Annotated in this window: 104 protein-coding genes, 1 rRNA gene, 1 pseudogene and 1 riboswitch (1 of these 107 only partly in view); of the genes and pseudogenes, 35 read left to right on the top strand and 71 right to left on the bottom strand. The window is 73.5% G+C overall.

All coding sequences use genetic code 11. The features are described 5' to 3' along the window. The 12 genes from ACFYNO_RS16165 to ACFYNO_RS16110 all read right to left on the bottom strand — a co-directional run. A protein-coding gene (locus ACFYNO_RS16165; RefSeq protein WP_388011650.1) for a WxL protein peptidoglycan domain-containing protein crosses the window boundary here: on the bottom strand, positions 1–1,063 show its 5' portion. Its footprint begins 857 nt before the window's first position; 1,063 of the gene's 1,920 nt are visible here — the first part of the coding sequence; its start codon is at positions 1,061–1,063; the stop codon falls past the left edge of the window. 94 nt (positions 1,064–1,157) lie between these two features. After that, the gene (locus ACFYNO_RS16160; RefSeq protein WP_388011648.1) at positions 1,158–2,753 is read right to left on the bottom strand and encodes an Ig-like domain repeat protein; all 1,596 of its coding nucleotides are present in this window, start codon (positions 2,751–2,753) and stop codon (positions 1,158–1,160) included. Between the two features lie 65 nt (positions 2,754–2,818). Continuing rightward, on the bottom strand, positions 2,819–3,823 hold the full coding sequence (locus ACFYNO_RS16155) for a hypothetical protein (RefSeq protein WP_388011646.1): 1,005 nt from the start codon (positions 3,821–3,823) through the stop codon (positions 2,819–2,821). A 100-nt stretch (positions 3,824–3,923) separates the two neighbouring features. Continuing rightward, on the bottom strand, positions 3,924–6,578 hold the full coding sequence (locus ACFYNO_RS16150; protein ID WP_388011644.1) for a hypothetical protein: 2,655 nt from the start codon (positions 6,576–6,578) through the stop codon (positions 3,924–3,926). Beyond that, positions 6,575–9,715 (bottom strand): phosphate ABC transporter permease PstA, encoded by a 3,141-nt coding sequence (gene pstA / locus ACFYNO_RS16145; RefSeq protein ID WP_388011642.1) that lies wholly within the window; start codon positions 9,713–9,715, stop codon positions 6,575–6,577. Before pstA (ACFYNO_RS16145) ends, ACFYNO_RS16150 begins: the two co-directional genes overlap by 4 nt. Then, positions 9,712–10,776, bottom strand: coding sequence for a phosphate ABC transporter permease subunit PstC (gene pstC / locus ACFYNO_RS16140; RefSeq protein WP_388011640.1), 1,065 nt, complete (start codon positions 10,774–10,776; stop codon positions 9,712–9,714). Before pstC (ACFYNO_RS16140) ends, pstA (ACFYNO_RS16145) begins: the two co-directional genes overlap by 4 nt. Beyond that, on the bottom strand, positions 10,773–11,186 hold the full coding sequence (locus ACFYNO_RS16135; protein WP_388011638.1) for a hypothetical protein: 414 nt from the start codon (positions 11,184–11,186) through the stop codon (positions 10,773–10,775). The genes pstC (ACFYNO_RS16140) and ACFYNO_RS16135 overlap by 4 nt, the downstream gene beginning before the upstream one ends. A gap of 339 nt (positions 11,187–11,525) precedes the next feature. Continuing rightward, on the bottom strand, positions 11,526–12,914 hold the full coding sequence (locus ACFYNO_RS16130; protein ID WP_388011636.1) for an MFS transporter: 1,389 nt from the start codon (positions 12,912–12,914) through the stop codon (positions 11,526–11,528). Positions 12,915–12,968: 54 nt separating this feature from the next. After that, positions 12,969–13,403, bottom strand: a complete 435-nt coding sequence (locus tag ACFYNO_RS16125) for a MarR family winged helix-turn-helix transcriptional regulator (protein WP_388011634.1) — start codon at positions 13,401–13,403, stop codon at positions 12,969–12,971. Between the two features lie 114 nt (positions 13,404–13,517). After that, on the bottom strand, positions 13,518–14,429 hold the full coding sequence (locus ACFYNO_RS16120) for a DUF4231 domain-containing protein (protein ID WP_388011632.1): 912 nt from the start codon (positions 14,427–14,429) through the stop codon (positions 13,518–13,520). A gap of 88 nt (positions 14,430–14,517) precedes the next feature. Then, positions 14,518–14,748, bottom strand: a complete 231-nt coding sequence (locus tag ACFYNO_RS16115; protein ID WP_388011630.1) for a hypothetical protein — start codon at positions 14,746–14,748, stop codon at positions 14,518–14,520. A gap of 166 nt (positions 14,749–14,914) precedes the next feature. Further along, complete coding sequence (locus ACFYNO_RS16110; RefSeq protein WP_388011628.1) at positions 14,915–16,375, bottom strand: NCS2 family permease; 1,461 nt, start codon at positions 16,373–16,375, stop codon at positions 14,915–14,917. 118 nt (positions 16,376–16,493) lie between these two features. On the opposite strand from ACFYNO_RS16110, the gene ACFYNO_RS16105 reads away from it, so the two are divergent. Both ACFYNO_RS16105 and ACFYNO_RS16100 read left to right on the top strand, forming a co-directional pair. After that, complete coding sequence (locus ACFYNO_RS16105; RefSeq protein ID WP_388011626.1) at positions 16,494–16,751, top strand: DUF2530 domain-containing protein; 258 nt, start codon at positions 16,494–16,496, stop codon at positions 16,749–16,751. A gap of 122 nt (positions 16,752–16,873) precedes the next feature. Further along, complete coding sequence (locus ACFYNO_RS16100; RefSeq protein WP_388011624.1) at positions 16,874–19,324, top strand: HAD-IC family P-type ATPase; 2,451 nt, start codon at positions 16,874–16,876, stop codon at positions 19,322–19,324. Here the strand turns inward: ACFYNO_RS16100 and ACFYNO_RS16095 are convergent. The 3 genes from ACFYNO_RS16095 to ACFYNO_RS16085 all read right to left on the bottom strand — a co-directional run bounded on the left by ACFYNO_RS16095 (position 19,321) and on the right by ACFYNO_RS16085 (position 24,309). Further along, complete coding sequence (locus ACFYNO_RS16095) at positions 19,321–19,881, bottom strand: NAD(P)H-dependent oxidoreductase (RefSeq protein ID WP_388011622.1); 561 nt, start codon at positions 19,879–19,881, stop codon at positions 19,321–19,323. The two genes, ACFYNO_RS16100 and ACFYNO_RS16095, sit on opposite strands and share 4 nt — an antisense overlap. Before the next feature lie 74 nt (positions 19,882–19,955). After that, entirely contained in the window at positions 19,956–23,264 is a 3,309-nt protein-coding gene (locus ACFYNO_RS16090; RefSeq protein WP_388011620.1) for a sacsin N-terminal ATP-binding-like domain-containing protein, read from the bottom strand. A gap of 166 nt (positions 23,265–23,430) precedes the next feature. Next, the gene (locus ACFYNO_RS16085) at positions 23,431–24,309 is read right to left on the bottom strand and encodes a DUF3027 domain-containing protein (protein ID WP_388011618.1); all 879 of its coding nucleotides are present in this window, start codon (positions 24,307–24,309) and stop codon (positions 23,431–23,433) included. Between the two features lie 698 nt (positions 24,310–25,007). On the opposite strand from ACFYNO_RS16085, the gene ACFYNO_RS16080 reads away from it, so the two are divergent. The 4 genes from ACFYNO_RS16080 to ACFYNO_RS16065 are packed head-to-tail and all read left to right on the top strand — an operon-like array spanning position 25,008 to position 28,480. Continuing rightward, positions 25,008–26,351, top strand: a complete 1,344-nt coding sequence (locus ACFYNO_RS16080; protein WP_388011920.1) for an MFS transporter — start codon at positions 25,008–25,010, stop codon at positions 26,349–26,351. Between the two features lie 26 nt (positions 26,352–26,377). Then, on the top strand, positions 26,378–26,953 hold the full coding sequence (locus ACFYNO_RS16075) for a hypothetical protein (RefSeq protein ID WP_388011616.1): 576 nt from the start codon (positions 26,378–26,380) through the stop codon (positions 26,951–26,953). Next, positions 26,950–27,636: a futalosine hydrolase gene (locus ACFYNO_RS16070; protein WP_388011614.1), complete on the top strand. Its 687-nt coding sequence runs from the start codon at positions 26,950–26,952 to the stop codon at positions 27,634–27,636. The genes ACFYNO_RS16075 and ACFYNO_RS16070 overlap by 4 nt, the downstream gene beginning before the upstream one ends. Further along, a complete protein-coding gene (locus ACFYNO_RS16065) occupies positions 27,629–28,480 on the top strand; it encodes a 1,4-dihydroxy-6-naphthoate synthase (RefSeq protein WP_388011612.1) in 852 nt (283 codons plus the stop codon). The genes ACFYNO_RS16070 and ACFYNO_RS16065 overlap by 8 nt, the downstream gene beginning before the upstream one ends. A gap of 124 nt (positions 28,481–28,604) precedes the next feature. On the opposite strand, the gene ACFYNO_RS16060 is transcribed toward ACFYNO_RS16065, so the two are convergent. Next, on the bottom strand, positions 28,605–28,988 hold the full coding sequence (locus tag ACFYNO_RS16060) for a cold-shock protein (protein ID WP_388011610.1): 384 nt from the start codon (positions 28,986–28,988) through the stop codon (positions 28,605–28,607). Positions 28,989–29,533: 545 nt separating this feature from the next. Here ACFYNO_RS16060 and ACFYNO_RS16055 point away from each other — a divergent pair. Then, positions 29,534–29,782 carry a hypothetical protein gene (locus ACFYNO_RS16055; protein WP_388011608.1) on the top strand — a complete coding sequence of 83 codons (249 nt, stop codon included), beginning with the start codon at positions 29,534–29,536 and terminating at the stop codon, positions 29,780–29,782. A gap of 22 nt (positions 29,783–29,804) precedes the next feature. On the opposite strand, the gene ACFYNO_RS16050 is transcribed toward ACFYNO_RS16055, so the two are convergent. Further along, a complete protein-coding gene (locus ACFYNO_RS16050) occupies positions 29,805–30,434 on the bottom strand; it encodes an HAD family hydrolase (RefSeq protein ID WP_388011606.1) in 630 nt (209 codons plus the stop codon). A 122-nt stretch (positions 30,435–30,556) separates the two neighbouring features. On the opposite strand from ACFYNO_RS16050, the gene ACFYNO_RS16045 reads away from it, so the two are divergent. After that, a complete protein-coding gene (locus ACFYNO_RS16045) occupies positions 30,557–31,429 on the top strand; it encodes a class I SAM-dependent methyltransferase (RefSeq protein ID WP_388011604.1) in 873 nt (290 codons plus the stop codon). Here ACFYNO_RS16045 and ACFYNO_RS16040 read toward each other — a convergent pair whose 3' ends face one another. Further along, the gene (locus tag ACFYNO_RS16040) at positions 31,430–32,266 is read right to left on the bottom strand and encodes a hypothetical protein (RefSeq protein ID WP_388011602.1); all 837 of its coding nucleotides are present in this window, start codon (positions 32,264–32,266) and stop codon (positions 31,430–31,432) included. Positions 32,267–32,685: 419 nt separating this feature from the next. Here ACFYNO_RS16040 and ACFYNO_RS16035 point away from each other — a divergent pair, with 419 nt between their 5' ends. The 4 genes from ACFYNO_RS16035 (at position 32,686) to ACFYNO_RS16020 (ending at position 38,984) form a co-directional block, all read left to right on the top strand. Continuing rightward, positions 32,686–35,190, top strand: coding sequence for a helicase-associated domain-containing protein (locus tag ACFYNO_RS16035; protein WP_388011600.1), 2,505 nt, complete (start codon positions 32,686–32,688; stop codon positions 35,188–35,190). 17 nt (positions 35,191–35,207) lie between these two features. Then, complete coding sequence (gene pgeF, locus ACFYNO_RS16030) at positions 35,208–35,936, top strand: peptidoglycan editing factor PgeF (RefSeq protein WP_388011598.1); 729 nt, start codon at positions 35,208–35,210, stop codon at positions 35,934–35,936. Positions 35,937–36,241: 305 nt separating this feature from the next. Further along, on the top strand, positions 36,242–37,216 hold the full coding sequence (locus ACFYNO_RS16025; RefSeq protein ID WP_388011596.1) for a hypothetical protein: 975 nt from the start codon (positions 36,242–36,244) through the stop codon (positions 37,214–37,216). 139 nt (positions 37,217–37,355) lie between these two features. Beyond that, a complete protein-coding gene (locus ACFYNO_RS16020) occupies positions 37,356–38,984 on the top strand; it encodes a DNA repair helicase XPB (protein WP_388011594.1) in 1,629 nt (542 codons plus the stop codon). Positions 38,985–38,999: 15 nt separating this feature from the next. On the opposite strand, the gene ACFYNO_RS16015 is transcribed toward ACFYNO_RS16020, so the two are convergent. Continuing rightward, a complete protein-coding gene (locus tag ACFYNO_RS16015; RefSeq protein ID WP_388011592.1) occupies positions 39,000–39,218 on the bottom strand; it encodes a hypothetical protein in 219 nt (72 codons plus the stop codon). 299 nt (positions 39,219–39,517) lie between these two features. Here ACFYNO_RS16015 and ACFYNO_RS16010 point away from each other — a divergent pair, with 299 nt between their 5' ends. Then, the gene (locus tag ACFYNO_RS16010) at positions 39,518–41,587 is read left to right on the top strand and encodes a HelD family protein (RefSeq protein WP_388011590.1); all 2,070 of its coding nucleotides are present in this window, start codon (positions 39,518–39,520) and stop codon (positions 41,585–41,587) included. 41 nt (positions 41,588–41,628) lie between these two features. On the opposite strand, the gene ACFYNO_RS16005 is transcribed toward ACFYNO_RS16010, so the two are convergent. From ACFYNO_RS16005 to thrC, 6 genes are all read right to left on the bottom strand, one after another. Continuing rightward, positions 41,629–42,315 (bottom strand): copper homeostasis protein CutC, encoded by a 687-nt coding sequence (locus ACFYNO_RS16005; RefSeq protein ID WP_388011588.1) that lies wholly within the window; start codon positions 42,313–42,315, stop codon positions 41,629–41,631. A gap of 90 nt (positions 42,316–42,405) precedes the next feature. Next, a complete protein-coding gene (locus ACFYNO_RS16000) occupies positions 42,406–42,765 on the bottom strand; it encodes a hypothetical protein (protein WP_388011586.1) in 360 nt (119 codons plus the stop codon). 97 nt (positions 42,766–42,862) lie between these two features. Continuing rightward, positions 42,863–44,485: a chaperonin GroEL gene (groL, locus tag ACFYNO_RS15995; protein WP_388011584.1), complete on the bottom strand. Its 1,623-nt coding sequence runs from the start codon at positions 44,483–44,485 to the stop codon at positions 42,863–42,865. A gap of 330 nt (positions 44,486–44,815) precedes the next feature. Beyond that, the gene (locus tag ACFYNO_RS15990; protein ID WP_030289665.1) at positions 44,816–45,019 is read right to left on the bottom strand and encodes a cold-shock protein; all 204 of its coding nucleotides are present in this window, start codon (positions 45,017–45,019) and stop codon (positions 44,816–44,818) included. 536 nt (positions 45,020–45,555) lie between these two features. Beyond that, positions 45,556–45,834 (bottom strand): MoaD/ThiS family protein, encoded by a 279-nt coding sequence (locus ACFYNO_RS15985; RefSeq protein WP_388011582.1) that lies wholly within the window; start codon positions 45,832–45,834, stop codon positions 45,556–45,558. 50 nt (positions 45,835–45,884) lie between these two features. Further along, on the bottom strand, positions 45,885–47,177 hold the full coding sequence (thrC, locus tag ACFYNO_RS15980; protein WP_388011580.1) for a threonine synthase: 1,293 nt from the start codon (positions 47,175–47,177) through the stop codon (positions 45,885–45,887). Positions 47,178–47,194: 17 nt separating this feature from the next. Next, positions 47,195–47,326, bottom strand: a riboswitch (SAM riboswitch). Between the two features lie 196 nt (positions 47,327–47,522). Here thrC and ACFYNO_RS15975 point away from each other — a divergent pair. Together ACFYNO_RS15975 and ACFYNO_RS15970 are read left to right on the top strand one after the other, a co-directional pair. Further along, positions 47,523–48,509 (top strand): glucosyl-3-phosphoglycerate synthase, encoded by a 987-nt coding sequence (locus tag ACFYNO_RS15975; RefSeq protein ID WP_388011918.1) that lies wholly within the window; start codon positions 47,523–47,525, stop codon positions 48,507–48,509. A 70-nt stretch (positions 48,510–48,579) separates the two neighbouring features. Beyond that, positions 48,580–50,043 (top strand): trehalose-6-phosphate synthase, encoded by a 1,464-nt coding sequence (locus ACFYNO_RS15970; protein WP_388011578.1) that lies wholly within the window; start codon positions 48,580–48,582, stop codon positions 50,041–50,043. Here ACFYNO_RS15970 and otsB read toward each other — a convergent pair. The 4 genes from otsB to ACFYNO_RS15950 form a co-directional block, all read right to left on the bottom strand. Then, positions 50,019–50,873, bottom strand: coding sequence for a trehalose-phosphatase (otsB, locus tag ACFYNO_RS15965; RefSeq protein ID WP_388011576.1), 855 nt, complete (start codon positions 50,871–50,873; stop codon positions 50,019–50,021). The two genes, ACFYNO_RS15970 and otsB, sit on opposite strands and share 25 nt — an antisense overlap. Positions 50,874–50,903: 30 nt before the next feature. Further along, positions 50,904–51,131: a DUF3263 domain-containing protein gene (locus tag ACFYNO_RS15960; protein ID WP_388011574.1), complete on the bottom strand. Its 228-nt coding sequence runs from the start codon at positions 51,129–51,131 to the stop codon at positions 50,904–50,906. Between the two features lie 34 nt (positions 51,132–51,165). Beyond that, positions 51,166–52,404 (bottom strand): extracellular solute-binding protein, encoded by a 1,239-nt coding sequence (locus ACFYNO_RS15955; protein ID WP_388011572.1) that lies wholly within the window; start codon positions 52,402–52,404, stop codon positions 51,166–51,168. A gap of 165 nt (positions 52,405–52,569) precedes the next feature. Then, complete coding sequence (locus ACFYNO_RS15950) at positions 52,570–53,361, bottom strand: DeoR/GlpR family DNA-binding transcription regulator (RefSeq protein ID WP_388011570.1); 792 nt, start codon at positions 53,359–53,361, stop codon at positions 52,570–52,572. A gap of 156 nt (positions 53,362–53,517) precedes the next feature. Between ACFYNO_RS15950 and ACFYNO_RS15945 the strand changes: the two genes are divergently transcribed. The 3 genes from ACFYNO_RS15945 (at position 53,518) to nagA (ending at position 56,629) form a co-directional block, all read left to right on the top strand. Further along, entirely contained in the window at positions 53,518–54,435 is a 918-nt protein-coding gene (locus tag ACFYNO_RS15945; RefSeq protein ID WP_388011568.1) for an SIS domain-containing protein, read from the top strand. A 101-nt stretch (positions 54,436–54,536) separates the two neighbouring features. Then, positions 54,537–55,469, top strand: coding sequence for an ROK family protein (locus tag ACFYNO_RS15940; RefSeq protein WP_388011566.1), 933 nt, complete (start codon positions 54,537–54,539; stop codon positions 55,467–55,469). Beyond that, complete coding sequence (gene nagA / locus ACFYNO_RS15935) at positions 55,466–56,629, top strand: N-acetylglucosamine-6-phosphate deacetylase (protein ID WP_388011564.1); 1,164 nt, start codon at positions 55,466–55,468, stop codon at positions 56,627–56,629. Before ACFYNO_RS15940 ends, nagA begins: the two co-directional genes overlap by 4 nt. A gap of 46 nt (positions 56,630–56,675) precedes the next feature. Here the strand turns inward: nagA and ACFYNO_RS15930 are convergent, their stop codons facing one another. Together ACFYNO_RS15930 and ACFYNO_RS15925 are read right to left on the bottom strand one after the other, a co-directional pair. Continuing rightward, positions 56,676–57,698 (bottom strand): hypothetical protein, encoded by a 1,023-nt coding sequence (locus ACFYNO_RS15930; RefSeq protein WP_388011562.1) that lies wholly within the window; start codon positions 57,696–57,698, stop codon positions 56,676–56,678. 63 nt (positions 57,699–57,761) lie between these two features. Then, complete coding sequence (locus tag ACFYNO_RS15925) at positions 57,762–59,621, bottom strand: diguanylate cyclase domain-containing protein (RefSeq protein WP_388011560.1); 1,860 nt, start codon at positions 59,619–59,621, stop codon at positions 57,762–57,764. Between the two features lie 325 nt (positions 59,622–59,946). Between ACFYNO_RS15925 and ACFYNO_RS15920 the strand changes: the two genes are divergently transcribed. Next, the gene (locus ACFYNO_RS15920) at positions 59,947–60,468 is read left to right on the top strand and encodes a flavin reductase family protein (protein WP_388011558.1); all 522 of its coding nucleotides are present in this window, start codon (positions 59,947–59,949) and stop codon (positions 60,466–60,468) included. A gap of 7 nt (positions 60,469–60,475) precedes the next feature. Here ACFYNO_RS15920 and arfB read toward each other — a convergent pair whose 3' ends face one another. Then, positions 60,476–60,910: an alternative ribosome rescue aminoacyl-tRNA hydrolase ArfB gene (arfB, locus tag ACFYNO_RS15915; RefSeq protein WP_388011556.1), complete on the bottom strand. Its 435-nt coding sequence runs from the start codon at positions 60,908–60,910 to the stop codon at positions 60,476–60,478. Between the two features lie 52 nt (positions 60,911–60,962). On the opposite strand from arfB, the gene ACFYNO_RS15910 reads away from it, so the two are divergent. Next, the gene (locus ACFYNO_RS15910) at positions 60,963–61,451 is read left to right on the top strand and encodes a hypothetical protein (RefSeq protein WP_388011554.1); all 489 of its coding nucleotides are present in this window, start codon (positions 60,963–60,965) and stop codon (positions 61,449–61,451) included. Between the two features lie 12 nt (positions 61,452–61,463). Here ACFYNO_RS15910 and ACFYNO_RS15905 read toward each other — a convergent pair whose 3' ends face one another. The 7 genes from ACFYNO_RS15905 to ACFYNO_RS15875 form a co-directional block, all read right to left on the bottom strand. After that, on the bottom strand, positions 61,464–62,660 hold the full coding sequence (locus ACFYNO_RS15905; RefSeq protein ID WP_388011552.1) for a hypothetical protein: 1,197 nt from the start codon (positions 62,658–62,660) through the stop codon (positions 61,464–61,466). Between the two features lie 67 nt (positions 62,661–62,727). Then, positions 62,728–63,216, bottom strand: coding sequence for a DUF3180 domain-containing protein (locus ACFYNO_RS15900; protein ID WP_388011550.1), 489 nt, complete (start codon positions 63,214–63,216; stop codon positions 62,728–62,730). A 73-nt stretch (positions 63,217–63,289) separates the two neighbouring features. Further along, complete coding sequence (gene folK / locus ACFYNO_RS15895; protein WP_388011548.1) at positions 63,290–63,883, bottom strand: 2-amino-4-hydroxy-6-hydroxymethyldihydropteridine diphosphokinase; 594 nt, start codon at positions 63,881–63,883, stop codon at positions 63,290–63,292. Positions 63,884–63,935: 52 nt separating this feature from the next. Then, positions 63,936–64,295 carry a dihydroneopterin aldolase gene (gene folB, locus ACFYNO_RS15890; protein ID WP_388011916.1) on the bottom strand — a complete coding sequence of 120 codons (360 nt, stop codon included), beginning with the start codon at positions 64,293–64,295 and terminating at the stop codon, positions 63,936–63,938. A 135-nt stretch (positions 64,296–64,430) separates the two neighbouring features. Continuing rightward, entirely contained in the window at positions 64,431–64,943 is a 513-nt protein-coding gene (locus ACFYNO_RS15885; protein ID WP_388011546.1) for a nuclear transport factor 2 family protein, read from the bottom strand. Between the two features lie 46 nt (positions 64,944–64,989). Further along, a complete protein-coding gene (gene folP, locus ACFYNO_RS15880; RefSeq protein ID WP_388011544.1) occupies positions 64,990–65,844 on the bottom strand; it encodes a dihydropteroate synthase in 855 nt (284 codons plus the stop codon). 43 nt (positions 65,845–65,887) lie between these two features. Next, complete coding sequence (locus ACFYNO_RS15875; protein ID WP_388011542.1) at positions 65,888–67,735, bottom strand: phosphatidylglycerol lysyltransferase domain-containing protein; 1,848 nt, start codon at positions 67,733–67,735, stop codon at positions 65,888–65,890. Positions 67,736–68,103: 368 nt separating this feature from the next. Between ACFYNO_RS15875 and ACFYNO_RS15870 the strand changes: the two genes are divergently transcribed. After that, positions 68,104–69,285, top strand: a complete 1,182-nt coding sequence (locus tag ACFYNO_RS15870; RefSeq protein WP_388011540.1) for an alpha/beta hydrolase — start codon at positions 68,104–68,106, stop codon at positions 69,283–69,285. A gap of 66 nt (positions 69,286–69,351) precedes the next feature. Here ACFYNO_RS15870 and folE read toward each other — a convergent pair whose 3' ends face one another. From folE to dacB, 6 genes are all read right to left on the bottom strand, one after another. Continuing rightward, entirely contained in the window at positions 69,352–69,957 is a 606-nt protein-coding gene (gene folE / locus ACFYNO_RS15865) for a GTP cyclohydrolase I FolE (RefSeq protein WP_388011538.1), read from the bottom strand. Positions 69,958–70,078: 121 nt separating this feature from the next. After that, entirely contained in the window at positions 70,079–72,106 is a 2,028-nt protein-coding gene (gene ftsH, locus ACFYNO_RS15860; RefSeq protein WP_388011536.1) for an ATP-dependent zinc metalloprotease FtsH, read from the bottom strand. Between the two features lie 263 nt (positions 72,107–72,369). Beyond that, positions 72,370–72,924, bottom strand: coding sequence for a hypoxanthine phosphoribosyltransferase (gene hpt / locus ACFYNO_RS15855; protein ID WP_380404513.1), 555 nt, complete (start codon positions 72,922–72,924; stop codon positions 72,370–72,372). A gap of 42 nt (positions 72,925–72,966) precedes the next feature. Further along, entirely contained in the window at positions 72,967–74,106 is a 1,140-nt protein-coding gene (tilS, locus tag ACFYNO_RS15850; RefSeq protein WP_388011534.1) for a tRNA lysidine(34) synthetase TilS, read from the bottom strand. A 157-nt stretch (positions 74,107–74,263) separates the two neighbouring features. Beyond that, on the bottom strand, positions 74,264–75,442 hold the full coding sequence (locus tag ACFYNO_RS15845; RefSeq protein ID WP_388011532.1) for a zinc-dependent metalloprotease: 1,179 nt from the start codon (positions 75,440–75,442) through the stop codon (positions 74,264–74,266). A gap of 39 nt (positions 75,443–75,481) precedes the next feature. Continuing rightward, positions 75,482–76,876, bottom strand: a complete 1,395-nt coding sequence (gene dacB, locus ACFYNO_RS15840; RefSeq protein ID WP_388011530.1) for a D-alanyl-D-alanine carboxypeptidase/D-alanyl-D-alanine-endopeptidase — start codon at positions 76,874–76,876, stop codon at positions 75,482–75,484. A gap of 76 nt (positions 76,877–76,952) precedes the next feature. Here dacB and ACFYNO_RS15835 point away from each other — a divergent pair, with 76 nt between their 5' ends. Beyond that, entirely contained in the window at positions 76,953–77,444 is a 492-nt protein-coding gene (locus tag ACFYNO_RS15835; protein ID WP_388011528.1) for an inorganic diphosphatase, read from the top strand. A 72-nt stretch (positions 77,445–77,516) separates the two neighbouring features. Here ACFYNO_RS15835 and ACFYNO_RS15830 read toward each other — a convergent pair whose 3' ends face one another. Continuing rightward, positions 77,517–78,044 (bottom strand): ABC transporter substrate-binding protein, encoded by a 528-nt coding sequence (locus ACFYNO_RS15830; RefSeq protein ID WP_388011526.1) that lies wholly within the window; start codon positions 78,042–78,044, stop codon positions 77,517–77,519. A gap of 312 nt (positions 78,045–78,356) precedes the next feature. Between ACFYNO_RS15830 and dtd the strand changes: the two genes are divergently transcribed. Continuing rightward, positions 78,357–78,791 carry a D-aminoacyl-tRNA deacylase gene (dtd, locus tag ACFYNO_RS15825; RefSeq protein ID WP_388011524.1) on the top strand — a complete coding sequence of 145 codons (435 nt, stop codon included), beginning with the start codon at positions 78,357–78,359 and terminating at the stop codon, positions 78,789–78,791. 7 nt (positions 78,792–78,798) lie between these two features. On the opposite strand, the gene ACFYNO_RS15820 is transcribed toward dtd, so the two are convergent. From ACFYNO_RS15820 to ACFYNO_RS15810, 3 genes are read right to left on the bottom strand one after another with little or no spacing between them, the layout of a single operon-like run. After that, the gene (locus ACFYNO_RS15820) at positions 78,799–79,758 is read right to left on the bottom strand and encodes a YgfZ/GcvT domain-containing protein (RefSeq protein ID WP_388011522.1); all 960 of its coding nucleotides are present in this window, start codon (positions 79,756–79,758) and stop codon (positions 78,799–78,801) included. A gap of 9 nt (positions 79,759–79,767) precedes the next feature. Next, a complete protein-coding gene (locus ACFYNO_RS15815; protein ID WP_388011520.1) occupies positions 79,768–80,211 on the bottom strand; it encodes a Fur family transcriptional regulator in 444 nt (147 codons plus the stop codon). 39 nt (positions 80,212–80,250) lie between these two features. Then, positions 80,251–80,835, bottom strand: coding sequence for an FABP family protein (locus ACFYNO_RS15810; protein ID WP_388011518.1), 585 nt, complete (start codon positions 80,833–80,835; stop codon positions 80,251–80,253). Positions 80,836–81,110: 275 nt separating this feature from the next. On the opposite strand from ACFYNO_RS15810, the gene ACFYNO_RS15805 reads away from it, so the two are divergent. Continuing rightward, entirely contained in the window at positions 81,111–81,473 is a 363-nt protein-coding gene (locus ACFYNO_RS15805; protein ID WP_388011516.1) for a DsrE family protein, read from the top strand. Here the strand turns inward: ACFYNO_RS15805 and ACFYNO_RS15800 are convergent. The 6 genes from ACFYNO_RS15800 to ACFYNO_RS15775 form a co-directional block, all read right to left on the bottom strand. After that, entirely contained in the window at positions 81,467–81,760 is a 294-nt protein-coding gene (locus tag ACFYNO_RS15800; RefSeq protein WP_388011514.1) for a DUF3099 domain-containing protein, read from the bottom strand. The genes ACFYNO_RS15805 and ACFYNO_RS15800 overlap by 7 nt on opposite strands. 64 nt (positions 81,761–81,824) lie before the next feature. After that, positions 81,825–82,115 carry a DUF1416 domain-containing protein gene (locus ACFYNO_RS15795; RefSeq protein WP_101381718.1) on the bottom strand — a complete coding sequence of 97 codons (291 nt, stop codon included), beginning with the start codon at positions 82,113–82,115 and terminating at the stop codon, positions 81,825–81,827. A 38-nt stretch (positions 82,116–82,153) separates the two neighbouring features. Continuing rightward, positions 82,154–82,993, bottom strand: a complete 840-nt coding sequence (locus tag ACFYNO_RS15790; protein WP_388011511.1) for a sulfurtransferase — start codon at positions 82,991–82,993, stop codon at positions 82,154–82,156. Between the two features lie 245 nt (positions 82,994–83,238). Continuing rightward, the gene (locus ACFYNO_RS15785) at positions 83,239–83,319 is read right to left on the bottom strand and encodes an Ms5788A family Cys-rich leader peptide (protein ID WP_388011914.1); all 81 of its coding nucleotides are present in this window, start codon (positions 83,317–83,319) and stop codon (positions 83,239–83,241) included. A 124-nt stretch (positions 83,320–83,443) separates the two neighbouring features. Beyond that, positions 83,444–84,136, bottom strand: a complete 693-nt coding sequence (locus tag ACFYNO_RS15780) for a DUF2993 domain-containing protein (protein ID WP_388011509.1) — start codon at positions 84,134–84,136, stop codon at positions 83,444–83,446. A gap of 149 nt (positions 84,137–84,285) precedes the next feature. Then, positions 84,286–84,576: a MoaD/ThiS family protein gene (locus ACFYNO_RS15775; RefSeq protein WP_388011507.1), complete on the bottom strand. Its 291-nt coding sequence runs from the start codon at positions 84,574–84,576 to the stop codon at positions 84,286–84,288. 388 nt (positions 84,577–84,964) lie between these two features. On the opposite strand from ACFYNO_RS15775, the gene ACFYNO_RS15770 reads away from it, so the two are divergent. From ACFYNO_RS15770 to ACFYNO_RS15750, 5 genes are all read left to right on the top strand, one after another. After that, complete coding sequence (locus ACFYNO_RS15770; RefSeq protein ID WP_388011505.1) at positions 84,965–85,699, top strand: response regulator transcription factor; 735 nt, start codon at positions 84,965–84,967, stop codon at positions 85,697–85,699. 72 nt (positions 85,700–85,771) lie between these two features. Then, the gene (locus ACFYNO_RS15765) at positions 85,772–86,836 is read left to right on the top strand and encodes a LacI family DNA-binding transcriptional regulator (protein WP_388011503.1); all 1,065 of its coding nucleotides are present in this window, start codon (positions 85,772–85,774) and stop codon (positions 86,834–86,836) included. Between the two features lie 89 nt (positions 86,837–86,925). Continuing rightward, a complete protein-coding gene (locus ACFYNO_RS15760) occupies positions 86,926–88,029 on the top strand; it encodes a S1C family serine protease (RefSeq protein ID WP_388011501.1) in 1,104 nt (367 codons plus the stop codon). Positions 88,030–88,117: 88 nt separating this feature from the next. Continuing rightward, positions 88,118–88,891, top strand: a complete 774-nt coding sequence (locus ACFYNO_RS15755; RefSeq protein WP_388011499.1) for a response regulator transcription factor — start codon at positions 88,118–88,120, stop codon at positions 88,889–88,891. A gap of 74 nt (positions 88,892–88,965) precedes the next feature. Continuing rightward, positions 88,966–90,453, top strand: coding sequence for a sensor histidine kinase (locus tag ACFYNO_RS15750; protein ID WP_388011497.1), 1,488 nt, complete (start codon positions 88,966–88,968; stop codon positions 90,451–90,453). Here the strand turns inward: ACFYNO_RS15750 and ACFYNO_RS15745 are convergent. The 5 genes from ACFYNO_RS15745 to ACFYNO_RS15725 form a co-directional block, all read right to left on the bottom strand. After that, positions 90,426–91,775, bottom strand: a complete 1,350-nt coding sequence (locus tag ACFYNO_RS15745; protein WP_388011495.1) for an ATP-binding protein — start codon at positions 91,773–91,775, stop codon at positions 90,426–90,428. The genes ACFYNO_RS15750 and ACFYNO_RS15745 overlap by 28 nt on opposite strands. A 19-nt stretch (positions 91,776–91,794) precedes the next feature. Continuing rightward, on the bottom strand, positions 91,795–93,375 hold the full coding sequence (locus ACFYNO_RS15740) for an SCO6880 family protein (protein ID WP_388011493.1): 1,581 nt from the start codon (positions 93,373–93,375) through the stop codon (positions 91,795–91,797). Positions 93,376–93,381: 6 nt separating this feature from the next. Beyond that, positions 93,382–94,701 carry a hypothetical protein gene (locus ACFYNO_RS15735; protein WP_388011491.1) on the bottom strand — a complete coding sequence of 440 codons (1,320 nt, stop codon included), beginning with the start codon at positions 94,699–94,701 and terminating at the stop codon, positions 93,382–93,384. After that, entirely contained in the window at positions 94,691–95,530 is an 840-nt protein-coding gene (locus tag ACFYNO_RS15730; RefSeq protein WP_388011489.1) for a hypothetical protein, read from the bottom strand. Before ACFYNO_RS15730 ends, ACFYNO_RS15735 begins: the two co-directional genes overlap by 11 nt. Positions 95,531–95,690: 160 nt before the next feature. Continuing rightward, positions 95,691–96,014: a hypothetical protein gene (locus tag ACFYNO_RS15725; RefSeq protein ID WP_388011912.1), complete on the bottom strand. Its 324-nt coding sequence runs from the start codon at positions 96,012–96,014 to the stop codon at positions 95,691–95,693. Positions 96,015–96,440: 426 nt separating this feature from the next. Here ACFYNO_RS15725 and ACFYNO_RS15720 point away from each other — a divergent pair, with 426 nt between their 5' ends. Both ACFYNO_RS15720 and ACFYNO_RS15715 read left to right on the top strand, forming a co-directional pair. Then, positions 96,441–97,547 (top strand): NlpC/P60 family protein, encoded by a 1,107-nt coding sequence (locus ACFYNO_RS15720; protein WP_388011487.1) that lies wholly within the window; start codon positions 96,441–96,443, stop codon positions 97,545–97,547. A gap of 81 nt (positions 97,548–97,628) precedes the next feature. Next, complete coding sequence (locus ACFYNO_RS15715; protein WP_388011485.1) at positions 97,629–98,342, top strand: phosphatase PAP2 family protein; 714 nt, start codon at positions 97,629–97,631, stop codon at positions 98,340–98,342. A gap of 24 nt (positions 98,343–98,366) precedes the next feature. On the opposite strand, the gene ACFYNO_RS15710 is transcribed toward ACFYNO_RS15715, so the two are convergent. Further along, complete coding sequence (locus ACFYNO_RS15710) at positions 98,367–98,570, bottom strand: hypothetical protein (protein WP_388011483.1); 204 nt, start codon at positions 98,568–98,570, stop codon at positions 98,367–98,369. Positions 98,571–98,757: 187 nt separating this feature from the next. Here ACFYNO_RS15710 and ACFYNO_RS15705 point away from each other — a divergent pair, with 187 nt between their 5' ends. After that, entirely contained in the window at positions 98,758–99,636 is an 879-nt protein-coding gene (locus ACFYNO_RS15705; protein WP_388011481.1) for a hypothetical protein, read from the top strand. Between the two features lie 162 nt (positions 99,637–99,798). Then, positions 99,799–100,026, top strand: a complete 228-nt coding sequence (locus tag ACFYNO_RS15700) for a hypothetical protein (protein ID WP_388011479.1) — start codon at positions 99,799–99,801, stop codon at positions 100,024–100,026. Here ACFYNO_RS15700 and ACFYNO_RS15695 read toward each other — a convergent pair. Continuing rightward, positions 100,004–100,327: a metal-sensitive transcriptional regulator gene (locus ACFYNO_RS15695; RefSeq protein ID WP_388011477.1), complete on the bottom strand. Its 324-nt coding sequence runs from the start codon at positions 100,325–100,327 to the stop codon at positions 100,004–100,006. The genes ACFYNO_RS15700 and ACFYNO_RS15695 overlap by 23 nt on opposite strands. 282 nt (positions 100,328–100,609) lie before the next feature. Between ACFYNO_RS15695 and ACFYNO_RS15690 the strand changes: the two genes are divergently transcribed. Next, positions 100,610–101,230 (top strand): DUF47 domain-containing protein, encoded by a 621-nt coding sequence (locus tag ACFYNO_RS15690; RefSeq protein ID WP_388011475.1) that lies wholly within the window; start codon positions 100,610–100,612, stop codon positions 101,228–101,230. A 6-nt stretch (positions 101,231–101,236) separates the two neighbouring features. Continuing rightward, on the top strand, positions 101,237–102,232 hold the full coding sequence (locus ACFYNO_RS15685; protein WP_388011473.1) for an anion permease: 996 nt from the start codon (positions 101,237–101,239) through the stop codon (positions 102,230–102,232). 122 nt (positions 102,233–102,354) lie between these two features. Here ACFYNO_RS15685 and pstB read toward each other — a convergent pair whose 3' ends face one another. The 9 genes and pseudogenes from pstB to rrf all read right to left on the bottom strand — a co-directional run. Continuing rightward, positions 102,355–103,131, bottom strand: a complete 777-nt coding sequence (pstB, locus tag ACFYNO_RS15680) for a phosphate ABC transporter ATP-binding protein PstB (protein WP_388011471.1) — start codon at positions 103,129–103,131, stop codon at positions 102,355–102,357. Between the two features lie 43 nt (positions 103,132–103,174). Further along, positions 103,175–104,248, bottom strand: coding sequence for a phosphate ABC transporter permease PstA (pstA, locus tag ACFYNO_RS15675; protein ID WP_388011469.1), 1,074 nt, complete (start codon positions 104,246–104,248; stop codon positions 103,175–103,177). Next, entirely contained in the window at positions 104,245–105,261 is a 1,017-nt protein-coding gene (gene pstC, locus ACFYNO_RS15670) for a phosphate ABC transporter permease subunit PstC (protein WP_388011467.1), read from the bottom strand. Before pstC (ACFYNO_RS15670) ends, pstA (ACFYNO_RS15675) begins: the two co-directional genes overlap by 4 nt. A gap of 159 nt (positions 105,262–105,420) precedes the next feature. After that, positions 105,421–106,569, bottom strand: a complete 1,149-nt coding sequence (pstS, locus tag ACFYNO_RS15665) for a phosphate ABC transporter substrate-binding protein PstS (protein ID WP_388011465.1) — start codon at positions 106,567–106,569, stop codon at positions 105,421–105,423. A 331-nt stretch (positions 106,570–106,900) separates the two neighbouring features. Then, the gene (locus tag ACFYNO_RS15660; protein ID WP_388011910.1) at positions 106,901–107,308 is read right to left on the bottom strand and encodes an NUDIX hydrolase; all 408 of its coding nucleotides are present in this window, start codon (positions 107,306–107,308) and stop codon (positions 106,901–106,903) included. A gap of 204 nt (positions 107,309–107,512) precedes the next feature. Then, positions 107,513–108,616, bottom strand: a complete 1,104-nt coding sequence (locus tag ACFYNO_RS15655; protein WP_388011463.1) for a CHAD domain-containing protein — start codon at positions 108,614–108,616, stop codon at positions 107,513–107,515. Positions 108,617–108,677: 61 nt separating this feature from the next. Next, positions 108,678–110,756 (bottom strand): annotated as a pseudogene (locus tag ACFYNO_RS15650) (RNA degradosome polyphosphate kinase); the annotation flags it as partial. A 275-nt stretch (positions 110,757–111,031) separates the two neighbouring features. Further along, positions 111,032–111,955, bottom strand: a complete 924-nt coding sequence (mshD, locus tag ACFYNO_RS15645) for a mycothiol synthase (RefSeq protein WP_388011461.1) — start codon at positions 111,953–111,955, stop codon at positions 111,032–111,034. A gap of 88 nt (positions 111,956–112,043) precedes the next feature. Next, a 5S ribosomal RNA gene (gene rrf, locus ACFYNO_RS15640) occupies positions 112,044–112,128 on the bottom strand; the annotation flags it as partial.

Raw genomic sequence — 112,128 nt, 5'->3', positions numbered from 1 at the left:
GCCCGCCGCCCGTCTCCGGCCCGCCCGCCGCCGGCGGACCGGGCGGCGTCGCGGGCGGCGCCGGCCGCCGCCGGCGCCGTCGGACGAACTCCCCCAGCGCGCCCAGCACCACCAGCACGCCCAGCAGCGCCCACGGGATGCTGGCGAACCGGTGCTTGTCGGTGCTGCTGGAGAGCTTCGGGTCCTTGTCACCGGCCACCGCCAGCGGGTCCACGGTGATCCCGGCGGTCGACCAGAGCGTCGGGTAGGCACCCGAGACGTCCAGTTGGTAGCGGACGACGTTGCCGGGCAGCAGCTCCTTCAGGTCCGGGCTGCCGGGCGCGGTGGCGGGCATGCCGAACGCGTTGGTCACCCGGACCGCCTGCCTGCCGCCGAGCCGCACGTTCCCGGTGTTGGCGACGACGTAGCTGATCGTGGTGTGCCCGGAGTCCAGCGGGTCGGCGCTCGGGTGGTAGACCGTGCGCACGTCCTCCACCCGCAGCTCGGCCTTGAGGTCGCCGGCCACCCGGAGGTTGACCCGGGCGCCGACCCGCTGGTCAACCGTCACGGTGTTGCCCTTGGCGTCCTTGGTGTCCACCCGCAGCGCCACCACGATGCCGGCCGCGTGGTCGCCCGGCGAGGCGTCCGCGGGCACGGCCAGGGTGAACGGGACGACCTGCTGGGTGTGGCCGGGCAGGGTCAGGTGGTCGGTCCCGGTCTTCAGCCAACTGCCCGCCTGGGTCGACGGCTTGCCAGCGGCGAGCACGTCGTAGCCGCCGTTGTCGGTGTTGAAGGCGTCGGCCGCGTAGAGCTGCAGGGTGAGCGGCTGGTCGCTGTAGTTGCCGATCGCGACCTGGTCCTTGAGGATCGCGCCGGGCGTGGCGGAGTAGCTGAAGGCACCGCGGGTGTCCGGCTTGCCGTCGGTCGCGGGCTGGATGCCGAAGGTCTGCGCCTGCGCCGCACCGGGCTGCTGGGCGGGGGCGGGGTCGTCCGCACGGGCCGCGCCCGTGCCGGGGCCGAAGAGGAGCAGACCGGCCGTCAGGACCGGCAGCAGTCGGTGGGTCAGGGTACGGACTCGCGGCATCGCGGCACATCCTCGGACGGGCGTACGGGGTGAGGGCGTACGGAGGGGTGGCCCGACGGGGCGCCGGCCGGCGCCCCGTCGGGCCGGTGGGGCATCAGATCGCGGTCAGCGTCAGCACGCCCTGGTAGGTCCCGGCCAGCGTGGAGGTCGGGGCCAGCAGGGTGAGGTCGGCGCCGAGCTGCGCGGTGCCCAGGCCGGTCGCGGTGGCCAGGGTGCGCGAGGACTTCAGGCCCAGCGCGCCCGGGTCACCGGCGGCGACGGCGTTGGCCGGGGCGATCCGGCCACCGACGTTGACGGTCATGCCGTCGCCCTTGGAGACCAGGTTCGGGGCCCAGCCCAGGTTCTCGGCGTTGATCGCGTTGCCGTTGGAGGTGAACTGCGCGACCTGGCCGCTGCACGACCAGCCCGGCGCACCGGCGCGGGTGTCGGTGACGGTCACGGTCTGCAGCGCACCGGCGGTGGCGTAGTAGGTGCTCTTGCTGTTCAGGGTCAGCGGCGGCAGCGTCACGTTGCCGTCGGCGACGCTGATCACCAGGGCGCCGGGGGCGACGGTGGTGATCAGGTTCTCGCCCACCGGCGCCGGCGGGGTGGGCTGGCCCGGGTCCGGGGGGAGCACCACGGGGGTGATCGCCAGCGGCACCGTGGCGGAGACCGAGGCGGCGAAGGCGGTCGCGTCGGCCGGGGTGAAGGCGGCGGACAGCGAGTGGTCGCCCTCGGCCAGCGAGGTGGCGGAGTACAGCGCGGTACCGCCCGACACGGTGACCGGGGAGCCGAGCGCGGTGGTGCCGTCCATGAACTGCACGGTGCCCGCGGCGGCCGGGGAGACGGTCGCGGTCAGCTGGATGGCGGTGCCCTTGCTGGCCGAGCCCGACGGGGTGACGCCGAGCGCGGTGGTGGTCGGGGCGGCCGCCTTCGGGCTGACCGTGTAGGCGGAGGCCGCCGAGGTCGAGCCGAGGAAGTGGCTGTCCGTGGAGGTGAAGACGGCGGACAGGCTGTGCGCACCGAGCGCCAGCGCGGTGGTGCTCAGCGAGGCGGTGCCGCCCGCGACGGTCACCGGGGTGCCGAGCGCGGTGGTGCCGTCCATGAACTGCACGCTGCCCGCGGCCGCCGGGGTGACGGTGGCGGTCAGCGTGACGCTGCCGCCGACGGTGGCCGAGCCGCTCGGGGTGACGGCCAGCGCGGTGGCGGTCTGGCCCGGCGCCGGCGGGGTCACGGTGGTGGACACGTAGGCGGTGGGGCTGGTGAAGGTGATGCTGCCGACGAAGTCACCGTAGTAGGTGGCGCCGATCTTGGCCTGGCAGCGCAGGTGGAAGTCGTACTGGCCGCTCAGGGTGGTGAAGCCGTTCTTCTGCGCGAAGCTGGCCATGGTGTCGCTCAGCGGCACGTCGTAGCCACCGTTGGCGGTGGTCGTGATGCTCGACTGCGGGGTGTTCGGAGTGGCGCCGTAGCCGGCGGCCGGGAAACCCTGCCCGAAGACCAGCACCTGCAGGTTGGTGCCACCGGGGCAGGCCGCCGAGGAGACGACGTCGATCGCGGTGGTGTCCGCGCCGGAGGCCGGGTTGACGGTCAGGGTGCCGATGGTGGAGGTGTCGGCCTGCGCGGTGACCGCGGAGAGCAGGGTGACGCTGCCGGCCGCCAGCATGGTCGCCGCGCCGAGCGCGACGGTCCGCGAGATGCGGTTGAACTTCACGAGGGAGCTCGCCTTCGGGAGGTGGTTGGACTCAGCGAGGGAGGAGGGAGCGGTCCGGCGGGTCATCAGCCGGTGGTCTTCGAGGTGTCACCGCAGCTGGTGTGCACGCCGAAGCCGTACTGCTTGATGATCGCGGACTGCTGGCAGACCAGGGAGTTCGGGCCGACGAAGACGTCGCTCCACGGGCTGGTGGCGACCTTGGCGGTCGGGATCACGTTGTAGACGTCGCGGGTCGCGGCGGCACCGGGGTTCAGCAGCAGCGAGGGGACGCCGTTGATGTTGCCGAGCTGCGCGGTGCCGCGGATGTCGGCGAGCACGGTGGACTCCTGCGCGATGTACTGCGCGATGGAGAACGGCACCAGCGAGTTGGTGTCGAGGACGCGGCCGTCGTGCTCCTCGATCGGCTTGCCGCCCTTGGTGTCGCTGATGCAGGGGTAGTGGCCGGCCGCCACGTCGGCCTCGGTGATGCCGACCACGGACTCCCAGAACTTCCGGGTGCCGGAGCCGGCCTGCGGCAGCAGCGGGTGGTAGGTGTAGTTCGGGCCGGCGCCCATCAGGCCCGGGTCACAGGTGTAGATCAGGTGCAGGTCGGAGACCGCGAGGTCCATCGGCAGCGTGCTGCCGGCGGAGACCGCGTAGGTGACGCCGTCCACGGCGAACGGCACGTAGGTCAGGCTGGTCGACGCGGCGGACAGGTCCAGGCTGGAGGAGCGGGAGAAGTCCACGCAGTTGTAGGGCAGGCCCTGCTGGGCGAGCAGGGTGGTGCGGCCGGCGCCGGAGCCGTTCGGCCGGTTCAGGCCCTGGCAGTGGGTGTCGGCCTTGGTGTTGATGGTGGCCGAGCCGGTGGCGTCGTAGGAGCCGATCGCCTTCTGGCCGTTCAGCATGACCGCGTTGGAGATCGCGTTCATGACGCCCTGGGTGGTGTCCGAGCCGACACCGGCGAGCGCGCGGTAGGTCGGCTGGCCGGTCGGGTCGGCCTGGGCGGTGCCGCCACCGGCGGCGAGCAGGCCGAGGCCGGCGGCGACGGCGAGGCCCTTGGCGACGGAGTTCTTGGTCCGGTTCTTCTGCACGGGTTCTTCCTTCGAGCTGGGTCGAGGTGGTGCTGGATGAGCGGAGGGACGGGACGAACCGTGGTGCCGGCCGGGCCGCGGACCGGCTCCTGACTGGCCGTCAGGAGCGCCTGCCGCGGCTCAGCCGCGGGATCGCGAACCCCCCGGCCGCCGCGAACAGCCCGGCGACCAAGGCGCCGAGCAGGACGTAGCGGAGGCCGCCGACCGGGGTTCGCGCGGTACGGGCGGTCGACTGGGCCCGCACGATCGGGGAGAGGGTGACCACCGAATGGCTCGGGGTCGGGGAGGGGCCGGCCGGCGAGTCCGCCGCGCCGGCCGCGGGCGGGGTCGCACGGACCACCGGGGCCGCCCCCGCCGCCGGTGCGGCGGACGGCGCCGTCGCGCCGGCGGCGGTGCCGGCCAGGAAGGGCTGCGGCGGGGAGCCGCCGTCCGACGGCGCGGCACCGGCCCCGCCGGTCGCGGGCGGCGGTGGCGGCGAGCCGGATGCCGCCGGGGTGGGCGAGGCCGTGGCCGGTGCGGTGGCACCCGGGTCGGGCTTGCCCGCACCGTCCTGCACCGCCTGCGCCGCGCCGAGCAGGTGGTCGCGCATCACCTGCGGCAACGGCACGTAGCCAAAGGGCAGTTGACCGGCCGCCACACCCGGCTGCTGCCCGGCGCCGGCTGCGTAGCGCAGCAGGTCGGCGTAGGCGGCGCCGTCCTCCTGGGTGAGCGCCGAGGGCACGGTCGCGGCGTAGGTGATGAAGGTCAGCGGGTAGCCGCCGGGCACCTCGACCGCCGGGTCGATGGCCGGGCCCTGGGAGGCGGAGGCCTCGGTGAGCAGCGTCTGGTCGGTCGGCGCCTGGAACTCGCCGGCCGGGTTCTGCAGTCTGGCGGTGGTCAGCCCGAACCGGTCGGCCAGCGAGGTGGTGGTCAGGGCGATCACCCCGCGCAGGCCCTGGGCCTGCGGCGGCCCCTTCTTCAGCTGGCCGGGGATGGTGGTGGCGTCCCAGATGTTCTTGGACAGCGTGTCGCCGCGCGCGCAGGCCCGGGCGCCGTCCAGCATCGAGGCCGAGAACGGGTGCGAGTCGAAGGTGCACCACGGCGGCCGGTTGTTCGGGTCGTTCGGGAAGGCCTGGCAGTAGCCGTCCGCCTTCGGGTAGCTGTCCCGGTTGAAGTCGACCTTTCCGCCCGCGTAGTCGGGGTTGATGCTGTCGCCGTTGGGGGTCGGCGTGCCGTTCAGGTAGGCCCGCGCGTCCGGGTCGGCCAGCAGCCAGGCCCAGACCGCGGCCGTGGTGTCGGAGTCGGTCTGCGGCAGCAGCATGTCGGGGATCCCGGACGGGAAGTAGAGGCCCTGGAACTTCGGGTTGATCGCCAGGAACTCCGGGTCGGTGGTGAGGTCCCGCGGGTTCTTCGCCGGGATGCCGGGATCGCCGGGGCTGACCGCGTACTGGTAGCTCTGGGTGATCAGCTTGGCGACCAGTCGGGGCGTCAGGTTCATCTCCGGCATCCGCTGCCCGTCCAGGGCGCGCTTGTCGGCCGGGGTGAGCGAGGAGGACTGGCTCTCGACGTCGAAGGCGATGGTCAGGCCGGAGAGCGCCACCGGCGCGTAGACGGGCGTCCGTCCCGGGGTCTGCTCCGGCTGGGGCAGCGGGTAGGTCAGGTAGACCAGGCCCGGCGAGCCCGGGTCGGTCAGCTTCCGCCGGGCCTGCGTGTCGGAGAGCATCAGGTAGCTGAAGAGCTCGTTGGACTGCTGGCAGACCAGCGGCTGCCAGCGCACCATCGCCTCCGAGGCCAGCTCGGTGCCCAGGGTGGGCCGCTCCGAGCTGCCGAGCGGGCAGGAGCTGCCGACCGGTTCGAAGTGCAGCGGCACCACCAGGCGGTTCTTCCAGTTGCCGGTGGAGAGCGGCGAGGACTGCAGCATGCCGGAGTTGCCCACCGGCGGCTTGCCGTCCACCTCCAGCTCGCCGCGCGGCACGATCACCAGCCAGCACTTGCGGCCCTCGGTGAACGGTCCGGGCTGACCCGCCGGCGTCTGGCCGCAGCCCAGGCCGGGGGCCTCCTGGCCGGTCTGCATCTCGAAGAAGAGCTGGCCGGAGCCGTCGGCGTGGGTCGGCGCGTAGGGCACCTCGTTGGTGGCCTCGGCGTCGAAGTAGGAGCTGGCCGCGCCGGTCTCGGGCGGTGCGCCGCTGACCGGCGCGAACGGCACGTAGACGTTCTGGTTAGGGCTGGTCTGCTTCAGCGGCTCGGCCGGATCGACCAGTGTGCTGCCGTAGTTGAGCTGGCGGCTGGGCACGTAGCCGCCGCCCCGGGAGTCGCCCCGCAGGCCGCCGTACTGGCACTGGGTCCGGTCCGGTCCCGACGGGTCGTCACCCCAGCACTGCATGACCTCCAGGTAGTCCGTGCCGAAGGACATCGGGCTCGGCCTGGTCTGCTTGCCGCCCGTCCAGGAGACGCTGACCACCTGGTCCACCAGGTGGGTGGTCTGGGCGACCGTCACCGACAGGCCGGCGAAGTCGCCGGTGCCCTGGACGGTGACCGGCACCGGAGCGCTGCTGTCCGCCGGGGCGCTGCCGCCGATCGGCTGCGGACTGCTGGTGACGGGGTCCACCGGGATCGACGGCGAGGCCGAGTCGGTGGCCGCCACCTGCTGCGGCGGGCCGTCCGGCGCCGTGGAGAGCATCAGGCCGGCCAGCACCGCCAGCAGCGCGCCGAGCAGCGCGACGGTGCGCAGCGCCCGCCGGACGGGCGCGGCCGGGGCGGTGGCGCGCCGGGTCACCGCCGGTCCCCCCGTCCGGAGAACTTCCGGCCGAGCAGCGGCGGCAGCACGATCACCAGGCCCAGCAGCAGGGCCGAGACCGCCATCAGCGCGTGCTGGAGGCCGCTGCCGGAGGCGACGCCGATCGCCACCGGGTCGCCGGCCAGCTGGCTCTGGCCGCCGCCCGAGGAGCCGCCGCTGCCGCCGGAGCCGCCCGAGCCGCCCGAGCCGTCGCCGCCGGACCCGCCAGCCGCGGGGTCGGCCGGGTCGCCGCCCGCGCTGCCGCCGCCGGCGGCCGGGCCGCCGGCCGTACTACCGGTGCCGCCGGTGCCGCCTGACGTGCCGCCACCGGTACCGCCGGAACCGCCCGCGCCGCCCGCGCCGCCCGCGCCGCTGCCGGTCGAGCCGCCGGTACCGCCCGTGCCGCCGCTGGTACCACCGGTGCCACCGGTACCGCCCGCGCTGCCGTTCGCCTTCGTCCCGGTGCCGCCGGAGCCGGCGCCGGTGCCGCTGCCGCTGCCGCTGCCGCCGGCCGTTCCGCCTCCGCCGCCCGCCGTACCGCCCGTGCCACCGGTGCCGCCCGTCCCGCCGGTACCGCCGGTCGAGCCGCCGGTGCCCCCGCCGGGGACGGCCGCCACCGCCGTGTCGAACCGCGCCCCGCCGGTGCCGCCGGGGCACTGGCTCTGGCTGCCCTGCTTGTCGCAGGCCGGCGGCGGCGCGGCGCTGTCGGCGAACGGGTTGCTGCCGTTCGGGCCGAAGGTCGGGTTGCTGCACTGGCCCGGGTCGAACTGCCGGGCCTCGCTGCCGGGGATCTTGGCGAGCTGCTGGAACCCGGCCTGCACCAGGTTGGCGGTGAGCGGCGAGTAGCCCAGGCTGTCCGCCTGCTTCTGCCCCTCGCAGAGGAAGTAGTAGCCGAAGGCGGCCAGCGTGTGGCCCTTGTCCGCGGTGAAGGTGGTGCCGTCCGTGGAGGTGTGCACGAACATGTAGCTGTAGCTGGAGAGCGGGTAGGAGCGCGGGTCGGTGTTGTGGTAGACGCCGTCGAGCTTCTCGGTCAGGTCCGCCGCGATCTGCACCTTCTGCAGCGCCACCGAGACGCTGGGACCGGTCGGCTCCACGTAGTAGCCCGCGTCGTTGAGCACCTTGACCACCGGGAAGTTGTTGCCCCGGGCGTAGGAGTACTCGACGTAGGTGATGGTGCCGACGTTGGCGTCCTCCGCCACCGTCTTGGCCACCGCGATCGAGGTGCCGAGCGCGGGCCAGTTGCTGTCCGGCAGCAGCGGGTAGAAGGAGGTGAAGCCGCAGGGCGCGGCCCGGCCGGACCGCTTGCAGTAGTCGTTCCACAGGTCCGGCTGGGTGTTCGCCAGCCAGGCGGTGAACTGGGCCGTGGTACCGGAGCCGTCCGAACGGACCACCGGCCGCACCGGGATGGCGGGCAGCTTCAGGCCCGGGTTGTCGGCGGCCACCGCGGGGTCGTTCCAGGTGGTGACCTTGCCGGTGAAGATCTTGGCCAGGGTCGCGCTGGACAGCCGCAGGTTGGTGACCTGCTTGCCGCTGATCTTCAGGTTGTACATGAACGAGGTGCCGCCCGCGACGATCGGCAGGTAGGCCATCGGCCAGCTCGGCGCCGGGTCCACCTGGCCCTGGTCGGTCAGGCCGTAGGGGATCTCCGAGACGCCGAAGTCCACCGCGCCGGCCTTGAACTGGGCCCGGCCGTAGGAGGATCCCTGCTCGTCGTAGTAGACCGTCATGCCGTACTGCTTGACGTTGCTGGTCCAGGCGTCCAGCGCGTTGCCGCTCCAGGTGGAGCCGGCGCCGGTGATCCGGAAGTAGTTGTCGGCCATGGCCCGCGGGGTGCCGCCGAGCAGCAGGGTGGCGGCCAGGATGCCGAGGACGGTGAAGAACGCCAGGAGGCGGCGGCTGGACACCGGGGATTCCTTCCGTGCGGTTGCGGTCGGCGGCGCCACCGGGTCGGCGACCGGGTGGGCGGGGGCGGACTGGATGCGCGCCAGATCGGCGGCGGACTGCCTTGCCCGACGCGCGAGTTGACGGCCACTCAGATTCCCGGCGCCGCGTCCGCCGAGGGTCCGGGCGACCGCGAAGAGCAGCAGCACCAGGCCCAGCAGCAGTGCGGCCGCGCCGAACCCGCGGGCCACCTGGGCCGGTTCGGGGGACTTGACCAGGGTGAAGGCCATCAGCGGCAGCGAAGCCTGCGGGTCGTGGAACAGGTCGGAGTTGAGGCCCTTGTTGTAGCCGGAGCAGAGCAGCACCGGCGAGGTCTCCCCGATCCCGCGCGCCGCGGCGAGGATGATCGCGGTGGCCAGGCCGGAGCGGGAGCTGGGCAGGGTGACCGTCCAGACCGTGCGCCAGCGGCCCGCGCCCAGCGCGTAGGAGGCCTCCTTCAGCGAGGCCGGCACCAGGCGCAGCACCACGTCGGCGGCCCGGATCAGGATCGGCAGCATCATCACCGAGAGCGCGACGCCCGCCACGAAGCCGGAGCGCGGCTCCTTCAGCCCCAGCACCAGCACCGCGAAGACGAAGAGTCCGGCGAGCACCGAGGGCAGCGCCGTCATCGCCTCCACGACGGTGCGCACCAAGGCGGCGAACCGGCCCGGCACCTCGCTCAGGAAGATCGCGCAGAGCAGTCCGAGCGGGATGGTGATGGCCAGCGCCACGGTGATCTGGCTCAGCGTGCCGACCATCGCGTGCAGCGCGCCGCCCTTGGTCAGCGGGTCCAGCGGGCTGGTGACGGCCAGGTCCTGGCTGTAGAAGTTCAGGTTCCGCAGCGCCTTGAAACCCTGCGTGAAGATGTAGCCGACCATCCAGGCCAGCACCCCGAGCAGCAGTACCGCGATGGAGTGCACCACGGCGGCGGCCAGCCGGTCGCGCACCGCCGGGCCGCGCTCCTCCCGGGAGATCACCAGCGCGTACAGCGCCATGAAGGTGAGCCAGGCGCAGACCGCGAAGCCGATCGGTCCGTCGAACGGCGCGAAGCGCTGGAAGAGCAGGGCGGTGGCGGCCAGGGCGGCGGCCATCGAGCCCCAGAGCGCGTAACGGTCGCCGGGGCGCTGCCCGCCGGTGCGGCGGCGCGGCACGGCGTCGCCGCTGCCCGGCGCGGGGCGCGGCACCACGGTGGTCCGCGGCGGCTGGCTGGTGGTCACGAGGCGGCTCCGGAACGGCTGCGGGCGACCACCGCGGCGGCGGCGAAGTTCACCACGAGGGTCAGCAGGAAGAGGGCGAGCCCGGCCGCCATCAGGGCCGAGATCGCGAAGGGCGAGGAGTCCCCGTAGCGCAGCGCGATCAGCGGGGCGACCGCGCTGCCGCCGGTCTGCAGCACGTGCCAGCGGATCTCGAAGTGCATGGAGAGGATCAGGTAGACCGAGATGGTCTCGCCGAGCGCCCGGCCCAGGCCGAGCATGGTGCCGCCGATCACGCCGCCGCGGCCGAACGGCAGCACGACGGAGCGGATCATGCCCCAGCGGGTGGAGCCCAGCGCGTAGGCGCCCTCCCGCTCGCCGGCCGGGGCCTGGTCGAAGACCTCCCGCATGATCGAGCACATGATCGGCGTGATCATGAAGGCGACCACGGTGCCGGCCATCGCGCTGGAGGCCACGTAGACGGTGGGCGGGCTGAGCGGGTCGTCCGGGTCGGTGCCGGTCACCTTCAGCAGCGGGATCCAGCCGAGGTAGGTGGAGATCCACCGTGCCGTGCCGGCCAGTTGGTACTGCAGCAGGACGAAGCCCCACAGGCCGTAGACCACGCTGGGCACCGCGGCCATCAGGTCGACCAGGCCGATCAGGGTGCGCTTGAGCCGGCGCGGCGCGTACTCGCTGATGTAGAGCGCGCAGCCGAGCGCCAGCGGCAGGGCCAGCGAGACGGCGATCGCGCCGATCAGCACGGTGCCGGTCAGCACGGCGGCGATGCCGAAGTGGCCCCGGCCGGCATCCGGGTTCCACTCCTGGGTGGTGAGGAAGGAGAGGCCCGCGGTGCGCAGCGCGCCGCTCGCCCGCAGCGCCAGGTAGCCGCCGAGCGAGACCATCACGGCCAGCACCAGGGTGCCGCCGGCGCGGGCGACCAGCAGGAAGAGGCGGTCCACCAGGCTGCTCCGGGCCACCAGCGGGCGCGGGCGCTCGGCGGCCGCGGCGGCCGGGTCGCGCTGCGGGAGAGTGGTGGGGTGCGTGGTCGGGTGCGCGGTCGGGCCGGCGGTCGGATGCGTCGTCACAGGGAGCCCCGCCAGGGCCGGGGCTGCGGGCTGCCGGAGCGCTCACGGGCCGGCTCGCCGGTGTGCGCCGCGTTGAGGAAGCCCTCCAGGTTGTACTGGCACTCGCGCTGGCGGCGGTAGGAGCGGGCGGAGACGGCCAGCACCTGGTCGTCGAGTTCCAGCCGCCAGGTCCAGAGCCGGCCGTGCTCCACCAGTTGCAGCGAGGGCCGGCACTGCGGGAGCCCGCTCACCATCCGCCGGATCGCCGCCTGGCAGGACGGGACGTCGCCGAAGGATCCGTGGCTGCGGCCCAGGCTGCGGTTGTTGGCGCCGACCAGCTGCCAGACCGTCTCACTGCGGCGGATGTCGCCGAGCGCGGAGACGCTGCGGACCGCCGGTCTGCTGACGATCAGAAATCTCGGTTGCCCCATGTCGCAGTCCCGCCTCCCACGCCTGGAAAACGCCGCGCCGAGCGCATCGCGGCTGGTCGCGAGGGCGCTCGGCGATGCCGGAGCGGTGCGCTCCGTGGCCGAGAATGAACGGTCCTGGGCACGGGCGGATTCTCACACTCCGTTAAGCGAAGGCCGGACACCGTGACGATGAACGAATGGTGTCCCAGGTGGGCACGAGATGTGCACGAGGCGAAACCTTCTGACGACACGTCAGCTCCAGCAGGCGGCGGACCGGCCGCAACTGTCCAGCTGGGTACGGACGAAGGTCCGGGCACTTGGTGCCCGGACCTTCGTCACACTCTCTTGACCTTGCAACCGTCAGCAGGCGGTGGCCAGTTCCCGCTCGACACCCGTGGCGCGCGGCACGAAGGCCACCACCCGGCCGCCGTTGCCGCGGTGCAGGTCGACCTGCAGCCGCAGGTCGGCGCAGCGGGCCAGCACCAGGCCGACCGCCGCCGCGGCCAGCGCGGCGACCGCGCCGCAGGCCAGCAGGCCGATCCGCGGCCCGTAGGCGTCGGTCACCCAGCCCACCAGCGGCGCGCCGACCGGGGTGCCGCCGGTGAAGACCAGTACCAGCAGGCCCATCACCCGCCCGCGCATCTCCGGGTCGGTGGCCAGCTGCACGTAGGAGTTGACGGCGGTGTTGAAGGTCAGGCCGAAGATCCCGACCAGGGTCAGCAGCAGGGCGAAGCTCCAGTAGCCGGGTGCCACCGCCGCGACCACCTCCAGCAGGCCGAAGCCCAGCGCCGCACCGGTCAGCCAGCGCAGCCGCGGGGTGCCGCGGCGGGCCGCGAACAGCGCGCCGGCCAGCGAGCCCAACGCCATCGCGGTGTTCAGCAGGCCGTAGAGGCCGGGGCCGACGTGGAAGGTCCGGTAGGCGAAACCGGAGAGCAGGGTCGGGAAGTTGAAGCCGAAGGTCCCGATGAACCCGGCCAGCACCAGCGGCCACATCAGGTCCGGACGCTCCCTCACATACCGCAGTCCCTCGCGCAGTTGGCCCCGCTCGCGCGGAATCCGGTCCACCGGGCGCAGTTCGCCCGGCCGCATCGCCAGCAGGCCGCCGATCACGGCGGCGAAGGAGAGCGCGTTCAGCGCGAACGCCCAACCGCTGCCCACGGCGGCGATCAGCAGACCGGCCACCGCCGGGCCGACCAGCCGCGCGGTCTGGAAGTTGGCGGCGTTCAGGCTCACCGCGTTCGCCAGGTCCCGGGGACCGACCATCTCGGAGACGAAGGCCTGCCGGGTGGGCGTGTCCACCACGGTGACCAGGCCGAGCAGCAGCGCGAACAGGTAGACGTAGTACTCGGTCACCGTGCCGGTGACGGTGAGCACGGCCAGCGCGGCGGCCAGCAGGCCCATCGCGCCCTGGGTGGCGATCAGCAGGCGCCGCTTGGGCATCCGGTCGGCCAGCACCCCGCCGAAGAGGCCGAGGACGAGGGTGGGAAGGAACTGCATGGCGGTGGTGACGCCCACCGCGAACGGGCTGCCGGTCAGGCTCAGGACCAGCCAGTCCTGGGCGATCCGCTGCATCCAGCTGCCGGTGTTGCTGACGATCTGTCCGGCGAAGAAGTACCGGTAGTTGCGCACCCGCAGTGAGGAGAACATCCCTCCCGGGCGGGTGAAGCGTGCCCCTGTGGGGCCTGGCGCGGCGGTCTCGGCCGCCGCGGTGCGTTCGTCGGGGTCGCTGGTATGGCTTCCCTTGCTCATCTGGTGGGTCCTCTCGTTCGCGTCGCTCCGTGCCGATGTCCGAGCAGGGGGCCGCTAGAGGTGGGCGAGCTTGTACAGCGCGGGAGCCGCCTCCCGCACCGCCGCCCACTCCTCCTCGGTCAGCTGGGAGGCGAGCTCGGCCAGCCACGCGTTGCGCCGGCGCCGGCTCTCGTCCAGGATCTCGGCGGCCTGGTCGGTCATGCTGACCACCACCTGCCGCCGGTCCTGCGGGTGCGACTCTCGCCGCACCAGCCCCTTCTCCTCCAGCATCGCGATGATCCTGGTCATCGACGGCGGCTGCACGTGCTCCCGCCGCGCCAACTCCCCGGGAGTGGCACTCCCGCACCTGGCCAACGTGCCCAGCACCCCCATCTCGGTGGGGCTGAGCGAGTGCTCGACGTGCTGGTGGCGCAGCCGCCGGGCCAGGCGCATCACGGAGGACCGGAGCTGGCTCACGGCCGCCAGGTCCCCCTCGGACATCTCGGACATGATCCTTAGCCTACGTCATTACCCTCGCTAATTAAAAATCGTTTCACCCATGCGCCGGAGGCGCGGCCCGCAGGGGCCGCGCCTCTCCTCCTCCCGCCTCTCCCTCTCCTCCGCTCAGCGGGGGAAGGCCCGCCTGGACCGCCAGCTGGTGTGCTCCCGCGCCACCGCGTCCTCCACGTCGCCGGCCAGCTTGGTCCAGGCGGCCTCGGCGTCCGGGTCGGCCAGGTCCAGGGTGGTGATCTTCGCCCAGACCGCGTCCAGCTCCTTGGCGGCCAGCCGGTAGGCGGAGACCAGCGGGCGCAGCTGCTTCAGCTGGGTCCAGGCGATGATCGCGGCGGCGGCCGCCGCGAAGGCGCCGAACAGGCTGGTGTGGATCGCCCCGGCGGCCTGGGCCAGCGCCGCCGCCCCGCCGAGGATGATCAGCGCGGCGGTGCCCAGGTTCCAGCTGGCCGCCTGCGACTCGGCGGCGTTGGCCTTCGCCAGGTACCAGGTGCGCTGGCCCTCCACCCGCAGCCGCAGGTACATCATCCGGCGGGCCGTCAGATCAGCCGCCCGCAGCTCCCGCATCCCTTCGGTGATCTCCGGCGCGGAGCCGTCCGGCAGCACCCCGGACTCCTCGAAGGTGCGCAGCACCTCGGCCACCTGCTCGCGGTACTCCTCGTCCAGCTCGGCGGAGTCGGCCGGACCGCCGAACGGGCGGGCCCGCACGGTGTACTTCCAGGCCAGGGTCTTCAACGACTCGGCCGCCGCCCGCGCCTCGAACCAGCGGGCCTGCGGATTGGCGGCGCGCAGCCGGAACCAGAAGAAGCCGCCCAGCAGGAAGGCGGCCACCGAGACCAGCGGGGCGACCGTGGAGCGCCAGCCGGTGACGGCACCCACCGCGGCGGCGAAGACCAGCATCACGATCATGCCCCGGTACCACAGCAGGGTCTGCCGCTGCCCGTCCACCGAGATCCGGTCCGCCGTCTGGTACGGCTCGGGCAGGAAGTCCGCCTCATCGATCGCGGCCGGATCCCATCGCACCATCAGGCAGTGCCCCCTCACTCCGTCAGGGGGCAGTATGCCCATAGCCAACTGGGCTACACAGCGCGCTTTCCGGCCGTCCGACGCCCGGTCACCTGCGCCGTGCGGGCACCACCGCGGCCACCAGCGCCATCACCGCACCGAGCACCCCCAGCTCGGCCAGCAGCAACCAGCGCACCGGCACCACCGCGGCCACCCCGACCGGCGCGGCCGCCATGGCCAGCAGCCCGCTCAGCACGGCCAGCACCACTCCGACGGCCAGCACGGTCACCCCGCGCAGCCGCAGCACCCTCGCCCTGGTTCCCCGCAGCACGCTCAGCATGCTCCCAGGCTCCCAATCCCCCCGCCCCGCCGGTATCGGGGAGCGACCCCGAAATGCCCCTGAATCCCGCCTACCCCCCACGGACGACCCGCCCCCGCCGCCAGGAGGATGGCAGAACGGCCGCCCGGGAGGCCTGGTGCCTCCCGGACGGCCGCTCCCGCGGGTGCTACTGCCCGATCCCCAGCGCGGGCATCATGTAGTAGAAGGCGAACACCGCCGCCACCGCGTACAGCGCCACCGGCACGCTCTTCCACCGCCCCGTGGCGATCCGCAGGACGCAGAAGCTGATGAAGCCCATGCCGATGCCGTTGGTGATCGAGTACGTGAACGGCATCAGCACCATCGTCAGGAACGCCGGCACCGCGATCGTGTAGTCGGACCAGTCGATCTCGCGGATCGAGTTGGCCAGGATCAGGAAGCCGACCGTGACCAGGGCCGGGGTGGCCGCCTGCGCGGGCACCATGGTGGCCAGCGGGGTCAGGAACAGCGCGAGCAGGAAGAGCGCGCCGGTGACCAGGCTGGCGAAGCCGGTGCGGGCGCCCTCGCCGACGCCGGCGGTGGATTCGACGAAGCAGGTGTTGGCCGAGGCGGAGGTGGCGCCGCCGGCCGCGGTGGCGATGCCGTCGACCATCAGGACCCGGTTGATGCCGGGGAGGTCGCCGTTCCTGTCGAGCAGGTGGGCCTCGTCGGCGACGCCGAGGATGGTGCCCATCGCGTCGAAGAAGCAGCTCATCAGCACGGTGAAGACGAAGAGGATGCCGGTGAGCAGGCCGACGTGGTGGAAGCCGCCGAACAGGCTGGCCTTGCCGACCAGGCCGAAGTCGGGGGTGGCCACCGGGTTGCCGGGCCACTTGGGGACGGTCAGGCCCCAGGCGCCGGTGGGCAGGCCCGCCAGCTGCTGGATCACCAGGGCGGCGCCGGTCATCACGGCGATGGAGATCAGGATCGCGCCGGGGACCTTGCGGACCACCAGGGTCAGGGTGAGCAGCAGGCCGACCACGAAGACCAGCACCGGCCAGCCGTGCAGGTGGCCGCCGCTGCCCAGCTCCAGCGGGACGGTGGTGTGGGCGGCGTCCGGGATGCGGCTGACGAAGCCCGAGTCGACCAGGCCCACCAGGGTGATGAAGAGGCCGATGCCGATGGCGATCGCCTTGCGCAGCCCGAGCGGCACGGCGTTCATCACCCGCTCGCGCAGCCCGGTGGCGACCAGCAGCATGATGCAGAAGCCGGCCAGCACCACCATGCCCATGGCGTCCGGCCAGGTCATCTTGGGGGCCAGCTGGAGCGCCACGATGGTGTTGACGCCCAGGCCCGCCGCCAGGCCGATCGGCACGTTGCCGATCACGCCCATCAGCAGCGTGGTCAGACCGGCGGTCAGCGCGGTGGCGGTGACCAGCTGCGGGAAGCTCAGTGTGTGGTGGTTCACGTCCACCGCGTTGGACAGGATGATCGGGTTCAGCACCAGGATGTAGGCCATGGTGAAGAAGGTCGCGACGCCGCCTCGGACCTCGCGGGCCAGGCTGGAGCCGCGCGCGGAGATCTTGAAGTAGCGGTCGAGGGCGCCGGTGGGGGGAGTGGGCGCCTGGGGCTCGGGCGACTCCACGGTCGGCTGGGCCACGGAAGGCATGGAACATCCTCAGATGGGGGTGGAGGAACCCTCAGTATGTGTCGTTCCGTCGTGCACGCGCCATCTTCGCGCGTAGACCAACGCCATCCGGGTGGGCCGACCCCGTACGCTACGTGCCATGCCCAAGAGTCCGCTGCACCCCGCTCCGCCCCCGCTCGAGGCCGACGACGTGAAGATCGTCGGCGGCGGCACGGTGCTCTGGTTCCTCGGCTTCCTGGTGCTGCTGCCGTTCCACTCCGCGCTGAGCCGGCACGGGCACGGCAACTGGCCGTGGATCTGCCTGGCCGGCGGGCTGCTCGGGCTGATCGGGCTCTGGTACTGCCGGGCCCGGCGGGCCGCGATCCAGCGCGGCCGGCAGGCCGCCGAGCAGGCCTGACGGGCCGTCGGCGGCGCGCCGCACCCCCGCCGACCAGCTGACCCGGCATCAACCCAGCGGCCGACCCGCCTTCGGCTCAAAGGAGGACGCACCGGACATTTGCCGCCCGTAGAGTCGTTGCCATGACGCTCCCCTCGGACGGCACCGCGCCCGGTGCCCGCGCCCTCGGCCTGGCCCCCGCCCGCCCCGGCGGGCTGACCGGTGCCGAGGTCGCCGAGCGCGTGGCCCGCGGCCAGGTGAACGACGTGCCGGTGCGGTCCAGCCGCTCCGTGCGCGAGATCGTCCGGGCCAACGTCCTCACCCGGTTCAACGCGATCATCGGCACGCTCTTCGCCGTGATCCTGGTGGTCGGCCCGATCCAGGACGGGCTGTTCGGCCTGGTCATCGTCGCCAACACGGCGATCGGCATCATCCAGGAGGTCCGCGCCAAGCGCACCCTGGACAGCCTGGCGCTGATCGGCGAGGCCCGCCCCTCGGTCCGCCGGGACGGCCAGGCCACCCAGGTCGCCACCGCCGGGATCGTGCTCGGCGACACCGTGCTGCTCGGCATCGGCGACAAGGTGATCGTCGACGGCGAGGTCACCGAGGCCGAGGGCCTGGAGATCGACGAGTCGCTGCTCACCGGCGAGCCCGACCCGGTGCACAAGCACCCGGGCGACGAGGTGATGTCCGGCAGCTTCGTGGTCGCCGGCGCCGGCGCCTTCACCGCCACCAAGGTCGGCCGGGAGGCCTACGCGGCCCGGCTCGCCGAGGAGGCCAGCCGGTTCACCCTGGTCAAGTCCGAGCTGCGCACCGGCATCGACACCATCCTGCGGTACATCACCTACCTGCTGATCCCGACCGCGATCGGCCTGATCATCAGCCAGTGGACGGTGGAGCACAACGACTGGAGGGAGGCCGTGCGCCGCACCGTCGCCGGCATCGTGCCGATGGTGCCCGAGGGCCTGGTGCTGCTCACCTCGGTGGCCTTCGCGATCGGCGTGGTCCGGCTCGGCCGCAAGCAGTGCCTGGTCCAGGAGCTGCCCGCGATCGAGGGCCTGGCCCGGGTGGACACGGTCTGCCTGGACAAGACCGGCACCCTCACCGAGGGCGGGATGGACGTGCAGGAGCTGCGCCCGCTCGACCCCGACCGGGTCGGCCCCGAGGTGCTGGGCCAGGTGCTCGGCGTGCTCGCCTCGGCCGACGCCCGGCCCAACCCCAGCATGCGCGCGGTGATCGAGGCCTTCGGCGAGGGCGGGCCCGAGCGGGAGCAGTGGCGGGTGCTGGAGGCGGTGCCGTTCTCCTCCGCCCGCAAGTGGAGCGGCGGGCAGCTGCGGGAGCCGGGCGGCGGGGAGGCGAGCTGGCTGCTCGGCGCGCCCGACGTGCTGCTGCCCGCCGGCCACCCGGCGCTGGAGGCCGCCGACGAGTTGGGCTCCCAGGGCCTGCGGGTGCTGCTGCTCGGCCGCACCACGCTTCCGCTGGACGGGCCCGATCCGGCGAAGGAGCTGACCCCGCTCGGCCTGGTGGTGCTGCGCCAGCGCCTGCGGGCGGACGCGGCCGACACCCTGCGCTACTTCGAGGAGCAGCGGGTGCAGGCCAAGGTGATCTCCGGCGACAGCGCCGTCTCGGTCGGCGCGGTGGCGGCGAGCCTGGCGCTGCCCGGCGCCGAGCACCCGGTGGACGCCCGCACCCTGCCGGTCGGCGATCCGGCCGCGCTCGCCGACACCGCCGAGCGCGCCACGGTCTTCGGCCGGGTCACCCCGCAACAGAAGCGCGAGCTGGTCGGCGCCCTGCAGTCCCGCGGCCACACCGTGGCGATGACGGGCGACGGGGTCAATGACGTGCTGGCCCTCAAGGACGCCGACATCGGCGTGGCGATGGGCTCCGGCAGCGACGCCACCCGGGCCGTCGCGCAGATCGTGCTGCTGAACGACAGCTTCGCCACCCTGCCCTCGGTGGTCGCCGAGGGCCGCCGGGTGATCGGCAACATCGAGCGGGTCGCCAGCCTCTTCCTGGTGAAGACCGTCTACTCGGTCCTGCTGGCCCTGCTGGTGGTCTTCACCCAGGTGCCGTACCCGTTCCTGCCCCGGCACTCCACCGTGCTCAGCTCGCTGACCATCGGCATCCCGGCCTTCTTCCTCGCCCTGGCGCCGAACAGCGAGCGGGCCCGCACCGGCTTCGTCCAGCGGGTGCTGCGGCTGGCCGTGCCCGGCGGCCTGATCTGCGGGACGGCCACCTTCGTCTCCTACACCCTGGCCCGGGCCGACCACGCCACCGACTCCAAGGCCGACACCAGCGTCGCCACCCTGACGCTCTTCCTGGTGGCGATCTGGGTGCTGGCCATCATCGCCCGGCCCTACACCTGGTGGCGGCTGCTGCTGATCGGGGCGATGGGCGGGGCGTTCGCGGTGATCCTGCTGGTCCCCTGGCTCTCCGACTTCTTCCAGCTCAAGCTGGTCGGCTTCCGCGACCCCTGGACGGGGGTGCTCATCGCCGTGGCCGCCGGCCTGGTGCTGGAGGTGGTCTGGCACTTCGTCAGACGCAGCCTGGACCAGCAGGCCCGGCCGCCCCGGCCCGCCCGTCCCAGGGGCTAGCCGAAGAAGCGGTCGGCGGCCGCCAGCGCCCGCTCGTCCCCGGCCACCTGGCCCGGGCGGTTGGCCAGCCCGAGCAGGGCGCCGCCCCAGCGCATCCCCAGGTACTCGCCGCTCAGCCGGAGGGTGCCGACCAGCGGGTCGGCGACCTCGAACTCCTCGGTGGAGAGCGCGGTCACGCCCCAGAGCGTCTTGCCGGCCATCCGGGCCCGGAAGTCGTAGCCGGGCACCCGCATCCAGCCGGCCCAGTGGTCCAGGTAGGGCTTGGCGTCGGCGGAGACGCTGTACCAGTAGAGCGGGGAGGCGATCACCACGTCGGTGGCGGCCAGGGTGGCCTCCAGCAGCACCCGCTCGGCGCCCTCCGGCCGCGGGTACCCGCCGTCGCCCTCGTGCCGGCGGTCGGGGAACGGGGAGAGCCGGTGCTCGCTCAGCCGCAGCCAGCGCTGCCCGGTCCCGGCGGGCAGCGCGGCGGCGGCCCGACGGGCGAGCAGTTCGGTGTTGCCGTCGAGCCGGGCGCTCGCCAGCAGGAAGAGGAAGCTGCGCTCTGCTGTGTCGATCATGATCGCCACCCTAGACCGGTCCCCCGCGGTCCCGGCCGGGCGGGCCGTTCGCGCCCGCCCGGGCGAGCCCGTGCTCAGCCCTCGAAGTCCCGTGCCGCCGACAGCTCGTAGGCCCGGTCCGGCTCGGTGAGCGCGGCCAGCACCTCGAACCGGCGGTGCCACTGGCCCACCGACCAGGCCAGGCCCGCCGCCAGCCCCTCCGGGGTGGCCGCGTGCAGCAGCCCGCGGACCGGCTCCACCTCGAACTCGCCGTCCTCCGCGTCCTCCTCCGGGTCCTCCGGGTCGTAGGGCAGCTCGGGGCTCGGCGCCGCCGCGTCCCAGCGCCAGCCGACCGCCGCCTCCTCCCCGTCCGGGCCGACCACCAGCAGCTCCTCGTGCTCCTCGTAGGCCGCCGGGCAGCCGGGCAGCAGCTCCCGGACGAACGGCGAGACCCGGTGCAGGGTGCCCTCGGAGAGCACCCGCCCGCCGGCGATCTCACTGGCCAGCGAGACGTGCAGCCGCTCGGCCAGCGCCGCGGCCCGGCCCGGCGCCACCGGCACCAGCGGGTACGGGTGCAGCAGCTCCACCAGGTCGGGCGCGTCGGCCACCACCGCCTCGGTGGCGTCCACCACCACGGTGTGCGCGGGGCGCCGGCCGGTCTCCGGGTCCAGCGGCGGCAGCGCCCGGACCACGTCCAGGGGCTCCGCCTCGACGCCCGCCAGAGCGGTGTAGATGCCGTGCAGCTGGCGGTGCGTCACCTCGCTGTCCGGGTCGGTCAGCCGGTCCAGCAGCTCCTCCGAGCCGTGCGGCTCGGCCAGCAGCGCGGCCAGCGTGGTGCGCACCCCGAGGGCGTGCAGGAACTCCGGGTCCAGCGTGGTGCGGGCCTCGTCGTAGAGCCCGCGCAGCAGCCAGTCGGCGCCCGCCGCCCGCAGCCCGGCCGGCTCCCGCCCGTCCAGCACCGGGTGGTCGCGCAGCCACCAGGCGGTGTACGGCGGCAGGTCGGCGTACCGCCCGTCCGGCAGCAGCGCCCGCACCGGCGCCACCACCGCGTCCCGGTACGGCGGCCGGGCCAGCAGCGCCAGCGCCTCCGGCCAGGCCTGGTCGTCCACCAGGTCCAGGTCGCGCACCGCCAGCAGCTCCGCCGCCACCGGCGGCACGCCCAGCTCGGCCTGGTCGGCGTCCAGCGCCTCCAGCACCTCCTCGCACCAGTCGGCGAGCCCGTCCGGCGCCTCGTCCAGCAGCCCGGTCGGGGTGCCGCCGACCGCCCGGTCGGCGGGCGCGGTCGGGTCGAGTCGCTCCAGGTCGTCCGGATCCAGCACCGCGTCCTCGGCCCGGACCAGCACGAAGTCGCCCAGCACGCCGACCGCCGCCAGCGCCTCGCTCCCCCAGCGGTCCAGCAGCTCGTCATCCACGAACGGCGCGTCGTCCGGGCGCACCAGGTGGCCGAACGCACTGTCGGGCAGCACCAGTTCACCGGCCCGGGCGAGGTCGCCGCGATCGTCCGGGAGCGCCAGCCGGGCCAGCCACGGGTGGTCGCCCGGCTTCGCCTCGGCCGCCTTCACCAGGCCGAGCACCGCCTCCGCCAGGTCCACCGCGGCGTCGAAGTCCTCCTCGCCGAGGTCCAGCGAGCGGGCCACCGCGGCCCGCACCTCGGGCGTGCCCAGCACGCCCGCCGGGGTCGCCTGGGCGGCGCCCAGCTTGGCCAGCAGCGGGTGTGCGGCATCGGGGTGGGCCAGCCGCAGGTCGAGCAGGTCCAGCGCCTCGGCCAGCGCCTCCGGGTAGCCGGGGAAACCCGCCCAGTCCGCGTCCTCCGAGGGCAGCAGCACCCGGCGCGGCCCGGTCAGCATCCGGCCGGTGGCCAGCGGCACCGGCAGCGCGCCCAGCGCCTCCGGGTCCGCGGCGGCCAGCGCCCCGTAGAGGCTGCGCCACCAGGCCGGCTCCCGCTCCAGGCCGCCGAGCTGGTCCACCACCTCGGCCAGCGGCACCCGGCGCACCTGCAGCGCCCGCAGTTCGGCCCGCCGCTCCAGCCCGGCCGGCAGCAGCCCGGGGAAGATCGGCGCCAGCGCCTCGACCACCGAGGAGTCGGCCCCCTCCAGCAGCGTGGCGTCCTTGGGCCGGAGCGCCGGGGTGCCCTCCTCGACGGCGACCGGGTGCGGCAGGAACGGCGTCTCCGGCAGCCGGGCCAGGATGCCCGCCCGCAGCGCGTTGTCCAGCGCGCCCCGGCCCAGCGGGGCCGGCACCAGCGAGAGCGAGCCCAGGTCGGCGCCGCGGGACCGGAGCAGCGCGGCGTAGGCGTCGGCGGCCCGCTCGGTCAGGAAGTCGCTGAGCGGGCCGGGGGCGGTGTGCCGGCGGGTGGAGTCCAGCGGGTAGGAGGCGATCAGCAGCGCGGGCACGCCCAGCGGCTCCTCGCTCGGCGTCGGCGCGTGCAGCACCGGGGTGACCGGCACCGGCTCGGGGGTGCCGGCGGCCGAGACCGGCACGGCCCAGGTGATGGTCCAGAACGGGCGGGCCCGCTCCTCCACCGGACGGTCCGTGAGCAGCGCCGGGTCCAGCGCGCCGGTGGCGGTGACGGTCTGCCAGCGGGACTGCTCGGACCGGTCGCCCGACTGATCGGTGATCAGCACCTCGGCCAGGCCGTCGGGGTCGTACTCGGCGGCGGCCCGGGTCAGCGTGCGCACGGCACCGTCGGGGGTCTCCACCACCACCTCGCCCAGGCCGGGCAGGGTGAGCAGCAGGGCGTCGTCGATGCCGTCCAGCAGGGTGCGGGCCAGGTCCTCGGCGGCGCCGTCGCGCAGCGGCAGCAGCACCACGGTGTCATAGCCCTGCGGCGGCTCGCCGGCCGCCGGGAAGGGCAGCCGGAGCAGCGGCAGGTGGCCGTCGCGGCGGCGCAACTCCTCTTCCAGCTCCGGTCGTTCGGCCGCCTGGCGGGTGATCAGGTCACGCGCCTCGGCGAGCGACCAGCGGGCGCCGCCGGCCTGCCCGACGATGGCCGGCTCGTCGCTGACGGCGAGCACGGCGGCGAACCCGACGCCGAACCGGCCCACGGTCGGCGCGGCGTCGGCCCGCTTGGAGGAGGCCCGCAGGGTGGCCAGCGACTCCACGGCGGCCGCGTCCAGCGCCGCGCCGGTGTTGGCGGCGGCCAGCACGCCGTCCCGCAGGGTCAGCCGCAGCCGCCCGGGCCCGCGCCCCGCCCGCGCGGCGGCATCGGCGGCGTTCTGCGCCAGCTCGATGACCAGGCGGTCCCGGTAGCCGCCGAGCGCCAGCTCCTCCTCGGCGTTGGCGTCCTCCCGGAATCTGGCCGGGGAGGCCGTCCAGGCATCCAGCACCCGCCGCCGCAGCTCGGCCGTCCCGAACGGGTCCCCGATCTGCTCGTCACTGCTGGCACCGATGATGCGAGGCTCCACTGGACCGCCGCCTTCCCCGTCTGTCCCCGGACACTCCTACCGCTGGGCATTCTCTCGCGTTTCACCGACACCCTCCCCCGGGGCCCACGGGGCGGGCGGGCCGGGAGGGAAACGACGGAGCCGCCGGCCATTCGGCCGACGGCTCTCCGCCAGGTGCGGGTGAGGCCTAGGAGTGCCCCAGCTCCTCCGCCGGCGCGTCCGGCTCCACCGAGCCGGCCGTGCGGTCGGGGTGCAGGTGCAGCGGCTCGACCACCGTCTCGTCGAGGATCAGCTCGGCCGGGACCGGCGGGGCCGGGAGGACGGCGGCCTCGGAGTGGCCGCCGCAGCCGTAGGCGAGCGAGACGATCTGGCCGTCGGCCGGGCCGAACTCGTTGCCGCAGACACCGAAGGCCTGGCCCAGCGAGCCGCCGATCGGGATCAGGAAGCCGCAGGAGGTGCAGCTGGCCGGGGCGGACTGGGCCATCGGGGTCTGCGGGCCGTGCGCCTTCTCCCAGCGGTCGGCCGCCAGGTGCAGGCCGAGCCGGGAGAGCACCCGGGCCCGGTTCATGCCCAGCTCGTCCGCGAGCGCGCCGATCTCCGCGCGGGCCGGCGCGGGCTGCACGTGCGGGTCGGAGACCACCAGGTCCTCCTCGCCGTCGAAGACCGCCGAGTTGGGCGCGGGCTCGTCGTCGCCGGTCCAGCCCGGCTCGAGCCGCAGGTCGTCGGCGTCGGTCGGCAGCAGGTCGCCGGGGCCCAGGTCGCCCGGGCGCAGCCGCTCGCTCCACGGCACCCACTGCGGCGCCAGCACGGCGTCCGGGCCGGGCAGCAGCACCACCTCGTCCAGGGTGACCAGCTTGGCGCGCGGCGCTCTGGCCACGGTCACCGCCCAGCGCCAGCCGCGGTAGGCCGGGTCCAGGCACTCGAAGGTGTGGGTCACCACCCGCTCCGCCTCGGCCACGGCCGAGAGGTGCGCGCCGACCGACTCGGCGCCCACCGACTCCACTGCTGCCTGCCTGGCGATCTCGACGGCCTCGGCGCAGACCCGGTCGGGGATACGGCTTCGCATCGCAGCACTCACGGCGTCGGTTCTCTCCAGTCTTCTTGCCTGCAGCCTAGTCACCCGGTGGCTCGCCCGGGCCGTTCGGGACCTCCTGGCCGCCGGGGCGGCGCGGTGCGGGTCCTACCAGCTCAACGCCCCTATTCTGCGTGACCGGGCGTCCCGCGCGGACCGGCCGCGCCGCCGGTTGCGACGGCTGACCGCGGAGCCGCGCGTTCCGGCACAGCGGTACGCGGACAGCAGGCTACCCGTCGGGAAGGTCTCGGCGACAGCCCGGCGAGCTGGTATGGACAACCCCGGGGCCCGGTCAGCCGCGCCGAGTAGGTGCCAATCCCTCGTCCCCGCCCGGTTTGTCAGGCAGGATGGCCTGTGTGGCGGAAGAGAATCCGTCGCAGCGCGCCCTGCACTCCGCAGGCCCGGACGAGCCCGGTCCCGAGGGACCCCGTGCGGCCGAACCGGCGGCGTCGGAGGCGGGTGCCGTGCCGCGACAGCAGCTTCCGGTCCCCGCCGCGGAGGAGAACCCGCGGCCGGCGGACGGCACACCGCTGCCCGCGGACCTCACCGAGCCGGTGCCCGTGGATCTCACCGAGCCGGTGCCCGTGGACCTCGCCAAAAAGCCCGCGCCGCCCGGCGAGTCCCCGGAGAGCGCCCCGGTCGACACCGCCCCCCGCCGCTCCCTGCTGGTCCGCGGCGCCTCCGCCGCCGGCCTGGGCACCGGCCGGGTGGTGCACGGCACCGGCCGCCGGATCCGCAAGGCCACCTCGGCGGACGGCGCGGGCGAGTCCGGCCTGGCCAAGCTGATCGAGCTGCACGCGCTGAACTCCTTCGGCGACATGCTGATCACCGTCGCGCTGGCCTCCACCATCTTCTTCTCCGTCCCGACCAGCGAGGCCCGCGGCCGGGTGGCGCTCTACCTGCTGATCACCATGGCCCCGTTCGCCGTGCTGGCCCCGGTGATCGGCCCGCTGCTGGACCGCCTGCCGCACGGCCGCCGGGCCGCGATGGCGATGGCGATGCTGGTCCGGGCCTTCCTCGCCTGGACGATGGCGGGCTCGGTGGTGGGCGGCGGGCTGGCGCTCTACCCGGAGGCGCTGGGCTGCCTGGTCGCCTCCAAGGCCTACGGCGTGGTGCGCAGCGTGGTGGTCCCCCGGCTGAAACCGGCCCGGGTGACGCTGGTGAAGGCCAACTCGCGGGTGACCCTGGCCGGCCTGCTGGCCACCGGGGTGGCCGCCGCGGTGGGCGGCGGGCTGCACCTGATCGGGCCGGCCTGGCCGCTGCGCGGCGCCTTCCTGGTCTTCGTGATCGGCACCCTGATGGCTTTCCACCTGCCGCACAAGGTGGACTCGGCCAAGGGCGAGGAGCGTGCCGTGCTGCACGCCGAGCCGTTCGAGCCCGAGCAGGCCCGGGCCGCGGCGCAGCCCGGGACCGGGGGCCAGGCCCACCGTCCCACGGGCCGGCTGCGCACCGTCGGCCCGGCGGTGATCCTCGGCCTGCGCGCGGTGGCCGCCCTGCGCGGCCTGAACGGCTTCCTCACCCTCTTCCTGGCCTTCCTGCTGCGCGTCGACCCGGTCGGCGGCCTGGCACCGACGGCGGCGCTGGCGGTGCTCGCGGTGGCGGCGGGCGGCGGCAACGCGCTCGGCTCGGTGTTCGGCTCCTGGCTGCGCAGCCGCGGCTCGGAGGCGACCATCACCGCGATGCTGCTGGCCGCCACCGCCGCCTCGGTCGCGGCCGCGGTCTGGTACGGGCTGATCACCGTGGCCGTGGTGGCGGCGGTGGCCGGGATCGCCGCCTCGCTGGCCAAGCTGGCGCTGGACTCGCTGATCCAGCGCGACGTGCCGGAGGCGGTGCGCACCTCGACCTTCGCCCGTTCGGAGACCCTGATGCAGCTCGCCTGGGTGGCGGGCGGCACGGTCGGCATCCTGCTGCCGCTGAACGGCACGCTCGGCCTGTCGATCGCCGCCGGGGTGCTCGGCGTGGCGCTGCTGTGGACGGTGCTGAGCCTGGTCCGACTGGGCGTTCGCGGTGGCGCACCGCACCCCCGCGTAGCGTGAGCGCCGGAGTTGGATAGCCTTCGTCCATGAGCCTCAGCACCCGTGTCATCGCCGCCCTCGGCGCCGTGGTCGTGATCGGCGCCGGCACGCTCGGCGGGTCCATCGCCTACGCCACCGGGCAGAAGGCGCCGACCACCACCAAGGTGACCGTCACCGTCGGCCGCGACTCGCACGCCTTCACGCCGTCCTGCTACAACGACGGCAAGCCGCTGGACGACGCGGCGAACAAGAACTGCAGCGTGATCGCGAACGACCCGACCAAGTTCCCGTCGGTGGCCGTCAAGACCTCCGACCGGATCGGCGTCGGCATCGACCCGGACAGCGCGAACAACGGCTGGCGGGCCTACACCAACGGCGGCGGCGGCCAGGGCAGTGCTCAGATCCAGGCCTACCAGAAGGGCAGCACCTTCTCCGGCCTGACCCCCGCGGTGAGCGTGCTCACCCAGGTCCGCGACACCCAGCTGACCGTCATCGAGTTCGACCCGAAGACGGCGGACCAGCAGAAGCCGGGCATCCTCGCCGTCTGGTTCATCAACCTGAAGAACAACGCGGCGCCGGTCGGTGCCGCCGACGCCTCCGGCGACTCCTCGCAGGGCCAGTGACCCTGCCGCATTCCCCCGACGAGCAGTCGGCCCGCCCGGGCCGGCTGCTCGTCGTCGTCGCGGTGGCCGCCGAGGCCGAGGCGGTGCTGGCCGCCGCGCCCGCCGGCCGGCTGGCCGTGGTGACGGCCGGGGTCGGCCCGGCCGCCGCGGCCGCCGCCACCGCCTTCGCGCTGGCCGCCGAGCCGCACCCGCTGGTGATCTCGGCCGGGATCGCCGGCGGCTTCGCCCCGCTGGCGCCGGTCGGCGCCACCGTGGTGGCCGACCGGATGGTCGCCGCCGACCTGGGCGCGCAGACCCCCGAAGGCTTCCTGGACGTTGCCGAGCTGGGCTTCGGCACCGTCGTGCACACCCCGCCCGCCGCCACCGCCGCCCTGCTGGCCCGGGCCACCGGGGCGGTGCTGGGCCCGGTGCTGACCGTCTCCACCGTCACCGGCAGCGCCGAGCGGGCCGCCGAGCTGACCCGGCGCCATCCGGGCGCGGTGGCCGAGGCGATGGAGGGCTTCGGGGTGGCGGAGGCCGCCGCCCGGCACGGGGTGCCGGTGCTGGAGCTGCGCACCGTCTCCAACCCGGTGGGCCCGCGCGACCGCGCGGCCTGGCGGATCGGCGAGGCGCTGGCCGCGCTCGGCCGGGCCTTCGCCGCCCTCCCGTACGACACCCTGGCCGAGGAGGCCCGACATGGCTGAGCCGCTGCGGATCGCGTACTCGCCCTGCCCCAACGACACCTTCGTCTTCCACGCCTGGGCGCACGGGCGGGTGCCGGGTGCCGAGGCGCCCGAGGTGCTCTTCGCCGACATCGACGTGACCAACGGCCTGGCCGAGCGCGGCGAGCTGGAGCTGCTGAAGGTCAGTTACGGGGCGCTGCCCTGGCTGCTGGACGAGTACGCGCTGCTGCCCTGCGGCGGGGCGCTCGGGCGCGGCTGCGGTCCGCTGGTGCTGACCAGGCCGGAGGACGCGGCCGGCGACCTGACCGGCAAGGTGGTCGCGGTGCCGAGCGAGCGGTCCACCGCCTACCTGCTCTTCCGGCTCTGGGCCGCGAAGGCCGTGCCGGGCGGGCTGGGCCGGATCGTGGTGCTGCCGTTCCACGAGATCATGCCGGCGGTGCGGGACGGCCGGGTGGACGCCGGGCTGGTGATCCACGAGGCGCGGTTCACCTACCAGCAGTACGGGCTGGTCAAGCTCGCCGACATGGGCGAGGCCTGGGAGGCGGAGACCGGCCTGCCGATCCCGCTCGGCGCGATCATCGCCAAGCGCTCGCTGGGCGCGGCCCGGCTGCGCGAACTGGCCGCGGCGATCCGCGCCTCGGTGACGGCGGCCTGGGCCGACCCGGACGCCTCCCGGGAGTACGTGCTGGCGCACGCCCAGGAGATGGACCCGGCGGTGGCGGACCAGCACATCGCGCTCTACGTCAACGAGTTCTCGGCGGAGCTGGGCGAGGAGGGCTACGCGGCGGTGCGCGGGCTGCTGGAACGGGCCGCGGCCGAGGGTCTGGTGCCGGCGGTGGCGCCGGAGGCGCTGGCCTTCCCGTAGTGGTCGGGGCGTGAACGCGGCTGCGCCGGTCCCCCGACAGGGACCGGCGCAGCGGTGCGTCGAGCGGGCGTCAGGCGTCCCAGGCGCATCAGGCGTCTCAGACGCCTCAGACGCCTCAGACGCCTCAGACGTCGAACTGGTCGGCCACCGCGCGCAGCGCCTGGGCCAGCTTCTGCCCGGTCGGCTTGGCCGGGTAGCGGCCGTGCTGCAGCCCGGGCAGCACCGCGTCCAGCATGGTGATCAGGTCCTGCACGATCGGCGCCATGTCATCGGCGCTGCGGCGCTGGGCCGCGGCCACCGACGGGAGCGCATCGAGCAGGGTGACCCCCATCGCCTGCTCGCCGCGGTGCCCCGCGACCACGCCGAACTCGACCCGCTGCCCCGGCTTCAGGGTGCTCACCCCGGCGGGCAGCGCCTTGCTGTGGACGAAGACGTCCTCGCCGTCGTCCCGCGACAGGAAGCCGAAACCCTTCGTCTCGTTGAACCATTTGACCTGGCCGGTGGGCATCTCGAATGTCCTCGGTGTGGTGGGGAGGCATCCCGGCGTCGTCGTCGGGTGCCTGGGGGAAAGGGTTGGACGGGCGGACCGGTCGACCGCCGTGTGCGTGGGCGGGCCCGGTGCGCGGCGGCCGTCAGCGACGGGGCCGACGGACGCTCGGGGGATTCACTCGCACCCGACCCGGGGTTTCCGCTCGGCTCTGGCGCGGCGGGGCGGCCAGGGCACGGCGCGGACCGGCGACGGCCTGCTGGCAGTCGTCATGGCACACCCCCTGGCTGGAAGACGGGATCGGGCGACCCCGTGCGAGACCTGCATACCCTCGTCACAGGGAGTTCGAAACTCCCTGTCCCCGGCGAACCGCACGCAGTGACGGGGCGGGCATACGCGCAGGTGATGGGGGGTCAGTTTAGTCGTTCGGCCCGCCGGAGGCAGGTGAGTTCTTTTCCTTCGCCGACGGGGACGGCGCCGGGGAGCTCCGGGCGGTCGGGTGCCGTCGCGTGCCAGACTGGGGGCTGCGGCCGCCCCGGCCGCAGCCCCCAGCGGAGGAGTCAGCGGTGCAGGAGTCCGGCGAGCGCCTGGTGCGGGTCGGTGGCGTGGTCTTCGTGCTCGGCGCACTGGTCACCATCGCCACCTTCGTGCCGCTCTTCTTCCATCTGACCCCGCTGCCGACCGCGGCCTACTGGGCCTGCATGGCGATGCCGCTCGGCTTCCTGCTGGCGCTGGCCGGGCTGTTCCGCTCGGCCCGCGCGCAGCGCCGCCGGGCCGACGCGGCGGCCCGGGCGGCCGAGGCCGCGACCGGCTGACGCCCTGGGGCCCCGGGGGGGCTCAGGCGGCCGTGGCCGCCAGGTGGCCGTCCAGCCAGGCCGGGAAGCCGGTGAGGTCGGCCAGCACCACGTCCGCCCCCGCCTCGGCCAGCTCCGCCGTGCCGTACGGACCGGTCGCCACGCCCACCGCGAGCGCGCCGGCCGCCCGGGCGCCGCGGATGTCGCCGAGGTGGTCGCCGACGTAGACGCCCGCGCCCAGCTCGCGCAGCGCGGCGCCCTTGGTCTCCGCCCAGAGGTCGCCGACCAGGGCGTCGTAGGCGATCCCGGCGTGCTCCAGGTGCAGCCGGGCGTTCGGCTCGTACTTGCCGGTGATCACCGCCACCCGTCCGCCGGCCCGGCGCACCGCCTCGACCGCCTCCAGCGCACCGGGCAGCAGCAGGGCCGGGGCGACGGCGTGCTCCGGGTAGAGCGCGCGGTAGCGGTCGGCGACGGCGGCGACCTCGTCGGCCGGGAACCAGTTGGCCAGTTCCACCTCCAGCGGCGGACCGAGCCGGGAGACCGCCAGCTCGGCGTCGATGAAGGTGCCGGTCTCGGCGGAGAGCATCCGGTGGGTCGCCAGGATCCCGGGGCGGGTGTCCAGCAGGGTCATGTCGAGGTCGAAGCCGACGGTGAGCGCAGACGAAGCAGACATGGCGCCCAGCCTAGGCGCTCCGCCACGGCGCACCCCCGGGCCCCGGAACGCCCCCGCCGCACCACCCGTGCGCCCGTCGGGCGACCCTTGTGACGGGCGACACACCGGACCACGATGACGCCATGACGAACGCTCAGCTCAGCGGTGAGTCACCCGCCGGCCCGTCGGCCGGGCCCGGACGGCCCCAGTGGACCACCGTGCACGTCTTACCGTCCGCCGCCGAGGAGGCCGGCGCCTCGGCCAACCCGGTCGGCGCCCGGCTCGCCGGACTGGCCGGGCTGCGGCCCGGCGACCGGGTGCTGGACGTGGGGTGCGGCCGGGGTGCCGTGCTCTTCGCCGCGCTCGCCGAGGTCGGGCCGCGCGGCGCGGTGACGGGGGTGGACCCGGTCCCCGGGACGGTCCGGGCCACCGGCGCGACGGCCGCCGGGCGGGGGCTGCGCAACGTCCGGGTCGAGCTGGGCGACGTGCGGGCGCTGGACTTCCCGGACGCCTCCTTCGACGTGGCGCTCTCCTCCGCCGCGCTGGTCGCCACCCCCGACCCGGCGGCCGCACTGGCCTCGCTGCACCGGGTGCTGGCGCCCGGCGGGCGGCTCGGCTTCACCGCCTTCGGCGCCGATTCCCCCGGCTGGGACCGGCCCGGCGCGGCCCTCGGCGCCTTCCTCCCGCCGTGGGCGGCCGGACTGCGACCAGGCGGCGCGGCCCGGCGCAACGCGCTCGGCGGCTCGCCCGAGGAGGCGGCCGAACTGCTGCTGCGGTGCGGCTTCGGCGAGGTGCGCAGCGAGCAGCACGACGCGGTCAGCCACTACCCCGACGCCCACAGCTGGTGGCGCGAGCAGCGCACCGGCGACTGGCGGGCCGCCCTGGAGGCCGTCCCGGCCGAACAGCTGGACCGCGCCCGGACCGCCGCACTCGCCGAACTGGCCCGGCTGGCCGGACCCGACGGCGGCCTCACCAAGCGCACCGCGGTCCGCTACACCACCGCACTGCGCCGCTGATCACTCGACCGGTTGCCTGCGGCGCCGCATCGCCACCACCGTGATGAAGAGCGCCGTGAGCGCCCCCGCGATCCGCAGCACGCCAGGGGCGGCGATCAGCAGCGCGTGGCCGGCCGTGCCGCCCTTGGCCAGCGGGGTGCCCCAGCGGTCCTGGGCCCGGCCCCAGACCCAGAGGCTGGACAGCGTCATGGTGACCAGCGGGATGCCGAAGACGGCGAACTTCTTGGTGAGGTCGCTCAGCGCCTTGGAGAGGTAGGCCAGCGCCCAGCCGATCAACAGCACCAGGACCAGCCCGCTGATCGCACCGCCGACCAGCACCGCCGCGGCGAGCAGCAGCAGCGGCGAGGGCCGACGGCCGGTCAGGAAACCGGGGCGCTCGACGGCCTCCTCGGCCGGGACCTCCTCCTCGTCCGCCTCCGCCTCGGCGGCCCGCTGCTCCGGCAGCGCCCTCGGCCTCCGCTTGACCAGCGGATCGCCGACCTCCTCGGAGTCGTCCTCCGGGTCGAAGTCGATCACCACCGAGTCCCAGCCGGGGAAGGCGGCGGCCGCGGGCGAGCGCCCCGCCGACCAGTCGACCGCGGGCGCCGGCGGCTGGGCCGGGCGGTCCGGGGGGTGCCGCGGCTTCGGGGGCACGGCCGGGACCTGTGGCACGGGTGTCGGGTGTGCTTCGGGCGCGGGGGTGTACACGCTCCCGTCGAAGGGCTCCGCCGGCTCCTCCTGCCAGGGCCCGTCGGTGCGCCACCACTCGGCGCCCGAGAGCCCCCCGGTCAGCGCCGGCCCCTCGCCGCCCGCCGACCCACCGTCCGCGGGCCGTCCGCCCGACTGCTCTCCCGCCATCGCCGCCACCCTGTTCCGCGCTCCAGGCCCCGCCGTCCGCTGACGCTACCGATTGGCGGGCACCCGTGCGAGCCCCGCCAGGGGGCTGCCCGGCGATTCCCGCTGGATCGGAGGGCCTCACGGCCTCACCCCTGCTGAAGGCCCGGGGTGAGGCCGTGAGGCCGTGAGGCCGAGAGCCCGAGAGCCCGAGCAGCCGGAGTGCGCCTCAGCAACGCCGAGGCTCGCCCCCTCCCGGCACCCGCACGCGGCCGAAAGCGCGGGCCTGCCCACCCGCCCGCCAGCCGCCATCGCCTGCGCCGGCCCCTCCCCCGCCGTCCCGCCCCGCCGGGCAGCGACCCCGCCCCCTGATCCCGCGTCACCCGCAGACCGGCCGCGCACGGGCGTCCCACTCGCCGGATCCGACGACTACTCTGGATCGGATGACCACCGAGCCGAACGGACACCACGGCCGGGCCAGGGCCCGCACCCTCGCCGACGAGCTGCGCGCGAGCGGTGACGACCAGCTCGCCACGCTGCTGCGGCTGCGCCCCGATCTGCTCAACCCGGTGCCGACCGACCTGACCCAGCTGTCCGCCCGGCTCTCCGGCCGGGCCTCCGCGCTGCGCGCGCTCGAGCGGCTGGACACCTTCACGCTGCAGGTCGCCGAGGCGCTGGCGGCCGCGCCGGGCGACTCCACCGGCGGCACCCCGGACACGGTGGTCCGCGACCTGCTGGCCGGCCCCGCGCGCGGGGCCAAGCCGCACCCCGACGCCGAGCCCGTGGACCGTGCCGCCGTGCTCGCCGCGCTGCCCGGTGCGCTGGCCGCGCTGCGGGAGCGGGCGCTGCTCTGGGGGCCGGACAGCGGCCTGCACCTGGTGATCGCGGTGCGCGAGGCGCTGGCCCCGACGGCGACCGCGCCGGGCGGCACCGGGCTCGGCCCGACCCTGGCCGAGGCCACCCTGGGCATGTCCCCGGCCCGGTTGCAGCAGCTGCTGCAGGGCGCCGGGCTGCCCGGCACCCCCGACCCGGTGACCGCCGTCGCCGCACTGACCGCCCTGCTGGGCGACCGCAAGCGGTGCGCCGCGCTGCTCGCCGAGGCGCCGCCGGCCGCGCTCGGGGTGCTGGAGAAGCTGGTCTGGGGCCCGCCCACCGGCACCGTGCCGGACGCGGCCCGCCCGGTCACCGCCGAGCAGGCCCGCAGCCCGATCGAGTGGCTGCTGGCCCGCGGCCTGCTGCTGCCCTCCGGCCCCGGCACCGTGGTGCTCCCCCGCGAGCTGGCGCTACACCTGCGCGGCGGCCGCAGCCACAAGGCGGTGCACCCGGGCCCGCCGCCGCTGGTGCCCGCGGCCGAGCGCGATCCACAGGCTGTGGACAACGCGGCGGCCGGCCAGGCGCACACCGCCGTGCGCACCGTCGAGGAGCTGCTCGACCTCTGGGGCCTGCAGCCGCCGCCCGCGCTGCGGGCCGGCGGGCTGGGCGTGCGCGACCTCAAGCGCACCGCGGCCGCTGTGGACTGCCCCGAGCAGCACACCGCCTTCTGGCTGGAACTCGCCTACGGCGCCGGGCTGATCGCCCCGGACGGCGGCGACGCGGGCGAGCTCTGGGCGCCCACCCCGGCCTACGACCTGTGGCTGCAGCAGCCCACCGCCGACCGCTGGACGGTGCTGGCGCGCGCCTGGCTGGCCGCCACCCGGGTGGCCGGGCTGGTCGGCACGCCGGACGGCAAGGGCAAGGCCCGCGCCCCGCTCGGCCCCGAGCTGGACCGGGTGCTCGCCCCCGCCACCCGCCGGGCCGTGCTCAGCCTGCTCGCCGACCTGCCGCCGGGCGCGGTGGCCGGCGCCGAGGGCCTGCTGCCGGTGCAGCGCTGGTACCGCCCGCTGCGCGGCGGCGCGGTCGGCCCGGACGGGCGCGACCTGCGCAGCCAGCTCACCGGCTTCACCCTGGCCGAGGCCGAGCTGCTCGGCGTCACCGGGCGCGGCGCGCTCGGCGCGGCCGGCCGGGCGCTGCTGGCCGGCCAGGACCCGGCGCCGGTGCTCGCGCCGCTGCTGCCCGAGCCGCTGGACCACGTGATCCTGCAGCCCGACCTGACCGCGATCGCACCCGGGCCGCTGCTCACCCCGCTGGCCCAGGCGCTGGCGCTCTGCGCCGAGATCGAGTCCAAGGGCGGCGCGACCGTCTACCGGTTCACCGGCGAATCGATCCGCCGGGCGCTGGACGCCGGCCGCACCGCCGCCGACCTGCACGCCTTCCTGGAGCGGCACTCCCGCACCGGCGTCCCGCAGCCGCTGGCCTACCTGGTGGACGACGTGGCCCGGCGGCACGGCGTGCTGCGGGTCGGCGCCGCCTCCGCCTACCTGCGCTGCGACGACCCGGCGCTGCTCGCCGAGGTGCAGGCCGACCGGCGGGCCGCCGAGCTGCGGCTGCGGATGCTCGCGCCGACCGTGCTGGCCGCCCAGTCGGCCCCGGACACCGTGCTCGCGGTGCTGCGCTCGATGGGCTACGCGCCGGCCGCCGAGTCCGCCGACGGCGATCTGGTGATCACCCGCCCGGACAGCCACCGCACCCCGCCGCGCACCGCGCCCGCCCCGGTCGCCGACGGCCCGGCCGCGCCGGACGAGGTGCTGCTGGCCGCCGCGGTGAAGGCGATCCGGGCCGGCGACCGCGCGGCCACCGCGCAGCGCCGGGAGACCGTGACCGGCCCGGCCGCCGCCCCGCTGCCGCGCACCGCCGCCGCGGACACCCTGGCCGCGCTGCAGACGGCGGTGCTGCTCGGCGAGCGGATGTGGATCGGCTACATCAACGCCGAGGGGCTGGCCACCCAGCGGGTGATCGACCCGGTCAAGGTGGAGGGCGGCTTCGTCACCGCCTTCGACCACCACGCGGAGAAGGTGGCCCGGTTCGCCCTGCACCGGATCACCGGCGTGGCCGAACTCGCGGAGGATTAGGGCCTACTCTCGGTCCCATGGACCCTCAGCTCCTCGCCCCCGGCATCCGCTTCGCCGTCACCGACCGCACCGGCGGGGTCAGCCCGGAGCCGTTCGACAGCCGCAACCTGGGCGGGGCGACCGCGGACGACTACGCCAACGTGCTGCGCAACCGCGAGCTGACGGCCGATCAGCTGGGCCTGGCGGCGGACCGGGTGGTCTGGATGCGCCAGGTGCACAGCGCCGAGGTGCGCCGGGTGGACCGGCCCTGGGGCGCCGACGCCCCGCCGCTGGACGGCGTCTGGACCACCGAGCCCGGGCTGGCGCTGGCCTCGCTCGGCGCGGACTGCGCGGCGGTGCTGCTGGCCGACCCGGTGGCCCGGGTGGTCGGCGCCGCGCACTCGGGGCGGGCCGGGACCACGGCCGGGATCGCCGCGGCACTGGTGGCGGCGATGGCGGCCGGGGCGGGTGCCGAGCCGGGCCGGATGACCGCGCTGATCGGCCCGGCCGCCTGCGGGCGCTGCTACGAGGTGCCCGACGCGATGCGCGCGGAGGTCGCCGCGGAGCTGCCCGAGGCCTGGTCCACCACCTCCTGGGGCACCCCCGCGCTGGACCTGCCGGCCGCGATCGCCGCGCAGCTGACCCGGGCCGGAGTGGCCGAAATTCGACAGGACGGCCGGTGCACGATCGAGAGCCCGGAGCTGTTCTCGCACCGCCGCAGCGATCCGAGCGGGCGGTTCGCGTCGTATGTCTGGCTGGCGGACTGACTCACCGGTAGCTCGAGGCGAACTCGAGGACCCGTGTAACTGACATACTCTCAGGGCACGTTGTGTCAGGTGAACCCTCGTTCGCCGAGCGGCGTCCAGCGCGCCCAGATTGACCGGATCGTCAGGGCGGATTTAAGGCCCCCAAGGGTCGAGATCAAGACATACCCCAACCATTCGAACTTGACCCGCTTTTGACCGTCACGGAACGCTGAGCCGCTTGACCCACGGTCGCCTCCCTCGGCCGTCGGGGTCTCGCTCCCAGTACTCCCGGCCGCTGGGCCGACGCGACGAAGTGTGGTCTCCCGATGCGCATAACCCGCCCTGCCAGAGTCGCCCTGCTGTCCGTCGGCGCGGTCGGCCTCGTCTCCGGTGTCATCACCGCCATCCCGGCCCAGGCCGCGTCCGGCAGCACCTACTCGCCGCCGTTCCACCAGGCCTCGGACCTGCCGATCACGGCGAAGGGCGGCGGCGGGGACTGCCCGGGCATCCCGTCGAGCCAGGACGGCTGGAACTTCGTGCTGCCGGGCAGCTCGACCGACTTCGTCTCGCTGACCGTCACCTTCCAGCCCGGCGGCACCAGGACCATCACCTCGTTCGGCCCGCCGGACGACAAGCACGCCAACGTCGGCTCGGCCCCGGGTGCCCAGCTGACCGGGGCGACCGCCGTGGTCACCGGCGGCTCGGTGAAGTTCTTCAACCTGTCGCACATGTGCCCGGCCACGAGCACGCCGACCCCCACCCCGTCGGCGCCCACCCCGACGCCGACCAAGCCGTCGCCCACCCCGACCACCCCGAAGCCGACGACGCCCGCACCCACCACCCCGGCGCCCACGACTCCGGCTCCGACCACCCCGGCGCCGACCAGCCCCGCGCCGACGACCCCGGCCCCCACCACCCCGGCGCCGACGACCCCGGCTCCGACCACCTCCGCCCCGGAGAGCCCGAAGCCCAGCACCCCGGCGCCCAGCAGCTCCGCGCCGACCACCCCGGCCGCTGAGACCAGTAAGCCCGCGCAGCACACCAGCGCCCCGGCCAGCAGCCCGGCCGCCGTCCAGAGCGTCGCCTCCGCCTCCGCGTCCGCCAGCACGGCCCCGGCCGTCCTCGCCGCCGACAGCGGCTCGGCCACGCCGAGCGCCGCCCCGGTCGCGGGCGCCCCGGCCACCTCGCTCGCCTTCACCGGCACCAACGTGGGCGGCATCGTGCTCGCCGGCCTCTCGGCCCTGCTGATCGGCGGCACCCTGCTGGTCGGCAACCGCAAGCGCGCCCCGCGCCACAGCTGATCCCGCTTGACCCGGTAGTGCGGGGGACGGTCCTCAGGGACCGTCCCCCGCCTGCTTTTCCGGCCGCCGACCGGCACCCGGCTCCGTTCGCCCCCGCGATGGGCGACCATGGAGGGCGGTCCCCACCACGGAGGTATGCGTGTCCTGCTTGATCGTCCAGAGCGACAAGACCCTGCTGCTTGAGATCGACCACCCCCAGGCCGCCGACTGCCGCCGGGTCATCGCGCCGTTCGCCGAGCTGGAGCGCGCGCCCGAGCACGTGCACACCTACCGGATCACCCCGCTCGGCCTGTGGAACGCCCGCGCGGCCGGCCACGACGCCGAGCAGGTGGTGGACGCGCTGGTCACCTACTCGCGCTACCCCGTGCCGCACGCCCTGCTCGTGGACATCGCCGACACCATGGCGCGCTACGGCCGGCTGCAGCTGCTCAAGCACCCGGTGCACGGGCTGGTGCTGACCACCACCGACCGGCCGGTGCTGGAGGAGGTGCTGAAGTCCAAGAAGATCGCCCCGCTGGTCGGCGCCCGGGTCGAGCCGGACACCGTGGTGGTGCACCCCTCGGAGCGCGGCCAGATCAAGCAGATGCTGCTGAAGCTGGGCTGGCCCGCCGAGGACCACGCCGGCTACGTGGACGGCGAGGCGCACCCGATCGAGCTGCGGGAGGACGGCTGGCGGCTGCGCCCGTACCAGCAGCAGGCGGTGGAGGGCTTCTGGCACGGCGGCAGCGGCGTGGTGGTGCTGCCCTGCGGTGCCGGCAAGACGCTGGTCGGCGCGGCCGCGATGGCCGAGGCCAAGTCGACCACGCTGATCCTGGTCACCAACACCGTCTCGGCCCGGCAGTGGAAGCACGAGCTGGTCAAGCGCACCTCGCTGACCGAGGACGAGATCGGCGAGTACAGCGGGACGAAGAAGGAGATCCGCCCGGTCACCATCGCCACCTACCAGGTGATGACCACCAAGCGGAAGGGCAGCTACGCCCACCTGGAGTTGTTCGACGCCCGCAACTGGGGCCTGGTGGTCTACGACGAGGTGCACCTGCTGCCCGCGCCGGTCTTCAAGTTCACCGCCGACCTGCAGGCCCGCCGCCGCCTCGGCCTGACCGCCACCCTGGTCCGCGAGGACGGCCGGGAAGGCGACGTGTTCAGCCTGATCGGTCCCAAGCGGTTCGACGCGCCGTGGAAGGAGATCGAGGCGCAGGGCTACATCGCGCCCGCCGACTGCTGCGAGGTCCGGGTCACCCTGACCGACTCGGAGCGGCTGGCCTACGCCACCGCCGAGCCGGAGGAGCGCTACCGCTACTGCTCCACCACCGCCACCAAGCAGCGGGTGGTGGAGGCCCTGGTCCGCAAGCACGAGGGCGACCAGACGCTGATCATCGGCCAGTACATCGACCAGCTGGACGAGCTCGGCGAGGCGCTGGACGCCCCGGTGATCAAGGGCGAGACCAGCAACGCCCAGCGCGAGAAGCTCTTCGAGGCCTTCCGCAGCAAGGAGATCAGCGTGCTGGTGGTCTCCAAGGTGGCGAACTTCTCGATCGACCTGCCGGAGGCCACGGTGGCGATCCAGGTCTCCGGGACCTTCGGCTCCCGCCAGGAGGAGGCCCAGCGGCTCGGCCGGGTGCTGCGCCCGAAGGCGGACGGGCACTCGGCGCACTTCTACTCGGTGGTCGCCCGCGACACGGTGGACCAGGACTTCGCGGCGCACCGCCAGCGGTTCCTGGCGGAGCAGGGGTACGCCTATCGGATCATCGACGCGGACGACATCTAGCCAGGGCGTGCCGTCCTAGTACTTGTCGACACCGTCGCGGCCCAGGAAGACCACGCGCGCGGCGGTGCCGAGCAGGATTCCGGTGTTGCGCACCGCCGTGCTCAGCGGGCGGCGCTTGCGGGGCCGGTCGGCCATGGTGGCGCCGGCCGGCTCGGTGGTCGGGTTCTCGGTGCTGGTGCGCGCCCGGGGGGTCTTGGCCGCTGCCGGGGGCGCCGTCAGGTGAACGGTGCTCATGGGATCCACGGTAGGTTTCCGGCCGCCCGGGCACATCACCCCAAAGACCGCACCTTTCGGGACCGAAGTAATCCCCCCGGCTGACGCGACCCTCATACCGGGGCAGGGGTCTCCCCCTAGGCGGCGGCGCCGCGTAATCGGTTGGCCCGCGCACCGTGAGCGGGTCTAAGCTGTCCGGTCTGCCCCCTCGGACCCGTGCTGTCGCGAGGTCCTGGCCGCTCGGCAACCGGCCAGGTCGTCCACCACCGTGAGCTCCACGAGACCGCCGTGCCCGGACGGCACGGCCGGGAAGGTTCGCCGTGCAATCCGCCGCCCCCACCACCACCGACCCCGCCGCCGACCCGCTGCAGCGCGAGCGGGACCACCTGGCCGACTCCCGCGCGGCCCTGCGCGCGATGCGCGAGGACGCCGAGCAGCTGGACATCTCCGACGTGGCCGGCACCTGGGTCACCCAGCAGGTGCTGCACGACCAGATCCAGCGCCGGATCGCCGCCCTGGCCGACCTGCTGCACACCCCGCTCTTCTTCGGCCGGCTGGACTTCCTGCACACGATCGGCGAGGACGTCTCCGAGGGCGCCGGCGGGGACCGGGTCTACATCGGCCGCCGGCACGTGCACGACGCGGGCGGCGACCCGATGGTGATCGACTGGCGGGCCCCGGTCTCCCAGACCTTCTACCAGGCCAGCCGCAAGGAGCCGATGGACATCGCCAAGCGGCGGCGGTTCGGCTACACCGGCGGCGAACTGACCGCCTACGAGGACGAGAACCTCAGCGACCCGGCCGAGCAGGCCACCTCCTCCGCCCTGCTGGCGGCCGAGATCGAGAAGCCCCGTGTCGGCCCGATGCGCGACATCGTCGCCACCATCCAGCCCGAGCAGGACGAGATCGTCCGCGCCGACCTGGGCGGCACGGTCTGCGTGCAGGGCGCCCCGGGCACCGGGAAGACCGCGGTCGGCCTGCACCGGGTCGCCTACCTGCTCTACGCGCACCGGGAGCGGCTGGCCAAGGCCGGCACCCTGGTGATCGGCCCCAACAGCTCCTTCCTCTCCTACATCGAGCAGGTGCTGCCCGCCCTGGGCGAGCTGGAGGTGGCCCAGTCCACCGTGCAGGAGCTGGTCGCGCACGTCGAGGTGCGGGCCGCCGACAGCGCCGAGGCCGCCCGGATCAAGGGCGACGCCCGGCTGGCCGAGGTGCTGCGCCGGGCCGTGCGGGACGGCATCACGCTGCCCACCGAGCCCTGCGTGGTGGTCCGCGGCTCGCGCCGCTGGCGGGTGCCGGCCCACGAGCTGGTGGAGATCATCGAGGAGCTGCGCGGCCGCGACATCCGCTACGGCGCCGCGATGGCCGCGCTGCCGCAGCGGATCGCGCACACCGTGCTGCTGAAGATGGAGCAGGGCGGCGAGGCCCCGGACGACCGGGTGCAGGACGCGGTGGCCCGTTCCCGCGAGGTGAAGGCCGTGGTGAAGGCCTGCTGGCCGGCCGTGGACCCGGCCAAGCTGGTGTTCCGGCTGCTCGGCGACCCGGAGTTCCTGGCCCGCTGCGCGGAGGGCGTGCTGACCCCCGAGGAGCAGGCCGCGATCGCCTGGCCCAAGCCCGGACGCTCCGTCAGGACGGCGCCCTGGACGGCCGCCGACGCGGTGCTGGTGGACGAGGCGGCCGACCTGGTGGAGCGCACCCACTCGCTCGGCCACGTGGTGCTGGACGAGGCCCAGGACCTCTCCCCGATGCAGTACCGCGCGGTCGGGCGGCGCTGCACCACCGGCTCGGCGACGGTGCTCGGCGACCTGGCCCAGGGCACCACCCCGTGGGCCACCGCGAGCTGGCCGGAGGCGCTGCGCCACCTGGGCAAGGACGGCGCCCACGTGGAGGAGCTGACCACCGGCTTCCGGGTGCCCGAGCAGGTGATCTCCTACGCCTCCCGGCTGCTGCCGGCGATCGCCCCCGGGCTGGCCCCGGCCACCTCGATCCGCACCGGGCAGGACGCCCTGACGATCCGTCGGGCCGAGCCCGGCGAGCTGACCGAGGGGGTGCTGCTGGCCTGCCGGGAGGCGCTGGAGCGGGAGGGCTCGACCGGCCTGATCGCGGCCGACGCCCGGCTGCCGGAGCTGGCGGCGGCGCTGGACCGGGCCGGGCTGGCCTATCTCACCCCCGGCACCGAGACCACCGCCGAGGCCCGGCTGACCCTGGTGCCGGCCTCGCTGGCCAAGGGCCTGGAGTACGACTACGTGGTGCTGGACGAGCCGGCCGCCGTGGTGGCTGGCGAGCCGGACCGGCGCACCGGGCTGCGCCGGCTGTACGTGGCGCTGACCCGTGCGGTCTCCGGCCTGACCGTGCTGCACGCCGAGCCGCTGCCGGCCGAGCTGGACTGACCGCGCCGTCCCCGGGACTCCCGGTGGGAGCTCCCGGGGCGTCAGCCGTCGATCAGGGACCGCCAGCGGGCCACCTTGGCCGGGTCCACCGGGGTGCTCCAGCCGTCCTCGCGGACCGCCCCGCCGACGTGGAAGGCGTCGAAGCCCTCGGCCCGCAGCCCGGGCAGGTGCTCCTCGCGCAGGCCGCCGCCGATCAGGATGCGCTGCCGGTAGCCCGGCTCGCCGGCCTTGGCGAGCTCGCCGGCCAGCACCTCGCGCCCGGCGTCCACCCCGGCGGCCGCGCCGGAGGTGAGGAAGGTGTCCAGGCCGGGCAGCTCGGCCACGGCGGCGCGCACGGCGGACCGGTCGGCGCTGTGGTCGATCGCCCGGTGGAAGGTCCAGCGGCAGCCCTCGACGGCCTCGGCGACCGCCCGCACGGCCGGCAGGTCCACCTCGCCCGCGGCGGTGAGGAAGCCGAGGACGAACTCCTCGGCGCCCTCGGCCCGCAGCGCGGCGGCCCGCCGCCGCAGCTCGTCCAGATCGCCCGGGGCGAAGCCGTCCCGGATCCGCAGCATCACCCGCAGCGGCAGGTCGACGGCGGCCCGGATCGCGGCGAAGTCGGCCGCCGAGGGGGTCAGTCCGTCGGCGGCCATGTCGGTGACCAGTTCGAGGCGGTCGGCACCGCCGGACTGCGCGGCCTGGGCATCCTGCGCGGTCAGCGCGATGACTTCGAAAATTGGTCTAGACATATCAGCTACCCTGCCACAACCCGGGTCCCCCCCGCGAGCCCCTGGCACACAAACACCCCCGAACGGCGGCCCGGGGGGAAGACCCTCCCCCTAGACCGGGCCCAGCTCCCCCACCGGCGCCACCACCGCCGCCGTCCGCCCGCAGACCCACTGCGGATCGGGCCCCAACTCCGGCTCCACCGACAGCGCGTGCAGCTCCTCCCCCGCCCGCTCGCAGTCCCCGCAGATCGGCCAGCGCCCGTACTGCTCCAGCAGCCCGTCCTGCACGTCCTGCGCCACCAGCCCGACCACGAACCCCACCCCGCCCGGCCACTGCTCCACCCACCACCGCCGGTGCACCACCGCCTCCTCCACCAGCGAGACCACGGCGGGATCCGTCACCCCCCGCGCGGTCAGATCGGCCAGGATCGCGGCGCGGGCGGTGTGCAGGGCGGTTTCCAGCTCGGTCATCAGGGGTCCTCCAGGAGACGGAACGCCGCGAGGGCGGCCTCCCCTTGGGGAGGCCGCCCTCGCGGACTGCGGAACGGCCGATCCTTCCGACGAAGGATCAGAAGTCCATGTCACCGCCCGGCATGCCGCCGCCGGCGGCCGCGGCGGCCTTCTCCGGCTTGTCGGCGATGACGGCCTCGGTGGTGAGGAAGAGCGCCGCGATGGAGGCGGCGTTCTGCAGCGCGGAGCGGGTGACCTTGGCCGGGTCGATGATGCCCTCGGCGACCAGGTCCACGTACTCGTTGGTCGCGGCGTTCAGGCCGTGGCCGGCGGGCAGGTTGCGGACCTTCTCCACCACGACGCCGCCCTCGAGGCCGGCGTTGGTGGCGATCTGCTTGATCGGGGCCTCGAGCGCGACCTTGACGATGTTGGCGCCGGTGGCCTCGTCGCCCTCGAGCTCCAGCTTGTCGAACGCGACACCGGCCTGCAGCAGGGCCACGCCGCCGCCGGCGACGATGCCCTCCTCGACGGCCGCCTTGGCGTTGCGCACGGCGTCCTCGATGCGGTGCTTGCGCTCCTTGAGCTCGACCTCGGTGGCCGCGCCGGCCTTGATGACGGCCACGCCGCCGGCCAGCTTGGCGAGGCGCTCCTGGAGCTTCTCGCGGTCGTAGTCCGAGTCGCTGTTCTCGATCTCGGCGCGGATCTGGTTGACCCGGCCCGCGACCTGGTCGCTGTCGCCGCCACCGTCGACGATGGTGGTCTCGTCCTTGGTGATGACCACCTTGCGGGCGGTGCCCAGCAGGTCCAGGCCCGCGTTCTCGAGCTTGAGGCCGACCTCCTCGGAGATCACGGTGCCGCCGGTCAGGATGGCGATGTCGCCCAGCATGGCCTTGCGGCGGTCGCCGAAGCCCGGGGCCTTGACGGCGACGGACTTGAAGGTGCCGCGGATCTTGTTGACCACCAGGGTCGACAGGGCCTCGCCCTCGACGTCCTCGGCGATGATCAGCAGCGGCTTGCCGGACTGCATGACCTTCTCCAGCAGCGGGAGCAGGTCCTTGACCGAGCCGATCTTGGAGTTGGCGATCAGGATGTACGGGTCGTCGAACGACGCCTCCATCCGCTCCAGGTCGGTGGCGAAGTAGGCCGAGATGTAGCCCTTGTCGAAGCGCATGCCCTCGGTGAGCTCGAGCTCCAGACCGAAGGTGTTGCTCTCCTCGACGGTGATGACGCCTTCCTTGCCGACCTTGTCCATCGCCTCGGCGATCAGCTCGCCGATCTGGGTGTCGGCGGCGGAGATCGACGCGGTGGCCGCGATCTGCTCCTTGGTCTCGACGTTGCGGGCCTGGGCCAGCAGCTGGTCGGAGACGGCGGAGACGGCCTTCTCGATGCCGCGCTTGAGGGCCATCGGGTTGGCGCCGGCGGCGACGTTGCGCAGACCCTCGCGAACCAGGGCCTGGGCGAGCACGGTGGCGGTGGTGGTGCCGTCACCCGCGACGTCGTCGGTCTTCTTGGCGACCTCCTTGACGAGCTCGGCACCGATCTTCTCGTACGGGTCCTCGAGCTCGATCTCCTTGGCGATCGAGACACCGTCGTTGGTGATCGTGGGGGCGCCCCACTTCTTCTCAAGGACGACGTTGCGGCCCTTGGGGCCCAGCGTCACCTTGACTGCGTCGGCAAGCTGGTTCATGCCGCGCTCAAGGCCGCGGCGAGCTTCCTCGTCAAACGCGATGATCTTGGCCATCGGAAGTGGTCCTCCAGGACACGGTCGACTGCTCGGACCGGGGGCGCCCGCGACGGACGGTCCTGGAGCGCGGGGGTCCTTTCCCCTGCCGCGTCCCGGGACCTCACCGACCCGTTCCGTTTGTCACTCTCAAGCTGTGAGTGCTAACGCCAATGATTAGCACTCCGGTGTGGCGAGTGCAAGCTCCCCGGTCCAACGCGCGCCCGCCGGGGGACCGGGACGGGAAAGCGGCCGAGCCCGCACCCGGCCCCTGACGGGGCGTCGGTGCGGGCTCGGCCGCTTTTGGTCCACCAGCTCGGTGAGAGCCGATAACTCCGAGGGTCGGAAAGGTCAGACCGCCGCGCGGACCATGTCCGCCTGCGGGCCCTTCTGCCCCTGGGAGATCTCGAACTCGACCCGCTGGCCCTCCTCGAGGGTGCGGTAGCCGTCCATCTGGATCGCGCTGTAGTGGACGAACACGTCCGCACCACCGTCGACCGCGATGAAGCCGTAGCCCTTCTCCGCGTTGAACCACTTGACGGTGCCCTGAGCCATTCCGAACTCCCCTAGTGCTGTGCTGGCCCTTCACGCGCCCGCTGGTCGCGGGCCCGGGTCTGGCGGACCATGCCGAAGGTGTCCCCCCGGGGCACGGCCCTGCATACCGCAGCAGCCCGCTCCCAGTTGCCAGTTGGCGTCCCGAGTGCGGACGGATGCGTCGACCGCGGCTGAATGTATCCGGATCGGAGCCCTGAGCAACAGGGCCACTCAGCGCCAAATCAAGCGCCGGGTCAACGGACAGGAAGGGAGGAATACGACAGAGTTCGGCAATTCGCCTCGGACATAGCGGACGAATACCGCGAATTGTCCAAATAATTCTGACGCGTCGCGGACATGGTTCCGCCGCTCACCGGGCAACCATGTCTCAGCGGGCGGGATGTCCGGGCAACCGACAGCCTATGCCCTGCCGCGGTGCGCCATGGACCCGCCCAGGGCGCGACCGGGACACGACCCGGACACGACCTGGAAACGGCGGCGGGGCGCCGCCCGGCCCGATCGGCCGGAAGACGCCCCGCGCAGGCCCTGAGGGGCCGTCAGCAGCCGCCCGCCACGGCGGGGATGATGGAGATGGTCGCGCCGTCCTTCACCTCGGTGGCGAGGCCGGCGTCGAACCGCACGTCGTCGTCGTTGACGTAGACGTTGACGAACCGGCGCAGCGCACCCGTGTCGTCCAGCACCCGGGCGCCGATGCCGGCGTGGTTGCGGTCCAGGTCGGCGATCACCTCGGCCAGGGTGGCGCCCTCCGCGGGCACCTCGGACCGGCCGTCGGTGTAGGGGCGCAGGATGGTGGGGATGCGGACGGTGGCGCTCATCGGTGGCTCTCCTGGTGGTTCGGGGTGATCGGGGGGTGGGGGTGGCGGGCTCAGCCGAGGCCGGCGGCCCGGAAGGAGTCCAGGGTCGGCCGGATGGTCGCGGTCAGGCCGGTGCCGGCCACCGCGTCCAGGGTCTTCAGGCCGTCGCCGGTGTTGATCGCCACGGTCTCCTTCGAGGGGTCCAGCTGCCCGCTCTCGACCAACTTCCTGAGCACGCCGATGGTCACGCCGCCCGCCGTCTCGGCGAACACGCCCTCGGTCCGGGCCAGCAGCTTGATCGCCTCGACCACCTCGGCGTCGGTGACGTCCTCCACCGCACCGCCGGTGCGCCGGGCGATGTCCAGCACGTACGGGCCGTCGGCCGGGTTGCCGATCGCCAGCGACTTGGCGATGGTGTCCGGCTTGACCGGGCGGATCACGTCCCGGCCGTCCTTGAAGGCGGTGGCGACCGGCGAGCAGCCGGTGGCCTGGGCGCCGAAGACCTTGTACGGCCGGTCCTCGACCAGGCCGAGCTTGATCAGCTCCTGCAGGCCCTTGTCGATCTTGGTGAGCTGGGAGCCGGAGGCGATCGGGATGACGATCTGCTCGGGCAGCCGCCAGCCCAGCTGCTCGCAGATCTCGAAGGCCAGGGTCTTGGAGCCCTCGCCGTAGTACGGCCGCAGGTTGACGTTGACGAAGCCCCAGCCCTCGCCGGCCGGATCGCCGATCAGCTCGGAGCAGAACCGGTTCACGTCGTCGTAGTTGCCCTCGATGCCGACCAGGTCACCGCCGTAGACCCCGGCCATGACGATCTTGGGCTGCTCCAGGTCGTGCGGGATGAAGACGCAGGACTTGAAGCCGGCCCGGGCGGCCGCGGCGCCCACCGCGCCGGCCAGGTTGCCGGTGGAGGAGCAGGAGAGGGTGGTGAACTCGAAGGCGCGGGCGGCCTCGATCGCGCAGGCCACCACCCGGTCCTTGAAGGAGTGGGTGGGGTTGCCCGAGTCGTCCTTGATGTGCAGTTGGCCGGTGAAGCCGAGCTCGGCGCCGAGCCGGTCGGCCTTGATCAGCGGGGTCCAGCCCGGGTTCAGGTTCGGCTTGCCCGCGACGTCCGCCGGGACGGGCAGCAGCGGGGCGTAGCGCCAGATCGAGGCCGGCCCGGCCTCGATCCGCTTGCGCAGCTCGGCCGCGTCGTAGCCGCTGTAGTCGTAGGCGATCTCCAGCGGGCCGAAGCACTCCAGACAGGCGAAGCTGGGGCCGAGCGGGAACCTCGTGCCGCACTCGCGACAGGACAGCGCTGCGGCGGGGCCGAGGTCGACGGAGACGGTGTCGTTCGAGGACGCTGCGGCAGGGGTAGCGGTAGCCATGATGGCGGAGGCCTCTCTCCTCATCTTCCCCGTGGCGCGGGCGCGCCACAGGACGGAATTGGCACCTGTCCCGCCGGGGCCCGCGAAGGCCGGTCGAGAAGGTTGCCGGGACGTCAACGGGCCGTTCCCTCAGTCCCTCTGGATGAGCTCTGTGAAGTTGTCGTACGGCTGCGAAGCCGGTGTTCTCCGGCGGTCCACCCCGGTGTGCGAAGGTCTGACCGCAGTACGAAGACTGTAACCGAAGGGGCCGTACCGACCGCCACCCGTCCGCCACCCGAGACGGGACCGACCGCTCAGTGAGCCCAGGACGAGGAGCCAGATTTGCCAGCCGAGCAGAGCCCGGAGCTGCTTCCGGAGGCCGCCAGCTGGTTGCGCCGCAGGTCATGGACCGCGGCCGACCGGCCGCTCGCGGAGGTACTGGCCGCCAAGCGGGCCGCCGGCGCGGCCGGCACGGTGAGCGTGGTACTGCCCGCCCTGGACGAGGAGTCCACGGTCGGCGGGATCGTCGAGGTGATCCACCGGGAGCTGGTCGAGCGGGTGCCGCTGGTGGACGAGCTGGTGGTGGTGGACTCCGGCTCGGCCGACCGGACCGCCGAGGTGGCCGCGGCCGCCGGCGCCCGGGTGGTGCACCGGGACGCCATACTGCCCCGGCTGCCCGCGGTGCCGGGCAAGGGCGAGGTGCTCTGGCGCTCGCTGCTGGCGACCACCGGCGCGATCGTCTGCTTCATCGACGCCGACCTGCGCGAGTTCGACCCGGCCTTCGTCTCCGGGATCGTCGGCCCGCTGCTCACCGACCCCGGGATCGAGCTGGTCAAGGCGATGTACGACCGCCCGCTGGAGGCCGAGGGCGCCGTGGTGCCGGCCGGCGGCGGCCGGGTCACCGAGCTGGTCGCCCGCCCGCTGCTCAACCTGCACTGGCCGCAGCTGGCCGGATTCGTGCAGCCGCTCGGCGGGGAGTACGCCGCCCGCCGCTCGCTGCTGGAGCGGCTGCCGTTCCCGACCGGCTACGGGGTGGAGCTGGGCCTGCTGGTGGACGCGCTGGACCTGGTCGGTCTGGACGCGCTGGCCCAGGTCGACGTCGGGGTCCGGCACCACCGGCACCAGGACAGCCAGGCACTGGGCCGGATGGCCGCCACGATCTACCGCACCGCGCTGGAGCGGCTGGACCGCACCCACCGGCTGAAGGCCGCCGAGGACCTGGCCCGCCCGGTCCTCACCCAGTTCTCCCGCGACCCCCGGACCAGGGAGTTCACCGCCCACGGCCACCCGGTGACGGCCCTGGAGCGCCCTCCGGTGATCGAGCTGCCGGAGTACCGGGAGCACCGTTCCTGACCTCGGACGCCCGGCCGGGTGTGACCAATGTCCGGGTTTGCCGTGCGGTGTACCCGGCAAGGTTGGTCATATGGCCGATCAAACGACCGCACGCATCCTGGTGGCCTCGAACCGGGGCCCGGTCTCCTTCTCCACCGCGGCGGACGGCAGTCTGACGCTGCGGCGCGGGGGCGGCGGACTGGTCTCCGGCCTGTCCGCGATCGACGATCCGAACGCGGTCTGGGTCTGCGCCGCGCTCGGCGACGCCGACCGGGCGGCCGCCCGCAGCGCACCGGACGGGCGCCTGGACCTGGCCGGCTTCGACGTCGGCGGGCAGGCCGTACGGATGCTGGACATCGACCCCGAGGTGTTCGACCAGGCCTACAACGGCGTGGCCAACTCGACCCTCTGGTTCATCCACCACATGCTCTACGACACCCCGACCGCCCCCGCCTTCGACCAGGAGTCGGCCGACCGGTGGGCCGGCTTCCGGGCCTACAACGCGGCCTTCGCCGAGGCGCTGGCCGCCGAGGCCGCGCCGGGCGCGGCGGTGCTGGTGCAGGACTACCACCTCAGCCTGGTGCCCGAGCTGCTCCGGGAGCTCCGCCCCGACCTGCGGATCGGCTACTTCCTGCACATCCCGTGGGCGCCGGCCGACTACTTCCGGCTGCTGCCGGACGAGTGGGCGGTGGCCGTGCTCACCGGCGTGCTGGGCGCCGACCGGGCCGGCTTCCACAGCCGGCGCTGGGCCGAGGCCTTCGCCGACTGCTGCGAGCGGGTGCTGGACGCCACCGTCGACCGGGCCGCGCTCACCGTCGGCTACCGCGGCCGGACCACCCGGCTGGGCGTGCACGCGCTGGGTGCCGACGCCGAGTTCCTGCGCGAGCGGGCACACCGGCCGGACGTCGAGGAGCGGCTGGCCGGGCTGCGCGAGGCCGTCGGCCAAGGGGACTCCGGGCCGCGGAGGACCGTCGTCCGGGTGGACCGCACCGAGCTGAGCAAGAACATCGTCCGCGGCCTGCAGGCCTACCGGCACCTGCTGCGCACCCGCCCCGAATGGCACGACCGGGTGGTGCACATCGCCTTCGCCTACCCCTCCCGGCAGGACCTGGCCGAGTACCGCGAGTACACCGCGGCGGTGCGCCGGCTCAGCGAGGAGATCAACGCCGAGTTCGGCACCGAGCGCTGGCAGCCGCTGATACTCCAGGTCGAGGACGACTTCGCCCGCTCGCTGGCCGCCTACCGGCTGGCCGACGTGGCGCTGGTCAACCCGATCCGGGACGGCATGAACCTGGTCGCCAAGGAGGTCCCGGTGGTCTCCGACGCCGGCTGCGCGCTGGTGCTCTCCCGGGAGGCCGGCGCCTGGGCCGAGCTGGCCGAGGACGCGATCGGGGTCAACCCCTACGACGTGCTGGGCACCGCCGAGGCGCTGCACCGCGCGCTGACCCTGCCGGCCGCCGAGCGCACCGAGCGCACCAAGCGGCTGGCCGCGGCGGCCACCGCACTGCCGCCGCAGCAGTGGTTCCTCGATCAGCTGGCGGCGCTGAGCTCCTGAGCCAGCCGCTCCAGCAGCCCGACCACCCCGGCCGGGCCGGCCACCACCAGGTCGGCCCGGTCGGCCACCTCCCGCACCGGCGCCTCGCCGGTGACCGGCCCGCTGGCCACCAGCAGGCCCGGCAGGCCGTCGGCCCGCAGCCGCTCGACGGCCGCGAAGGCGGCCAGGTCGCCCAGGTCGTCCCCGGCGTAGAGCACGGCCCCGGCCGACCGCTCGGCGATCAGCCCGGTGAGCGCGGCGCCCTTGTCCACGCCCGGCGGGCGCAGCTCGACCACCATCCGGCCGGGCTCCACCGCCAGCCCGTGCGCGGCGGCCAGCCCGGCCAGCGGGCCGCGCAGCAGCTCCAGCGCCGCGTCCGGGTCGGCGGTGCGCCGGGTGTGCACGGCGAGGGAGCGCTCCTTGTCCTCCACCGCGGTGCCCTCGGGCGCGCCGAGCGCGGCGAGCAGCCCGGGCAGCTCGGCGCGGACGGCGGCCACCCCGGGGTGGACGGCGGGCGCGGTCAGCTCGCCGGTGGCGCCGTCCCAGCGCTCGGCGCCGTAGTGGCCGAGCACCACCAGACGGTCCAGCCCGGTCATGGCGGCGAAGCCGCCGAGCCGGACGGCGGCGGCCGCCGGGCGCCCGGTGACCACGGCGAGGGTGCCGATCCGGGGCGCCAGCGCGGCCAGCGCGCCGGCCGCGCCGGGGTGGGCGGCGGCCCGCTCGGGGTCGGCGACGATCGGCGCCAGCGTGCCGTCGAAGTCGAAGGCGAGCAGCGCGCGCCCGGGGTCGGCCAGCAGTGCGGCCAGGCCCGCCCGGCCGGCGGGGGTGGTCGGTTCCAGCACAGTGTCCATGCCGGCCAACCTACCCAGGGCCACCGGACGCTAACGCTCGGCGCGGCGGGCCTCCCGGACCCGGCGCAGCCGGTTCACCAGCACCGGGTCCTGGCGCAGCGCCTCCTCCCGGTCCAGCAGTCCGTTCAGCAGCTGGTAGTACCGGGTGGCGGAGATGCCCAGCTCCTCGCGGACCGCCTGCTCCTTGGCACCCTGGGTGCGCCAGCCGCGGGCCTCCAGGGCCAGCACGGCCCGCTCGCGCTCGGTCAGCTCGCTCATCGGGCCATTGTCACCCGGCGGCGGGCCGGACCGGCTACTGGCCGCGGGCCTTCTTAGAGGCCTCCTCGGCGAACTGCTGCAGCTCGCTCAGCACCGGGGCCGGGTCGCCGGTGGCGGCCTTGCCGACGTCGGTCTTGATCCTGCTGCTGACGGTGTCCCAGGCCGGGTCGCCCAGCGGGTAGAAGCTGGCGGCCGGCAGCGCGTTCAGGAACGGCTCCAGGTCGGTGTGCTTGCCGCTGTGGGTCATGTCGTCCAGGGTGTCCTGGGTGACCGGGAGCAGGTTGTACTGCTCGTCGAAGGCGAGCGTGTTCTCCTTGGTGTAGGCGAAGTTGAGGAAGTCCCGGATCTGCTGGCGGTGGCCGTTGGCGCTGTAGGCCATCATCCAGTCGGCCACGCCGAGGGTGCGGGGCTTGGCCGCCGGGTCCTTGCGGGGGATCGCCGAGGTGCCGTAGTCGATCTTCGCCTGGGTGGCCATCTGGACCAGCGACGGGTGGCCGTTGAGCATCGCCACCTTGCCGGCCACGAAGTCGTTGAAGGCGGTCTTGCGGTCCACCGCGCCGGGGTCCGGGTAGGTGAGGCGGGGGTCCACCAGGTTCTGCTTGAGCCAGCTGAAGGTGTCCTTGTTCTGCTGGCTGTCCAGGATGTAGACGCCGGCGTCGTCGGTCAGCCCGCCGCCGCCGCTCATGGTCCAGATCATCGACTCGCCCTGGGCCTCCTCCGGCCCGAGCGGCAGCCCGTACGGGATGACCCCGGGCACCTTGGCCTTGATCAGCGCGGCGTCCGCCTTGAGGTCGGCCCAGCTGGCCGGCGGCTGGCTGATCCCGGCCTTGGCGAAGATCGCCTTGTTGTAGAAGAAGGTCCGCGAGGAGGAGACGAACGGGATGCCGTACTGGGTGCCCAGCACCTCGCCGGCCCGGTTGAAGACGTCCAGGAAGTTCGCCTCGGTGTCCATCGAGAGCACGTCTCGGGCCGGGTAGAGCTGGTTGGCCGCGACCTTGTCGGCGAAGCCGCCGGTCTGCACGATGTCCGGCGAGTGGCCGGCCTTGACCATGGCGGCGACCTTGCCGTCGATGTCGGTCCAGCTGATCACCTGGACGTCGACCTTGACCTTGGGGTTGGCGGCCTCGAACCGCCGTGCCAGGTCGTCCCAGTAGTGCTGGGTGCTGTTGGCGGGGGTGTCCCCGTAGTCGGCGGCGACCAGCTTCAGGGTGACGGTGCCGCTGCCGCCGATGCCTAGCGTCCCGCAGCCGGAGAGCAGGAGGGTACTGGTCACGAGCGCAGCACTGAGCCGGGACTTCAACGGGGACCGCCTTCGGGCCTACTGGTCTTGGGGGTGGCGAAAGGTTGCCATCCAGTGGTCTGAACCAGAAACCGGAAGTGGCGGAACGTTACCGAAGTGGTCGCGATCGTTGCAGGGGATGCAACGGATCGTCAGCTGTCAGACCGTCAGCACCCGGATGCCCGCCTCGGCGAAGCCCGCCGCCAGCTCCTCGTCCGCCTCCGCGTCGGTGACCAGGGTGTCGATCGACTCCAGCCCGCAGATCCGGGCGAAGGCCCGGTGCCCGAGCTTGGAGGAGTCGGCGGCCACCACCACCCGGCGGGCCCGCTCGGCCAGCAGCCGGTTGACGCTGGCCTCGCCCTCGTGGTGCGCGGTGGCGCCGGCTTCGGCGTCCAGCGCGTCCACGCCCAGCACCGTGACGTCCAGGGTGAGTTCGCCGAGCACGGTGGCGGCCAGCGGACCGATCAGCTCGTAGGACTGCGGGCGGGCCACCCCGCCGGTGACCACGATCTTCACGGCCGGACGGACCGTCAGCTCGTTGGCGATGTTCAGCGCGTTGGTCACCACGGTCAGCGCCTGCCCGCCGGTCTCGGGGCGCTCGGCCAGCTCGGGGCGGACGGCCAGCGCCCGGGCCACCTCGGTGGTGGTGGTGCCGCCGTTCAGGCCGACCACCTCGCCGGGGGCGATCAGCGCGGCCACCGCCTGGCCGATCCGCTGCTTGGCGTCGGCGTGCCGGGCGGTCTTGTAGCGCAGCGGCAGGTCGTAGGAGACGTTGTGGGCGACCGCGCCGCCGCGGGTCCGGGTGACCATCTGCTGGCGGGCCAGCTGGTCCAGGTCACGGCGGATCGTGGCGGCCGACACGCCGAGTGCGGCCGCCGCCTCCTCGACCTCCAACCTGCCCTGCTCGGCGAGGAGTTCGAGAAGACCGTTCCACCGCTCGTACCTGGACACGCCGTGCCATCCCTTGCTCTCGCCCACACGCTGTGCGAACAGCCTGGCACACCAGCGGCGGGCCGGTCCGGGCCCGCGCAACCCTTGTGCATTTCTGATCGCAACGGCTATAAATCAATCAGCTTCACGCATACACACGAGACGAGGGGGAACGGCATGAGCGCACTCACCGCCGAGGAGCTTGCCACCCAGCCGGCCTGCTGGCGCCGGGCCGCCGCACTGGCCGGATCGGCGGCCGCCGACCTCCCGGCGCCCGGCGAGCGGGTGGCGGTGGTCGGCTGCGGCACCTCCTGGTTCATGGCGCAGGCCTACGCGACGCTCCGCGAGGCGGCCGGGCAGGGCGAGACCGACGCCTACGCCGCCTCCGAGTTCCGCTACGCCCGCCCGTACGACCGGGTACTGGCGATCACCCGGTCCGGCACCACCACCGAGGTGCTGGCGCTGCTGGAGCGGCTGGCCGGCCGCATCCCCACCACGGCGCTGACCGCCGACCCCGCCACCCCGGTCAAGCAGGCCGCCGACCGGCTGGTGGTGCTGGACTTCGCCGACGAGCGCTCCGTGGTGCAGACCCGGTTCGCCACCAGCGCGCTGGCCCTGCTCCGGGCCCAGCTGGAGCTGGCCGGCGCGCTGCCGCCCGGGGTGCGCACGGTGGAGCGGGCCGCCGCGGACGCCGAGCGGGCGCTGGCCGGGCCGCTGCCGGAGGGCCTGCTGGCCGTGGAGCAGATCACCTTCCTCGGCGCCGGCTGGACCAACGGGCTGGCCCAGGAGGCCGGGCTCAAGCTGCGCGAGGCGGCCGGCTTCTGGACCGAGGCCTACCCGGCGATGGAGTACCGGCACGGACCGGTGGCGATCACCGCGCCGGGCCGGGCCGCCTGGATGTTCGGCACCCTGCCGGAGGGCCTGGCCGGGCAGATCGGCGCGACCGGCGGCCTGCTGGTCGCCGACTCGGCGGCCGGCGGCCTGGATCCGATGGCCGACCTGGTCCGGGTGCACCGGCTGGCGGTCGGGCTGGCCACCGCCCGCGGACTCGACCCGGACCGCCCCCGGGCGCTGACCCGATCGGTGCAGCTCTGACCCGCCGCGCGCCGCGCGCGACCAAGCTCACCCCAGTTGGGCCAGACCAATCCGACCACTGGACTAGACCTCTCCTCCTCGGTCAAGGGAAACTGTCCCCCGTGAAGCACGTCATCGCACTCGATGTAGGCGGCACCGGCATGAAGGCCGCGCTGCTCGCCCAGGACGGCTCCGTGCTGTTCGAAGCACGCCGACCGACCGGGCGGGAGCACGGCACCGATGCCGTCGTCGCCACCATCCTCGACTTCGCCGCCGACCTCGCCGAGGAGGGCCGCAGCCGCTTCGGCCAGGGGCCGGCCGCGGCCGGCGTCGCCGTCCCGGGGACCATCGACGAGAAGAACGGGATCGCGGTCTTCTCCGCCAACCTCGGCTGGCGGGACCTGCCGATGCGCAAGCTGCTCGGCGAGCGCCTCGGCGGCCTGCCGGTCGCCCTCGGCCACGACGTCCGCACCGGCGGGCTGGCCGAGGGGCGGATCGGCGCCGGACGCGGCGTCGGGCGGTTCCTCTTCATCGCGCTCGGCACCGGGATCGCCGGCGCGATCGGCATCGAGGGCCGGATCGAGGCGGGCGCGCACGGCTACGGCGGCGAGATCGGCCACGTGGTGGTCCGCCCCGGCGGGCCGCAGTGCGGCTGCGGCGCCAAGGGCTGCCTGGAGACGCTGGCCTCCGCCTCCGCCGTCTCCCGGGCCTGGGCCGCCGCCAGCGGCGACCCGGCCGCCGACGCCGCCGCCTGCGCGGCGGCGGTGCAGGCCGGCGACCCGGCCGCGCTGGCGGTCTGGCACCAGGCGGTGGACGCCCTGGCGGACGGCATCGTGCTGGCCCAGAGCCTGCTCGACCCCTCCACGGTGATCGTCGGCGGCGGACTCGCCGAGGCCGGTGACACGCTCTTCACTCCCTTGCGCGCGGCGGTGGCCGAGCGGTTGACCTTCCAGATGCCCCCGAAGGTCGTACCGGCCATGCTCAAAGACACCGCCGCATCCCTGGGCGCCGGCCTGCTCGCCTGGGATCTGCTCTCCATGGAGGTGACCGCGTGACCGCGGACGTCGTTACGGCCCTGGCCGGGGCCCGCCTGGTACTGCCCACCGGGGTTGTCGAGAACGGCCGGCTGGCCTTCTCGGGCAGCACCATCGCCTCGATCGGCGGCGACCGCGCGCCCGGCGACCTGGACCTGGCGGGCTACACCGTGGTCCCCGGCTTCGTGGACCTGCACGTGCACGGCGGCGGCGGCGCCTCCTACGCGTCCGGGCTGGCCGAGGAGGCGCTGACCGCCGCCCGCACCCACCTGGAACACGGCACCACCACCACGATGGCCTCCACCGTCACCGGCGAGATCGACGAGGTCTGCCGCCAGGCGGCGGTCCTCTCCGAGCTGGTCGAGGACGGCGTGCTGGCCGGCGTGCACTTCGAGGGCCCGTTCATCTCCCCCGGCCGCTGCGGCGCACACCGCCCCGACCTGCTGCGCGACCCGGACCCGGCGCTGGTCCGCAAGCTGGTGGACGCGGCCCGCGGCACCGCGAAGATGGTCACCCTGGCGCCCGAGCTGCCCGGCGGCCTGGAGTCGGTCCGGCTGCTGGCCGACCTCGGGGTGATCGCGGCGGTCGGCCACACCGACTCCGACTACGCCATGACCCTGGAGGCGATCGAGGCCGGCGCCACCGTCGCCACCCACCTGTTCAACGCGATGCCGGGCATCCAGCACCGCGCCCCCGGCCCGATCGTCGCCCTGCTGGAGGACGAGCGGGTCACCGTCGAGCTGATCAACGACGGCACCCACCTGCACCCCTCGGTGCTCGACCTGGCCTACGGCACGGCCGGCGCCGAGCGGGTCGCGCTGATCACCGACGCGATGGGCGCGGCCGGCATGGGCGACGGGCTCTACCCGCTGGGCCCGCTGCAGGTCCGGGTGGAGAACGGCGTCGCCCGGCTGGTGGAGGGCGGCTCGATCGCCGGCTCCACGCTCACCCTGGACGTCGCCTTCCAGCGCTCGGTGCTGATCAACAAGCTCAGCCTGGAGCAGACCGTGCGCTCCATCTCCACCCACCCGGCCGCACTGCTCGGCCTCGCCGACACCCTCGGCTCGCTGGAGGTCGGCAAGAACGCCGACCTGGCGGTGCTCGACTCGGAGAGCTACGAGCTGGTCGCCGTGGTCCGCCGCGGCGAGTGGATCACCGGCGCGGAGCGCTTCACCGCGTAGCGCCGGGCCGCTCCGGGCCGGTCACCCGGCCCGGGGCGCCGCGCGGTCAGCTGCTGGCGGGTGCGGGCGCGGCACCGGCCGCGCCCGGGCTCGGGTAGGAGCCGTTCACGTCCAGCCCGGTCACGGCCAGCTGGTCCACCAGCACCGGACCGCCGGCCGGGGTCACCACCACCGTGTTGGTGCCGGCCTGCAGCTGCGGGCTGATCCAGGTGTAGGACCAGGCCTGGGCCGGGTCGCCGCCGCTGTTCCAGCTCTTGAAGGTGGTCCCGCCGGGGTGGTCCTGGCCGTTCACGGTGACCGCGGTCTTCACCGGGCTGCCGCTGGAGTTGCCGTAGTGGAACCAGATCTTCCAGACGCCGGCGGTCGGCACCGTCACGCTGAAGCTCGCCGAGGAGCCCTGCTGCAGCGTCAGGTAGCTGCCGTCGGCGGAGATCGCGCCCTTCACCCCGCTGCCCAGCGCCGCGCCGCCGCCCGCCTGCGCCTTGGCGGCGTCCACGAAGCCGCCCCCGGCCGCCGAGCTGTCGGAGGGCGAGGCCGAGGGCGCGGCGGAGGAGGCCGCCGGGCTGCTCGGCGGGGCGCTGCCGCCCGCGCTGGAGTGGCCGGCGCTGCCGGCCGGGGTCGGGCCCGCGGTGTTCTTGGTCTTGCCGCCGTCGTTTCCGGTCAGGGCGATGCCGGCGCCGATCGCGATCGCGGCGACCACCGCGACCACGCCGATCACCGGGCCCTTGCCGCGCCCGCGCGGCACGTCCTCGCCGGGCTGCGGGCGGGACCGCTCGGCGTACCGGGACTGCTGGGGCAGCCGGGTGGTCTGCTCGCCGCCGTAGCCCGGCTGCTGCGGCGGATAGCCGGGCCGGCCCTCCGGGCCGGGCGGGAACGGCTGCTGACGGGGCGGCGGGGCGCCGTACTGGGCCCGGCCGACCTCCATCGGGCGGTAGGCGGTCCGGGGGGCCTGCGGCGCCTGCTCGGCCCCCTCCGCGCCCGCGGCGGGCCGGTAGAGGTAGGCGAACGGATCGTCCTCGGCGGGGGCGCCGCCCGCGCTCTCCTCGGGCCCCTGGCTGTCGGCCGTCATCGCGCTGATCAACTCCCCTGTACTACGCGGTGCGCTCTGGTACTCCCGGCACCTTACAGGGGATCACACCGCACGCCGGTGCGACCGCTCCCCCCTGGCGCCGCGCAGCGCGCCGCCGCGGGCCCGCTTCTCGTCGTACATCCGCTTGTCGGCCGCGTGCAGCACCTCCTCGATGCTCATCCCGCAGCCCGCCCAGCCGATCCCCAGGCTGACGCCGACCCGCATCACCCGGCCGGCTATCCGCATCGGCGGCATCACCGCGTTGCGCAGCCGGACCGCCAGGTCGGCCGCCTCCTCGCTGGCGATCGAGTCGGCCAGCACCACGAACTCGTCGCCGCCCAGCCGGGCCACCGTGTCGCCCTCGCGGACCGCGCCCTGCAGCCGGCGGGCCACCTCGACCAGCACCGCGTCGCCCGCGCTGTGCCCGAACCGGTCGTTGACCGACTTGAAGCCGTCCAGGTCGCAGAAGAGCACCGCCAGGCCCTTCTGCGGGCCGGGGCCGCCGCCGCGCGGGCCGTGCCAGGGCTCCGGGGCGTTGTCCGGGTCGCTGGGCACCACCGCGTGCACGTGGTCCGGCGGCGGGGAGTCGGAGCCCTCGTGGCAGGACGGCTCGACGGCCGGGCGCTCGGCGTAGCCGTGCACCACCGAGCCGCGCGGGGCGACCAGGTCGGCGTGCTCGCCGGGGCCGCCGCCCATCGGGGCGGGCACCGCGGCACCCGTCCGCGGCCCGTGCGGACCCGGCAGCGCCCCCGGACCGGCGTGCCCGGCGGCGGCCGCCTCCAGGGCGCAGGGGCCCGCTCCGGCGGCACCGTGGGCGGCCGCGCCGCCGGGGCCCTGCGGCGCGGCGCAGAGCCGGCGGCCCAGCCGGGCGCGCAGCTCGGCGCCGTTCGGCAGGCCGGTGAGCGCGTCGTGGCTGGCCCGGTGGCGGAGCTGGAACTCGTGCCGCTTGCGGTCCTCGATGTCCTCGACGTGGGTGAGCAGGAAGCTGGGGCCCTCGGCGGCGTCCGCGACGATCGAGTTGCGCAGGCAGACCCACTGGTAGCTGCCGTCCCTGCGGCAGAGCCGCAGCTCGGCCCGGCCGCTCTCGGCGCTGGTGCGCTCCAGCAGCGCCCGGTCGTCCGGGTGCACCAGGTCCAGGAAGCTCTGCTGGCGCAGCGAGGAGCGGGAGCGGCCGAGCAGCCGGCAGAGCGCGTCGTTGACCCGGGTCAGCTGGCCCCGGACCGGCCCGTGCAGCTCGGTGATCGCCATCCCGCTGGGGGCGTACTCGAAGGCCTGCCGAAAGCTCTCCTCGCTGGCCCGCAGCGCCTGCTGGTCCTTCTCCATCCGGGCCAGCGCGCGCTGCATCTCCGCCCGCAGCCGGGCGTTGCCGATCGCGATCGAGGCCTGCAGCGAGAACATCTCCAGCGCCTCGCGGGTCCAGGCGCCGGGGCGCTTTCCGCTGCGCGGGCGGTCCACGCTGAGCACCCCGAGCAGGTCGCCGCCGGCGCTGTACATCGGGGCCAGCAGGCCGTCCTCGGGGTGCCAGTCGTTGGCGTAGACCGGCAGCGGGCCGTCGCCGGTCCAGCGCGGGATGTCGGTGCCGACCGCCCAGCCGCGGTCGTGCGGCAGGAAGCGCAGGGTGCCCCAGTGGTCGGCGGCGGCGAGCAGCCGGTCCCAGGAGGACCGCCCGCCGACCTGGCCGAGCAGCACCGAGGGCCCGCCGAAGTCCCGCACCTCGTACTCCCAGACGGCGGCCACCACCAGGTCGCCGTCCGGCCGCACCAGGCTGACCGCCGCCGCGTCGAAGCCCAGGCCGTGCACGGCCCCCTCCACCACGGCCTGCAGGGTGCCTGCCAGGCTGCGGGCAGCATTGAGGTCCGCCACGACCCGGTGCAAGGTGCGAAGGGTCGCGAGGCGGACGTAGGGCTCCGACTCGGCTTCCATGCGGGGGCTCCCCGGCTTCTTCGGATAGGTCTTGATGGTTATCGTCCGATTGCCAGAAGAACTGAATCACAGCGAGCACAGCGATCGGCACGCTCGGTCAGCAATAGGTCGGCACTTGTGACCCAAATCACAGAACGCATAGAGAGGCAAACCCGGTTCATCTCGGTCATGCCCGGACACGATTCGGCGATGGCCACCTTCCTGGTCGGTCGTGCACGGCCGCAGCCGAAGCCCCCGACCCGCCTACGGGTGACCGGCCACCGCCATAGGGCCTAGGACCACCGCCGGATGCCGCCGGGCCCGCCGTGGAGCTACCGTGCGGTACGTGTCCATCTCACCGCAGTCCAGCACTGCCAACCTCGCCACGCCGGACGAGTTCCGGGCCGCCCTGGGCCAGCTCGCGGCCGGAGTCGCGCTGGTCACCGCCTGCGACGCGGGCGAGGACGCCGGGATGACGGCCACCTCGTTCCTCTCCGTCTCGCTCGAGCCGCCGCTGGTGCTGGTCTCGGTGCGCGAGGACTCCCGGATGGACGAGGTGCTGGACCGGGCGGACACCTGGGCGGTCTCGCTGCTCGGCGAGCAGCACCGGGCGATCGCCTCCCGGTTCGCCATGAAGGGCCGGCTCAGCGACCGGCTGCTCTTCGCCGACACCCCGCACCAGCGCTCCGAGCTGACCGGCTCGCCGCTGGTCGACGGGGCGCTGGCCACCGTGGAGTGCCGCACCGAGCAGCGGATAGCCGCCGGCGACCACACCCTGGTCCTCGGCCGGGTGCTCCGGGCCCGGGTGCCGAGCCCGGACGGGCGCCCGCTGCTCTACTTCCGCGGCGCCTACCGGCAGCTGGGCTGACCGGCCGTCACTCGCCGGAGCGCGGCGCCGAGCGCCCGCGCTTCAGCTCGGCCCGGTGCTTCTTGTTGCGCAGCCGCGCCTCGACCATGCCCTTGCTGGGCTTGGTGGCCCGGCGCGCCTTGGGCGGCGGGGCGGTCGCCTCGCCGAGCAGCGAGGCCAGCCGGGCGGCGGCCATCTCGCGGTTGCGCCACTGCGAGCGGTGCTCGCTGGCCCGCACCACCAGCACCCGGCCGTCGACCAGGCGGCCGGCCAGCCGCTCCAGCGCGCGCTGCTTCCAGACCTCGGGCAGCGCCGTCGAGGCGGCCAGGTCGTAGCGCAGCTCGACCTGGGTGTCGGAGGTGTTCACATGCTGGCCGCCGGGGCCGCTGGAACGGGAGAAGCGCCAGACGAGCTCGGCCTCCGGCACCACCACCGAGCCCCGGACGCGCACTGGCTCGGGCATACCGCCATCATCCCGGGCCGGAGCGGTCCGCGTCACGCGGTTAAATGTCCGGATGATCGAGCTCGGCTACTCCCTCTCGCTGCGGATCCCCGACCCGCCGCAGACCGACTACCGCACCGCCTCCGTGCAGGCGCTGCGGCACGACCTGTTCTGCGGGGACGTGTACATCGCGGAGGACGAGCTGGAGCTGTCCACCGCCTGGGGCTGGGTCCCGGTGCTGGACTTCGCCTGGGCGCTCTGCGACATCGCCGAGCGGCTGGACGAGGACCCGCGCGGCAGCCGGGCCGCCGCGCTGCGCACCGCCGACCTGGACTTCACCCAGAACACCGAACTGCTGCGGTTCGCCCGCCGGTTCGGCCACGTGGAGATCACCGCGACCTGGCTGGACGAGGAGCCGCCGCTGGTGGTCCGCCACCAGGAGCTGCGCCGGGAGGTCCGGGACTTCCTGCAGGACGTGCTGGCCGACCTCACCGACCTGCACCCGGAGCTGGCCGACAACCCGAACATCTGGGTGCTGGCCGGCCGCTACCCGCGGATCTGAGCCGGGCTCGGATCAGCCGCGCTCGGCGCGCAGCTCGCCGAGGTCGAGCAGCTCGGTCTCGTCCTCCGGCGTCAGGTCCACCACCTCGGCGGGGACCTCGCCGCCGACCTCCTCGCCCAGCACGTCGGCCAGGTCCGGCTCGGTCGGCTCGATCTGACGCCCCGCGACCTGAGTGGTACTCAGCTCCGGCTCGGCATTCTCCTGACGCTGCGCCAGTTCGCTGACCGAGCCCACCGAGGGCGCCGGGGCCGCGGCCCGCAGCGCGGCGCCGCGGTCGAAGAAGCTGAAGCCCGCGCCGCGGACCCCGGGCGCCTGCGGACGGGGCCGCTGGCGCTGCCGCTCGGCCGGCAGCATCGCGGCGGCGGCCTGCTCGCCCGGCGCGGCCAGCATCGGGCGGACCGGCGAGGGCGCCACGGCGGCGCGCTCGGCGGTGGCGGCAGCGGACTTGGGCGCCACCGGCTGCGGGGCGGCGGGCTGCGGGGCGACCGGCTTGGGGGCCACCGGCTGCGGGGCGGCGGGCCTGGCCGCCTCCACGGCGGCCGGCCGCGGCGCCGGCACGTGCTTCTCGCGCATCTCGGGCAGCACGGCGGCCTCGACCGGCCTGGCCGGCGGCAGCGCGGCGGCGGCCTTGCGGGCCTGCCGGCGGGCCAGGTGCTCGGCCTGCACCTCGGCCAGCTCCGCGCGGCGCTCCAGCGCCCGCAGGGCGTTCGAGGCGCGCAGGTAGGCCACCGGCGTCACCGGGTGCTTCGGACGGGCCGCCTCGGCCGCCTTGCGGGCCGCCTCGGCCTCCTTGAGCGCCTGCTCGGCGGCCAGCACGGCGCGCTCCTTGAGCAGCCGGGCGATCTCGGTCTCCGCCTTCGCCAGCCGGGACTTCTCCGCGGTCAGCCGGCGGCCGGTGCGGGCGGCCCGCTCCTCGGCCACCTCGGCCGCGTACTCGGCCTCGGCCAGCTGCTCCTCGAACCGCTCCTCCTCGCGGATCCGGCGCGCGGCCGTGGCCTCCGCGGCGGCCCGGGCGGCCCGGTCCCGCTGGCGCAGCACCAGCGCCAGGCCGAGCACGGCGAGCACCGCCGCCGCGCCGACCGAGCGGACCACGATCCGGTCCGCGCTGAGCAGCAGCGCTGCCAGCGCCGCCACCGTGAGGACCAGCGCGGCGGCAGGGCCGAGCGCGCGGCTGATGAGCGAGGAGTGACGGTGGCGTCCGCGAGACATGGTCAAGAAACTAGCGTGCGAATACCGGACTGTCAGCTCGAGGGTCCCCCCTGCGCCTGACGCGGGGTCAGCGCGGGGACGGCATGGTGCCCTTGCCGCCCTCGCCGTCCTCCGGCAGCTTGCAGATGTGCTGCAGCCAGAGCGCCGCCGCGACCACCCCCGCACCGGCCAGCACCGCGAACCCGGCGGTGATCGCCGGACCGTGGTGGGCGTCCAGGTCGGGCAGGGTGAGCAGCTCGATGCCGAAGCCCGCGTAGATCCCGCTGACCACGGCGGAGACCAGCGCACTGGCCTGGCCGAGCACCAGCGCCCGGGCGGCCAGCAGCGGGTCCACGCCCTTCGCCCCCGGCGCCCGGTCCCGGACCGCCTTGAGCCGGCCGCGCAGCGAGATCGCCACCGCGAGCAGCACCACGGCCACCGCCGCGAGCACCACCGGCGCGGCGGCCGGGGTGCCGGGCAGGGTGTCCAGCGAGTTCCAGAGCTTCGCCCCGGCCCAGGCGAGGGCCGTGACGACCACGAAGATGCCCAGCAGGAGTCGCAGGCGCAGCGGCTTCACGGAACCGGAGTCCCTTCTTTACGGTCGATCGGCGGTCTCCCCGACCTTAGACCCTCCGGCATTCGGGGGGTCTTCACTCCGGCAGCCGCAGCTCCAGATCGGCCCGCCGCCGCACGCCCTGGGCGTCGCCGATCTTGCCGAGCAGATCGGCCACCGGGCCGTGGCCGGGCAGCTCGGCGGCCGGGTCGGCGTCCAGCCAGGGGGCGAGCACGAAGGCCCGCTCGTGGGCGCGCGGGTGCGGCAGCAGCAGCACCGGGTCCTCGCTCAGCGCGTTCTGGTAGCTGATGATGTCCACGTCCAGGGTGCGGGCGCCCCAGCGCACGGTGCGCTCCCGGCCGAAGGCGTCCTCGACCGCGTTGGCCCGCTCCAGCAGCGAGTGCGGCGGCAGCGTGGTGCGCAGCACCACCACCGCGTTGTAGTAGGCGGGCTGCTCGTCGGGACCGCCCAGCGGGTCGGTCTCGAAGACGCCGGAGACCGCGGTGATCTTCAGGCCCGGGGTGTCCGCCAGCGCGTCCACCGCGCCCTGCAGGGTCTCCATCCGGTTGCCGAGGTTGCTGCCCAGTGCGATCACCGCGGTGCGCGGGCTGGACAGGGTGGAGTCGACGCTGTCCACCCGGTGCTGCAGGTCGAAAGTGGTCGGCGAGGCGGTCGGGTCGCTGGTGCTCATCGGTAGTCGTCCTCTGCTGCGGTTCGGCCGGGCGCGGGCGGGAGCGGCTCCGTCATCCGCGGCCCCGGTGGATGGTGACGGTCACGTCGTCGAACGGCACGGTGATCGGCGCGTCCGGCTTGTGCACCGTGACCTCGACCTCCTGGACCGCCTCGTGCGTCAGGCACTGGTCGGCGATCCGCTGGGCCAGGGTCTCGATCAGGTCGACCGGCTCGCCCGCGATGATCGCGGTGACCTGCTCGGCCACCACGCCGTAGTGGGCCGTGCGGCTCAGGTCGTCGCCGGAGGCCGCCGGGCGGGTGTCCAGGTGGAGCACGAGGTCGACCACGAAGGTCTGCCCCTCGATCCGCTCGCGCTCGAAGACACCGTGGTGACCGCGGGCCCGCAGGCCTCGCAGGGTGACGCGGTCCAGCACCTGGCTCACTGCTCCTATCCTGGCTGCCCCTGATCGGGCTGCGGCGGGCTCCGTCGCCCGCCGCCCTCGAATCTACCCGCGCCGGCCGACGCCCCCGACCCCGGTCCCGAGGCCCGCCCGCCCCCGCGCGTGCTACTCCGGCCGGTCCTCGTCCTCTTCGTCGTCCCCGCTGGTGAGCACCGGGGAGCCGTGGTGGGACCAGAGCCGCCAGCCCGCGGCGGTGCGGCGGAACAGGTTGCTGGCGACCACCTTGCCGCCGACCAGCGGGCCGAGTTCGCCCTCCTCCTCGGCCTCGCCGCCGGAGAGGATGTTCTCGGTGCAGGTGACCAGCGCCACGTCCCCCTGCACCTCGACCTCGACGTCGGTCAGGAAGAACTGGATGTACTCGGTGTTCATCATGATCAGCAGGTAGGAGCGGGTCACCTGGGCCCGCCCGCGGAGCACCGGCCAGCCCGGGTGGACGCAGGTGACCCCGGTCTTGTCGTCCGCGTCCGCGGCCGACAGCCAGACCTCCTCCAGCGCCTCCAGGTCGCCGTTCTCCAGCGACTCGTAGAGCCGCAGGTTCGCCGCCAGGACCGCCTCGCGGTCGGCCGCCAGCGCGGCCGCCCGCCCGTTGCCGCCGTTGCCCTTGGGGTCACCGGTCACGCCACCACCCAGCCTTCCGTCCAGCACCGCTCGTCTCCCGCTCGAATCAGCTCGGGCCGGCCGCCCGCCAGGCGGCCACCACCCGCACGGCGTCGGCGGTGCCGGCCACGTCGTGCACCCGGACCGCCCAGGCCCCCGCCCTGGCCGACAACGCGGAGACCGCCGCGGTCGCGTCGTCACGCCGCCGGGCCGGCCGCAGCTCGCCCGTTTGCGGGTCGGCCAGCAGCGTACCCAGGAAGCGCTTGCGGGATGCGGCCACCAGGACGGGACGGCCCAAGGCGGTCAACGCGTCCAAACCTCCGAGCAGGGCCCAGTTGTGGGCACTGGTCTTGGCGAATCCGAGGCCCGGATCGAGGATCAGCTGCTCCTCCTTGACCCCCGCCGCGAGCAGCGCCCCGACCCGCTCGGAGAGCTCGCCGACCACCTCGGCGACCACGTCCCCGTAGACCGCCAGCGCGTCCATGTCGGCGGACTGGCCGCGCCAGTGCATCACCACGAAGGGGGCCCCGCGGTCGGCCACCACCCGGGCCATGTCCGGGTCGGCCAGGCCGCCGGAGACGTCGTTCACCAGCACCGCGCCGGCCGCCAGCGCCCGCTCGGCCACGCCGGCCCGCATGGTGTCCACCGAGACCACCACGCCGGCCTCGGCCAGGCCGCGGACCACCGGGAGCACCCGGCGCAGCTCCTCCTCCTCGGTGACCCGCCGGGAGCCGGGGCGGGTCGACTCACCGCCCACGTCCACCAGGTCCGCCCCGCGCGCCACCAGGTCCAGGCCGTGCCGCACCGCCGCCCGCGGATCCAGCCACTGGCCGCCGTCCGAGAACGAGTCGGGCGTGACGTTGACGACGCCCATCACGGCGCAGCGGTCGAGGGCGGGCAGGCCGGGCAGCGGGTTGTTCATGAGCCCATTATCGGCCCGACCCGCCCCCGGCCCACCGGACGGTCTAGGCCGCCGGAGCGACCGTGCCCTGGCCTTCCGCCGAGGCCGGCATCAGGCCCTCGCGCTGCTTCTTGCGGCCGAACCGCGGCATGCCGAGGGTGATGAACGCCTCCGCCTGCATCGCGGCGAAGCCGATCCGGGGCAGGTCCCGGGTGTTCTTGTAGACCAGGAACCGCGGCTCCCACTCCGGCTGGAACTTGGCGTTGAACTTGTACAGCGACTCGATCTGGAACCACCGGGAGAGGAAGACCAGCAGCCCCCGCCAGGCCCGCAGCACCGGGCCCGCGCCGATCCGCTCGCCGCGGGCCAGCGCCGAGCGGAACATCGCGAAGTTCAGCGAGACCCGCCGCACCCCCAGCTCCGGCACGGCCTGCAGGGCGGCCACGATCAGCAGCTCGTTCAGCCCGGGGTCGGCCGCCCGGTCGCGGCGCATCAGCTCCAGCGAGATACCGTCCTCGCCCCAGGGGACGAAGTGCAGCACCGCCTTCAGGTCGTCCGCCTCCGGCTCCTCGCCCTCCAGCGGCGCCTTGTGCGCGGTGACCACCACGCAGTCGTCGTCGCCCGGGTCGCCGAACCGGCCGAGCGCCATGGAGAAGCCGCGCTCGGTGTCGGTGCCGCGCCAGCGGGCGGCCGCGTCGGCGATCCGCCGCTTCTCCGCCAGGTCCAGGTCGCCGACCCGGCGGACCTTGCAGGAGTAGCCGTTGCGCTCGATCCGCTTGACCATCTGGCGGACGTTGCGCATCGCCCGGCCGGAGAGCGAGAAGGTGGCGGTGTCCACGATCGCCTCGTCGCCCAGCTCCAGCGCGTCCAGGTGCGCCTCACGGGTCCAGACCTCGCCGCCGACCTCGCTGCAGCCCATCACGGCCGGCACCCAGGCGTGCTCGCGGGCCTGCGTCATGAACTCCTTGATCGCGCCGGGCCAGGCCTCCACGTCGCCGACCGGGTCGCCGGAGGCGAGCATCACCCCGGAGACCACCCGGTAGGAGATCGCCGCCTTGCCGCTGGGCGAGAAGAGCACGCTCTTGTCCCGGCGCAGCGCGAAGTAGCCCAGCGAGTCGCGCCTGCCGTGCCGGTCGAGCAGGGCCCGCACCCGGGACTCGTCCTCGGCGGTCAGCTCCGGCTCCGGCTTGCCGGGGCGCAGCAGCAGGTAGGCGGTGGAGACCGCGGTCAGCAGGCCGAGCCCGGCCAGCGAGTAGCCGACCACGTCGCCGACCCGGTCCGGGTGGTAGGTGATCGGGCCGTCCAGCCCGAAGAGCCCCCAGACCGTCTCGCGCACCTTCGCCATCAGGCTCGGGTGACCCATCTCACGGGCCGGGTGCGAGCTCACGATCAGGAAGCCGAGGCCCAGGCTGATCGCGCCCATCACCACCAGGTTGAGCAGTGCCCGCCAGCGGGTGCGCGGGTCGGCCTTGGCGTAGAACTCGCGGCGGTGCAGCAGCATCACCACCAGCAGCACCAGCGAGACCACGGCCGGGCCGACCTGGTGCCAGCGCAGCACGTGCAGCGCGGCACTGACCGGCAGCAGCACACAGACCAGCCGCCAGGCCCGGCGCTTGCGGCGGCGCAGCGCGTGCGCCAGCAGCACCAGCAGGATGCCGATCAGCAGGGTGCCGGCGGTGGCGATGGTGGTGGTGGCGCCCGGCAGCTGCCCGGCCCACAGGTGCATCCGGCTCCGGCGCAGCCGCGGGAAGACCCCGGCCGCGATGTCCATCAGACCGATCAGCAGGGCCGCGTAGCCGACCGCACCGGGCAGCCAGGCCCGGGGCACGGCCGCGGCCTGGTGGCGCAGCGTCTGGAGGCCCCGCTTGCGGGGCTGCTCCGGGGACGACTCAGCGGACACGGGAGCGCTCATGGAAGCTCAGCGTAATTGCTTCCCGGAGGTGGCCGGTCACCCTGGGGAGTGAGCCGTGAGGGACCTTCATCCTGTGCTTCCTTCGGCAGACCAAGAAACCGTCAAGAACGAGTAATGGGTGCCCACCAGCACCGCAGCCCCCGATCGCCGGTGCTGCCGGCCCCCGTCTGGGTGGCGACGCCGAAGTCTAGAGCTTTGGTTCCTGTGGGTGAAGCCGGGCGGCCGCCCGCGCGCCGCCCGTGCCGCCCGCCGCCCGCCCGCCGTTGCCCCAGTGGCGCGGGTGGCTCGAGTGGCCGCCCGTGCGGCGGTCTCCGATGATGAGTCAGCGGTGCCCGCCGCAGAGCTGACGGACCGCCAGGGAGTCTGGAATGGAGCTGACCAGCACCGCGCTGCTGGGTATCGCGGCCGCGGCCGCGGTGCTGGCGAGCGCCGCGGCGCTCTGGCTCTGGCCGCGGCTGGCCCGCAACCGGCCCTGGCAAGTGCTCGGCCGGCTCGGTCTGCTGATCACCACTCAGCTGGCGGTACTCGCGGTCGCCGGGTTGACGCTGAACGGGGCCTTCGGCTTCTACACCTCCTGGGACGACCTGTTGCAGCAGGACACCCGGCAGTTGGCGCTGGCGCCCACCGGCGCCGCGCGGGGCGGGCCGCCGGCCGGGGACACCCTGGTCCGCCCGGGTGAGGACGGCGGGCTCTCCGGCGTCAACGACCTGCCGCAGGGGAAGCCGGAGGAGGTCGGCCGGGTGGACTCCATCCGGGTGAGCGGCAAGGAGAGCGGCCTCAGCGACCAGATGTTCATCTACCTGCCACCCGAGTACTTCAATCCGAAGTACGCCCGGGAGCGGTTCCCGGTGCTGCTCACCCTCGCGGGCTACCCCGGCACCCCGCTGCACCTGCTCTCCGAGCTGCACACCCCGCAGCAGGTGTGGGACCTGCAGCGGACCGGCCGGATGGCGCCGACCGTGGTGGTGATGGCCCGCCCGACGGTGGCCGCGCCGCGCAACACCGAGTGCGTGGACGTGCCCGGCGGGCCGGCCACCGAGACCTGGTTCGCCAAGGACCTGCCGGCCGCGCTGCGCTCCGCCTACCGGGTCAGCCGCTCGGCGCAGTCCTGGGCGGTGCTCGGCTACTCCACCGGCGGCAGCTGCGCGCTGCGGCTGGCGCTGCGCGACCCCGGCTCCTACGGCAGCGCGGCGGCGCTGCACGCCGAGTACCAGGTGGGCGCGGACTGGAGCACCGGCGGCGACCTGTTCGCCGGCAACCAGCAGCTGGCCCAGGGCTACGATCTGGCCTGGCGGCTGCGCAGCCTGCCGGCGCCGCGGACCTCGCTGCTGATCGTCTCCACCCGGACCGAGGACGACTACCCGGCCACCCAGCAGTTCCTGGCCGCGGCCGCCCCGGTCAGCCAGGCGCACCCCGGCTTCACCGTGGACTCGCTCTTCCTCCCCGACGGCGGCCACAGCTTCGACACCTGGCGGCGCGAGCTGCCCGCCTCGCTGGAGTGGATCGGCGACCACCTCGAGCCCGCCCCGGACCGCGAGCCGCGCAGCTGACGCCAAAGGCCCGCCGAGCGGGTGCTCGGCGGGCCTCCGGCAGCCTCCCCGCGGCTCCTCAGGCGGTCAGCGGCTCATGATGAGGCTCATCGCCTCGGCCCGGGTGGCGGGGTCGCGCAGCTGCCCGCGCACGGCCGAGGTGATGGTCTTGGCGCCGGCCTTGCGGATGCCGCGCATCGACATGCACATGTGCTCGCACTCGATCACCACGATCGCGCCGCGCGGCTCCAGGATCCGCATCAGCGAGTCGGCGACCTGGCTGGTCAGGCGCTCCTGCACCTGGGGGCGGCGGGCGAAGACGTCGACCAGCCGGGCCAGCTTGGACAGGCCGGTGATCTTGCCGCTGGCGGCCGGGATGTAGCCGACGTGGGCGACCCCCCGGAACGGCACCAGGTGGTGCTCGCAGGTGGAGAACACCTCGATGTCCTTGACCAGCACCATCTCGTCGTGGCCGAGGTCGAAGGTGGTGGTCAGCACGTCCTCGGGCTGCTGGTAGAGGCCGGCGAATATCTCCTGGTAGGCGCGCGCCACCCGGGCGGGGGTTTCCAGCAGGCCCTCGCGGTCCGGGTCCTCGCCCACCGCGATCAGCAGCTCGCGGACCGCGTTCTCGGCCCTCTTCTGATCGAAGGTGCCGATGGCGGACGGACCGTCAAGCGTGACCGGGTCGATCATGCGAGCCTCGCAGAAGTAGCAGGGGTGAAGGGGCTGAACAGCACGGATGCCGCGCCTCCAGGGTACAAACCCGGGTGGCGCGGCATCCATTCCGTTCAACTGGTGCCCCGGAGGGCACCGGTCAGCCCTCGGTGGCCTCGCCGGTGACCGGCGGGAGCTTCACGATGTCCACCGGGGAGGTGGCGGCGCCGTTGGACAGCGCCAGCTCCTTCGGGGACTGCACCGGCGGCCGGGTGGACGGGGTGCGGCGGGCCGACCCGGTCCAGGCCGGACGGGCCGGGCGCTTGACGATCGTCGAGAAGATCTCGGCGATCTGCTCCTTGTTCAGGGTCTCCTTCTCGAGGAGCTCCAGGACCAGGTTGTCGAGCACGTCCCGGTTCTCGACCAGGATCTCCCAGGCCTCGTTGTGGGCGTTCTCGATCAGCTTCTTGACCTCTTCGTCCACCAGCCCGGCGACCTCTTCCGAGTAGTCGCGCTGGTGGCCCATCTCACGGCCGAGGAACGGCTCGGAGTTGTCGCTGCCGAACTTGATCGCGCCCAGCCGCTCGGTCATGCCGTACTGGGTGACCATCGCGCGGGCCGTGGCGGTGGCCTTCTCGATGTCGTTCGCGGCGCCGGTGGTCGGGTCGTGGAAGACCAGCTCCTCGGCCGCCCGGCCGCCCAGCATGTAGGCGAGCTGGTCCAGCATCTCGTTGCGGGTCTGGGAGTACTTGTCCTCCTCCGGCAGCACCATGGTGTAGCCCAGGGCGCGGCCGCGGGACAGGATGGTGATCTTGTGCACCGGGTCGGAGTTCGGCGAGGCCGCCGCGACCAGGGCGTGGCCGCCCTCGTGGTACGCGGTGATCTTCTTCTCCTTGTCCGACATGATCCGGGTGCGCTTCTGCGGACCCGCCACCACGCGGTCGATCGCCTCGTCGAGGAGACCGTTGTCGATCAGCTTCTTGTCCGAACGGGCGGTCAGCAGGGCCGCCTCGTTCAGCACGTTGGACAGATCGGCACCGGTGAAGCCCGGGGTCCGCTTGGCGACGGCCGACAGGTCGACGTCCGGCGCGATCGGCTTGCCCTTCTGGTGCACCTTGAGGATGTCCAGCCGGCCCTGCAGGTCGGGGCGCTCGACCGCGATCTGCCGGTCGAAGCGGCCCGGGCGCAGCAGCGCCGGGTCCAGGATGTCGGGGCGGTTGGTGGCGGCGATCAGGATCACGCCGCCCTTCACGTCGAAGCCGTCCATCTCGACCAGCAGCTGGTTGAGGGTCTGCTCGCGCTCGTCGTGGCCGCCGCCGAGGCCGGCCCCGCGGTGCCGGCCGACCGCGTCGATCTCGTCGACGAAGATGATCGCCGGGGCGTTGGCCTTGGCCTGCTCGAACAGGTCGCGGACCCGGGAGGCGCCGACGCCGACGAACATCTCGACGAAGTCGGAACCGGAGATCGAGTAGAACGGCACGCCCGCCTCGCCCGCGACGGCGCGCGCGAGCAGGGTCTTGCCGGTGCCGGGCGGGCCGTAGAGCAGCACGCCCTTGGGGATCTTCGCGCCGACCGCCTGGAACTTCGACGGCTCCTGCAGGAACTCCTTGATCTCGTGGAGCTCCTCCACCGCCTCGTCCGCGCCGGCCACGTCCGAGAAGGTGGTCTTCGGGGTGTCCTTGGTGAGCAGCTTGGCCTTGGACTTGCCGAACTGCATGACCCGGGAGCCGCCGCCCTGCATCTGGTTCATCAGGAAGAGGAAGACCAGGACGATGACCACGATCGGCAGCATCGACAGCAGCAGGCTGACGATGGTCGACTGCTTCTCGTTGTTGATGGTGTAACCCTGCGGGGGCATCAGCGAGGCGTTGCTCGACATCTTCTCGGCCAGGTCCTTGCCCTGGTCGCCGATGTACGTCGCCTGGAACTTGGTGCCCGAGGGGACCTTGCCGTTGCTGCCCACGGGCAGCGCGGTGCCCTCCTTCAGCTCGACCTTGACGGTCTGCGAGTCACCGGTGGTGATCTGAGCCTGCTTGACGTTGCCCGCGTCGATCGCCGCGACCACCTGGCCGGTGTCTACCGTCTTGTAGCCGTTCGAGTCCGAAACGACGTTCATCAGCACAATGACGGCGACGACTGCCAGGAGGATCCATGCGATCGGCGCGCGGAAGTATCGCTTGACGTCCATCCATGCGGGGCGTTGCCGCCCCGTCCCTCCTGCCACTCAAACGGCACCTGGCGGCCTTCTGCCGTCGGCGCTTCCGATGGTGTGCGTGCGCACCCCGCTCGACCCTCCTGCAAAAAAGGCCAGTACGAAGAGCGGGTAATTTGACCGTACAGCAGTGATGCCCCGCTCTGTGGAAGCGCGGCGGTACGGCCCTATGCAGTTGTCCGTTCGCCGACTCCAACGGGCGAGACCGGTGGGGTGTTCCCCCGCGTGCCGATCGGCGCTCAGCCGCCGTACACGTGTGGAGCGAGCGTACCGATGAACGGGAGGTTGCGGAGCTTCTCCGCGTAGTCCAATCCGTAGCCGACCACGAACTCGTTGGGGATGTCGAACCCGACGTACTTGACGTCGATCTCCACCTTGGCCGCGTCCGGCTTGCGGAGCAGGGTGCAGACCTCCAGCGAGGCCGGGCCGCGCGAACCCAGGTTGCCGAGCAGCCAGGACAGGGTCAGGCCGGAGTCGATGATGTCCTCGACGATCAGCACGTCGCGGCCGGCGATGTCGGTGTCCAGGTCCTTGAGGATCCGCACCACGCCGGAGGACTTGGTGCCCATGCCGTAGGAGGAGACCGCCATCCAGTCCATGGTCACCTGCGAGTGCAGGGCCCGGGCCAGGTCGGCCATCACCATCACCGCGCCCTTGAGGACGCCGACGATCAGCAGGTCCTTCCCGGCGTAGTCCCGGTCGATCCGCTCCGCCAGCTCCGCCAGCTTCGCGTCGATCTCGTCCTTGCTGATGAGCACCTTCGCCAGGTCGGCGCCCATGTCCTTGTCGTCCACCGGGTCTACGTCCTCAAGAGTTCGTGGTTCCTGTGCCGGCGATCAGTCGTTCCGCCGCCGAAACACCAGGTTGCCACACCTGCGGGTGACCTCGACCCCCCCGGGTAGCTGCAGCGGTCCCTGACCGCGCCAGCCGGTCACCAGCTGGTCCACCGATTCCAGGTGGCGGGCGAACAGGTCGCCGGCCGGGCAGCCGGTGCGCAGCGCGATCCGGCGCAGCACCCGGCGGCGCACCGCCGCGGGCAGCGGGGTCAGCCCGGCCACCGGCAGCTCGCCCCGGCCGTCGTGCGGGTCGCGCCGGTAGAGCTCCTGCTCGGCGCGCTCGGCCCACTGGTCCAGCGCGTCCGCGTCGTCCCGGAAGAGCCGGGCGGTGCGGGCCAGCGCCTCCACCACGCCGCCGCCCAGGTGCTTCTCCAGCACCGGCAGCACCTCGTGCCGGACCCGGGCGCGGGTGTAGGCGGGGTCCAGGTTGTGCGGGTCGTCCCAGACCGGGATGGACTGCGCGGCGCAGGCCTGCCGGGTGGCGGCCCGGTCCACGTCCAGCAGCGGGCGGCGGTAGCGGCCCTTGCGGCCCGGCATGCCGGCCAGCGAGCGGGCGCCGGAGCCGCGGGCCAGGCCCAGCAGCACCGTCTCGGCCTGGTCGTCCCTGGTGTGGCCGAGGAAGACGGCCAGCGCCCGGTGCCGCTCGGCGGCCTCGTCCAGCGCGGCGTACCGGGCCTCGCGGGCGGCGGCCTCGGGGCCGCCCTGCCGGCCGACCCGGACGGCGACCGCCTCGACCGGGTCCAGGCCGAAGGCGCGCAGCCGGTCGGCCACCTGGCGGGCGCGGTCGGCGCTGCCCTCCTGGAGGCCGTGGTCCACGGTGACGGCGCCGACCCGCAGGCCGAGCTTGGGGGCCTCGAAGGCGGTGGCGCTGGCCAGGGCCATCGAGTCGGCGCCGCCGCTGACCGCGACCAGCACCAGCGGGGCGTCGGGGGCGGCGGGGGTGCGGGGCAGGCCGGAGGGGTGGCGGCGGGCGTTGCCGATCAGCACGGTGGCGGGGCCGGCCGGGGCGGGCACGGCGGGCATCCGGTTGGCGGCCGGGACGGGGACGGGGGCGCCGGACTGGACGGCCTCCGCCGCCAGGTCCGCGAGGGCGCGGCGGACGGCCAGGCGTATCGCCGCGACCGCGGGGTGTGGGGCCATGGGAAGCAGCTCCTCGGACGGAAGGATCCGGCCATCGGGTGACCGGGTGCTCACAGATCGTCGCAGAACGGGGGGCAGGCCCGAGCCCCCCGCGCCACCAGTACGACCACGGTCCCACGGACGGGTGAATGCAGAAACGTATCGCCGCTCCGCGCCCTCACTCGTCCGGGGGCTTCGGTTGGGACTGGCGTCCGACCCGGGCCACCCAGGCGGCCGGGTCGTGGATCTCGTCCTTGGTCGGCAGCGTGTTCGGGGAGGTCCAGACCCGGTTGAAGCCGTCCATCCCGATCCGGTCCAGCACGGCCCGGACGAAGACCGCGCCGTCCTGGTACTGGCGCAGCTTGGCGTCCATCCCGAGCAGCCGGCGCAGCATCAGGTCCAGCCGGCCCGCGCCCCGGTCCCGGCGGCGCTGGAACTTCTCCCGGATCTCCGCCACGCTCGGCACCACGGCCGGCCCGACGCCGTCCATCACCACGTCGGCGTGGCCCTCCAGCAGCGACATCACCGCGGTCAGCCGGGCCAGCACCTCCCGCTGACGGGGCGTCTGGACCACCTCCAGCAGCCCGCCGGCCGGCCGCTCCCCCGGTGCCAGCGCCTCGCGCAGCCGCTCCAGCAGCGCCACCGGCTCCACGTCGGTCTCGGCCAGGAAGGACTGCACCTCGGACTGCACGTGGTCGCGGAGCCAGGGCACGGCGGTGAACTGGGTGCGGTGGGTCTCCTCGTGCAGGCAGACCCAGAGCCGGAAGTCGTGCGGGTCGACGTCCAGCTCCCGCTCCACCTGCACGATGTTGGGCGCCACCAGCAGCAGCCGGCCGGGGGCCGCGGTGACCGGGCGGGTGCCGCCGCCGTCCGGCAGGGCGGTCCGCGGGCGGTCGAAGAGGCCCGCGGGGCTGTCCGGCGCGATCGGCTCCGGCTCGGCGGCGAAGGTCTCGTACTGGCCCAGCACCTTGCCGGAGAGCAGCGCCAGCACCGCGCCGAGCTCCAGGCCGGTGACCTTGCCGCCGACCGCGCCCAGCACCGAGCCGCCCGGGGTCTGCTCCCGGCGGGCCGCCAGCTTGCCGGTGAGCGGGGCGATCACGGCGCGGAAGCCCGCCACGTTGGCCCGCACCCAGCCGGGCCGGTCCACCACCAGCACCCGGGAGCCCGCCGAGCGGGCCGTCATCCGGGTGTACTCGCGGACCGCGCCCTCGGCCGCCACGGCGTGCTCCCGCAGCTCGGCGACGACCGCCGCCGCCTCGGCCCGGCTGACCACCGGGCCCGGCCGGGCCAGCCTGGTCGCGGTCGCGACCGCGAGATTCCAGTCGACCATGTCCGCACCGCCGCTCGCGCTCGTCATGGCTTCACCGTACGTGCTCGGCGGCGCCTGCGGCAGCGTTCAGCGGCAGCCGCAGGAGGCGAGCCGGGTGACGATCCGGTCCATCGCGTACCGGGCGGCGTTGGGGTCCACCGCGCCCTTGGTCATCAGCGCGAAGACCAGCACCCGGCCGTCGGCGTCCACCACGCTGCCGGCCAGGGTGTTCACCCCGGTCAGCGAGCCGGTCTTGGCCCGGACGATGCCGGCCCCGTCGGCCGAGCCCTGGGCGGCCTGGTAGCGCAGCCGCAGGGTGCCGGTGAAGCCGCCGATCGGCAGGCCCGTGAGCACCGGGCGCAGCTGCGGGTGGTCCGGCGCCGCGGCCATCGCCAGCAGGTCGGTCAGCAGCACCGGCGGGATGGTGTTGTGGGTGTTCAGCCCGCTGCTGTCGTTCAGCTGCACGCCCTGCATCGGCAGGCCGAGCCTGGCCAGCTCGGCGGTGACCGCGGCGGCCGCCCCCTCGTAGCTGACCGGCTGCTTGCCGGCCACCGCGACCTGACGGCCGATCGCCTCGGCCAGCGTGTTGTCCGAGTTGGTCAGCGCCCGCTCGACCAGCCGGCCGATGATCGGCGACTCCACCTCGCCCAGCCGCGCGGCGCCGGCCGGGGCGGCGGCCTCCTTGGGTTTGTCGGCCACCTTGACGCCCTGGGCGGCGAGCAGGTCGCCGAACTTGGCCGCGGCCTGGCCCGCCGGGTCGGGCACCCGGACCGGGGCCTCCACGTCGTCGGTGGCGGTCACCCGGCCCTCGTCGATCATCAGCGCGGACATCGGGCCGATGTCGGTGCCGTCGTTGAACGGGTGGAAGGCCGGGCCGGTGTAGAGCGAGGTGTCGTAGTCCAGGTGGACCGTGGTCAGGTTGGCCGCCTTCAGCGCCGCCGCGGTCTGCCGGGCCAGGTCGGGCAGCGAGGCCGGGGCCGAGTCGCCGTCCACCGGGGCGAGGCCGATCCTTATCTGATCCGGGTTCAGCCCGCTGAGCGTCGGGTCGCCGCCGCCCACCAGCACGATCTCGTCCGGCCCGGCGCCCTTGACCACCTTGGTGGCCAGCCGGGTCTGCGGCGGCAGCAGGCTGAGCGCGGCGACCGAGGTGGCCAGCTTGGTGGTGGAGGCCGGGGTGGCCGGGCTGCTCTCGCCGGAGCCCAGCAGCAGCTTGCCGGTGGTGCCGTCGGCGATCGCGAAGGTCAGCGTGCCCAACGCCTTGTCACCGGTCAGCGCGCCCAGCGCGGCCTGCACCCCCGCGGTGCTCGGCACCCCGTCCGGGGTGCTCACGGCGGGCTCCAGCACCGGCCGGGCGGCGGCGGCCGAGGGTGCGGCGCCGGCGCCGGGCGCCAGCGGATGCGCGGGGGTGCCGCCCGCCAGAAGAGCGATTCCGGTCGCCGCCGCCACTCCCGCGCCGACCAGGCCCCGCCGAGTCCCTGCCACTGCCCAACCCCTTTCCCGATCACTCTCCGCCGTAGGAGACACTTGGATTCTGTCAGTCCCTACCTTGGAGGCACCGTTGGAGTTCGACGTCACCATCGAGATCCCGAAGGGCTCCCGCAACAAGTACGAGGTCGACCATGAGTCCGGTCGCCTCCGCCTGGACCGGATGCTCTTCACCTCGACCCGCTACCCGGCCGACTACGGCTTCGTCGAGGGCACTCTCGGCGAGGACGGCGACCCGCTGGACGCGCTGGTCATCCTGGACGAGCCGACCTTCCCCGGCTGCCTGATCAAGTGCCGGGCGATCGGCATGTTCAAGATGACCGACGAGGCGGGCGGCGACGACAAGCTGCTCTGCGTCCCGGCCACCGACCCGCGCTGGGAGCACCTGCGGGACATCCACCACGTGTCGGAGTTCGACCGCCTGGAGATCCAGCACTTCTTCGAGGTCTACAAGGACCTGGAGCCGGGCAAGTCGGTCGAGGGTGCCGAGTGGGTCGGCCGGGCCGAGGCCGAGACCGAGATCACCGCGTCGATCAAGCGGCTGGCGGACCAGGGCGGGCACTGAGCCGGTCGGCGGGGCCGTCAGGAGGCGCGCGAGCGCGCTCCCGACGGCCCCGCTGCCGTTTCCGGGAGCTGCCTACTCGGCGGCCGGCCGGTCCATCAGCAGGTCCTCCACCCGGGCCTCGCCCTCCCGGTAGCGGCGGGTGATCTCGGCGCTGCACCAGTCGGCGGTGCGCTGCAGCGCGGAGCGCCGGCCGGACACCTCCCGCTCGTGCTCGGTCAGCCGGTCCAGCGCGGCCAGCAGCTCGGCGGAGGCGTGCGCGGCCAGGTCGGCCAGCTGCACGTCGCCCATCAGCGCGTCCGCCTGCTCCTGGTACTGCTCGCCGCGCGGGGTGCCCAGGGTGACGTGCCGGGCCGACTGGCGCACGTGCGAGGGGCTGTCGGCGAGGATCTGCGGCAGCCGGTGCAGCAGCGTCTCGGCCGTCGGCGGCACCGGGCGCAGCTCCAGCGTCCGCCGGTCCAGCTCGGCCCGCAGGATGTCCACCCGGCCCTGCAACAGCCGGCGCAGGTAGGAGAGATCGGCCTCCTGCTCCAGCGCGTCCCTGCGCACCGTGCGCAGTTCGGCGAGGCCCAGCCCGGCCAGCTCCGTCTCCGTCGTGTCCATCGAGCAACCACCTGCCGTCGCGTGCTTCGGTCCCACCCTTGCTCCGCCCACCCGAGGGGTTGCACGACCGACGGACCCTCAGGGGTTCCCCGCCCCGTCGCTGCCACCCACCCGGGCGAGCCGCGCCTGAACCGGCGTTCGGGCGGCGCGAACGGCCGTCCGAGCCCGCCGGGCGCGCTCACCCCCCGATCGTGCCACCCCGCGGCGCGGAGCGCGGCGCAGATGCACCCGTACGGCCGCCTGGCGAACGGGTGCGTCTGATATGACCTGGCAGTGACCGTCACCCGCTCGGCGGGGTGCAGAATGGCCGGCATGCGAGCAGTGGTGCAGCGGGTGAACGGGGCCTCGGTGACGGTGGCCGGGGAGACGGTCGGGGCGATCGAGGGGCCGGGCCTGTGCGTGCTGGTCGGGGTCACCCACCAGGACACCCCCGAGCAGGCGGCCCAACTGGCCCGCAAGCTCTGGTCGCTGCGGCTCTTCCCCGGGGAGGGCACCGAGCTGTCCTGCTCGGACTTCGACGGGCCGCTGCTGGTGATCAGTCAGTTCACCCTCTACGGCGACGCCCGCAAGGGCCGGCGGCCCACCTGGAACGCGGCCGCGCCGGGCCCGGTCGCCGAACCGCTGGTGGCCGAGGTGGTGGCGCAGCTGCGCGGTCTCGGCGCGACGGTCGAGACCGGGCGGTTCGGCGCGGACATGAAGGTCTCGCTGGTGAACGACGGTCCGTTCACCGTGCTGCTGGAGGTCTGACGCCCGGTCAGGGCGCGACCACCACCTCCTGGGTGCCCGGCACCGTGCCGGCCAGCAGCACCGCGTCCACCGGGGTGTTCCGCTTCACCAGGCCGAGCGCGATCGGGCCCAGCTCCCAGTGCCGGGCCGAGGAGGTCACGAAGCCCACCGGACGGCCCTGCGGGTCGGCGGCGGTGCGCAGCTCGGTGCCGTGCGGCGGCAGCACCTCCTCGGTGCCGTCCAGGTGCAGGAAGACCAGCCGGCGCGGCGGCTTGCCCAGGTTGTGCACCCGGGCCACCGTCTCCTGGCCGCGGTAGCAGCCCTTGTTCAGGTGCACGGCGGAGGCCAGCCAGTCCACCTCGTGCGGGATGGTGCGGTGGTCGGTCTCGAAGCCGAGCCGCGGGCGGTGCGCCTCGATCCGCAGCGCCTCGTGGGCCCAGATCCCGGCCGGGCCGCCCAGCCCGGCCGCGGTGGCCGCCAGCTCGGCGCGCGGCAGGAAGAGGTCCCGGCCCCAGGGCAGCTCGCGCACGGCGGCGGCCTGCGGTGTGCCGGTGTGGCCGGCCGGCAGGTGGACCACGGCGTACCGGTCGGTGGCGTCGGCCAACTCGACCCGGTACATGAACTTCATCTTCTCCAGGTAGGCCAGCAGCTCACCCTGGGTGCCGGGCTCCACGTGCGCCCAGGTGGTGGTGCCGTCGTCGACCAGGTAGAGCGCGTGTTCGACGTGGCCGTGCGGGGAGAGCACCAGCGCCTCGGCGGCCTGGCCGGCGGGCAGCCCGCTGACGTGCTGGGTGACCAGCAGGTGCAGCCAGGCCAGCCGGTCCGGACCGGTCACGGTGACCACGCCCCGGTGCGACAGGTCGGTGAAGGCCCGGCCGGCCGCCAGCTCGCGCTGCTCCCGGAACAGGTCGCCGTAGTGGGCCGCGACCCCTTGGTCGGGCCCTTCGGCGGGAACGGCTCCGGGCAGCGACAGCAGCGGGCTCTTCATGCCGTCAGCTTACGACTCCCCCTGCTCCCGCTTGGCGGTGCAGTCGGCGCAGCGGCCGAAGATGGCGAAGTGCTTGAGGTCGGTGTCGAAGCCGTGCTGCTCGCGCAGGGCGTCGGTGAGCGGGGTGGCGATCGCGGTGCCGGTCTCGGTGACCGAGCCGCAGTCCCGGCAGACCAGGTGCAGGTGGTGGTGGCGGCCGGCCAGGTGGTAGGTCGGCGCGCCGTGGCCGAGGTGGGCGTGCGAGACCAGCCCCAGCTCCTCCAGCAGCTCCAGGTTGCGGTAGACCGTGGAGATGTTGACCCCGCTGGCGGTGCGCCGCACCTGGGCCAGCACCTCCTCCGGGGTGGCGTGGTCGAGCGCGTCCACCGCCTCCAGCACCAGCTGGCGCTGCGGGGTGAGCCGGTAGCCGCGCTCGCGCAGGTCGGCCTTCCAGTCGGTCGTACCGTCGGTCACTGCGTGTGCCGTCCCTCGCTCAATGGGGGCCCGGTCCGGTCAGCGGAAGAAGGCGATCCCGTCGTCCGGCAGGTCGTTGATGTCCTTGACCAGCTGGGCCGGGCTGAGCACCTTCTTCAGCTGGGCGGACATGTAGGGGCGCAGCGGCACCTCGGGGGCGGCCTTCTCACCGACCCAGAGCAGCTGCTCGTTGACGAAGCCGTAGAGCCGCTTGCCGCCGGTGTAGGGGTCCGAGCCCTCGACCCGGGCGACCGCGTCGGTGGCCAGGTCGATCTGCGGCTTGCCGTCCGCCAGCCGGCCGTACCAGATCTCCACGGTGCCGTCGTCGCGCACCATCGAGACCTCGACCTCGCGCTCGCCGCTGGTGCCGCGCTGGTTGGTGGTCACCCGCCAGAAGCCGTGCTCGTTCTCCAGCGGGCGGACCTTCTCGCCGGCCTCGTCCAGCACCCAGGTCCGGGAGCGGAACTCCAGGAAGGGGCGGCCGTCGTGCCGGAAGACGATCTCCTGGCCGAAGTTGCACTTCTCCGCGCCCGGGAAGTCGAAGACGCCCGCGCCCTCCCAGGTGCCGAGGAGGAAGGCCAGCGAAACGACGTCCGGGTGGAGGTCAGAGGGGATCTCGATCATGGTCCTGATCAGGTGTCGGGGACGGGGGGACTACCGCCCCCCACCGTACGCGAGCGGTCAGCGCTGGCCCTGGTACAGCTTCATCACGGAGAACGCGGCGAACCAGACGATCACGATGGACATGATGGCCAGCAGGATGTCGAAGAAGATCTCAAGGCCGCTCATGATGCGCTCCGGGGTCAGCGAGTAACGGACGGACGGTGACGGCGCGAGTCTATCGTTCGGCCGCCGGACGGACGCGGTGAGGGCGGCCACACAGCGGCTAGGCTGACGCCGTGTCGAAGAAGCTGGTCATCAAGGTCACCGCCGGGGCCGACGCGCCGGAGCGGTGCTCGCAGGCGTTCACCGTGGCGGCCGTGGCGGTCGCCAGCGGGGTCGAGGTCTCGCTCTGGCTCACCGGGGAGTCCTCCTGGTTCGCGCTGCCCGGCCGGGCGGCCGAGTTCGAGCTGCCGCACGCCGCGCCGCTGCCGGAGCTGCTGGAGTCGCTGCTGGCGGCGGGCACCGTGACGCTCTGCACCCAGTGCGCGGCCCGCCGGGGCATCGCGCAGGCGGACACCATCGAGGGTGTCCGGATCGCGGGCGCCCAGGTCTTCGTCAGTGAGATCATGGCCGACGGCGTGCAGGCGCTGGTCTACTGACCGTCGCCGTCACGGTCCGCCGGGCCCTCCCGGTCCGGGCGGTCGCGGTCGTGCCCCGGCCTGTCCCACTCGGGGTCGTCCCAGCGCGGGTCCTGCCACCAGTCGTCCTCCGGGTCGCGCCGGTTGGCGAAGACGGCGGCCAGCGGCGGGATCACCATCGCCACCACGCACATGCCGATCGCCGCGCCGACCGAGAAGAACCGCACCACTCCCCAGGCCAGCACGAAGAGCCCCAGGCAGCCGGCCATCATCAGGAAGTAGTAGCGGCGTCGCGCGCGTTGCTGCACACCTCCACGGTAAAGCGAGGAGCCCCCGCCGTGGCAGGGGCTCGTCGCTCGTCCCGCTACCGAATCAGACCGCGATCGGGACCTCGGTCAGCGCGCCCTTGGACGCCACCACCTTGCGGTCCACCGTCGCGCCGGGAACCAGCGCGCGCACGGTCCACTGGCCCTCGGCCGCGAAGAAGCGGAACTGGCCGGTCGCCGAGGTGGGCACCTCGGCGGTGAACTCGCCGCTCGCGTCGAGCAGCCGGACGTAGCCGTTGACCGGCTCGCCGTCGCGGGTGACCGAACCCTGGATGATCGTCTCGTTCGCCACGTCAACTCCTGCCAGGTCCGGGCCGCCGGCCTTCGCACCACACATGTCTCAGATCTCCTTGCTCGTGAGGTCGCGCGCGCGGCTCAGTTGCCGAGCTCGATCGGCACGCCGACCAGGCTGCCGTACTCGGTCCAGGAGCCGTCGTAGTTGCGGACGCTCTCCTGGCCCAGCAGCTGGTGCAGCACGAACCAGGTGAGCGCGGAGCGCTCGCCGATCCGGCAGTACGCGATGGTGTCCTTGGACAGGTCGACGCCCTCGGCGGCGTAGAGGGCGCGCAGCTCCTCGTCCGACTTGAAGGTGCCGTCGTCGTTGGCGTTCTTCGACCACGGGATGTTGCGGGCGCTCGGCACGTGGCCGGGGCGCTGCGACTGCTCCTGCGGGAGGTGAGCCGGGGCGAGCAGGCGGCCGGAGAACTCGTCGGGCGAGCGGACGTCGACCAGGTTGGCGGTGCCGATCGCGTTCACCACGTCGTCGCGGAAGGCGCGGATCGCGGTGTTCTGGGCCTGGGCCTTGTACTCGGTGGCCGGGCGGGCCGGGACCTCGGAGCCGTCGACCAGGTCGCGGGAGTCCAGCTCCCACTTCTTGCGGCCGCCGTCCAGCAGGCGGACGTCCTGGTGGCCGTAGAGCTTGAAGTACCAGAACGCGTAGGAGGCGAACCAGTTGTTGTTGCCGCCGTAGAGCACCACGGTGTCGTCGTTGGCGATGCCCTTGGCGCTGAGCAGCGCCTCGAAGCCGGCCTGGTCGACGAAGTCGCGGCGGACCGGGTCCTGGAGGTCCTTCTTCCAGTCGATCCGGACGGCGTTCTTGATGTGGTTCTTGTCGTACGCGGCGGTGTCTTCGTCCACCTCGACGATGACGACCTTCGGGTCGTCCAGGTGGGCCTGGACCCAGTCGGCGTCGACCAGGACGTCACTGCGGCTCATGTGATGTCTCCATCCGGGGGCGGTTGGCGGAAGGTGAGTGGGTCCCGGTCGGCGGTGCGCGGGCCGGACGTCCGCACCACGTGTCCGACAGTATGTCCGGATAGTGGGACGGGGCGGCGCGGCGGAGGGAGCCGGCGGGCGATGGTGCGGGATGTCAAGGAGACGCGGCCGTAGGCGCGCAGCGCCTGGTCAGGCCACGGATGCGGGCGTGGCGGCAGGTCGATTCTGCCGGAGCAGGCCGCCGGTCACCGCATTCGACACAGGCACGCAGCCACGCGGCAGAGGTCTACCGCCCGCCGCTTGGTGAGGTGTGCCTGTCGGTTCATGTGGACGATGCTAGGGAGCGGAACGCCGCCCTGTCATCAGCGTGTCGAATCCTGAGACGAAAACGATCGCATGCTGGGATTCAGGGCGGTTCCGGGCCGGACCGGACCGTCGCTCGGCCGGTCGTCAGTTGGTCAGCGTGACCTTGGTGCCGTTGAACTTCAGCTCCAGCCCGCCCTGCTCCGGGGAGACCGAGGCCAGGTGCAGGCCGACCGGCAGGTTCTGCAGGGTGAAGGTCTTGGCGCCCAGGTTCTGCTGGATCATGCCGCCGATCCCGGGCAGCGCGCCCAGCCCGGAGGGCAGGTTGCCGACGCTGCCCACCTTGATCAGGTCGCCCTCGTTGACCAGCGTCACGGTGCTGGAGAACTTCTGGCCGAGCATCGAGTAGTCCACCTTGACCAGGCCGGGACCGCCGTAGCCGAGCGAGATCCGGGGGTCCAGCGCCAGCAGGTCGTGCACCTGCCGGTAGTCCACCAGGCCGGAGCCGCTGCCGGAGTCGATGGTCGCCGAGGTGTAGCCGGAGTTCACCTGGACCCCGCTCAGATCGGCCCGGAAGTCCTTGAGCCGGACCGTGCCGCCGTCGCCCGACACCTGCATGCTGGCCGCCGAGAGCCGCACCTTGCCCAGCTTCTTGTCGAACAGGTCGGTCAGGAACGGCACGTCCTCGATGCTCACGCTGGGGCGGCCGGAGATGCCCTGACGGTCCGCCAGCTTCTGCGCGGCCTGGTCCTCGGCCACTCCGACGGCCACCCGGTCCGCGCCGGCCAGCAGGCCGGCGAGGACCACGACCGGAATGGCGACTTTGATCCAGGTGCGCATCGTTCTCTTCTCCCCGTCGGCCGCTGTCGGTGTGCCCGGGACGGTCGCCCCGGGCGGTCGGGCGGCAGGCTACCGCCCCTGACCGGAGGACGGGCCCGCGGGCGGTACGACGATCCGACGGGGAGCTTGGTTCCTCGGCGGGGCCGGGATCAGCCGCCCGCGAACGGCGGCAGCACCTCCACCGTCCCGCCCTCGGAGAGCGCCACCTGCCGGCGGTCCCGTCCGCCGACCGGCTCGCTGTCCACCAGATAGGAACAGATGTCCAGCAGGCGGACCAGCCCCGGGCGGTCGGCGTGCCGCTCCCTGACCTGGTCCAGCGCCTCGGCCAGGGTGGCCGCCCGGTACGGCTCCTCCCCCGTGCCGGCCTCCGACTTGGCGGCGGCCCAGTAGCGGATGGTGCCGGCCACCGGGGCGGTGGGCGGGCGGGTGGTCGCGGTCATGGCGGACCCCTTCTGCAGGTGCACAGGTCTTCGAAGCTGTACACGGACGTGTGCCGGTCGGTGCCGTGCTCCATCATCGCCCGCCGCCCCGCGGGACCGGCAAAGGCCCAGGCCGGCCCGGTCGCACGGGGGCGCACGGGCCGCGCTGCGAGCTCGATCACGCGGGTCGACCCCTACGCTGGACAGGCCTGTTCGGCTATCCTCTCCAGGAAGAGGGATCCGGGCAGAGTCGCCCCCGGGTCCTTTTGTGCTTTCAGGACACCCAACCGGACGTCCTTGCGAGTGGTGATCCACGCGTGCCGGCTGCCGCACAACGACGTGCGCCCCACCAGCCGCACCACGAGCAGCCTCATCCAGGCCACGGAGAAGAAAAGGGGACGCCCAGGGTATGAGTTCTCTCCTCCTGCTCACGAACGCACTCCAGCCGTCGGCGGAAGTGCTGCCGGCCCTCGGGCTGCTGCTGCACCAGGTCAGGGTGGCGCCGGCCGAGGGCTCCGCCCTGGTCGACACCCCCAGCTCCGACGTCATACTGGTCGACGGCCGGCGCGACCTGCCGCAGATCCGCTCGCTCTGCCAACTGCTCCGCTCCACCGGCGTGAGCTCCCCGCTGCTGCTGGTGGTGACCGAGGGCGGCCTGGCCGCCGTCACCGCCGAGTGGGGCATCGACGACGTGCTGCTCGACACCGCCGGGCCGGCCGAGGTGGAGGCCCGGCTGCGGCTCGCGATGGGCCGCCAGCAGCAGGCCGTGTCGGACGACAGCCCGATGGAGATCCGCAACGGCGACCTCTCGGTCGACGAGGCCACCTACTCGGCCCGGATCAAGGGCCGGGTGCTCGACCTCACCTTCAAGGAGTTCGAGCTGCTGAAGTACCTCGCCCAGCACCCGGGCCGGGTCTTCACCCGGGCCCAGCTGCTGCAGGAGGTCTGGGGCTACGACTACTTCGGCGGCACCCGGACGGTGGACGTGCACGTCCGGCGGCTGCGGGCCAAGCTCGGCGTGGAGCACGAGCAGCTGATCGGCACCGTGCGCAACGTCGGCTACCGCTTCGTCGTGCCCTCCCCCGGCGAGAAGGGCGAGCGCGGCGGAGCCGACCGCCCGGTCTCCAGTTCCGTGGACGCCTGACCGGCGCCGGGCCCGGCGATGGTACCGGGCCCGGCCACTGGCCGATCGGACAGACACGCGTAGACTCCCTCCGTGGCCAAGGTGACGCGCGACGATGTAGCCCGACTGGCTGGGACCTCGACCGCGGTCGTCAGCTACGTGATCAATGACGGCCCGCGCCCGGTGGCGCCGGCCACCAAGGAGAAGGTGCTCGCCGCGATCGAGCAGCTCGGCTACCGGCCGAACAGCGTCGCGCAGGCGATGGCCTCCCGCCGCACCAACCTGATCGGCATGATCGTGCCGGACGCCCGGCAGCCGTTCTTCGCCGAGATGACCCACGCGGTCGAACGCGCCGCCTCGGACCGCGGCAAGCTGGTGCTGATCGGCAACTCCGACTACGTCGAAGACCGCGAGATGCACTACATCCAGGCCTTCCTCGGCATGCGGGTCTCCGGCCTGATCCTGGTCAGCCAGGGCGCGCCGCAGCGGGCCGCCAAGGAGTTCGCCGCGATGGAGGGCGCCAAGGTGGTGCTGCTGCACCGCCGCCCCGAGGCCGTGGACGACGTCTCGGTGGTCACCGACGACATCGGCGGCGCCGAGCTGGTGGTCCGCCACCTGCTGGAGGTGCACGGCCACCCCTACGTCGCCTGCTTCGGCGGCCCGGTGGACACCCCCGTGCCCGGCGACCCGGTGATCGACCACGTGGCCGGCTGGCAGCAGGCGATGGAGGCCGCCGGCCTGGAGACCGAGGGCCACCTGGTGGACGCCCCGTTCCACCGCTACGGCGCCTACGAGGTCGCCCTGCGGCTGCTCGGCTCCCCGGACCGGCCGCCGGCGGTCTTCTGCTCCACCGACGACCAGGCGATCGGCGTGCTGCGGGCCGCCCGCGAGCTGGGCCTGCGGGTGCCGGAGGACCTGGCGGTGGCCGGCTTCGACGACATCCCCGAGGCCGCGCTGGCCGACCCGCCGCTGACCACCGTCGCCAGCGAGCGGGAGGCGATGGCCCGGGCCGCCGTCGAACTGGTGCTGGACGACTCGCTGATGGTGCCCGGCTCGGACACCGAGCGGGTCCGCCGCTTCCCGTCCCGCCTGGTGGTCCGCCGCTCCTGCGGCTGCCCGGGCGAGCCCGCCGGGGCCGGCGGGAAGGGCGCAGCGTAACGCCTCTTTATGAGAAGCCAACGGGCTTCTCTGGTCGTTCTGACCCCACTCTCATCGGACTCTCATCCGGCGGGCGGACGGTGAGGTCCATGAGCGAGCACCGCAGCACCGCAGATGAGTCGGGGTACCCGTTCCCGCCGAAGCCGGCCGGGGCACCCTCAGCGCACTTCGACTACTTCCAGCAGCCCGAGCCGGAGGGCCAGGCCGCCTTCGCGGCCGAGGCCCCCGCCGAGTCCGGTCCCGCCCACAAGGCCCGCAACGGCTACGCCCCCAGCCTGGCGGCTGGGAGGGGCCCCCACCGCGGCCGGCTGGCCCTGGTCACCGCCGTCGCCGCGATCGCCGCCGTCCTCGGCGGCCTGGCCGGCGGCGCCGTCGCCTCCTCGGGGCACGGCGGCAGCACCACCGCCGCCGGCGCGGCCGGCACCGCGGTCAGCCCGGTCTCCGACCGGACCGGCGGCACCGCCGACGTGGCCGCGATCGCCGCCGCCGTCTCCCCCAGCACCGTCCAGATCACCGTGCAGACCAGCGGCGGCACCGCGACCGGCACCGGCATCGTGCTCACCGGCGGCGGCCAGATCCTCACCAACTACCACGTGGTCTCCGGCGCGGTCAGCGACGGCGGCGCCGTGAGCGTCACCTTCCAGAACGGCGGCAGGGCCTCCGCCAAGGTCACCGGCACCGACAAGTCCACCGACCTCGCGGTGATCACCGCGAACGGGGTCAGCGGCCTCAAGCCCGCCGCGCTCGGGTCCTCCGGCGCCCTCTCGGTCGGCGACCAGGTGGTCGCCATCGGCAACCCCGAGGGCCTGACCGGCACCGTCACCTCCGGCATCATCAGCGCCAAGGACCGCAAGGTCACCGTCCAGGTCGACGAGGGCAGCACCCGCGGCAACGGCGGCTTCGGCTACCCGTACCTGCCCGGCTTCGGCGGCTCCGCGCAGCCCGCCACCGGCGACACCGCCGGCTACTCCGCGCTGCAGACCGACGCCGCGCTCAACCCCGGCAACTCCGGCGGCCCGCTGATCAACGCCGCCGGCCAGGTGATCGGCGTCAACTCGGCGATGTACTCCGGCAGCGGGACCAGCTCCAGCGCCACCAGCAGCCAGGCCGGCAGCATCGGCCTCGGCTTCGCCATCCCGATCGACGCCGTCAAGCAGGTGCTGCCCCGGATGCAGGCCGGACAGAACCTGTAGATCCCCGCGCGGCGCCCCCGGCACCGCACAATTGGCTAGAACCCCACCGAAACCGACCCCTGCCGAGTCCAGAGAGGCCAGCCCGCCGATGACTCCCCCCGCCGACGACCGCACGCTCGCCGAGCAGACCGCTCCTCCCGCGCGCCTGCTCGTGGTCGACGACGAGCCCGCCCTGCGGGACGCCCTGGAGAGCAGCCTCGCCTTCGAGGGCTACGAGGTGACCACCGCCACCGACGGCTTCGAGGCCCTCGAAGCCGTGGAGCGCGAGCAGCCCGACCTGGTGCTGCTGGACATCATGATGCCCCGGATGGACGGCCTCACCGCCGTCCGCCGGATGCGCTCGCGCGGTGACACCGCCCCGGTCCTGATGCTCACCGCGCGCGACGCGGTCGGCGACCGGGTGACCGGCCTGGACGTGGGCGCGGACGACTACCTGGCCAAGCCCTTCGAGCTCGACGAACTGCTGGCGCGGGTCCGCGCCCTGCTCCGGCGCAACGCGCTGGCCGCCGAGGCCGCCGCCCGCGCCACCGTGGTCGAGGACGACTCCGAGGTGCTCGCCTTCGCGGACCTGCGGATGAACACCGCGACCCGCGAGGTCACCCGGGACGGCCGCCCGGTCGAGCTCACCCGCACCGAGTTCATGCTGCTGGAGATGTTCCTCTCGCACCCGCGCCAGGTGCTCACCCGGGAGCAGATCCTCAAGGCGGTCTGGGGCTTCGACTTCGAGCCCTCCTCCAACTCCCTCGACGTCTACGTCATGTACCTGCGCCGCAAGACCGAGCAGGGCGGCATGCCGCGGCTGATCCAGACCGTGCGCGGAGTCGGCTACGCCCTGCGCGCGCCGAGCGGCGGCGTGAACTGAGCACGATGAGCACCGAAGCGGGTTCACGGGGGCGGGTGTCGCGCTGGTACCACGACCGGTCGCTCAGGAGCCGGATGGCGATCCTGGCGTCGGTGGCGGTGGCGGTGGCGATCGCGATCTGCTCGACGGCCGCGTGGTTCATCGCGAAGTCGGAGGTGTACCAGCTGCAGCAGGAGACGCTGGCGGGGGCGCCGATGAGCTTCCGGCCGCCGGGCGGCATCACGGGGTACGGCAGCACACCGGCCGAGGCCGCGGCCGACGCCCTGCACCAGTACCAGGCGCTCCCCTCCCAGACGCAGTCGGAGTTCCCCGGCGGCGTCCGCTGGGACATGGAGGTCGCCAGCAGCATCGACAGCGTCGTCGTCCCCTCGGGCCCCGACCCCAGAGGGATCCTGCTGTACCAGAGCGACTTCGACATCCTGCGGGAGGCGGTTCCCGGCGCGCCCCCGCCCAAGCCCGTCTACCGCCTCGGCAGCTACACCAACGGCGAATCGGCCATGGTCCGGCTGACCACCGCCTACCAGGTGAAGAACGCCCAGCCCGTCCTCCTCGTCACCGCCACCCCCCTCACCAAGGTCGACCACTCCCTCGACCAGCTCGCCCTCATCCTCGTCGCCGTCTCCATCGTCGGCATCGGCATCGCCGGCATCACCGGCCGCCTGGTCGCCCGCGCCGCGCTGCGGCCGGTGCACGACCTCACCGACGCCGTCGAGCACATCGCCCGCACCGAGGAGGTCGGCACGACCATCCCGGTGCACGGCAACGACGAGATCGCCCGGCTCTCCGAGGCCTTCAACTCGATGTCCACCGCGCTGGCCAACTCCCGCGAGCGGCAGACCCGGCTGATCGCCGACGCCGGGCACGAGCTGCGCACCCCGCTGACCTCGCTGCGCACCAACGTGGACCTGCTGATCCGCAGCAACGACACCGGCCGCCCGCTGCCCGAGGCGACCCGGACCAAGCTGCTCGGCTCGATGAAGGCCCAGATGCAGGAGCTCACCGGCCTGATCGGCGACCTGCTGCAGCTCTCCAAGCCGGACAGCCCGCGCCCGATGGAGAACACCTCCATCGTCGCCGTGCACGAGATCGCCCAGCGGGCGGTGGGGCGGGCCGAGCTGCGCGGGCCGGGGCTGACCTTCGAGGTGGCGCTGGCACCCTGGTACTCCCGGGCCGACCCGGCGGCGCTGGAGCGGGCCGTGATGAACCTGCTGGACAACGCGGTCAAGTACAGCCCGCCGGGCGGCACCGTCGAGGTCGGCATGCAGCACGGGCGGCTGACGGTCCGTGACCACGGGCCCGGCATCGCGGCGGACGAGCTGCAGTACGTCTTCGACCGGTTCTGGCGCTCGCCCTCCTCCCGGCAGCTGCCGGGCTCGGGGCTGGGGCTGTCGATCGTGGCGCAGGCCGTCCGGGCCAGCGGCGGCGAGGTCACCCTCGGCCCGGCGCAGGACGGCGGCCCGGGCGCCCTCGCGGTGATCCGGCTGCCCGGCGCCCCCGAGCCCCCGCCCTCCGAGCTGCCCCCGCGGCCCCCGGCTCAGACCCCCGGCTCGGACGCCAGCTGACGCTCCGCCCGGATCCTCTCCGCCACGGCGTCCTCGGTCATTGCGCGGTCGGTGTACACCAGTGGCCGCTCGGTGTCGGTGATGATGTGCTTCACCACCTGCACATTGCCGTTGACATCCCAGACCGCGATGCCGGGCGAGAGGGTCGGGATGATCTCCACCGCCCACCGGGGCAGGCCCAGCACCCGCCCGGTGGCCCGGGCCTCGTCGGCCTTCTGCATGTAGATGGTCCGTGTGGAGGCCATCTTGAGGATGGCCGAGGCCTCCTTGGCCGCCGCGCCGTCCACCACGTCCGAGAGGTGGTGGACCACGGCGACGAAGGAGAGCCCGAGGCGGCGGCCGAACTTCAGCAGCCGCTGGAAGAGCTGGGCCACGAACGGGCTGTTGATGATGTGCCAGGCCTCCTCGACCAGGAAGATGCGCTTCCTGCGGTCGGGGCGGATCCAGGTGTGCTCCAGCCAGACGCCGACGATCGCCATCAGGATCGGCATCGCGATCGAGTTGCGGTCGATGTGCGAGAGGTCGAAGACGATCAGCGGGGCGTCCAGGTCGATGCCGGAGCTGGTCGGCCCGTCGAACATGCCGCGCAGGTCGCCGTCGACCAGCCGGTCCAGCACCAGGGCCACGTCCAGGCCCCAGGACTGCACCTCCTCCGGGTCGACCCCGAGCGACTCCACCGAGGACAGGTCGGGGCGGCGCAGCGTGTCGATGATGTCGCCGAGGATCGGCTGACGGTCCGTCACGGTGGCCCGGACGTGTGCGTGCGCGGCCTTCAGCGCGAAGCCGGCACGCTCCTCCAGGCCCCGGCCCATCGCCACCTCGATGATGGTGCGCAGCAGCGAGAGCTGGCCGGTGGTGGTGATCGCCGGGTCCAGCGGGTTGAGCTTGACCCCGCCGTCCCGGGCCGCCATCGGGTCCAGCCGGACCGACTTTATGCCCAGCGCGTTCGCGATCAGGTTCCACTCGCCGACCCCGTCCTCGCCCTGCGCGTCCAGCACCACCACCTGGCGGTCGCGGAAGCGCAACTGGCGCAGCACGTAGGTCTTCTCCAGCGCCGACTTGCCGTTGCCGGACTCGCCGAGCACCAGCCAGTGCGGGGCCGGCAGCTGCTGGCCGTAGAGCTGGAACGGGTCGTAGACGTACCCCTTGCCGCTGTACACCTCGCGCCCGATGATCACCCCGGAGTCGCCCAGGCCGGGCGCGGCGGTGGGCAGGTAGACCGCCTGGGCCTGGCCGGTGGAGGTGCGCACCGGCAGCCGGGTGGTCTCGACCTTGCCGAACATCAGGCTGGTGAACGAGTCGGTCAGGTTGCCGATCGCCATGGTGGGCCTCCTGGGCGGGTCAGCGGCGGATGCCGGTGGCGAACGGCAGGGTGTTGACGAAGGCGCGGTGGTGCTCGCGGTCGCACCACTCCAGCTTCAGGTAGCTCTTGCCGGCCGAGGCGCGGATGGTCCGCTTGTCCCGGGTCAGCGCCTCCGGATTGCGCGAGGAGACGGTGATGTAGCCGACCAGGTTGACGCCGGCCGCGCCGGAGGCCAGGTCGTCGCCGCGCTGGTCCACCCGGCCGGTGTGGGCCAGGTCGCGCGGGTCGACCGTGCGGTTCATCTTGGCGGCCCGGCTGGCCTCGGCCTCGTCGTTGGTCTTCTCGGTGAGCATCCGCTCGATCGCCACGTCGGTCGGCTCCAGGTCCATGGTGACGGCGACCGTGCGGATCACGTCCGGGGTGTGCACCAGCAGCGGGGCCAGGAAGTTGACGCCCACCGGGGTGAGCGGCCACTCCTTGATCCAGGCGGTGGCGTGGCACCAGGGCTCCCGGGTGGCCGACTCCCGGGTCTTGGCCTGGAGGTACTGCGGGTGGGTGGCGTCCAGCTCGGCCGGCCAGGCGTTGCGGCGGGTCATCGCCTGGATGTGGTCGATCGGGTGGTCCGGGTCGTACATCGAGTGCAGCAGCGAGGACAGCCGGGCCTCGCCCAGCGGCTGCCGGACCCGGATGTCGGCCTCGGCCAGCCGGGCGCAGATGTCGGTGAGCTCACGGGCCATCACGGCGGCCAGCCCGTCGTCGTCCCGGGTCGGGGTGTTCTTGCCGTAGGCGTTGCGGCCCATCGCGTGCGCCTCGGCGGCCAGGTCGCGGGTGTAGTGCATGCAGGCCACCAGGTAGGCCCGGTGCTGCTCCGAGGAGGTGGAGACCATCGACTGCAGCTGTTCGTAGGAGTCCTGCAGCCAGCGCGGCGCACCGTGGTCGCCGCGCCGCTCCACGTCCTTGGCGTGCGCGTCCGGGTCGGCCGGCAGGGTGCGGGCCATGATCTGCAGCCGGGTCACGAAGCCGTCCCCGTTGGCGACGTGCTTGAGCAGCGTGCCGAACCGGTCGACCAGCGCCTCCTGGTCCTCGGAGTCGCGCAGGCCGACGCCCGGGCCCTCGATCTCGATCGCCGCGGTCACCGTGCGCCGCTCCAGGTGCATCAGCACCGCGACCTCGTCCGGGCCGAACGGCGCCGTCAGCCAGCGCAGCCGGCCGACCCCCGGCGGCGGGCCGACCTCGATCTCCCGCCCGTCGAACCGGGTGCCCGCGTCCATCGCGCTGGACTGCCAGACCGCCCGGCCGGAGCGCACGGTGCGCTTGTAGGTGCGGTTGATCTCCGCCCACTTGTAGAAGGTCCGGCGCCGGTACGGCACGTAGACCGCCATGATCGCCAGCAGCGGGAGGCCGACCAGGCCGACGATCCGCAGCACCAGGATCGGCATCAGCAGACCCCAGAGCATGCCCAGGAAGGCGCCGAAGATGATCAGGACGATCTCCCCGGACTCCCGGTTGCGCCCGATCGGCGCGTTCGGCCGGGACTTGCCGATCAGGTAGGTCCGGCGCTGGTGGACGTACGGCTGGGCGTACTGCCCCCCGAACTGGCCGAGCTGGTCGCTGCTCAAGGTGCGTCACCCTCCCTTCGCTGGGTTCTGCGCTGGTGGCTGGGCCGGCGGCGCGGCCGGCTTCGGCGGGGCCGCCGGGGCGGACGCGGTGCGCCCGGCGTGCGCGGCGATCCCAGGGGCCACCGAACCGCCGCCGGGCCCGCCGCTGGCGGTCGCGGTGGCGGTCTCCGCCCCGCCGCGGGCGCCGTGCGTGGAGATGCCCTGCTTGACCAGGTTGGCCGGCCCGTTGATCATCGCCTGCCCGGCGCTGAGCGCACTGGACCGGGCGTGCCGCAGCTGCATCATCTCGTCGCCGAAGCCCGGCACGAACCGGTAGATCGCGCTGCTCGCGAAGATCGACAGGAAGAGGATCGCCAGCCCCGCCAGCACCCGGGAGAAGTCGTCCGAGGCACCGGCGCTGCCGGCCACCGCCTGGGCCAGCCCGAGGATGATCACGATCACCGGCTTGGCCAGGTCGATCGCCGCCATCAGCCCCGCCCAGCGGCGCACGTGCTTCCACAACTGCTTGTCCACCAGCCCCGCGTACACCGCGGTGCCGAGCAGCGCTCCCACGTACAGCATCGCGGTGCGCACCCACAGCTCGATCCAGAGCACGATCGCGGCCAGCACCGCGACCAGCGACACCAGCACCAGGATCATCGGCCCGCCGCCGATCGACCCGTGCTCCAGGGTGTCCGCGAACCCGCTCAGGTACCCGGTGGTCCCGGTGTTGGTCCCGGCCGCGATCGCCGCCGTCAGCCCGTCCGTCGCCCCCACCATCGTGTACAGGCACAGCGGGGTGAACGCCGAGGCGATCACGGTCAGCCAGAGGAACCCGATCGCCTCCGAGAACGCCTGGCTCAACGGCACCCCGCGCACCGCCCGCTTGGTCACCGCCAGCAGCCACAGCACCAGCGTCAGCACCGTGGAGGCCGCGAACACCACCGCGTACTGCTTCAGGAAGTCCGCATTGGTGAAGTCCACCTGCGTGGTGCTGTCGATCACCCCCGACAACTGCCGCACGATCCACGCGGCCGCCTGCGCACACGACTTGGCGAGCGCCCCGATCGGATCGGTCACCGACCCGACGGTCCCGGAGCCGGGCAGCGAGCCGCTGCCGTTGCCCTGCGCGCAGTAGACGTCACTGCCGGGCAGCGGCAGCACCCCGCAGGAGCTCGGGGACGGCGAGGGCGAGGCCGAGGGCGAGCCGGAGGGGGCGGCGCTGGGCGTCGGCGCCGCGGCCGCCCGCTGCGCGGCCAGCAGGGCGGCCAGCTGCAGGGCGGCCAGCACCGGGGCGACCCGTCCGGCGCGCCGCAGCCGGGGGACCGTGCGTGCGTCAGCGGGCATAGCGGAAGCCTCCGAACTGCTGGACGGCACCGGTGATCTGATCGGCCGTGGCGGCCTGCTGGTCGGCCGGCAGCGGCACCGGGCCGTTCTGCCGGGAGAGGTCGGTGACCTTCCAGTCCCCGGCCCAGTGCAGCGAGATGGTGAAGGTGAACCAGGTCGCGGTGACCGGCTTGGTGGAGTTCTGGCCGGCCAGACCGGTCATCCCCGCGCACCAGACCTCGATCTTGGCGGCGTCGGTCCCGTAGCTGTCGGTCTTGCTGCCGATCGGCACGGTGCGGCTGACGAAGGTCAGGTCCACCGGGGCGTTGCCGTGCGCGTCCAGCCCCATCGCGGCGAGCACCTGCGGTCCGGCCGCCTGGTCCAGCACCCCCCGCAACCCCCCCGCCGCCGACGGATCCGCGATGGTGTCGAGTATCTTCCCCCGCCCGTCCGCCCGGAACATGTCCGCGCCCCCCAGCGCCACCGCGTAGTTGGCGGCGGCGGACTGGGCGCCCTGCTCGGTTTGGGGGAAGCCGGTGGCGATGCCGTTGCTGGTGGTGGTGACCGGAAGCTGGCCGCTGGCGGCGGTGGGCGGGGCGGCGCCGGGGCGGCCGCCGGAGCCCTGGCCCGAGCCGCCCGAGCCGCCAGCGCCGCCCGCGCCGCCGGCGCTGGGTCCGGAGCCGCGGTTGCTGTTGGCGATGGCGATGGCCACCACCAGCAGGGTGACGACCACCAGGACCGTCAGCAGGGTGCGCAGCGGCCGGGGCTGACGGATCGGCGGCTGGCCGTGGCCGGGGTCGCCGACCGGCAGCCGCGTACGGGTGTGCGGCTGGTCGTCGGGCAACGGCACGGCGGCCCTCCTGGGACGGGGAGCCGGTGAGTGGGCTCCGGGTTTCGCGGTCCGGTCGTCATGTCCCGGTCGTCATGTCCCGGTGGTCGCGGGACCGGGACGCGGCGGTCTGCTGGTCCGGCTGCGCCTCGGCGGCGCCGCCATTCCGACTGTCAGATCGTCAGATCGCCATGCCGTAGACAATGGTGAACAGGGTGCCCAGGGATCCGATGATGAACACGCCGGTCAGCCCGGCGACGATCAGCCCCTTGCCCTGCTCGGCACTGAAGGTGTCCCGAAGTGCGGTGGCGCCGATCCGCTGCTTGGCCGCCCCCCAGACCGCGATGGCCAGGCAGGCCAGGATCGCCACCGCCATCACGACCTCGACCATGATCCGGGCTTCCGAGCCGAGCGTGGAGAACGGACCCCAGTCCGGCGCGATACCGCCGATGATGGTGTCGATGTTGCCCTTGGTCGGCGACGGCGCGGGCGTGGGGTCCGCCAGCAGATTCGTCCCGTGTCCGGCCAGGGCATGGCCCACGCTGCTCACTGTGTCACTCACGTGCATTTCCTGTCTCACCGCCCGATCCAGGCAATTGAAGGTCCCGCCCTGCCACTGCGCGAAGGGCCAGGTCCTATTCTTGGCCGGATCTGATGTCGCTTTGGCTACTTCTGGAGGATTGGTCGCGAGGCACGGGACACGTTTGCCAGGATGTCCACTGTAAGAAGGATAGCGCTCACTCTTTGTATCTCCGATGATTGCGCTGAGCAACGCCTTGCAGCAGACTGGCGGGGGTGTCGGCCGTTCGACTTGGCGCGTGCGGGGGGCATATGCGTTCCGGTGCCGCGCCGGAGGCTCCTGCCCGAGGTCCGAACCATTCGGTCCGCCCTTCGGACTCAAGCACTCTGACACTGCATCGGGATGGTGCTGATGGTACTCCGGAACGGCTCCCGAGCGGCTATCGCGTTGGGGGCATCGGGCGTTGGATTCCTGCTGTTCGTCGGTGCCGGCACTTTCGCGGCGAGCGGCGTCGGGCAGAACGCGAGCGGCTCCGTCGTCGGCCTCGCGCCCGGTACCGTGCCGGCCGCCTTCCAGTCGCTGATCCAGCAGGCCGGGTCCGGCACCTGCCCCCAGCTCACCCCGCCCGTGCTGGCCGCCCAGCTGTACCAGGAGAGCGGCTTCAACCCGAACGCCGTGAGCCAGGTCGGGGCCCAGGGGATCAGCCAGATCATGCCCGCCACCTGGGCCCAGTACGCCGTCAACGGCTGGAACAACCCGTGGGATCCGGCCCAGGCGATCCCGATGGCCGCCCGGATCGACTGCGCCTACGCCAAGGACGTGGCCCAGGTGCCCGGTGACGCCACGGCCAACATGCTGGCCGCCTACAACGCCGGCACCGATGCGGTGCTGCGCTACGGCGGCGTTCCGCCGTACTCGGAGACCCAGGGCTACGTCCGCTCGATCCAGGCGCTGGCCCGCAGCTTCACCGCCGTCAGCGCGAGCGTCCCGGTGGCGGTCTCCGCGCAGGCCTCCGGCGCGATCTACTTCGCCCAGACCAAGCTCGGCACCCCCTACGAGTGGGGCGGCGACGGCACCGACGGCCGGTTCGACTGCTCCGGGCTGACCTGGGCCGCCTTCGGCACCGTCGGCATCACCCTGCCCCGGGTGGCCAACGACCAGTGGAACGCCGGCCAGCACCCCAGCCGCGACCAACTGCGCCCCGGCGACCTGGTGTTCTTCGCCACCGACCTGCAGGACCCGCGCAGCATCCACCACGTCGGCATCTACGTCGGCGGCGGCTACATGATCGACGCCCCGCACACCGGCGCGGTGATCCGCTACGACCGGATCGACCAGACCGAGTACTTCGGCGCCACCCGGGTCACCCCGGACGGCGCGGCCGCGCTGCCCACCCGCAACCCCGACGGCACCATCACCGGCGGCTCCGCGCTGGACGGCCGCGGCAACTCGCTGCTGCCGGAACAGGCCCAGTCGAACCAGCCCTCGCCGTCCGCCTCCGCCGCCCCGACCCCCTGACGGAGTGCCAGACCGGGTACGCCGGGTCAAGTAGGCTGCAAGCGCTACTGACCGGTCGCATCCGAGCACAGGAGGTAAGGCGTGTCGACGCTGCTGGCCGACCCCGGCGACGGCAACCCCGACCTCGAACTGCTCTACACCGTCAACGGCTGGGCCAAGGCGGCCCCGCCCTGGCTGGACTCGCTGGTCTCCTGGGTCGGCGAGTACGGCATCCTGCTGGGCCTGCTGACGCTCTGCACGCTCGGCTGGCTGAAGGCCCGCCGCCGGCCGGACGCGCCCGCCGCGGTGGCCGGGGTGCTCTGGGCGCCGCTCTCGGTGGCCCTGGCCGAGCTGGCCAACCTGCCGATCGCCTCGATCGTGGACCGGCCCCGACCCTTCGTCAGCCACCAGGGCCTGGACGTGCTGGTGGCCGGCAAGGCCGGCACCCACTCCTTCGTCAGCGACCACTCGACGATGTCGATGGGCATCGCGGTGGCGCTCTTCCTGGTGAACCGCCGGCTCGGCGCGGTCGCCGGGGTGCTGGCCCTGCTGCAGGGCTTCTGCCGGATGTACATGGGCGTGCACTACCCGACCGACGTGCTGGGCGGCTACGCGCTGGCGACGGCCGTCACGCTGCTGCTGGCGCCGATCGCGATGGCGGTGCTGGTGCCGCTATGCCACTCCCTCTCGCGCACCGCGGCGGCCCCGCTGGTGACGGCGCGGCAGCCGGCCGGACCGGCGGCGGGCGGTCGGCGGCGCCCGCGCAGCGGCGCGGCCGGGCAGTCGGCCCCGCCGGAGTCGGACCTGGCGGCCTGAGCGGCCGCGGGCGCTGACCCGGGGTCAGCCGGACTCCGCGAGGTGCTCGGCGACGTCCCGGCGGGCCTTGTCGCGGGAGCGGCGGGCCGGGGCGAACCAGCCGCAGTCGCAGACCGCGTGGGCGAAGGAGCCCCGCTCCACCACCACCGCCCGGTGGCCCGCCGGCGGCGGCACGCCGTCGTCGGCGCTGGGGTCGAGCCGGCCTGGTCCGGTGGTTCGCGGTGACACTCTGCCCACGGTAACCCAGCCGGATGAGAACCGGACCGGCGCGCGGCCCGGCCCTTCGCGCCGGTCGGCGCGTAACCCCCCTCGCCGCGGCTCGTTCTCGGCAGTACCAGGCCCCGCCCAGCCAGGGGCGGCGGCCCGCCGGTCCGCCGGCCCGAGGGGGTTGATCACCATGGGGGTCAGGTTCACCATGACGACGTCGCGCCGTGCCCGGCTGCTCGCCCCGGCGGCCGTCGCCGCCCTGCTGACCGCCGCGCTGGCCGGCTGCGGCGGCGCGTCCGGCGGCTCCAGCGACGCGGGCTCGGCCGCCCCGAGCCCGCTGGCCGACAAGCTCGCCGATGACCCGGTCACCGCGGTCCGCAACGCCCCCGACATCACCGGCCACTCCGGCTCGGTGCAGGCCACCACCGAGCTGACCACGGCGGCGGGCGGCAAGAAGGCCTCGTTCAGCGGCGGCGGCCCCTACGACTACGCCAAGCGGATCGGCCGCCTCGAGGTGCAGGTGCCGCCGGGCGCGGCCACCAACGGCCCGGTGGTCGAGGTCTACGAGCCGGGCCTGGTCTTCCTGCAGAACAGCGGCGCCAAGGTGCCGGCCGGCAAGTGGGTCAAGCTGGACGTCCGCCAGCTCGCCGACGGCAACCTGATCAGCAACGGCGCCACCGACCCGGCCACCGCCGGCGCGGCGCTGCGCGGCGTGCAGCAGGCCTCCCTGGTCGGCGACGAGACGGTGGACGGGGTCCCGCTGAAGCACTACAAGGGCACCCTGGACCTGGCCAAGGCGGCCGACGCGGCCGGCGGCCAGGCCGGCTACGGGCTGCGGATGGCGGCCGGCACCTTCACCGTCAAGGAGGTGCCGTTCGAGGCCTGGCTGGACGCCCAGGGCCGGCTGCACAAGGTGGTCGAGGACTTCACCTTCGCCGGGGTGGCCGGCTCCAAGGACGCGAAGGACCAGGTGCAGGTCACCTCCACGGTGGCGCTGGCCGGCTTCGGCACCGCCGTCTCGGTCGCCGAGCCGGCCGCCGCGGACGTGGTGGAGCTCAAGGACAACGGTTCGCCCTCGCCGAAGTGACCCGCCGTGAGCTGACTCGCGGTCGGCGGCGTACGGTCGGCCACCCGGCTGTGCGGCAGAGATGGCCCGTCCGTGCCATGGGGCTACCCGCCGCCCACTCTCTAGGCTGGGGGTGGGTGGCCACCGCCCCGGTGGCCGGGCGCGCTGAAGGGGTGGTGCTGGGTGTCGTCCTCGGCGGATCGCACGTTCGGCCAGGAGAGCGCGGCCCTCGACGAGATCGAGCTGACCGGTGAGCTGATGATCGCCGCCACCGACAGCAGCGCCGAGCGCCTGCCCACCGCCCGGATCGACGAGGTGCTGCTGCACCGGCCGCCGCAGCAGCCCGGCGAGCGCAGACCCGGGGAGCCCCCGGCCGGGGACGGCCGGGTCAGCTCCGCAGCAGCCGACTGATCGCCGCCATCGCCTCGGTGACCTTCTCGTCCATGGTCGGCCCGCCCTCCTCGACCGCGGCCGCCACGCAGTGGTTGAGGTGCTCCTCCAGCAGCGCCAGCGCGAAGGACTGCAGCGCCTTGGTGGTGGCCGAGACCTGGGTCAGGATGTCGATGCAGTAGACGTCCTCCTCCACCATCCGCTGCAGGCCCCGGGCCTGGCCCTCGATCCGGCGCAGCCGCTTGAGGTGGTCCGCCTTGTGCTTGCTGTAGCCGTGCGGGCCGTGTCCGCTGTGGGCGTCGTGGGCCTCGGTCATCGTCATGCCCCCAGTCTCCCGCACCGGAGCCCGCTGCGGGGTTCCCCCGTCCGGGGGGCTGATCGTGATCAGCGGTGCAGGACGGGGGCCATCGGCTCGCGGTTCCGTCAGACTGGTGGTCTACGCCCGTCGACCGCCCCCGGCGGTCGGCAGCGGCCCTGGAGCCTCCGTTACCAGCCAGCCAATGGAAGGGGAGCATCCGGTTCCTCGTCGTGCACCCCGTTTGCACAACCCCGCCGCCGAACACCTAGCATCGTTCAGTCCGTCCCCCGCACATCGGAGAGCTCCGTGCGTTTTAGCCTGACCCCGAAGGAGACGAGCTTCTACGACATGTTCGCCGCGGCCGCGGAGAACCTCGTCGTCGGGTCGAAGCTCCTGCTGGAACTGCTGGGTTCAGACGTGTCGGCCCGCGCGGAGATCGTCGAGCGCATGCGCGCCGCCGAGCACGCCGGCGACGACACCACCCATGCGATCTTCCACCAGCTCAACTCCTCCTTCATCACGCCGTTCGACCGGGAGGACATCTACAGCCTGGCCTCCTCCCTCGACGACATCATGGACTTCATGGAGGAGGCGGTCGACCTGGTCGTCCTCTACGACATCCAGAGCCTGCCGAACGGCGTGGAGCAGCAGATCGAGGTGCTGGCCCGGGCGGCCGAGCTGACCGCCGAGGCGATGCCCAACCTGCGCAGCATGTCCAACCTGAACGAGTACTGGATCGAGATCAACCGGCTGGAGAACCAGGCCGACCAGATCCACCGCAAGCTGCTGGCCCACCTGTTCAGCGGCCAGTACGAAGCGATCGAGGTGCTGAAGCTCAAGCAGGTGGTCGACGTCCTGGAGGAGGCGGCGGACGCGTTCGAGCACGTCGCGAACACGGTGGAGACCATCGCCGTCAAGGAGTCCTGAACCAGCGTGGACACCGCAGCACTCATCGTCGTCATCGGCGTCGCCTTCTTCTTCACCTACACCAACGGCTTCCACGACTCGGCGAACGCGATCGCCACCTCGGTCTCCACCCGGGCGCTGACCCCGCGGGCCGCGCTGGCGATGGCGGCGGTCATGAACCTGGCCGGCGCCTTCCTGGGCAGCGGGGTGGCGCAGACCGTCTCCAAGGGGCTGATCGAGACCCCCAAGGGCTCCGAGGGGATGACCATCCTGTTCGGCGCCCTGGTCGGGGCGATCGTCTGGAACCTGGTCACCTGGTACTACGGCCTGCCGTCCTCCTCCTCGCACGCGCTCTTCGGCGGGCTGGTCGGCGCCGCGATGGCCGGCGGCTCCGGGGTGATCTGGCACGGGGTGCTGGAGAAGATCATCATCCCGATGGTGGTCTCGCCGATCGTCGGCCTGGTGGCCGGCTACCTGGTGATGCTGGCGATCCTCTGGCTCTTCCGGCGGGCCAACCCGCACCGGGCCAAGCGCAACTTCCGGGTCGCGCAGACCGCCTCGGCGGCCGCGATGGCCCTGGCCCACGGCCTGCAGGACGCCCAGAAGACGATGGGCGTGGTGGTGATGGCACTGGTCATCTCGGGCCACCAGACCGGCAACGGCATCCCGATCTGGGTCAAGGTCTCCTGCGCCGCGACCCTCTCGCTGGGCACCTACGCGGGCGGCTGGCGGATCATGCGCACCCTGGGCCGCAAGATCATCGAGCTGGACCCGCCACAGGGCTTCGCGGCCGAGTCCACCGCGGCCACGATCATGTACATCACCTCGTACGTCTACAAGGCGCCGATCTCCACCACCCACGTGATCACCTCGGCGATCATGGGCGTGGGCGCCACCAAGCGGCTCCGGGCGGTCCGCTGGGGGGTGGCGAAGAACATCGTGCTCGGCTGGTTCATCACCATGCCGGCCGCCGCACTGGTCGCCGCCGGCGTCTTCTGGGTCACCGACCTGGTGGTCGGCTGACCGGCCGCTCCCGACGGAGAGAAACGAAGGGCCCGCCCTCGCGTCCCGAGGGCGGGCCCTTCTTCATGCCCCGCGGCGGCACCGCCATGCAGCACCGTAGGGCAGCACGTGGGGACTGCCGATCAGCCGAAGCGACCGGAGATGTAGTCCTCGGTCGCCTGTACCGACGGGTTGGAGAAGATCCGCTGGGTGTCGTCCAGCTCGATCAGCTTGCCCGGCTGGCCGACCCCGGCCAGGTTGAAGAAGGCGGTGCGGTCGCTGACACGGGCCGCCTGCTGCATGTTGTGGGTCACGATCACGATGGTGAACCGCGACTTGAGCTCGCCGATCAGGTCCTCGATCGCCAGGGTGGAGATCGGGTCCAGGGCCGAGCAGGGCTCGTCCATCAGCAGCACCTGCGGCTCGACCGCGATCGCGCGGGCGATGCAGAGGCGCTGCTGCTGGCCACCGGAGAGGCCCGCGCCCGGCTTGTTCAGGCGGTTGTGGACCTCCTTCCAGAGGTTGGCGCCCTTCAGCGACTGCTCCACCACGCCGTCCAGCACCGACTTCTTGCGGACGCCGGCGAGCTTGAGGCCGGCCGCCACGTTGTCGTAGATGGACATGGTCGGGAACGGGTTCGGACGCTGGAACACCATGCCGACGGTGCGGCGCACGGCCACCGGGTCGACGCCCGAGCCGTAGAGGTTCTCGTCGTCCAGCAGGACCTTGCCCTCGACCCGGGCGCCGGGGATCACCTCGTGCATCCGGTTGAGGGTGCGCAGGAAGGTGGACTTGCCGCAGCCGGAGGGGCCGATGAAGGCGGTCACCGAGCGGGGCTCGATGGTCATCGAGATGTCCTCGATGGCCTTGGTGCCACCGTAGAAGGCCGACAGTCCGCTGACGTCGATGCGCTTCGCCATGATCTTTCTTCTTCTCTCGTCTGTTCGTTCGTCAGTCGGACGGTCAGTGGCCGGTCTTGGGCGAGCGCCAGCGGGCGATGCCGCGGGCGATCAGGTTGAGCGCCATCACGAAGGCGATCAGGACCAGTGCGGCACCCCAGGCACGGGCGTACGTGGTGGGGAGTCCGTAGCCGTACTGCTGCCAGATGTAGACCGGGAGGTTCATCTGCGGACCGTGGAACGGATCGGAGTTGATCGAGTCGGAGACGAAGACCAGCATCATCACCGGCGCGGTCTCACCGGTGATGCGGGCCACCGCCAGCATCACACCGGTGGTGATACCGCCGATCGCGGTCGGCAGCACGATCCGCAGGATGGTCTTCCACTTCGGCACGCCCAGCGCGTAGGAGGCCTCGCGCAGCTCGTTCGGGACGAGCTTGAGCATCTCCTCGGTGGAGCGCACCACCACCGGCATCATCAGGATGGACAGCGCGATGCTGCCCGAGAAGCCCGAGAAGCCGAAGTGGGCCATGTTGCAGACCGCGAGGATGAACAGACCGGCGACGATCGACGGGATGCCCGTCATGACGTCGACGAAGAAGGTGACCACCTTGGCCAGGCGGCCGCGGCCGTACTCGACCAGGTAGACGGCGGTCAGCAGACCGATCGGCGCGGCGATCAGGGTGGCCAGGCCGACCTGCTGCAGGGTGCCGAGCAGCGCGTGGTAGATGCCGCCGCCTGGGCCGGAGGAGATCACACCGCGCATCGAGTGGGTCAGGAAGTTGCCGTCCACCACGCTCGCGCCCTGCTGCACGGTGTAGATCAGCAGGGCGAGCAGCGGGACGACGGCGAGGATGAAGGCGACCCAGACCAGCGAGGTGGCCAGCCGGTCCTTGGCCTGCCGGACGCCCTCGACCTTGGCCGAGACGCCGAAGCTCAGCGCCACGTAGAAGAGCGCGGCGATCAGGCCCCACTGGATGTGGCTGGAGAGGCCGAAGCCGGCGCCGATCCCGCAGCCCAGCGCGATGGCGAGCACGACCAGTCCGGCCGGCGCCCAGCGGGGCAGCCGAGCGGCGGTCAGCGGCTGGCTCAGCTCGGGGACCGGAGTGCGGTCCGAAACGGAAGTCGCGGTGCTCATGCGCTCGCCCCCGAGTACTCCTTGCGGCGGGCGATGATCAGCCGCGCCGCACCGTTCACCAGCAGAGTGATGACGAACAGCACCAGGCCGGAGGCCATCAGCGCGTCCGTGCCCAGCTTGCCCGCCTCGCCGTACTTCAGGGCGATGTTCTGGGCGAAGGTGCCGCCGCCCGCGTCCAGCAGGTGCAGCGAGAGCTTGTCGCTGGCCGAGAGCACGGTGGCGACGGCGATGGTCTCGCCGAGCGCGCGGCCCAGGCCCAGCATCGAGGCCGAGATGATGCCCGGGCGGCCGAACGGCAGCACCGCGGTGCGGACCATCTCCCAGCGGGTGGCGCCGAGCGCCAGGGCCGCCTCCTCGTGCATCCGCGGAACCTGCCGGAACACCTCGCGGCTGACCGCGGTGATGATCGGCAGCACCATGATGGCGAGCAGCACGCCGACGGTGAACAGGCTGCGGGCCGGCGAGCCGGGGTGGCTGAGCTTGAAGACGTACGTCCAGCCCAGGTAGTCGTTCAGCCAGCTGTTCAGGCCCGCCATGTGCGGCACCAGGAAGAGCGCGCCCCACAGGCCGTAGATGATGCTCGGCACGGCGGCCAGCAGGTCCACCAGGTAGGCGAACGGCTGGGCGATCCGGCGCGGCGCGTAGTGCGAGATGAAGAGCGCGATCCCGGTCGCCACCGGCACGGCGATGACCATGGCGATCGCCGCGCTGACGATGGTGCCGAAGACCAGGACGGCGATGCCGAAGCTGGGCTTCAGGATGTTGTCCGGGTCCCACTCGAAGGTGGTGAAGAAGTTGCCCTTGTCATGGCTGAGCGCGTTCCCGCTGCGGATCACCAGGAAGATCGCGATGGCGGCCATGATGACCAGCAGCAGGACGCCGGAGCCGGTCGAGAGGTATCGGAAGATCGAGTCGCCCAGGCGGCTGGTGCCCTTGAGCGAGCTGCCCGAGCTGCGGGCGGGTGCGGACGCGGTGGCCCGGTCCCTGGGGGAATCAGGGGGAACGGAAGTCATGAGGTTCTACTCCGGTCTGGCGGCGCGGCCCCCGGTGGGAGCCGCACCATGGCGGCGGTGCCCCGGACGAAATTGGTGCGGTGGTCGGGCGGTGAGACCGACGGGCGGTTCCTTCCGACTGGAGGGAACCGCCCGCTGGTCGATCCGCCCTGGGGTTGGTCAGGCGAGGGTCGGGATGACGGCCTTCACCTTGTCGGCCACGGCCTTCGGCAGCGGGACGTAGCCCTTGTCGCCGATGGCGGCCTGGCCGGCGTCGCTGACGGTGTAGGTCAGGAACGACTTCAGGGTGTCGAGGGTGTCGGCCTTGTTGCCCTTGTCGCAGACGATCTCGTAGGTGACCAGGACGATCGGGTAGGCGCCGTCGGCCTTGGTGGCGTAGTCCAGGCTCAGCGCGAGGTCGCTGCCGGTGCCGACGATCTGGGCGTTGCCGATCGTGGTGGCGGCGTTGGCGGCGGTGGCCTCGACCGGCTTGGAGGCGCCGGTGGCGATCTGGGCGCTCTTCAGGTTGTTGGTCTGCGCGTAGGACAGCTCGGCGTAGCCGATCGAGTTCTTGACGGCCTTGACCTGCGAGGCGACACCGGAGGACTGCGCGGCGGACTGGCCGCCCTGGCCGGCCCAGGTCTTGGCGGCGGGGTACTTCCAGGCGCCGCCACCGGCCTTGGACAGGTAGGTGGTCAGGTTCTGGGTGGTGCCGGAGTCGTCCGAGCGGTGGAAGGCCTGGATGTCGGCGGCCGGCAGGTTGGCGCCCGGGTTCAGGGTGGCGATCGCCGGGTCGTTCCACTTGGTGATCTGCGAGTCGAAGATCTTCGCGATGGTCGGGCCGTCCAGCACCAGGTTCGGCACGCCGTCCACGTTGTAGATGATCGAGACAAGGCCCGCGACCATCGGCAGGTCGATGCCCTGGCCGCCCGGGCAGACCGCCTTGGAGGCGTCGACCTCGGCGGGCTTCAGCGCGGAGTCGGAGCCGGCGAAGGTGACCTTGCCCTGGTTGAACTGCTGGATGCCCGCGCCGGAGCCGACACCGTTGTAGCTCAGGGTCGAGCCCGAGCAGGCCGCGCCGTAGAGGGTCTTCCACTGGTCGATCGCGGTGCCCTGGGCGGTCGAGCCGGCGCCGAGGAACGGGGCCTGCTTCGAGGCACAGGCGATCGCGGCGGCCGGGCTGGCGCCGCCGCTCGCGGAGGACGAGCTGTTGCCGCCGTTGGTGTTGCTGTTGTTGTCCGAGCCGCAGGCCGCGAGCGACAGCGAGCTGACGAGCGCCACGGCACCGATCGCGAGGGCCTTGGTGCGGCCGTTCCGCTGGAGCTTCACAGGGTGTCCCTTTCTTTGGCACAGTCCGTCATCCCGGCCGCATGCAGGCGATCAGGGCGGACTTGCTGTGGTCCGGGGCCTCTACGGCCCTCCGGTAGGACCGAAGTTAGGCCGGGTAGGTGACGCATCAGCCGGTCGGAAGTGAACGGAGAGTGAACCTCGAACGGATGCCAGGAAACACTGTTCAGTAGTCACGGTTGCATCACGGCAAGGGTTCAACCAAGACACGCTGCCAGGTGACGGACAACCGTCGGACGGACCAACGCGTCCTGGGCCGTCCGGGGGGATACCTGCGACCATCCGACCATCCGACCGTCCCGTGGTCCGACCGTCAGGCCAGCAGCTCCAGCAGCGCGTCGATCAGCTCCCGGTCCCGGTCGTGGGTCAGCTTGGCCCGGGCCTTGCCCGGCTTCAACCACTTCATCCGGTCCACCTCGCGGTTCGGCCGGAACTCCCCCGAGACCGGCACCGCGGCCCAGTACCGCACCTCCTTGGGCCGCCCGTGCGCCAGGTAGTACTGCGCGGGCAGCGGCGCCACCAGCCGGCAGAGCAGCCCGGTCTCCTCCTCCACCTCCCGCAACGCCGCCTGCCAGGGCGTCTCCCCCGCCCGCAGCTTGCCCTTGGGCAGGCTCCAGTCGTCGTACTTGGGCCGGTGGATCAGCGCGATCCGCGGCTTGCGCAGGGTCCCGTCGGCCCGCGGCTCGCCCGGCACCCAGAGCACCGCACCGGCCGCCAGCACGGTGGCCGGCCGGCCCGGCTCCCGCCGTGCCGCCGCACCGGAGCCGTCCTCGGGCCGGCGCCCGGTCCACGGCGAGGGATTCTTCGCCTCCCGCCGCCGGCGCCGGGCCAGCGGCCCGCCGCGCTGCTCCGCCCGCGTCCCGCCGGCCGCGGCCATCCGCACCTCGGCCGAACGCTCCCGTCCGGTGCCGCCGCGCTCGCCCATTCATCCCGTCCGCTGTGCTGGGGGGCCCTCCCAACCGTCCAGGCTGGGCGGGAGATCCGGCCAGAGGCTGCCGAAGGCGAACCGCGCCGCCTCCACCTCGAGCCGCTGATCAGCATGCACCACCCCGAGCACGTACGCCGTGGCAGGGGTGATCCGCGGCGTGCGCGCCGCGGTGGCCGCGGTCACGGCCGCGTCCGCCGCCTCCTGGTGCCGGTCCAGCACCCGGTCCAGCTCGCTCAGCTCCGACCCGGGCCGACCGCACACCTCCAGCGCGTACCGGACCCGCTTCAGCAGGATCCGGACCCGGTGCCAGGGCGCGTCGTCCGCGGCCAGCGCGCTGTCCGCGTCCCCCGCCGCGGCCGTCCGGCCCTGCGGCGGCACCTGCGGCGCGGCCCCGCCAAGCCGGTGCAGGGCGTCCCCCTGGTAGGCGGCCGAGGCCCGCCGCAGCGGCAGCGCCTGGACCGCCGAGCCGAGCGCCCCGAAAGCCCCCCCGGCCTGCGGCAGCAGCACGTCCTCGGCCCGCCCGCCCGCCGGATCCACCAGCGGTGCCTCGCCGACCAGCAGCGTCATCCGGTCCGCCAGCGCGTGCAGCCGGGCCGACCGCAGCTCCTGCAGCACCGCGCTGTGCGCCCGGGTGCGGGCCAGGGTCAGCTGGCGGTCCAGCAGCGCCCTGGCCTTCGGCGCCCCCGGGTGGCCGGCCAGCATGCCGGGGCCGCCGGCCTCCCCCGCCGGCGCCACCCCGCTCAGCGAGTCCAGCGCGGCCAGCAGCCGGGCCGAGCGCCGCTGGTAGGCCGGCTCCTGGGCGAGCAGGTTGAGCAGCCAGCGCAGCTCCGCCCGGGACTCCTGCGCCCAGCCGGGCTCCAGGACGGCCGCATAGGTGTGCAGCGCACCGCCGATCCGCCGGACGGCGCGCAGCAGCTCCTGCGTCCCCCCGCTGCCCGACGCGCCGTTCAGCGACGGCAGCGCGCCGGGGCGGGCCCCTGCTTCGCCGACCGCCTGCGGCAGCGCGCGCAGGAAGTTGCCGGCCTGCTCGGTCAGGTATCTGGCAAGGACCTCCCCCGCGGTCGCGGTGGACGCGGAGGCCGTCATGGGCGCGTCAGTCATGATCGTGGGTACTCCCCGTTTCCCCCGGAGCTGGCCGATCCCCGGGGCAAGTGACGGATGGTCAGAGCGCGCCGGTGGAACTCCGGCGCCGCTGGCGCGAGTCGATGAGCAGCTCCTGGATGTCGCGGAGCCGGTTGCCGTCGGCGTCCTGGCTCCGCCTGGTCCAGGTTCCGTCCGGGCCGAGGTGCCAGGACGCGGTGTCGTCCGCCATGCCCATGTCGAGCAGTCCGGCGAGTTCCGACCGATGGGCCGGATCGGCGACCCGGACCAGCGCCTCGATCCGCCGGTCCAGGTTACGGTGCATCATATCCGCGCTGCCGAACCAGACTTCAGGATCGCCGCCATTGCCGAAGACGAAGATCCGGGAGTGCTCCAGGAACCGCCCGAGCACGCTGCGGACCCGGACGTTCTCGCTCAGCCCCGGCACCCCCGGCCGGAGCGCGCAGATCCCGCGGACCCACACGTCCACCGGCACGCCCGCCTGGGAGGCCCGGTAGAGCGCGTCGATCACGGCCTCGTCGACGATCGAGTTGACCTTGAACTTCACGTGGGCCGGCAGGCCCGCCCGGTGGTTGGCCACCTCGTTGGCGATCCGCTCCAGCAGCCCGTCCCGCAGGCCGCGCGGCGCGGTCAGCAGCCGCCGGTAGGAGGTCCGCCGGGAGTAGCCGGAGAGCCGGTTGAAGAGGTCCGACAGGTCGGCGCCGACCTGCGGGTCACTGGTCAGCAGGCCCAGGTCCTCGTAGAGCCGGGCGGTCTTCGGGTGGTAGTTGCCGGTCCCGACGTGCGAGTACCGGCGCAGCGTCTCGCCCTCCTGACGGACCACCAGCGAGAGCTTGCAGTGCGTCTTGAGCCCGACCAGCCCGTAGACCACGTGGCAGCCGGACTCCTCCAGCTTGCGGGCCCACTTGATGTTGGCCTGCTCGTCGAAGCGGGCCTTGATCTCCACCAGCACCAGCACCTGCTTGCCGGACTCGGCCGCGTCGATCAGCGCGTCCACGATCGGCGAGTCACCGGAGGTGCGGTACAGGGTCTGCTTGATGGCCAGCACGTGCGGGTCGGCGGCGGCCTGCTCCAGGAAGGCCTGCACCGAGGTGGAGAAGCTGTCGTACGGGTGGTGCAGCAGCACGTCCCGCTCACGGACCGCGGCGAAGATGTCCGGCTGCGAGGCGGACTCCACGTCGGTCAGCCCGCGCGCGGTGCCGGCCACGAAATTGCGGTACTTCAGCTCCGGGCGGTCCTGGTCGGCGATCCCGAACAGGCCGGTCAGGTCCAGCGGACCGGGCAGCGGGAAGACCTCGGCCTCGCTGATGTTCAGCTCGCGCACCAGCAGGTCGAGGATGTAGGGGTCGATCGACTCCTCCACCTCCAGCCGGACCGGCGGGCCGAACCGGCGGCGCATCAGCTCCTTCTCGAGCGCCTTGAGGATGTTCTCGGTGTCGTCCTCCTCCACCTCCAGATCCTCGTTGCGGGTGACCCGGAAGGCGTGGTGGGCGAGCACCTCCATCCCCGGGAAGAGCTCCTCCAGGTGGGCGCCCATGACGTCCTCCAGCGGCACGAACCGCTGGGACGAGGCCTCCAGGAAGCGGGAGAGCGACTGCGGAACCTTCACCCGGGCGAAGTGCTTGTGCCCGGAGACCGGGTTGCGCACCACCACCGCCAGGTTCAGGCTCAGGCCCGATATGTACGGGAACGGGTGCGCCGGGTCCACCGCCAGCGGGGTCAGCACCGGGAAGATCTGCTGCCGGAACAGCGTGTGCAGCCGGGTCTGCTCGTGGTCGGTCAGCTCGGCCCAGCGGACCAGCTCGATGCCCTCGGCGGCCAGGTCCGGCAGCACGTCGTGCTGGAAGGCGGCCGCGTGCCGGGCCATCAGCTCCCGGGAGCGGCCCCAGATCTGGTCCAGCACCTCGCGCGGCTGCAGGCCGGAGGCGCTGCGCTGGGCAACGCCGGTGGCGATCCGCCGCTTCAGGCCGGCCACCCGGACCATGAAGAACTCGTCCAGGTTGCTGGCGAAGATGGCGAGGAACTTGGCCCGCTCCAGCAGCGGCACGGACGAGTCCTCCGCCAGCTCCAGCACCCGCTCGTTGAACGCCAGCCAGCTACGCTCTCGGTCCAGGAAACGGCCCTGGGGCAGTTCCTCAAGCTCGGTGTCGCCGGCCTTCTCCGTCGAGGGGCCGAGCGCGTTGGTGATGCTCATGGGTTCCAGCTCCTCCAGGGGCGTGAGGTCCGCGGTGCCCGCACCGACGGCAGCAGCCCGCTGCCCGGTCCGGTCGCTATCCGACCGGGCCGGGTCACGTGGCCCAAGCTGCGGGAGCGAGACACTATGGACGTCATCCTGTGATCTTCGCGGCGACAATTGAATCCACGGTAAACACCGCATGGCCAGGAGGAAAGCTGACGCGGTCGGGCCCGAACGGATCACCCGGTCGGCTTGACCTGGTACATCACGTCGATTTCGTGAATGGCGAAGCCGGCGCGCTCATATACCCGGACCGCTGCCGCATTGTCCGCGTCGACGTAGAGCAGCACCGTTGCGAGTCTGCGGTCGAGCGCCAGGTGACGCAATCCGGCGGCGGTCAGCGCCTTGCCCAGGCCGCCGCCCTGCTCGGCCGGGTCGACGCCGACCACGTACACCTCGCCCAGCTCGGGGTCGGCGGCGGTGGCCGGGTGCACCTTGGTCCAGTGGTAGCCGACCAGGCGCTCGCCGGACTCCTCCCGGCGGACCGCCAGGAAGAAGCCGTTCGGGTCGAACCACGGCTCCGCGAGGCGGTCGGCCAGGTCCTGCTCGGTCCAGGAGCCCTGCTCGGGGTGGTGGGCGAAGGCCAGGGCGTTCAGCCGCAGCCAGGCGGCCTCGTCCTCGCCCGGGCGGAAGGTCCGCAGGGTGACGCCCTCGGGCAGCGGGGCCGGCTCGGGGGCCGGGCCGGTGCGGCGCATCTGCCGGAGCTCGCGGACCAGCTGGGCGCCGTAGTGCTCGGCCAGCCGGGCGGCCGCGGGGTGCCCGCCGTGCACCCAGAAGTCCACGGTGCGCTGCGGGCCCGCGTCCTCCAGCACCGCGTCGATCAGCTGCCGGCCGAGCCCGCGCCCGCGCAGCTCCGGGTGGACGGCGGCCTCGACGGTGGCGGCCTGCTCGCCGGTGGTCTCCAACTGCGCGTAGCCGGCCGGGCGGGAGTCGAGGGTCTGCACCAGGTGCAGGATCCCGGGGCGGGGCGAGTCGGCGCGCAGGCGGAGCCGGCCCGCCTCGGAGACGGCCTCGCGGCCGTCCGCGGTGGCGGCGGCCGCGAGCACGGTGCGGGCCTCGTCGAGTTCTTCGGCGGTGAGCGAGTCGGTACCAGTGATGACCATGTGTGCGACCCTACGCCGCGTCAGACCGCCTGGCCCAGAACGCGAAGAAGCCCCCAGCACGAATGCTGGGGGCTTCTCCTGAATGATTGTTCGGCGGCGTCCTACTCTCCCACAGGGTCCCCCCTGCAGTACCATCGGCGCTATGAGGCTTAGCTTCCGGGTTCGGAATGTAA

Origin of the sequence: Kitasatospora sp. NPDC006697 (genome assembly GCF_042869935.1) — a bacterium.
Classification (GTDB): domain Bacteria; phylum Actinomycetota; class Actinomycetes; order Streptomycetales; family Streptomycetaceae; genus Kitasatospora.
Note: the sequence above shows the minus strand (reverse complement) of the source record. Positions and strands in the feature narration are given on the sequence as shown.

Coding starts and splice junctions, on each gene's coding strand:
- ACFYNO_RS16135 (WP_388011638.1), bottom strand. CDS start 11,186: ATGGGGCAACCGAGATTTCTGATCGTCAGCAGACCGGCGGTCCGCAGC.
- ACFYNO_RS16130 (WP_388011636.1), bottom strand. CDS start 12,914: ATGAGCAAGGGAAGCCATACCAGCGACCCCGACGAACGCACCGCGGCG.
- ACFYNO_RS16125 (WP_388011634.1), bottom strand. CDS start 13,403: ATGTCCGAGATGTCCGAGGGGGACCTGGCGGCCGTGAGCCAGCTCCGG.
- ACFYNO_RS16120 (WP_388011632.1), bottom strand. CDS start 14,429: ATGGTGCGATGGGATCCGGCCGCGATCGATGAGGCGGACTTCCTGCCC.
- ACFYNO_RS16115 (WP_388011630.1), bottom strand. CDS start 14,748: ATGCTGAGCGTGCTGCGGGGAACCAGGGCGAGGGTGCTGCGGCTGCGC.
- ACFYNO_RS16110 (WP_388011628.1), bottom strand. CDS start 16,375: ATGCCTTCCGTGGCCCAGCCGACCGTGGAGTCGCCCGAGCCCCAGGCG.
- ACFYNO_RS16105 (WP_388011626.1), top strand. CDS start 16,494: ATGCCCAAGAGTCCGCTGCACCCCGCTCCGCCCCCGCTCGAGGCCGAC.
- ACFYNO_RS16100 (WP_388011624.1), top strand. CDS start 16,874: ATGACGCTCCCCTCGGACGGCACCGCGCCCGGTGCCCGCGCCCTCGGC.
- ACFYNO_RS16095 (WP_388011622.1), bottom strand. CDS start 19,881: ATGATCGACACAGCAGAGCGCAGCTTCCTCTTCCTGCTGGCGAGCGCC.
- ACFYNO_RS16085 (WP_388011618.1), bottom strand. CDS start 24,309: ATGCGAAGCCGTATCCCCGACCGGGTCTGCGCCGAGGCCGTCGAGATC.
- ACFYNO_RS16075 (WP_388011616.1), top strand. CDS start 26,378: ATGAGCCTCAGCACCCGTGTCATCGCCGCCCTCGGCGCCGTGGTCGTG.
- ACFYNO_RS16065 (WP_388011612.1), top strand. CDS start 27,629: ATGGCTGAGCCGCTGCGGATCGCGTACTCGCCCTGCCCCAACGACACC.
- ACFYNO_RS16060 (WP_388011610.1), bottom strand. CDS start 28,988: ATGCCCACCGGCCAGGTCAAATGGTTCAACGAGACGAAGGGTTTCGGC.
- ACFYNO_RS16050 (WP_388011606.1), bottom strand. CDS start 30,434: ATGTCTGCTTCGTCTGCGCTCACCGTCGGCTTCGACCTCGACATGACC.
- ACFYNO_RS16045 (WP_388011604.1), top strand. CDS start 30,557: ATGACGAACGCTCAGCTCAGCGGTGAGTCACCCGCCGGCCCGTCGGCC.
- ACFYNO_RS16040 (WP_388011602.1), bottom strand. CDS start 32,266: ATGGCGGGAGAGCAGTCGGGCGGACGGCCCGCGGACGGTGGGTCGGCG.
- ACFYNO_RS16035 (WP_388011600.1), top strand. CDS start 32,686: ATGACCACCGAGCCGAACGGACACCACGGCCGGGCCAGGGCCCGCACC.
- pgeF (WP_388011598.1), top strand. CDS start 35,208: ATGGACCCTCAGCTCCTCGCCCCCGGCATCCGCTTCGCCGTCACCGAC.
- ACFYNO_RS16025 (WP_388011596.1), top strand. CDS start 36,242: ATGCGCATAACCCGCCCTGCCAGAGTCGCCCTGCTGTCCGTCGGCGCG.
- ACFYNO_RS16015 (WP_388011592.1), bottom strand. CDS start 39,218: ATGAGCACCGTTCACCTGACGGCGCCCCCGGCAGCGGCCAAGACCCCC.
- ACFYNO_RS16005 (WP_388011588.1), bottom strand. CDS start 42,315: ATGTCTAGACCAATTTTCGAAGTCATCGCGCTGACCGCGCAGGATGCC.
- ACFYNO_RS16000 (WP_388011586.1), bottom strand. CDS start 42,765: ATGACCGAGCTGGAAACCGCCCTGCACACCGCCCGCGCCGCGATCCTG.
- groL (WP_388011584.1), bottom strand. CDS start 44,485: ATGGCCAAGATCATCGCGTTTGACGAGGAAGCTCGCCGCGGCCTTGAG.
- ACFYNO_RS15990 (WP_030289665.1), bottom strand. CDS start 45,019: ATGGCTCAGGGCACCGTCAAGTGGTTCAACGCGGAGAAGGGCTACGGC.
- ACFYNO_RS15985 (WP_388011582.1), bottom strand. CDS start 45,834: ATGAGCGCCACCGTCCGCATCCCCACCATCCTGCGCCCCTACACCGAC.
- thrC (WP_388011580.1), bottom strand. CDS start 47,177: ATGGCTACCGCTACCCCTGCCGCAGCGTCCTCGAACGACACCGTCTCC.
- ACFYNO_RS15970 (WP_388011578.1), top strand. CDS start 48,580: ATGGCCGATCAAACGACCGCACGCATCCTGGTGGCCTCGAACCGGGGC.
- otsB (WP_388011576.1), bottom strand. CDS start 50,873: ATGGACACTGTGCTGGAACCGACCACCCCCGCCGGCCGGGCGGGCCTG.
- ACFYNO_RS15960 (WP_388011574.1), bottom strand. CDS start 51,131: ATGAGCGAGCTGACCGAGCGCGAGCGGGCCGTGCTGGCCCTGGAGGCC.
- ACFYNO_RS15945 (WP_388011568.1), top strand. CDS start 53,518: ATGAGCGCACTCACCGCCGAGGAGCTTGCCACCCAGCCGGCCTGCTGG.
- ACFYNO_RS15930 (WP_388011562.1), bottom strand. CDS start 57,698: ATGACGGCCGACAGCCAGGGGCCCGAGGAGAGCGCGGGCGGCGCCCCC.
- ACFYNO_RS15925 (WP_388011560.1), bottom strand. CDS start 59,621: ATGGAAGCCGAGTCGGAGCCCTACGTCCGCCTCGCGACCCTTCGCACC.
- arfB (WP_388011556.1), bottom strand. CDS start 60,910: ATGCCCGAGCCAGTGCGCGTCCGGGGCTCGGTGGTGGTGCCGGAGGCC.
- ACFYNO_RS15910 (WP_388011554.1), top strand. CDS start 60,963: ATGATCGAGCTCGGCTACTCCCTCTCGCTGCGGATCCCCGACCCGCCG.
- ACFYNO_RS15905 (WP_388011552.1), bottom strand. CDS start 62,660: ATGTCTCGCGGACGCCACCGTCACTCCTCGCTCATCAGCCGCGCGCTC.
- folK (WP_388011548.1), bottom strand. CDS start 63,883: ATGAGCACCAGCGACCCGACCGCCTCGCCGACCACTTTCGACCTGCAG.
- folP (WP_388011544.1), bottom strand. CDS start 65,844: ATGAACAACCCGCTGCCCGGCCTGCCCGCCCTCGACCGCTGCGCCGTG.
- ACFYNO_RS15875 (WP_388011542.1), bottom strand. CDS start 67,735: ATGAGCGCTCCCGTGTCCGCTGAGTCGTCCCCGGAGCAGCCCCGCAAG.
- ACFYNO_RS15870 (WP_388011540.1), top strand. CDS start 68,104: ATGGAGCTGACCAGCACCGCGCTGCTGGGTATCGCGGCCGCGGCCGCG.
- folE (WP_388011538.1), bottom strand. CDS start 69,957: ATGATCGACCCGGTCACGCTTGACGGTCCGTCCGCCATCGGCACCTTC.
- ftsH (WP_388011536.1), bottom strand. CDS start 72,106: ATGGACGTCAAGCGATACTTCCGCGCGCCGATCGCATGGATCCTCCTG.
- tilS (WP_388011534.1), bottom strand. CDS start 74,106: ATGGCCCCACACCCCGCGGTCGCGGCGATACGCCTGGCCGTCCGCCGC.
- ACFYNO_RS15845 (WP_388011532.1), bottom strand. CDS start 75,442: ATGACGAGCGCGAGCGGCGGTGCGGACATGGTCGACTGGAATCTCGCG.
- ACFYNO_RS15830 (WP_388011526.1), bottom strand. CDS start 78,044: ATGGACACGACGGAGACGGAGCTGGCCGGGCTGGGCCTCGCCGAACTG.
- dtd (WP_388011524.1), top strand. CDS start 78,357: ATGCGAGCAGTGGTGCAGCGGGTGAACGGGGCCTCGGTGACGGTGGCC.
- ACFYNO_RS15820 (WP_388011522.1), bottom strand. CDS start 79,758: ATGAAGAGCCCGCTGCTGTCGCTGCCCGGAGCCGTTCCCGCCGAAGGG.
- ACFYNO_RS15810 (WP_388011518.1), bottom strand. CDS start 80,835: ATGATCGAGATCCCCTCTGACCTCCACCCGGACGTCGTTTCGCTGGCC.
- ACFYNO_RS15795 (WP_101381718.1), bottom strand. CDS start 82,115: ATGTGTGGTGCGAAGGCCGGCGGCCCGGACCTGGCAGGAGTTGACGTG.
- ACFYNO_RS15790 (WP_388011511.1), bottom strand. CDS start 82,993: ATGAGCCGCAGTGACGTCCTGGTCGACGCCGACTGGGTCCAGGCCCAC.
- ACFYNO_RS15785 (WP_388011914.1), bottom strand. CDS start 83,319: ATGAACCGACAGGCACACCTCACCAAGCGGCGGGCGGTAGACCTCTGC.
- ACFYNO_RS15780 (WP_388011509.1), bottom strand. CDS start 84,136: ATGCGCACCTGGATCAAAGTCGCCATTCCGGTCGTGGTCCTCGCCGGC.
- ACFYNO_RS15775 (WP_388011507.1), bottom strand. CDS start 84,576: ATGACCGCGACCACCCGCCCGCCCACCGCCCCGGTGGCCGGCACCATC.
- ACFYNO_RS15770 (WP_388011505.1), top strand. CDS start 84,965: ATGAGTTCTCTCCTCCTGCTCACGAACGCACTCCAGCCGTCGGCGGAA.
- ACFYNO_RS15760 (WP_388011501.1), top strand. CDS start 86,926: ATGAGCGAGCACCGCAGCACCGCAGATGAGTCGGGGTACCCGTTCCCG.
- ACFYNO_RS15755 (WP_388011499.1), top strand. CDS start 88,118: ATGACTCCCCCCGCCGACGACCGCACGCTCGCCGAGCAGACCGCTCCT.
- ACFYNO_RS15750 (WP_388011497.1), top strand. CDS start 88,966: ATGGCGATCCTGGCGTCGGTGGCGGTGGCGGTGGCGATCGCGATCTGC.
- ACFYNO_RS15745 (WP_388011495.1), bottom strand. CDS start 91,775: ATGGCGATCGGCAACCTGACCGACTCGTTCACCAGCCTGATGTTCGGC.
- ACFYNO_RS15735 (WP_388011491.1), bottom strand. CDS start 94,701: ATGCCCGCTGACGCACGCACGGTCCCCCGGCTGCGGCGCGCCGGACGG.
- ACFYNO_RS15720 (WP_388011487.1), top strand. CDS start 96,441: ATGGTACTCCGGAACGGCTCCCGAGCGGCTATCGCGTTGGGGGCATCG.
- ACFYNO_RS15705 (WP_388011481.1), top strand. CDS start 98,758: ATGACGACGTCGCGCCGTGCCCGGCTGCTCGCCCCGGCGGCCGTCGCC.
- ACFYNO_RS15695 (WP_388011477.1), bottom strand. CDS start 100,327: ATGACGATGACCGAGGCCCACGACGCCCACAGCGGACACGGCCCGCAC.
- pstB (WP_388011471.1), bottom strand. CDS start 103,131: ATGGCGAAGCGCATCGACGTCAGCGGACTGTCGGCCTTCTACGGTGGC.
- pstA (WP_388011469.1), bottom strand. CDS start 104,248: ATGAGCACCGCGACTTCCGTTTCGGACCGCACTCCGGTCCCCGAGCTG.
- pstC (WP_388011467.1), bottom strand. CDS start 105,261: ATGACTTCCGTTCCCCCTGATTCCCCCAGGGACCGGGCCACCGCGTCC.
- ACFYNO_RS15655 (WP_388011463.1), bottom strand. CDS start 108,616: ATGACTGACGCGCCCATGACGGCCTCCGCGTCCACCGCGACCGCGGGG.
- mshD (WP_388011461.1), bottom strand. CDS start 111,955: ATGGTCATCACTGGTACCGACTCGCTCACCGCCGAAGAACTCGACGAG.